The sequence below is a fragment of the Chthonomonas sp. genome, assembly GCF_035294165.1.
Taxonomy (GTDB): domain Bacteria; phylum Armatimonadota; class Chthonomonadetes; order Chthonomonadales; family Chthonomonadaceae; genus Chthonomonas.
In genome coordinates this window covers 1-82,080 of the sequence record NZ_DATGLN010000161.1, presented here as the reverse complement: position 1 = coordinate 82,080, position 82,080 = coordinate 1, and the positions used below count along the sequence as shown (strand labels likewise).

Sequence of the window (82,080 nt, the reverse complement as noted above, 5' to 3'; positions counted from 1 at the left end):
GATTCTGGCTACACGCACCATTGGAGATAGAAAGGCGCGCCTGATCACGATCCTGGTGGCGCCTCTAATGTCCTGTTCGGCGCGCTTGCCTGTCTACCTCTTGATGACAAGCGCTTTCATCCCCAATCGGCGGGTGTTCGGAATCGGGTCGGTCACGCTTTTAACCCTACCTGCAGCCACATTTATCTCGCTCTACTTTTTGGGGATGGCGGCAGCTTTCGGCATGGCCTGGCTGTTTCATAAAACCCTCTTAAAGGGAGTATCACCCACATTCCTCATGGAGTTGCCGCCCTATAGGCTGCCGAGTGTGAAAGCGGCTGCCATTCAAATGGTGGAACGCGCCGGACTGTTTGTGCGTAGGGCCGGCACGGTAATACTCTCGGTAGCCATCGTCGTTTGGTTCCTCTCAAGCTATCCTAAGTACCCGCGCCTCACACCGGATCAGGCGCTCCAGAAAAGCTATCTAGGGCAGCTTGGCCGCCTGATCGAGCCGACAATACGTCCTCTAGGTTTCAACTGGAAAATGGGGGCGGGCATCGTCTCTTCGTTTATTGCCCGTGAGGTGTTTGTTTCGACAATGGGCACCATCTACAATGTGGCCGATACGGATTCCAGTGCAGGGCAGGCCGACCTCGGTAGGCGGATGCAGGCCGACGTTGACCCTACGACGGGCAAACACGTGTTTACGCCCTTGGTGGCAGTGTGCTTGATGATCTACTACGTTCTCGCGATGCAATGCATGTCTACGGTAGCCGTTGTAAGGAAAGAGACTAACGGCTGGAAATGGCCTCTCTTCCAGATCGCCTACATGACAGCACTGGCATGGATAGTTACTTTTTCTGTGTACCATGTGGGACTGTTGTTCGGTTGGGGGGTACGTTAAATGAATTGGCAGCAGATTTTGACGTTTGGAATCGTTGGTGCGGCAGCGCTCTATCTGGCTAGCTATATTTGGCGTATGGTGCGGGCGTTTTGGAAAGAGGGAAGCGTTTGCAGAGTGTGCGAGGGATGTGCACTCGCCAAATTAAAGTTGGCCGCCGATAAAAAGCAGAAGCAGGCAGGGCTGAACCATCCTGATGGGGTTATACCCATCTCTACTATACGCACACACTCGCGTTCGGTGAAGAGAGAGGATGGATGAGGCTTGGACTAGTTACGGCGTCTCGGCGTTACGTTGACATAGACGGGTATATCCATCTGCTCGCGATCGGTGGCATATACGAAAACATAGAGGGTAAGCGCTCCGGCAGGCGCCTTAGAGGTCAGTTGAACCTGTAAAGTACGTGTTGATGGCAGAGGAGATGAGGCTGCCGATGTCGGAAGAGGCACGAGCCAGGCCTTAAGGTAGGGGGCGGAGGTGCGAATGGTAAGCCCTTGCCATAAGTCGGGACGAGTCGTTTTGAGGATGGTCTGATCGTAAGCTGTAAGTCCCTGAAAGACGGAGCCTAGCACGATAACACGGGGTTCGCATTGAAAAGAGCCTATGACGTTGGCTTTGAGAGTGACCGTGTTGCATGCGAGGGTATTGGACAGGGATGGTATCGCCCCGTAGAGAATGGCCTGAAGCGGTCCTAGTGGTGCGTAGGGTTCTAGAGTCACTTGGTAAGACGTCTCCATAGCGGTATGGTCATGCCACTTGATCGGATGGGGATTGGAAATTAGGGCGGTTTTGATAAAGGATAAGCTTGGTTGCCGATCTGAGGGTGTAGGTGATGAAGACAACTTCGTGCGAAGCAGCAGCGGTTGGCGCGATCTTTTCAACAACCTATCGTCTATGCGAATCTTAAGCACTTGGGTGTGGGAACACCCAAAAGCGACGGTGCCGAAATCCACAACCGGTGGATCGAATTCGGCGAGCGGCAGTACCTTGCCTTTCATCTCCAAGGTAACCGTCGGAGCTAGATCGTCTTCAATAAACACATAGATGTATTTGATAAAGTCTCCTGGATTGAGATGGTCTACTTGGATGTTGGCGCTGAGAATGACAGTTTGGTTTGGAGCGATAGTTGCCTTCCCTTTAGACTCTGAGGTTGGGGAGAGGAGGGTGGATGTGCAGCCACAAGAAGGTTGAATCTGTTCGATAGTAATGGGAACCGTCGCATTATTGTGCAGGCGGAAGGTGCATCTCAGCGTTTTGATCTGGAGTGGGTCTACAGCTCCAAAGTCATGGGTTGAGACATTAGAGGGGGGATGGTTTGGAGATAGCACCACGAGGCCAGATGGTAGTGGAAGTGCGGTGAGGGGCAATGCTATGAGCAGAGCAGCCAGCAGGAGAGAGGTTCGTAGGAGACGCATTTAGTGTGCCTCCTTGGTTAATTGCTGAACGGCTTGGAGCGCATTTAGTGCGATCGTTGTCCCCGTGGCTTTTCGAGGAGCATCCGTGTCGTGATCGTTTGTGTAGACGATCTGCTGTTCCTTGTTTAGGATAAAAACACGTGGGCATACCAGTGCCTTGTAACGTAGGGCGACCCGCATAGCTGGATCGGGCAGGATGAGGGTATGTTTGGTATCGAGTTGTGTTTCCTGCAAGAATGTCCTTGCGTCGTTTGACGAGCCGGCGAAGACGATGAGGGTAAGGCAAGATGGTGGAAAGTGATCGCTTTGCTGAACTGCTGCCCAAGCGCGGGCGCATTCGTGGCACCACTGACAGCCGCAAAAGAAGAAGAGCACTAGAGGGTTGTGACGATAGTCATACAGCGAATGCAAATGGCCTTGTATATCCGTAAGTTGGAAGTTTGGAGCTAAGGCCGCTTGCGAACTGTTAGCCACAGGGGTCAACAAAAAGACGTGGGTTTCCCCGCCAAAGCGCCCGATTCCCACGATCTGCCCCCGATCGTTGATACGAAAGGCGCGCTGAAGTATCCAGCCAGAGTTTGAGGGGATGAAGCTGTTTAGGTCTTCCATGTGCCCATTTTCCCAAAGAAAAGCGTGTTGATGTTGGTAGCGGTCGGCAGAAGAGCCTACGATCTGTCCTTGTGCATTAATGCCCCATGCTGTTGAGGGGGAGTCGCCTAGGGTACCGAGGTCAACGATTTTATGATTTTTCCAAAGGCAGGCGTGGATATCCCCATCTGCTGTAGAAGCCCAACCGACAACTACCCCCGCATTGTTGATGGCGTGGGCATGGCTAAAGGCGCCACCCGGAAGGAGGCCAAGATCACTCATTGTTCCTTGCGCATACAAGAAGGCTCTGCTAGAGGCTTTTGGAGCGTTGTTGGATATCCCTACAACGGCATTATGGTCGTTTATTCCCTCGGCGATGCTAAAATCCCCGTTGGGCAGGGTGCCTAGGTCTCGCATTTTGCCGTTATGGTAAAAAAAGGCGTGTGTGAAGCCGGAGGCAAGTTGGCTAAACCCCACAATGTCTCCATGTGCGTTGATGTCTAAGGCGGCACCGAAGGAGCCTCCCAGCCCACCTAAATCGTGTACGGATTCTCCGTCCCATAGAAAGGGACGCATAAAACGGATGTCCTGCGTTGAACGGGCGATGCCCACGACTTGCAGTCTGTCGTTGATGGCTGCTGCATAGGTATCGGGATAGTTTGGCAGCCCGCCCAATATTCTAAGCTGCCCTTTATGCCAAAGCCAAGCTGTGGGGTGCTCGTTAAGTTGGTTAGGATGCCAGCCTGTTACCGCACCCTCTTGATTGAGTGCTGGACCGATGTTGTCTGTTGCAGTTGAGATAAGTCCGAGATCGGTCACCCGGTAGCGTGGATGGCCTGAGGGGTTATGCGGAAGGGTTTCAGTTCCCTCCTGTGGCTCTTGAAAAGCCAACAGGAGAGGAAGAAAGAGAATAAGTAGCACTTTTGAACGCAACATAGGCTCCTCTCTAGACTAGGGGTAGACGCGATAACTCATTTTATCCTTCATTTCTTCCATCGGCGATAGCGGGGGAGTTGAGACTTGCAACTGCTGTTCAAGAAGCGGATGATGGGGAGAAAGTTCGCAGACGGGATCGGTTACCGAAGGATCGCCTGTTAGCAGGGCTGCTTGACAGCGACAACCACCGAAGTCTATTTCTTTGTAGGGGCAGCTACAGCACGGCTCTTGCATCCATTCAGTGCCTCGGAAGCAGTTGAATGCCTCGGAGTGTTCCCATATCCATTGGAGGGAATGCGCTCGCACATTATCAAAGGTTAGATTAGGTATTTCATAGGCGGTAGGGCATGGGAGGACATCGCCAATGGGATTTACGCAGATATAACGCCGTCCCCAGCCGTTCATACAGGGTTTTGGACGTGGGCTATAGTAGTCAGAAAGAACGTAGAGTATCTCGATGCGGTTTTGGTAGGTTTTTCGTGCTTCTGCCACCACTTGAGCGGCAACCTCGATCTGTTGAAAGGACGGCAACAGAGCTTTCCTATTTTTGAAAGCCCAGCCGTAGTATTGGGTATTCGCCAGCTCTAAGCGTTTGGCCTGGAGGCTAACCGCAAATTCGATGATTTGGGGGATGCGATGGATGTTAAAACGGTGAAGCACCACATTCAGGGTTAGGGGAAGGTCTATTTCTTGAACGGCTCGAACGGCCAGGAGTTTTAAACGGAAGGCATTGGTGCCGGCGATGCTGTTGGCGAGAACCGGATCGTCGGCCTGAAAGCTAATTTGAACGTTATCAAGCCCGGCCAATTTAAGTCGCTTTGCACTGGAAGGAGTCAGGCCTACTCCACTGGTGATGAGATTGGTGTAGAGACCGGCATCATGGGCTGCCGCAATCAGCGTGCCGATGTCTTTGCGCTGTAGAGGTTCCCCTCCAGAGAGGAGGGCGTGCAGAACACCCAGATCGGCTGCCTGTTGGAAGACACGTATCCACTCGTCTGTGTCTAGCTCCGGTTGTGCGGTAGGATAGCGTACCGGATTAGAGCAGTAAGGGCAGTGGAGCGGACACCGGTAGGTGAGTTCGGCTAGAAGGCCAAAGGGACGGGGGATCATGGTCGCTTTTGATCGCATGATGGTGGTTCGCCGTCGAAGCGAATAAGGTTTCGCTGATAAAGGCGATGAAGATAGGTCTGTACATCCGCGAGAAGGTTATCGGCCGATACGGAGTACTGTTCACCGAGTTGTGAGCAGATCGTGGCGAGGTCAGTATGGCCATCGCAGAGCCTGAGAATGGCCGCCCCGGTGTCGTTTAAAAGAAGCACGCCTTCCGGGTAGACGAGAGCCATCTTCCCCGTTACCCGATCTTGTTGGAGGCGGGCATAAGGGGCAAGTTTAGGAATGACATTCGGTGGTAATGAGTTACAGGGTATCACTTCGTTTTTCCTCTCCTTGCGATTTCATTGCACCACCGTACGCGAGTTGAATGGCGTCTAACATGGCCCACAAAAGGTCACATTTAAAGGCGAGGGCCTCAACGGCTTTTTTCTGCAGTTCATGAGTGTTGCAGTGGGTAAGCGTTAGCTCGAGGCCTTCACGTGAATCGCGCCGAGCTTGCGTGAGCCGCGCTCGGAAATACTCTAGTCCATCAGGGGCGATCCAGGTATAGTGTTTCTCAAAGGCTACGAGTCGCTCTTGCATGAGGTCGGGGGCGAAAAGCTCCGTGAGGGAGGAGGCCACCGCAATTGGCCAGGGCTGGGTGCGACAGAAGTTGACGTAGGCATCTACGGCAAATCGCACTCCTGGCAGGAGGTAGCGATGGCTCCAGAGATCATCCCGCGATAGACCGGCAGCTTCTCCCAATCGAAGCCATGCTTCAATGCCACCTTCCCCTTCGGTTTGACCATCATGGTCCAAAATACGATGAATCCAGATGCGACGGATTTCTGGCCTTGGACAATTGGAGAGAATGGCAGCATCTTTGATCGGGATATTCTGCTGATAGTAGAAGCGGTTGGCTATCCAGCCACGAATCTGACTTGGAGAGAGTTGGCCGGCGTTCATAGCCATATGGAAAGGATGGAGATGGTGGTAACGGCCCTTACCGATCTCGCGTAAGCGCTGTAGAAAAGTGTCTCTGTTCCAAATTTCTGTCATCATATTTTGTTCCTTCGTCTTCAGAGAATGAACTCCATGCCATCTTCTCCAACCAGACATCCGGCCGATTCCACAAGTTGGCGTTGCTTGGATCTGGGGATAAGAATGGGATTTGTGTTATTGATGTGCACGTAGACCTTATAACGCGTTTGAAGCTCCATGAGACGGGAAAGGCTACCCCTAGGGCCGGAAATGGGAAGATGGCCGATTTGGGTTGCAGTTCGGGTACTAAAGCCTAAGGCGATCATCTCTTGTTCGTCCCAGAAGGTTCCATCTACAAGGAGGAGGTCGCAATGGGCACATTCTGCCGTTAACGAGCCCGGCCAGTACGGGAGGTCGGGGAGATAGAGAAGGCGTCCACCGGTTTGAACATCGGTTAGAGAGAGGCCTACAGTGTGCCCTACTGAAACCTTGCTTACTTTATGCCAATAGCGAGGGGGATTTCCAGGTAGGTGGATGGCCTGGATCAGAAGACCGGATGGCGACTTGTTGACCAATGAAAGCGGTTGAGGGGTATGAGGAAGGAGACGCCATAAGAGCTGGGTGTAGGGACTAAGAATGCGTTCAAGGCCAAGGCCTTCGGTTAGTGTCTGGCGCGTGGTTGGGGTGGTATAGAGAACCATCGGAGAGTGTTCTCGCAGTAGGAAGAGACCAAGGGTGTGGTCGAGATCGGCGTTCGTGATCAAAACCCCTTGAATGGGGGTATGCCTCGCCGGATGGGGGTGAAGCTTAGGAAAGGCTTCGATCTGGCGTGTGATGTCTGGCGAAGCATTCAAGAGAAACCAGTTCTCTCCATCAGCGCTCACAGCCACCGAAGATTGTGTGCGTGGCTTGGCGGTGTTTGGCTCGGAACGTGTCTTAGAGCAGTAAGGGCAGGCACAATTCCATTGCGGGAAGCCGCCGCCAGCAGCGGTTCCTAACAGTCGTACATGCATAGTTTTGCTACAAGGTGAGAATGATTTAGGGGGAAGCGATAGTTGCCTATAAGTTCTATCGCTTCCTTATCTATGACAACACGCTAGTCCTCTTCACATAGTACGTAGGCAGAGCACTCCGCGTTGACGCTGATCTCCTCGAAATCCGGTGTCGTCCACTCTTGCATCTCTCATTCACCTCCTTAAGGAACTATGGATTCGGCATTTATGGCACGGTATATGTCCATGTAAGTATCTCTTGAGTGGCAGTAAGCCCACCCGTTCCTCCGGTAAAGCCCACATAGCCAATGGGGCTTCCGATGGTGTTAGGTATATCTATTTGATAGGACTGTGTGGCAGTGGCAGAGGTTTGGGTATCGCGTATGGTGACTTGGAGCGTGATGCCATCGTAAACCATATCTACGGCAAAGATATGGCCGCTATGGAGATCGATGCCGGTATTGGTGAGGTCAATAGCAGGTACGGTAGGAGGTGCTCCATTCGTATAAAGGCCTGTAGAGTCGGTACCTTCTCCGCTATTATTGTAGAGATCGAACTTTATAGCCACGCTGTTGTTAATGCCTTCATAGCCCAGAGATCCACCGGCAAGACCTATAGCCGTCGGCCCATCGCTTTGAATGGTGAAGGTGAAACCGTCGGCTTGGGCGTTCTGAATTTGGAAAGTGAAGTGATTATGAAACTTCCGTACGTCCACCAGATATTTAAAGAAAGCGCTGCTCGCTTCAAAGTAGGTTGCGCTGTTGGTGAGTTGCAGACGGGTGTCATCAAAGGTGGCGCCACCATTCAGAACGATGTTGCCTGCGCTGCTAAAGCCGGTGGGATAGTCCGGAAGTATTTTGGGAAGCGGGCTTGCGCTCGCCTCATTTGAGAGCGCGCTTTGACCAAAACTGTTGACGGCGGCAACTCGATAGTAGTAGGTTATATTTGCCTGTACATTTGTATCGGAGAAAGTGGTGGAGGTGAGGCCGGTTTGGTAGAGAGTTTCGGCACCTGAGGCGGTAGCGCGATAGATGCTGTAGCTAGAGGCTCCCCCGATGGAGTCCCATTGGAGGCTGACCTTCAGGATGTCGGCATTGGCTGCCAACTCGGTAGGTGCCGCGGGAGGGCCTCCTGGGCTACAGACGGTAAGGAACGGCGGGTTGACCCCAGCCTCGCGGGAGTAGAAATTCGCCATGACATCTGTTAGACCGCGATAGGGGGTGAGAGCTACGGAAAACTGTTTAATGTTGGCAGCCACCTGTTTTAAGAAGTAGGGGCTAACATCCCAGTGACAGTATTGGTCTTTCGGCCAGATTCGCGCATTGGCAAAAGGATAGAGAAGCGACGGCATATTATTCCAGGTTATTGTTCGCTCACCCCATGTGTTGCTCGAGAGGACTCGTGCGGTTACAAGAGTTGCCTTACCGTTTTGGCTGGAACCAAAGAGAGTAAGTAAGGCGCCGCTCAGAGGTGTGGATAGACCAGAGAGATCGAATTTGAGGAAAGTATAGCAGGTATCGTTTGGAGAGTCGTTGCTAACTTTCAAATTTTGAGCTGCGCCAAAATTCTGATTTGCGTAGATGCCTGCACACGTATAGGCATCGGCGATAGGAGAGAGTGTTTTGGTACCGCCATGGCCTAGCTGCGGGCTGGCAGCCACTTCGTTGGAAGGAGGGCTTTCGCCACCGTTATTCTGTGCAGTGACACGATAGTAGTAGACTATACCGTCTTGAAGCCCGATATCGGTGAAATAGTTTTGAGTGACATTTTGCTTGTAGAGTGTTTCCTGCCCTGGTGCCGTGCCTCGATAAATATTATAGCTATCTGCATTGGAGACGGGGGTCCAAGAGAGGGCGAGTTGTTGATCGCCCACAGAAGCAGTTAGGGAGGAGGGGGCGGTAGGACGAACGGAGTCGAGAAGGCCATAGACAACAAGTTGTCCTGCTCCAATGGGATCGTTCGGTGCACCGAAGCTGGCCATATAGACTTTGCCGTTAGCGATGGTAGGACAACAGAACTTAGCAAATTTGCCGATATCATCGCGATTGGCGTTCATTCTGCTGTTCCATAGCTCTTTAAGACGGGGGATACCTTGGTTATCCACCGAAATGCTGTTGGCATCGAAAGCTTGAAGGATGCCAGGCACCACGGCATTATTGGCGTTACCTTGATAAGGGTGAGATGCCCAAATGATCGCTGTACCCGGTTTTTGCCCGTTTGCCGAGATAGAGAGCATGGCTCCGGGCATACCATCTGGCACGCGGTTAGGGCTATAGGCGATAGGGGTTGCATTGAAGTATGTGCCTTTGAAGGCAAAGACTTTCAAGTAGTCCTCTTCTGACCAGACATAGATGCACGGGCCGTTCACCGGGCTATTGTAGTAGACGGGTGAGCCGTGTATGTGCCCATTGCCGGCCTGAAAACTCTGCACGATTTGGGTATCCCCGCTTGGGTTGAAGTGACCGAGGTTATGGATATTTAGGAGGTAGAAGACGCCCTGTTTTCCTCCGCCGAGAATGTAAGGGGTGCCGGGGATAACGAGTACACCGGAAGAGCCGAGATCGAGATCGGCGGCGTTAAGACTATCTACATTGTAGGGAGTAAACCAGTCGAGTACTTTGAGGCCACCCTGATTTGGGATGGCAGGACTAAGCTTAATGAAGCTGCAGCCTAGGTCGGGGCCACCCGTGTTGGCATCGAAGGTGCCGTTGCCCGTCATGATATAGATATTGCCATCCTGACCAACAGTAGGTCCCTGACCGGATTGCCATATACCTCCTTCTGTACCGTTTAGCGTATCGCAGTAGGTAGCGATTTGATGCAGATTCGATGCATCGTAAGCGACGATCCAGCCGTGGTAGGGGCCGCAATCGTTGTGAGACGCCCATGAAATGTAGACGGCACCACGATAGAGGAGGAGGGCCGGACGTTGGTTTTGAATCTTTGGATCGAAGGTTAGGTTGCCATAGGAAGCCTTGATTTCGACGGGCCCGTTCAGGCGTTCTTGACCGGTGGTAATGTCAAGAGCGTGCAGCCATTGGTGATAGGTGCCATCCGGGTTTTTGTTGCGGCTAACTAGGTACATGAGATTGGTATTCGGATTGATGACGGGTGTGCTGAGGATGCCAACGCGGACGGAGATATCGGTACAACAGCACTGTACATCGGAAGCGGGGACGGGTGGGCCAAAATTGTCTTGCCAAAGCGATGCCGATTGGTTGGGGTCGTCTGCATCGAAGGCATAGACGCTATTATTCATCGTTGCAACGAAAACGACGTTGTGGATGCCTTTTCCTGGGATGAGCAGATGGGGTACATAGAGGGGTTGGGCATATATTTCTGCATCCACATGACGCGTGAAGAGCTTACCAAATTTGTGGACGTTTACGTTTGAGGTATTGAGAATGGTCTCGTTTAGATTTGTGCCAGAACGATAGATATCGTTGTGTTGAGTAAGTACAGATACCTGGGCGGACGCGGGAAGGGCAAAGACTAGACTGATGACGAGGCCGATGACGGCGGTACAGCATGAGCAGACGCGATCACGAAGTTGGCGCATAGTATCTTCTCCTTTGAATACACATCGGCAGAGTGGGAGGACTAGTGAAAAGCGAACATAGCCACCCCTATGATAGCGGCATATTTATAACACAAGAACACAGGAACTCGCTTAAAAGTTCCTGTGTTCTGCAAGAGGGATAGAAGATAATCTACGCCCCAGACCTAGGGCGGCGCTTGGAGCCTCAGCCAGGTTTTATGGAGGGGGCATCATCTTCTGGAAGGACAATGGGCGTGTAGGGCTTATTTGTCGCTTCGGCGGCGCGTTTTGCAAGCTCATTAAAACCGGCCTGGTTGAAATGGCCGGGAATTGCATAAAGGATGGTTTCTTCGGGGCCTAAAAGATAGAGGTTTGGCACTCCGATAAGGTTATACCACTCGGCAACATCGAGGTTGCTGTCGAGGACGATTGGAAAAGTGAGATCGCCATGCTCCTTAGCAAAGGCTTCGGTGGCCGGCGCATCGTCTTGGGAAACACCGAGGACGGTGAATTTCCCATCGGAGCCTTCGGCGTACTGGCGATGCAGTCGCTGAATGAAAGGGGCCGAGTATTTGCAGGTGCCGCAACCAACTTTAAAGATAAAGAGGAGCAGAAGCCCTTGCTTTCTTAGCTCTGCGGTGGAGTAGAGTCGTCCGTGGGCATCTGGCAGCTCGAAATCTATGATCTTATCACCGGTCTGTAGTGGTTGGGGCATTGCTTCTGCACTCATCTTGTTTACCTCCTAGGCGTTTTTACCGTGGCATTTTTTGTATTTTAGGCCGCTTCCGCACCAGCAAGGATCGTTACGCCCACCTTTCCAGCCCGGTGGCGGAGTGTCTTTCGTGGCGAGGAGATTACCATTTCGGGCTGTCGCGTTTTCTGCGATGTTGGTGATGCCGCTATATTTAGGCTTCGGAAGCTCTTCCGGCAGCGGGATAATGGGGACGACGGGGGCGAAAGTAGGCTGTTGTGGCTCGACGACCACTTGGATACGGAGGATGTTGCGCACGATGTCGTCTTGAATAGCCTGCTGCATGCGCTCGAACTCCTCAAAGGCCTCTTTCTGATAGATGAGGAGGGGATCGATCTGTTCATAGCCGCGAAGGCCGATGCCTTCACGGAGATAGTCCATATTTGCAAGGTGCTCCATCCAACGATCGTTGATGGCTCGCAGCGCAAGGAAGCGTTCCAGTTGGCGCATGGCATTCGGGTCGCCCTGAAGTTCGGCCAACTCCTTTTCTCGTGCCTCGTACACACCCACGACGTGGTTGTAGATCATCTCGATCATCTCTTCCTGGCGTTTACCGCGAAGCTGTTCTTCGGTGATTTCGGGATAGAGCATGAAATATTCGTTCAGCTCGTTATAGAGGGTTTCGATATCCCACTCTTCCGCAGGGGCTTCTGGTGAGCAGTAGGCATATACGGCATCCTCAATATTTGTGCGGATGTAGTGGAGAATGGTCTCTTTGAGATCGACCCCTTCAAGGATGCGGCGTCGCTCTTTGTAGATTACGTCGCGCTGCCGGTTCATGACATCGTCATAGTTCAGCGTGTTCTTGCGAATCTCGAAATAGTGCTCCTCGACCTTCTTTTGCGTACGCTCGATGAGCTTCGAGAAGACTTTTGCATCCATTGGGAGATGCTCTTCCCACCCGCGGAGGAGCGGTGAATTAAAACGGTCACCGAAGAGACGCCAAAGTTCATCTTCGAGGGAGACATAGAAGCGGCTTTCGCCAGGGTCTCCTTGGCGTCCGGCACGGCCTCGCAACTGGTTATCTATTCGCCGGCTTTCATGGCGTTCGGTGCCAAGTATGAACAGGCCACCAAGCGCGCGTACTTCATCGGCGGCGCGTTTGTGTTCTTCGTCGGTAAGAGCACCCGTGGTTACCGCTTCAAGGACGGCCGGATTTCCGTATCGGCGATAGCTCTGCTCCTCTTCGGCGGTTTCGGAGGTCTCCTTTGACTGTTCTGTCTCGGCGATCTTTTCTGCCTGTGTCAGCGAGCGGAGGCTGCCATCTACTGTGGGGAGAGCTTGATGGATGTGCTTGCCGCCAAGCAAGATGTCAACCCCTCGCCCTGCCATATTGGTTGCGATGGTGACGGCGCCTTTGCGTCCTGCCTCTGCAATGATGAGAGCCTCTTTTTCGTGGTATTTGGCGTTGAGAATGTTGTGGCCGATGCCATGCGTTAGAGCCTCTTCTAGGCGTTCAAGACCTGAATCCTCGATTTGAAAGAGTCGAGCGATGGTGTTCATGTTCTCTGGGGAGAGAGGGTCTTCGTTAATACCCAACTCTTTCAGAAGAGGCTTGAGGCGCCCCATGGAAAGCTGCGGTAGGGGAGTGTTCAGCAAGACGACATAGTTACGTTTTTTCTCGGCGTCTATTGTCTTGTTCTTTTCAAGTGCTTCACGGGCTACCTCGATCATGCACAGAAGGGAGAGATTGGATGGGCTTATGCGCTGACTGACACGCTCGCTCATCTCGATGGAGCGTGTGCCGACGAGGATAGGTTGTTGTTTGCAGTAGACCCGCAGAATCTCCGCGGTGATGCCACGCAGCTTATGTTCCTCGGTTTTGTAGATAACGTCGGGGTGGTCTATGCGGATCATGGGACGGTTCGTGGGGACCACGACCACATCGAGACCGTAGACCTTGCGGAACTCCTCTTCCTCCGTTTTGGCTGTGCCCGTCATTCCGGCGAGTTTGGAGTAGAGGCGGAAGTAGTTTTGGAAGGTGATAGTGGCCAAGGTCTGGCTTTCGCTTTTTACTTTCACGCCCTCTTTGGCCTCGATGGCCTGATGTAGCCCGTCGGAATAGCGCCGTCCGAACATTAAGCGGCCCGTGTTTTCGTCCACGATAATGATTTCGGGGCCGTCTTCTTCGTTAATGGTTTTCACCACATAGTCAATATCTTTTCTAAAGACGCCATGGGCTTTCAGCGCCGCCTGGAGATAGTGCATAATCTCGGGATGTTCGGAGAGATTTTTAATTCCAAGCTCACGCTCCACAAAGGCGACTCCGGCGTCGGTAAGGGTTGCCGTTTTTTGCTTTTCGTCTACCACATAATGGATATTGGGGTTATGCTTATCGGCATTAGGGTTATCTTTATCCCGTTTTGGGTCATCAATGCCGCGGCGCATTTTGCGCACAATGCTATCTATCTTGTAATACATTTCGGTAGGTTGCTGAACCATGCCCGAAATGATAAGCGGGGTGCGTGCCTCATCAATCAGGATGGAGTCTACTTCATCCACGATAGCATAGTGGAGTTCGCGTTGACGCAGTTCTTCCTTACTAAAGGCCATATTATCGCGCAGATAGTCAAAACCGAACTCATTATTGGTTCCATAGGTGATGTCGCAAAGGTAGGCTTCTGCGCGGGTTATGGGCCGGCAGTACTTGTAGCGGGGGTCGGGGTCATCGTAATCGGGGTCGTAAAGAAAAGAGCCGCCTTCTTCGCCGGTTTCGGGGGATTGTCCTTGGATGATGCCGACGCTCAGGCCAAGGAGATGATAGATGGGGCCGTTCCAAACAGCATCTCGGCGAGAGAGATAGTCATTCACGGTAACAAGATGAACGCCCTTGCCGAGCAGAGCGTTCAGCGTAAGTGGAAGGGTAGCCACCAGGGTTTTTCCTTCCCCGGTTTTCATTTCCGCGATACGCCCATCGTGCAGAACCATTCCCCCGATCAGTTGGACATCAAAATGGCGCATGCCGAGGGTTCGCTTAGAGGCTTCCCGCACGATGGCGAACACATCGGGGAGTATTTTGTCGAGGATAGGATCGTAGATTTTACGATCGGCTTCGCGCATTTGCTGATCGGTAAGGTTTCGCCAGCTAGGTTCAGCGGCAGCGCGCTTTTCTCGATACTCCTCCTGAACCTGTTGACGGAACTCGTTAATTTTGGCGCGAAGCTCCTCATTTGTGTATTTCTCGTAAACAGGTTCGAGGGCATTGATCTGTTCGACGACTTTCCAATAGCGCGCAACCTCACGCTCATTATTATCTATTAATCTTTTCAGAAAACCAGGCAATGCCATTGTTTCGCTATTTCCTCATAAGGGTAGATTGGCGGGGCGGGGCACACCGCGTTGTTTCCGCGTTCGACCTTACGGTACGATGCCACGTAGTAGCAGGTTAAGAGAAATGGAGTTAACGGGCATAACACGGCACAATCAACTTTCTAGTATACCTTATACGTGATTCGGCGATCTAAGGTGCCGTCATCTCTGATGGAGGCCTATCGGGCAGGGGCAGGTTTTTTTCGATGCGGGGGATCACGTGCCAAAAATCTCGCAGCTGTTGGTAACTCTGTATGGCCTTTTTACGATTGATGTGAGGCGATCGAATCGCGCGTATGAGAAGATTTTTAGGGGTATGCTCCGTTTCAATAAACTCTAGAATCTGTACAGCATAGCCGGCAGCCTCGAGGCGGGCTGCGCGCAGTGTATCGGTTACCAGTCCGGTAAGGCGTTCCCGGATCACCCCATAACGCAGCATAGGTTGTAACTCCTCAGCGTTAAGCTGTCGGTAGAGTTCCTTTTGGCAACAGGGGGCAGCGAGGATGACCTTTGCGTTCCACCGCACCGCTTTGGCGATGGCATCATCTGTGGCGGTATCGCAGGCATGAAGGCTAACGGCGAGGTCAATGGGGGTATCTAACTCAAACGATTCTATGGAGCTGCAAACGAACGAGAGGCCTGGCCACTGCAGCTTTTCCGCAAGCTGTTGGCAAAAAGCAACCAGATCGGGTTTTTGTTCTATACCATACAGGTAGACTTCGCGCCCTAGAACCGAATGAAAATAGTGGTAGAGGGCAAAGGAAAGATAGGCCTTCCCTGCACCAAAATCCACGATATGCAGTGGCCCCTGTTTAGGAAGGTGTTCGATGATGTCATGAACGATTTCAAGAAAACGATTGATTTGGCGGAATTTGTCGTAGCGGGAGAGAACCACCTGCCCTGAGTGGGTCATGATCCCAAGTGCATGGAGAAACGGCAGATATTGACCCTCTTGCAAGATATAGTTTTTAGCTCGATTATGAGTTAGGGGGGACGGGCGACGGTTTGTCGGGCGCGTGGTGAGCCTCACATGGCCTTCCGGCAGGAGCACAACCTGCTCATCGCTTTGGGTAGTACGAATATTCAGCCGGCCGTTTGATTTGCGAAGTAGCTCGATAAGGTGCTCGACTGCCTCGAAAAGAGGCAGATTGCGGTGAGTTACCTTTTGAAAGTTATGATAGGCGAACTGAAAGTATTTTTGTTCTTTAATCCGTACCGGATGGACGAGGGCAGAGCCGTTTGGATCGGTGATGTTGATACCGTCTTGGCCTTTGAGCGTAGCCGCAACAAAGAGGGCATCCGCTTCAAGCAGATTTGTGAGGTAGGTTCGGAACTCTGAAAGGGTTAACGTTCGTGTGCTAGGAGGCATCTTGATCCTTTCGGTAAGCCTTAATTTGGGCAAGTTCCTCTTTGCCACGAGCTTCCAACTGTTTTACCCACTCTTGGCGCAGAGGGCGCAAGGTTTCCACCAACGTTTCGGCAATGGCCAAGTTGCGAAACCACTTATGGTTGGAAGGTACGACGTACCAGGGTGCGTGAGGTGCTGCGCATCGGTTAATTGCATCTTCAAAAGCATTTTGATAGTCGTCCCAAAGTTCCCGTTCCTTCCAATCGGCGACCGAGAGCTTCCAGGCTTTTGTGGGGTCTTTTTCGCGATCGCGCAGACGTTGTTCTTGCTCCTCTTTGCTGATGTGGAGAAGGAATTTGAGAATGAGCGTGTTATTTGAGGCCAGGAGCTGTTCAAAGGCGTTTATCTGCCCGTAGCGTGCACGCCATACCGTTTCCGGCACGAGCTTGTGAACACGAACGACGAGAACATCTTCGTAGTGGGAGCGATTAAAAATGACCATTGTCCCTTTTGCCGGTGTTTGTTTGTGAACTCGCCACAGGAAGTCGTGAGCTGCCTCTTCGGCAGTCGGTACTTTGAAGGAGGCGACGCGACAGCTTTGAGGGCTAACACTAGAAAAAACGTGACGGATGGTTCCGTCTTTACCGGCTGTATCTATACCTTGCAGCACGATGAGAACCGCGTGGGTACTTGCAGCATAGAGCAGTTCTTGGAGTTCGGAGAGTTCGGCCAGAAGTTGTGCCGAGCGCTTTTCTCCCTCGTCTTTATCCAGACCGGCATGATAGGAAGGGTCTATGTCGTGTAGTTGGATTTTTTTGGAGCCATCAATCGGTTTTAGGTAGCTCATGCTTTGTGTTCCTCGATTTGGAATATCTCTGTAAGGGCAACCGCCACACCGTCTTGGTCGCATGAAGGCGCGATGCGTTTTGCTACCGCTTTCACTTCCGGTTTGGCGTTGGCAACGGCGATGCCAAGCCCAGCCCATTGTAACATGGCGATATCGTTCCAGCTGTCTCCGATAGCGATCGTCTGTTCGGCGGGAATGCCAAGTCGCTCGGCCACGACGGAGAGGGCTTTTCCTTTATTTACGTTTAGTGGTAGAAACTCAAGATACTCTGCGTTGCTACGCATGACAGTAAGGCGCCCTTGGTAACGTTGTTGCATAATAGGTAACAACTCTTGAACGGTGGCAGGGTGGGTCACGATGATCAGTTTTGTAGGGGCGGTTCCTTTGAGGCGTTCGTAGAAGTCCGGAAGAATTTCAAATCGGGCCCCGGTTCGCTGTTGATACAGCTCCATCCAAGGGGTGCGTTCGGCGGAGTAGATATGATCGTCAAGATAGTAGTTCAATTGAAAGTGGTTTTCCCTTGCGAATGTTCGTATCTCGTCGGCCAGGTCAGGCGGGACGGTTTCGTTGAGCCAGGTCTCACCGGTAACAGGGTTACGGATCATGGCTCCGTTGTAGCTGATAACCGGTGTTTGAAGCCCTAGGGTGTGAACGGTTGGCAGGGTGGTTTCGTGCATTCGTCCAGAAGCGATTATTACGATGACCCCTTTTTGGGCGACGCGCTGTACCGCTCTTCGATTTGTATCGGACAGAACATGGTTTGAATTCAGAAGCGTATCGTCGAGGTCTATGGCACAGAGTCGGTAGGTTGTGTTCAATGGGCGCTCCTTTCGGATGGGTTGTGGGCGGGAAAGAGAGGTCGGAGGAGTTCGGACGGCTGCGTTTTGGAGGCGCGTAATAGGGAGGAGCGAGCGAAGCGTTCCTCATCTATGGGGCGAAGGAGCACGAAGGGATCGGATTTTTGTGGATTAAGATAACGGATGAGGTTTTGCGCATCTTCACGGACGGGGCTAGACGGATCATGGGCAATGGGATATAGCGCGTTGATAGCATGGGCTTGCTTTAGGAGCTTTAGGCCAAACATGGTGGTGAGCTGCACGGCGGGATTTGGGTGAAGTAGGCAGTTTGTAAAGATTTGCAGGGCGTGCTCTTGCGTGGTCGAGCTGATGAGAAGGGCGACAGAATCTCTTCGGACAAGGCTAATGTGTTCCAAATTCGGTTCACCGGCTTCGTCTAAAACTAGGCGGACAATGGAGAGATTTTCGCCTCCGATGGCACGCACCAGAAGCGCACGATGAAGTAGGGAGAGGGGTAACTCCGATCGCAAAAAAAGTAGGATTTGCGCATTATGATGAAAGTGGGCAAGCGGACGTGAAAGATCGGGACGCTGTTCGAGCTGTGCAAGGGCTGTGGCCAGTTTTTGAAGAAAGGGTGTTGAACCCACTGTTTTCAAAACGGCATGACGAAGCAAAGGAGCGCAGCTACTTTCACGGATAAAGGGACGGTCAATAAGTCGCATGAGATGTTGACCGCCTTCCGGATAGCCAAGTTGATGGAGAATGAGTGCTGCATAGATGGCACGGGGGCTTGGCGTTGTTGCAGATGCAGCCGCTAGAAGTAGTGGATAGGCTAGATGGTCGGCATGTTGCAAAGCTGCGGTGGCCCAAGTATGCGCATGCCAGTTCTCGCTTCCAAGCAGGCGAATAGCGGTTTTCAGTTTTCGTGGTGTTGTTGGAAACATAAGAACCATACAACCTTTGGTGTGGGTTATAACACTTTACCGCATAGTGGTCAAGAAAGCCAATAGCGAGTCGATCTATTTGCCAACGCAGAAGTCTTGAAAAATACGATGGATGATCTCGTCGTCTACCGTTTCGCCGGTGATTTGACCCAGGGCGTTTAGAGCCTCTCGCAGGTCTAGGGCAATGAAATCGCCAGGAAGTCGTTGATGTGTTGTGGTGAGAGCTTCTTGCAGGTGATGAACGGCCTCTTGAAGCGCTTGAGAATGACGGGTCGAGGTGATCATAACCCCTTCGGTGTCTCCATATAGGCTTGAGGTCGTTATCTGCTGCAGCTTATCTCGAAGCAGCTCGATGTTCTCTCCGGTGAGGGCCGAGATCGGGATGATGTCGGTGACATGAGGAAACTTTTGGCGCACCAAGTTGGCAGCTTGTTCGAGCACGTCGTTAGTGACGAGGTCTTTTTTGTTGAGTAAAAAGAGGGCTGGTCGGTCTTTACTCTCTACGGCAGGAAGTGGAGAGAGGGTATTCAGGGAGGATAAGTCGGATGCATCTACGATAAAGAGCAGAAGATCGGCCTGCTCGGCAGTTTTTAAGGCAAGGTCTATCCCAATGCGCTCGATGGGATCGGCAGTGGCTCTCAGTCCCGCTGTATCGGTAAGCACGATTGGAATACCGTTGATGGATAGCGATTCCTCTATGAGGTCTCGTGTTGTGCCGGGGATAGGGGTTACAATGGCACGTTCTGTTTGGAGCAGTTGGTTTAAGAGGGAAGATTTGCCTGCGTTCGGAGGACCGATAAGGGCCACGCGCATACCTTCCCGCAGAATCCGTCCGTAGTGGGCGGTGTTGGCAAGGCAGAGAGCTTGTTGGCAGATGTGGGCTAAACGACCCTCAAGTTCTGGGTAATCAAGCTCTCCTACTTCATCGCTGTAGTCAATGGTTACCTCAACGGCTGCTAAAGCCCCGATGATGTCGGAACGCAAACGATGAATAACTTCCGACAACTTGCCTTCGAGTTGATTGAGCGCCACACGACGTGCCCGTTCCGTTTTCGCCTTAACGAGATCGGCCACCGCTTCTGCCTGGGCTAAGTCCAGTTTGCCGTTGAAAAAGGCCCGTTGGGTAAATTCACCGGGTTCGGCCAAACGTGCACCATGCTGAAGCAGTGTTTCCAGGAGGCGACTGACAATGGCACGCCCTCCATGACACGACAGTTCCACCATATCTTCACCGGTATAGGAGTGGGGAGAGCGAAAGAGGGTAAGCAGTCCCTGATCTATGGTCTCGCCATGCAGATCAACAAAGTGACCGAAGCGAACTGTATAGCCTGGAAGGAGGGTAATATTCTCCTTACGCTTTCCGCGGAAAACTTGTTGAGCAATAGGTATAGCCGCTATGCCAGAGAGGCGGACGATGGCGATGGCCGATTCGCCCATAGCCGTAGCAACTGCAGCGATAGTATCTTCTTGTTCCATAGAGAGCTTTCAGCTTGTGGGTTGCAGGAATATCTGCGGTTCTCGCTGAAATATAAATACGTTTTCGAGAAGGGAAGTGCATCATGCTCATTGCGCGGGATAAGAGGGGAGTGGGTGGGATATGGCTGACGGTATGCCTTAGTATTTTTTGCTATACCTCAGCAAGCGCTGTGGACGTTCAAGAGACTGTTGTTCCTGCCGATCCGGACTTAGTGCTTGTAGCATCCGGTTTTAGGTTTCCCGAAGGACCCGCTTACGATGGACACGGAAATATCTACTGCTCGAACTGTGCTGCGGATTACGTTACCAGGATAAGCGCCGATGGGCAGGTAGAGATCGCCTATCGTGCAAACCACAATGGGGATAAGCCTTTTACGTTCCTCAAGACGAACGGTATGACGTTCTTCCGAGATGGCTCTCTTTTCGCGTGTGATTTTGAAAGAAATGCCATTATACGTATCTATCCGGATGGACACCAGGAGCTTGTAGTGGACCGGTGTGATGGGCAACCTTTTCGAGGGCCGAACGATCTCGCATTTGACCCCAAGGGATATCTTTACTTTACCGACCCCACCGGCTCCGATGCTTCGCATCGCATCGGAGCTATCTATCGGGTGGACATTGTGGCCCACAAGGCGATAAAGGTAGCCGATAGTCTCGCTTTTCCTAACGGCATAGCATTTAGTGGAGATGGAAAATGGCTTTATGTTTGTGAGGACAATTTAAACAGAATTATTCGTTTCCGTGTTCGCAAGGATGGACATCTCAGCTTACCGGAAGTGTTTGCGACGCTTGATGCAGATGGTCCCGGACATCCAGATGGGATGGCTATAGACAAGCAAGGTCATTTATGGATCGCCCATTACGGGCAGCATCGGGTATTAGAGTTAGATGGGAAGGGGCAGATCGTCCGCAAAGTTCAGCTACCGGTGAGCCATGGGGAGGGGGATGAAGGGCCGACGAATCTAGAGTTTGCGGGCAGAGATATGCGAACGCTTTATATAACCGATCCTGGCACCGATTCCCTCTACAAAATAAGGGTTAAGGTAGCAGGTTTAACGCTTTTTTGTGCGCCACCAAATAGAGCAAAGGGAGGTTAAGAGAGACATGTTCACCTGTTTATCTCCGGGGGCTATCGGAGTTCACGTTACCAATTTGAAAGAGGCCATCGAGGCCGCTCGGATCGGTGGGTTCGAGGGGGTGGAGTTTAACCCCTTTGAGGTGGCCGACCTTGTGGAAAAGCAGGGAGCGGATTATGTTAGAAGCCTGTTTGCGCATGCCGCCATCCGCCCCGGCGCGTTTGGGTTGCCGGTGGACTGGCGTGGTGAGGAGGCAAAATGGCGGGAGGGCTTGGCTCAGCTCCCACGCTTAGCGAAAGCTGCGGCCGCTATTGGTTGTCATCGTACGGCTACATGGGTGCCGCCTGCATCGGACGTACTGACATTTGAGGAGAACTGGCGGTTTCATATAGAGCGCTTCAAACCCATCGCTCAGATTTTGGCAGAGTCCGAGTGTCATTTAGGGTTAGAGTTCATCGGTCCGGCAACTTCACGCAGGAATCATCGTTATCCTTTCATTTACACGATGGAGAAGATGCTTGAATTGGCCGCAGCCATTGGGCCGAATGTGGGATTGCTACTGGATAGTTGGCATTGGTATACCTCTGGAGGAACTGTTGAGGGGATACGAAAGCTTCACAAAAAGGATGTGGTCTATGTACATATCAACGATGCACCGGACGGAATACCCCGTGAAGAGCAGATTGACAACCGGAGGGCGCTTCCTGGAGAGACCGGAGTTATTGATATTGCCAACTTTCTGCGTGCCCTGCGACATATCGGCTACGATGGGCCGGTAACCCCGGAGCCTTTCAAAGCCGAATTGGCCTATCTCGCTTCGGATGAAGAGCGATTGCGTACGGTTGGCGCTGCTACGCGAAGTGTTGTGCATCGGGCCTTCGGCGATGAATAGACGCTTGATCTAGCCGGTGTTTGGGGATGCCCAGTGATGAAAACGATCTTCCGGAACTGGATGGTCTTGAGGATAGATTAGGTAGACCGTTTTGTGAGAGTGGTTCCAAGCTCTTAGGAAGTTCGAGCGAGGAAAAACTCGCCGGCACATTTCGCCCTGGTCGGGACGATAGTAAGGATCGTTGAAGACGGGATCGCCTGTTTTCGTGAAGCCGATGCATACCATAAGATGCCCAGCATCGTGGGCTTCCGGTTTTCCTTTAAGCAGATCGTAGGAGACAGAAACGATTGGGGGAACACCGGCAAGAATCCACCGTTCAAGCTCGTAGATATCGCTAAAACGTGCTACGTAGGCACGGATTCCGGCGTGCGCCCCGGCAAAGGCGGTATTGAACGGCCAGTTGCCGGTTCCATGCCATATAGGGTCGTAGACGGCTGCGGCCACATTCGGAACATCATACATGAGGTCGGGGCGTTGCCGTTTGTGTGCCCAGTAGGCCAGCACCATGGCCGTGCTGGTTGGGCTACACCACCCTGCGCCCCCGTCCCAGCCGAGCTGTGTTTTTTCAGGTACAATCAGTTCGGTACCCCAAGCTTCTGAACAGGGCGGTAGCTCGTCGAAGGAAGCCTGAGTATCGGTGGCGCACAGCGCAAGAAGGGGCCATTGTGGCGTGGCTACTCCTCGATAGATGAGGCGAAGTTGGGCTTTTGAAGCCGGTCTGGTGAGACGAAGGACATCCGTATCCATAGTTCCATCGCGGTCGTGTTGGCCGGCAACGCTCTGCCGCGGAAAGTACTGAGGGCTTTGTGACCAGTGGGCGACCGTGTAGTAGGATGTCCAATGATCGTGGCAAAAGGCACGGATTCCTAAGGAGATGCCGGTTTGCGGCGGCATAATGACATTCCAAGAGAGGATAAGCTGATCGGCAAGCAGGGGAAGCTGTATTTGCGGTGAGACCCAACCGTTCGACTCTAGAGGAGTAAGTTGCTGCTCTTTTATTTCAACAAAAACGGTTCCACGATATTCCTGGCTCATGTTTACATTCTCCGGCATCTTAGGTATAGGCTACCAAACAAGCGTATTTGCGTCGAAGACAGGGCCGTCCCAACAGGCACGTACATAATGTGTCCCTTGAGTGGTTCTTTGTGCAACAACGCAGCCGTTACAAAACCCGATACCGCATGGCATTGACGTTTCGACAGATACCTGACAAGGCACATTAAATTCATATGCGATGGCCGCAACGGCTTTGAGCATAGGGGTAGGTCCGCAAGCATAGAGGCTGCGTGGTAATTGAGAGGGCTGCTCCAGGAGGGTACGTAAGCGATCGGTAACAAGCCCTTTTTCGCCATGGGTTCCATCGTCGGTAAGGGCATAGAGATGGACTTCGAGACGGCTAAATTCAACGAGACCTACCAAAAGGCTTCGGGTACGGGCGCCGTTGAGAACTATAATCTCGCCAACCTCGCGATAGGCGCGCTCGTTGTGGAGCGTTTGTGCCAGAAAGTAGAGGGGTGGGGCACCGATACCGCCGGCAACCAGGATATGTTGTCTAGGCTGTGAGACATCCCAAGAAAACGGACGCCCCAGCGGGCCAATAATGGAGATAAGACTCCCTTTCCGTTTTTCGGAAAGGCCGGAGGTGAAAGAGCCGCGGGCAAGAAAAAGGATGCTGAAGGTCTCCTCCGAACGGTCTACACGATAGATGCTGAAAGGTCTCCTAAGGAGAGGGGCGTAGTCTTGTCCATAGAGGATTTCGACAAATTGTCCGGCCTGTGCGGTCTGAGCGATCGACGGAGCGTGGAAAACCATTTCAAACGCATTCTGCGCAATGCGTTGGGTCGTCACTATCCTAGCCATGATCTCCTGTCGAACAAAACGGGGCGTCGCCGTCATAGATGAATTTTGAGTAGAGTGCATACGTTTAGTTTACCTTGATGGGCGCGTGAGAGTCAGGGTGATTAAAGAGGGTGGAGTCGAGAAGCGAATTACATGCCATCCCGCTTGCGGTACAAAGAGGAGATGGTTTTTGATGACCAGTTTAGGATCGGCAACCTGCCAAGCCATATTACCCAATATGTGCCAGTGGCCTGCAGGAAGGTACAGCAACAGACGATGGAACGGTTGAGGAATTGGGGGCATTGAGATGGTGATGGATGAGAGATTCTGCATGGCTTTATAGAATCCGTTCATAAAATCGGGTGCAGTGACCAGTGGATTAGTCGTCGAAGGTTCGGTAAAGGCCATCGCTTCGAGGAGCGTGTGGCTTCCATAGACGGCGTCAATATAGAGACAAAGAGCCGTGTAGTTATCCATTCCTGCAGCATCTGTGCGTGAGAGCCAAGATGAGGAAAAGCGTTGAGCGAAAGCGATGCGAGAGATGAGAGGGAAGATTTGGAGATTGAGATAGGCTTCGAGATCATCGCGGGTACAGAATGGGAGGCTCGACAAAGGGATTTCGCCGTTTTTCACGTCACGCCAGAGCCAGTAGAGGAAGAGTCGTTCGCCAAGCACGCCGTTTGCCCACGGTTCTGGGGCCGTGTAGCCGGTTACTCCTGGCAGAATGTAGTGACCGTATTCATGCGCAAGCTCGCGGCACCATTCAATAGAAGAGCGTTTGGCATAGATATTATAAATGTAAATTTGATCTCGGAACTGTTCTCCGCCAACATCGGCATTTGCATAGTTTATGGGGGAGAGCCAAACAGAAACCGGTTGTTGGGAAGGGTGATCGAAATGGAGATGTTGGTGTACCTCATGGTAGAGAAGCAGGTAAAAACGCCCCACTTTTTCCGCAAGCTCGGCATCGGAGGTTTCGGGAGCATAGACGCGAAAGCGTAGTGAGCTATTGTCAACGGGGGCGGTGTAGCCTAAAAGTTCGAAATGGTACATCTGCCGATCGTGAGGGTTGAAAATGGATGTAGGTTGATCGAGAGGGACTAATTTCCCAATTTCGTTTATGGTGTCTGTTTGGTTGATTGATAGGGAAGAGATATCTAACAACCGGCCGACGGTGCGGTGAGACGAAGAAATAGGCGGGACACAGAGGGCATGTTGAGGGGGGGCAAGTGGCAGAAAACCGCATAGGAGTTTGAGTAAATACGGCCTCATTCGGTGGTAAAAAGGTGCCGAAAATAGATTATAAAGTCGGAATAAGGGTTCAAACATGGAGCTTTCTCAACTCGAGATACGGATTGCACGAACGCCATCACTCCCTTTATTGTCGAGCGCTGCGAGCGAGATCATGGGGATGGCCGACTATAACACAAATATTCGCGAATACGAGCGCATTATCCTACGTGATCCCGCTTTAGCGGCAAATATTCTTCGGGCGGCGAACTCTGCCTATTATGGCGGTAATGGAAGCCTGACCAATCTGTCGCAGGCTATCGCGCGACTTGGGATCAATACGGTGCGCTCGATCTGTATTACGGCCGCTTATCATAGCTCTCTCAACGGAAAGCGCCTACATAGACTTTTCGATTCCCAATCGTTTTGGCAGCATTCGTTGGCGGTCGCATGTAGTTGTAAAGTTCTTGCGGCCATGGTTCATTACGCAGACCCCGAACTAGCCTTCATCGCAGGACTGCTACACGACATCGGAAAACCGGCGCTTTATATGTTTTTGCCACTCCAGATGAATCTGGTTCATGAGACGGTGCAGTCGGAGAACCTAACCCAATTTCAGGCGGAGTATTCCATCATGCAGTTTACGCATCAAGAGTGTGGGCGATTAGTTGCAGGCCGTTGGCAGTTGCCGGTGGTGTATCATGAGGCCATAGGGAATCATCATGACCCGATGTCATGCAGGCATGAACCCGATATGCTGGCCTTGCTAGTTCATATGGGCAACGCTTTAGCACATCGTGCCGGGATAACCTGCATTCTTGGTGAGGCTGACGCGGGATTCGATGAAGCTGTGGTTGCTGAACTAGATTTGGATATTGAACCGTTCGACGCTCTGGCGAGAATCATCGCTGCAGAGGTTGCGAAGCTGAGCTTTCAAGAGTAAGGCGAGCGGCTACTGCATGCGAGAGCGTAGGAAACCTTGAGGTGTGTTCGGGTATAAGACGCCGATGAGAGATAAAGGCTTTACGGAATGTGAGGCGGATGAAAAGTTTTTAGTTGTGCGAGTGAGGTGGGCGGGACGATTTTTCCTTGGATGATCATCTGTTGAATGACCGCTAATTTTTTTAGAATGACAGGCGGAATAAGCTGTTTCGTGTACCGCATCTCACTGAGTCCGACGCCGCCCTCTTTCAGGCCGTAGACATGCTCGCCGGGGGTGAAGCGGCTTTCTACGACGCGCTGGATGGTATCGCAAACCGCCCTATCTACATGTTTGACCATGCTGGTAAGAACGCGGCCTGGAGCGAGGTAGTCCTGATCCTGGTCAACGCCAATGGCAAAATAGCCCGGCCCCCGCGCCTTGGCAGCTTCGATAACACCTAGCCCCGCTTTTCCGGCGGCATGATAGATAATATCCTCCCCGGCAGCAAACTGCTGTTCGGCCTGACTACGTCCTTTGAGCACATCGTTCCAATCGCCGGTGTAGGTTGCAGTGACTTTTACCGAGGGGTCTGCAGTTTCCGCACCGGCCCGATAGCCTGCCTCGAACTTCTCGATGAGAGGGATTTGTTGCCCGCCCACAAAGCCGATTTTCTTTGTTTTACTCATAGAAGCGGCCAGGAAACCGGCAAGGAAGGAGCCTTCTTGTTCTTTAAAAACGAGGCCGGCGCAGTTGGGGAGGTTAGGGCCGGGGTCATCTATGATGGCAAATTTCGTGTTAGGAAACTGCGGAGCCACCTGTTTTAGGGCATCTTCCATAGCGTAGCCCACGGCAAAAACCACTTTATAGCCTTGACGCGCCATGTTGGTAAGGTTGGTTTGGTAGTCGGAGGGGCTATGAGATTCGACCCATTTCAGAGAATCTGGTGAGAGATGTAATTTTTGTTGGGCGCATTTGAGACCGTTGATAGCGCTTTGGTTGAAGGAGCGATCATCAGGCCCACCGACATCGAGCACCAGGGCGGCGATTTTAGGAGCGGTTGGTGCGTTCGCACACCCTGTGGCAAGGGCGGCACCGAGCAGGAGCAGGGCACAGGCGAGTAGATGACGACGTTGCATCGGGTTAGGGTCTCAGTTTATGAATGGCAATACCTTGGGTATCCAGGGCAGCTTCGCCCATGGCTTCGGAAAGCGTTGGGTGTGCATGGATGGTAGACATTAGCTCCTCGACGGTAGACTCAAGCTTAATGGCGACTACGGCCTCGTGAATCAGCTCCGTGGCATAAGGGCCAACGATATGCACACCGAGTACCTCACCATATTTTCTTTCGGAGACTACCTTGATAAGGCCTTCTTGTTCGTTAATAGCCATGGCACGGCCGAGGGGACGAAATGGGAAACGACCGGTAACCACATCGTATCCTTTGTCGCGTGCCTCCTCTTCGGTAAGGCCTACGGAGGCCACTTCGGGTGAAGTGAAAATGGGGGCAGGCACGGCACGGTAGTCCATTTTCACCTTATGCCCCATCGCATTTTCGGCAGCCACAATGCCCATATGTGAGGCGAGGTGGGCGAGAAGTTGCTTTCCGGTTACGTCTCCGATGGCGTAGACATGGGGCACACTGGTCTGCAAGTATTCATCCACCACAATGCCACGACGTGAGAGAGGGCCGTCGGTGACCGTTTGAACTCCGATGGCTTCCAGGCCGAGGTCTGCTATGCGGGGGCGCCTTCCGGTGCCCACGAGAACGACATCGGTTTCTATTTCCGTCTGCTTGCCATTTCCGTCCTCAATAGTAACCAAGCGGGAGGAGCGTTTATGTTGAACGGCGGTTACTTTTGAATTGATAAAGAAAGTGATACCCTGCCGGGTCAATGCCTTTCGAAGCTCCGTAGCGATCTCCTTATCACCGGTAGGAAGGATTTCGGGGGCTATTTCTACAACAGTTACCTCAGCACCAAGCCCACGGAAAGTGTAGGCAAACTCAAGCCCTACAGCTCCGGCTCCGAGAATGACCATCCGTTTTGGGCATTCTTTGGCGGAAACCGCCTCATCGCTTGTCCAGATGCCGTTACTGCTTTCCCCTCGCTTATCTTTGGGATTCCGTTCGAGGCCGGGAATAGGAGGGAAGATCGGTTCTGAACCGGTGGCAATGATCGTGTTTTGGGTTGTAACAAGCTCTGTGGAGCCGTCGGGTTTGGTGACCTCGATAGTATGGGCATCTTTGAAGCGGCCGGTTCCGATGATGCTTCGCACGTGATTGCTTTTGAGGAGGGATTGCACGCCTTTGCGGAGTGTGGTAACGACCTTTTGTTTGCGTTGCATCATCACATCAAAATTGAAGGCGATGGTACCTTGAATCTGCACACCCATAACGTCGGCCTGTTTAACGTGATGCAGGCGCTCGACGCTAGCGATCATGGTTTTGGTAGGGATGCAGCCCCAGTTAAGGCAGGTTCCACCCCACTCGGTGTCCTCTTTTTCAATACAGACGGTTCGGGCGCCAAGTTGGGCAGCACGAATGGCGCAAACATAGCCCCCTGGGCCGGAGCCAATCACGACTACATCGGCATCAAAGGAGGATTGCGACGTCATAAGCGGTTCGTTCTCCGAATGTTGTTTTCTGAAAGCGGTGTGCGAAGGAAGCAGGACTGTGCGTTATAAGTGCGAAGAGGGTATTTATTGGAATAGGTTGACCTCATGGTAGAAGTATAGCACACATTCTCTGAGGAGGTCAATGTGGAGAAACGGCATGGCTGCTTTATAACTCACGCTCTGTGAGTGCGGCAACCTTAGGCTGAGTTAGAGCTGCCCATGTTGTTAGGTTAATGGCGGCATTCCAAGCCGCATTCAACCCATAACCACATCGAAGGCAAACAAACTGGCTCTGAGACTTTGCACGTCCTCGAATACCCACAAGGTTCTCCAGAACGAGTGCCTTGGGCGAGAGGAGGGTATTGTGAACTATCCGCTGACTGATGGAATGGTTAAGCCATTGAGAGAAAGGGGAAACCCTTTTAGCCTATTTGTAGGCATCTGCCGTCTTGGCGAGGCAGCGCACGGCCATTAGGGCACAGGGAGAACCGTTCTCGCGCGGTGTGATAGGTGGCCTTGTGGAGGACGTCGGCCTTGATGGGAAGGGCATCGTCCTGCTTTCCAAAGAAAAAAGAGGAAAGCATCTGTCCTTTGCCTAAATCGCGGGGGTATCCTGCCGCAAGCTTTATGAGATTAGCTGGCGGCCTGTAGCGGCGCTTCTAGTTCACGAATGTGGGTAATACGGTTACGGCCGTTTTGCTTAGAGTGATAGAGCGCTCGATCCGCTTTTTCTATGAGTTCGGCGCGATACTGGATTTCCGGTGTAAGCGAGGCAACACCGATGCTTATAGTGATGGGCCGAAAAGCCCAATTCTCCGAAGCGATCGCGGTGCGATACCTTTCAGCAAGCGCCAAAGCTCCATCGGCAGGGGTGTTAGGTAAGATGACGGCAAACTCTTCGCCACCATAGCGGCAAACGAAATCGGTCTGTCGCGCTACTAAAGTCAGCAAGCGGGCAACATGCTGAAGGACTTCATCCCCTGCAAGGTGGCCATAGGTGTCGTTATAAAGTTTAAAGTGGTCTACATCGAGCATGAGCAATGAGAGCGGCAGTTGATAGCGCCTTGCTCTACGAAACTCGATTTCGAGTTGTTCCTGAAAGACGCGATGGTTTTTTAAACCTGTAAGGCCGTCTATAGTAGCTAGGGTGGAAAGCCGAGCATTCACGCGTTCCAGTTCGCGCTTTTGACGAGTCAACTCTTTTCGGCTGGCGTTGAGTTTGGCTAAGAGATTTTCGCGCTCGGTTACGTCGCGGGAGGCGCAAAGGATGGCCTCGGGGCGTCCCTCGTTGTCTACAAGAAGTGTGGTCTTTGTTTCTAAATAAAGGAATTGACCGTCCTTATGACGGCATCTCCAAACAATCGTGCGCGTTTTGTTACGGTTTTGCTGCATCAACGCAAGGGGGCGCAAGCGTTTGAGATCGGCGGGGTGCGCTAAGTCGGTGATGGCACTATGTATAAGTTCAGAAGGAGTGTAGCCAAGGACTTTTTGGACTGAAGGGCTGACAAACAGGAAGGCTCCATTAAGCGTATGGAGGCTAACGACGTCGTCTATCGTAGTGGCAACCAGCTCGTAGATATCGGCGATATTGGTGAACTGTGAGGTTGGCCGGCTCGATTTCTCAGAGGCTGTAATCGTTTGCAACGCCGGTTCTCCAGCATCTTTTAGGCGTGTCTTCATGATAGTCTTTTCGTCCCCAGAGGGGGTCTGTTTGTAGACGGCGGTCACCGATTCGTCCTTTTGGGCTGAATTCTACTGATATTGACCGATTCAAAGCCCAATAAGTTCAGTCGGCCCATCCTCAGTTTTATACGTTAGAGGAGGCTCTATTTTCGCAAAAAGCTTTGCAGGGCAAACCAGAGATTGGCAGGGCGTTCGGCTAGTCGGCGCATCGTGTAGGGGTACCAATGATCGCCAAAGGGAGTATAGATACGAATGTTGTAGCCTTCCTTTGCGATCTGCAGTTGGAGAGGACGTCGAACGCCGTAGAGCATCTGAAATTCAAATCGGTCTTTCGAGATGTTATGCTCTTTGACAAAGAGCTTTGCTGCGTTGATTAGTTGCAGGTCATGTGTGGCCAGGGCTGGGTAGTTTCCTTCGAGCAGAAGGCGTTGCATAAGTTTGAGGTAGTTAGCGCGGATATCGTCCGGTTTCTGAAAGGCGATGGAGGGTGGCTCTTTATAGGCCCCTTTGCACAATCTGACACGCGCTTTAAGACGAATTAGCTCTTCGATATCGGCCTCGCTGCGGTAGAGATAGGCTTGGATTACAACACCGAGGTGGTTCTGATATTCCGGTCGTTTTTTGAAGGTCGTGTAGAAAATGTCGAGGGTTTTTTGCGTGTAGGCGGAGCCTTCCATGTCTATACGAATGAACAGATCGGGCAGTGCTGCCTCCACCAGGGTTTCGAGGTTTCGTTGGGCCAGATCGGGGTCAATATCGAGGCCAAGCGAAGTAAGTTTGAGCGAGATGCTTGCCTTCAGCCGTTCTCGGCGGATAAGGCTCATGAGGTTGAAGTAGGTGGTAACAACCTGTTCAACCTCTTTCGTTGAGGTGATGCTTTCACCAAGATAATCAAGGGTGGCGGTCATACCGGCCTGATTAAGTGCACGGACGGGTTCTACGATCTCTTCGAGGGTCTCGCCGGCGATGAAGCGCCGTGCAATGCGAGCCGCAAGGGAGTTTTTGCGGGCAAAAGTTTCGAGGCCGCGATTTTGGGCCATCTGCAGTAGAAGGGTGCGGGTTAGCATAGGAAACTCTCCTCATTGAGAAGTTTCGGCAGAGCGCTTGTTAAACTTAAGCATAAGGATACCATTTGAACCCTCTCCATTTCGGTGTACGTGTGGAAGCACATATGAGGTTGCAAAGAAGGAGATGCGGGTAGAGTGGAGAAATTAAATAATTAAATAAAGAAGTCGCTAGAGGAGTGGCAGTTGAAATATCACGCGCTTGATACGCCCGCGCTGCTTGTTGAACGGGAGCGGTTGGAGGCCAACATCCGTAACATGGCAGAGCTAACCCGTTGCCATGGCAAGATGTTGCGACCTCATGCGAAGACCCATAAAACACCGGAGATCGCCCGGATGCAGCTTGCTGCCGGCGCGGTAGGTTTGACCGTTGCGAAGCTAGGTGAGGCAGAGGTTTTCGCCGAAGCAGGGTGTAAGGACCTATTTATTGCCAACCAAATTGTAGGAGAGCAGAAGTTAGAGCGCTTAGTAGGGCTTGCACGCAACTGTACGGTTCGGGTTGGGGTGGATAGTCTGGAAGTAGCCATGCCTTTGAGTGAGGCGGCTAAGCGTGCGGGCGTAAGCATCGGGGTGCGGTTAGAGGTGGACACGGGCTTGCATCGGGCCGGCGTTCGCACAAAAGACGAGGCGATGGAGGTGGCAGATGCCCTTGCGCGACTGCCGAACCTGGAATTGGACGGCATTTTTACTTATGAGGGACATCTCTATCAGGCGAACAGCGATCGAGAACGAGCTTCTGCAGTCGCCAGGATGGCAGAGGAGTTGGCCGATCTCAGAGACAGCCTCATAAGGCAAGGTATTCCGATTTCTATTATCAGTGTTGGTTCCACACCAGGTGCACGGTTTACCGCTCCGGTTCCGGGGCTTGATGAGTTGCGATGCGGAGTCTACGTTTTTAATGACCGCATGCAGGTGGCGCGAGGTGCACCGCCGGAGAGTTGCGCCCTAACGGTGCTTGCAACGGTGATAAGTGTGCGACCGGATGGCCGGGTTATCGTGGATGCTGGCACCAAAGCCTTGGCCGGTGACAAGCCGTTTGCCGATCAGACGATGGGGGAGATTTTGGAAGACCCTTCTCTGCGTTTTGTGGCGGCAAGTGAGGAGCACGGGCATCTGCAGGCAGAAGGAAGCGCCCGATTGCGGGTGGGAGATAAGGTAAGAATTGTGCCGAACCATGCCTGCACCTGTGTGAACCTGCATGAGCGCATGTATGTGGTGAAGGGAGAGGAGGTGGAGGATGTTTGGGAGATCAGGGCTAGAGGGAAGTTTCTGTAGGAAGGGAAGAGGCCGCACCTCGTTTTCTGCTGTGTACGTGGTGATGGGACGGATGAGATTTGCGTATGAGAAGTCAACAGTTTAGGACGATGGGGGTAAGATAGGTGAGAAAATTTTTAGTTCGTTTCGCAAGCCTCTATTTAACCGCGGTCTATTGGAGCACCGCAGCAAGCGCCAGCCCGCCTAAGCATCCACATACGAGAGTGGCGAACAAGGCGATAGTTGTGAAGGCCGGGACGCCAAAAGCTCTACAAGCAGAGTTGCACACGCTACGCGGGCATGTGGTGTTAATCAACTTTTGGGCTACATGGTGCGGGCCGTGCGTCGCCGAATTCCCGGAGCTTGTAGCACTGTCGAAGAAGTATGCGCCCCGCGGACTGCGCTTAATAACGGTATCGGTTGATCAGCCTAGCGACAAAAAGCAGGTTATCGCCTTCTTAGAAAAGCACAATGCACCGATGCCTGCTTATATCGCCTCTACCAACGACGCATTGCAGTTTTTAAAACCCTATGATCCGAAGATGGACGGTGCTATACCTCGGACTTACGTTTTCGACAAGACTGGCAGGTTGAGGGCACGTATTGTAGGGCAAATTGACCCCGCCAAGCTTGAGTCAGAGATACGCGATTTATTGGCAGCAAAGAGCCGACTGTCAAAGAAGTAGATAAGAGGATATAGTGATGCCGACCGAAGCTCAACTGCTAGATCCTGCTTTTCTAAGAAAGCTCGAGCGACTATCCTTGGTATGTAGGAAACCGTTTCCTGGCCAGATGAAAGGCGAGAAACGTTCCACACGGCGTGGGAGCAGCGTGGAATTCACCGATTATCGCGAGTATATCCCCGGTGATGATCTGCGTTATGTAGATTGGAATATGGCGGCTAGGAGCGAGCGTTTCTATCTTAAGCTATTTGTTGAAGAGGAAGACCTCTTCCTAGCGTTGTTGGTAGATAGTAGTCGTTCCATGGGATTTGGGGAGCCACGAAAAATAGATTATGCCAGACGGCTGGCGGCAGCGGTGGGGTACATCGGACTTGTGAATTACGATAGAGTGATCGTTCAGCCCTATTCATCCTCACTGGAGAGGCCTTTGCCTGTTCAGCGGGGGAGGGTTGGTATCGCACCCCTTTTTGCTTATCTGCATCAGTTGGAGCCTGCGGAGCGAACCGACTTTGCGGTAGCCCTTCATCGTTTTGCTGCTGGGGCGCGCAGTAGAGGGCTAGCTATGGTCATTTCCGACTTTTTTGATCCAGGTTGGCGTGAGGGCCTGAAATCGTTGTTTGCCAGAGGTTTTCAGGTAACCGTGCTACACCTGCTGGCACCAGACGAAATAGAGCCTGCGTTAAGGGGCGACTTGAGAATTATTGATAGCGAAACGAGCGAAAACCGCGAACTTAGCATAACCCCGCAGCTTTTACAGCGTTACCGGCAAACGTTAGATGGTTTTTGCAGTGAGATTGCCGCCTATTGTCGCCGATATGGAGCAGACTATCTGCGCATCTCTTCCGAGCAGTCGTTGGAGGAGGTGACTTTACGCTCCTTACGAAAGATGGGGTTATTACATTAATCTCATGTACGTGAGAAGGATATAATGCGGCATAGGTATAAATTTTTGGGAACGACTTGCAAAATAAAATGCGATCTGGTATACTAGAAAAGAACTCAAACGAACAGACGGGTGGTAGGTTCGTTCGAGGAATAAAAACTGTGGATGCTGCTATCCATGCAAAGCAAGTTCAAACTCGTTTATAGGTAGGTACCTGGATCATGTCTCGAATTAAACATTTCATGGGCGACATTGAGGAGTGGGAGCGATCTCCGGTAACGTCGCAGGAGTTGTCGGCATTGGCTCCTCAAAGTGACGATCTGTCGTTGCGGGAGCAGGCGGAGCGGTTGGAAGAGCTTCTGCCCTACCTCGTGCGCTGGCTTTACTCGCTATCTCTTGATCATCCCACCAGTGAGATGCCGTTGGCCCAGTTGCGGATGTGCACACTGTTGCAGTACGGCCCTCGAAACCTTTCGTCGTTGAGCGAGGAGATGGGCATTACGGTAAGTGCTGTTACACAGCTTGCAGATCGTTTGGAGCAAACCGGACTCGTGGTGCGGATGGTAGGGAACCAAGACAAGCGCACGCGCATGCTGCAGCTTTCGGAAAAGGGGCGACAGTTGATGGAGGAGCGCAGAGCCTTGCGCGTACAACGTGCAGAAGCCGCTCTTGCCCAACTGCCTCAGGCGAGGCGACGTGCCCTTTTGCAATCGCTGCAGATGCTTTTGCGGACGGCGCCGACGGTGGCAGACTGGTATGCGCCCTCTCCTCGATATGGGATGAGACGCAAGGGGGGGCAGCATCTGGGTTAGTTCCCTTATAAACACCTGTTTATACCCTTGGCTACCCGTTCCTCCTAGAAAATGTTGTGATATAGGTGCGACGTAGTGCTGGTCGGCTTACGTCTAGGCAGATGCTGCACCGCTTCTTTAGGTTGGTCGTCCCCCCAAAACGGGGGACGACCTTCTGTTTTTGGTATAATTTGTCAGGGCTGACAGGGTATTCTGTCTCAGCGCCTCGTGAGCCAGAGAGGAGTTCGAAAAGGAGAGGATGGTGCCTGCTGTAGATCGTGTTGTGGGGGTACATTCGCGCTCACTGGTTACCCAAGCCGGAGCGAGATGGCGTTTTCGTGAGGTTCCTCGACCGAACGTTTCTCCGTCCACCCAGCTTGACTGGATGCCGACGACGGTACCTGGGTTTGTGCACCTAGACCTATTGCGGCAGAAGGCAATACCGCACCCCTATGTCGATCTCCAGGAGCGCAGTGTGCAGTGGGTAGATGAGCGCGATTGGGAGTATGAAGGCATATTCTTCTTAGAGTCCCTGCCGGATGGAAGTGTCTATCTTTGTTTTGAAGGACTCGATACGGTTGCCGAAATCGAGCTAAATGGTCGGCCCTTAGGGCAGGTGGATAATATGTTTGTGCCCCACGAGTTCGGGGTGAGGGAGCTTTTGAACCATGGGGCCGGTGAGGCAGGGAGGAACGTATTGCGTGTTCGATTCCACGCGGCCTTACGTGTCGGTCGTGAACGTTTACGCGCGTGGAATGAGGCCGGCAACGTTACGCTTCCTGAACAGTGGTTTAGTTGGGGGCCGCGGGCCTTTGTGCGCAAAGCGCAATATATGTATGGTTGGGATTGGGGCCCGGAATTGGTCTCTTGTGGAATTTGGAAAGATGTGAAATTACTCTTTGTGCCTGTCGCGCGCTTCCTGCATCTCCGATACCAGATACTTTCGTTGTCGGAGGAGCGGGCCACGGTGCGGCTATATGCGGCGGTCGAGCGCGATCCCCAGCAGAGGCAGCATTCTCTGACTCTAACGGTGAGGATGCACGGAAAGAGTGAAACGATCTCGGGGCAAACTGAAATTGCACCGGCTTCGCTGTATGCAGAGGCCAGTCTAGACTTGACAATTGAGAAGCCCCATTTATGGTGGCCTAATGGGTGTGTTGATGTACGTGAGCGGGGAGCTACTTATAGGACAGAATGGATTTTGGAGTGCGATGGGCGAACAGTAGACGTTGCTCGCTGCAATATAGGTTTGCGAAAAATTGAGCTTGTAAGGCAGCCGGACGAATACGGTGAAAGTTTTGGATTTCGGGTAAACGGTCGAGAGCTGTTTATGAAGGGAGCAAACTGGATTCCGGCAAGCTCTTTTCCTGAACACTCAGCCTCTACTAAGACCAATGTAGAAGTCGTTTATAACCTCTTACGTCAAGCGGCCGATGCCGGTATAAATATGCTGCGGGTATGGGGTGGTGGGCTTTATGAGTCCGAGCAGTTTTACTCGTTATGCGACCAGTTTGGCATCCTCGTGTGGCAAGATTTTCCTTATGCTTGTTCCTATTACCCAGATACAGGAGAGTATGCCGAGAAGGCGGCCGCCGAAGCCCGGGCGGCCATTCGTCGCTTGCGACTGCATCCTTCGCTGGCCTTGTGGTGTGGGAACAATGAGAACCAACAGATGCATTATGATGGCTGGGTTGGGAAGTCGAATCTACCGGCACGATTATTGGGCGAGAAGCTCTATGAGGAGATACTTCCTAGGGTTGTGGCGGAGGAGGACTCCGGTAGGCCTTACTGGCCCGGCTCGCCCTATGGAGGGGAGAACCCAAACAGTGAAGAGATGGGAGATCGGCATAACTGGAACGTATGGCATGGTGCCGGCGACTGGGTGCACTATCGCGAGGATAAGGGCCGCTTCATTTCCGAGTTTGGGTTCGCTTCTTCTTGCAGCTTAACCTGTTGGGAACGGTGGCTTTCACCCGAGATGCGCTGGGCGCATTCGCCTGCCGTAAGATGGCATGATAAGACCCGAAAAGGGTACGAGACCTATTTAGGGTTGATCGCCCTCCATTTTCCATACCCCAGGCAGCTAGAAGACCTTGTCTACTATTCGCAGTTGAATCAGGCAGAGGCGTTGCGATGTGGTATTGAGCACTGGCGGCGAAACAAGGGGCGATGTCGTGGCACACTCTTTTGGCAGTGGAACGACTGCTGGCCGGTGCAGTCTTGGTCTGTTATAGACTATGAGGGCTTGCCAAAAGCGGCCTATTATGCCGTCAAGCGCGCCTACGCGCCGCTTTTGGTATCTCTATTCTTAGAAGAGGATGCTCTTGTGGTTTGGCTGGTGCAAGATTCGGAAAAACCGCTGCAGGGCGTTCTGCATGCGCAGGTTTGCGATTTTTGTGGGCAGGTTCTCATGGAGAAGTCCTATGAGATAGAGGTCGCTGCTGATGGCGCTGTGGAGGTTGACCGCTTTTCTTTAGGCTTATCCGAAGCGATGCGTCGAGAAAGTTTTGCGTGGGGGCGTTTTGAAGGGGCAAACGGTGAGCATTCCGAGGCCTTAATTCTACTGTGTGAGCCAAAGGATATGGTTCGATCCGACCCCGGTTTAGAGTGGGAGCTTATTAGGGATAGCGACGGATGGATTGTACGATGTCGCTCGCAACGTTTTGCCCCCTATGTCTGGCTGCGTTTGGAGGACGGCGTGCTGGGACAGTTCAGTGATAACTTTTTCTTTTTACGCCCTGGTGAGGAAAAGCAGGTTTCACTCGAGCTACAGGAAACAGCGATTTCAGAGGAGACCCTGCGTCAAGCTCTACGTATTAGAGTATTTTAATGATGAGAAAGGGTAGAAGTGTTCTATGACGGAGTATGAGGCTTGTATCGGCATGGAATGCCATGCCGAACTTCTGACAGAGAGCAAAATGTTCTGCGGCTGTAGAAACGAGTTCGGCGGGGAGCCGAATACGCGTTGCTGCCCGGTGTGCACGGGAATGCCGGGGAGTTTGCCGGTGGCAAACCGGCAAGCAGTGGAACATGTAATCCGTGCCGCACTAGCTCTTAACTGTGAAATCAATCCGAAGGCAAAGTTCGACCGTAAAAACTACTTCTATCCCGACTTACCGAAAGGTTACCAAATCAGCGAGTATGATGAGCCGATCGGTCGTAACGGGTATCTGGATATCGAGGTCAACGGGGAGATCAAGAGGGTACGCATCCGTAGGGTTCATCTGGAGGAGGATACGGGCAAGCTGTTTCATATGCCTGGGAACGAAAGCTATATTGACCTCAACCGCAGCGGTGTTCCGCTGATGGAGATCGTAACCGATTTTCCGCCCGATATCCATACACCCGAAGAGGCGAGGGCCTATTTGGTGAAACTCCGAGCTATTTTGACTTATATCGGCGTATGTGATGGCAAGATGGAGCAAGGTTCTCTGCGGTGTGAGCCAAATGTCTCAGTGCGGGTAAAGGGAGCGAAAGAGTATGGCACGAAGACCGAGATAAAGAACTTGAACTCTTTCCGCTCCGTCCAGAAGGGAATAGAGTATGAGATCGCTCGACAGATCGCCTTACTTGAACGGGGAGAAAGGGTAGTACAAGAGACTCGCGGGTGGAACGAAGCGCGACAGGCCACGTTTCCGCAGCGTTCTAAAGAGGTCGAGCAAGAGTACCGTTATTTTCCCGAGCCGGACCTGGTGCCGTTGCAGATCACCCCAGAGTGGATCGAGGCGATAAAGGCCACCATGCCGGAACTGCCCGATGCCAAGAAGGCACGGTTTATGCGCGAGTATGGGCTATCGGATTACGATGCCTCCTATCTGACGGAAACAAGGGCGCTTGCCGACTATTTTGAGGAAACCGCACAACATGCCCGGGATGCCAAGGCCGCTGCCAACTGGATTATGGGTGACCTGAGTCGGCTTTTGAATGCCGAAGGGAAAGAGATAGATGCCTGCCCCATAACGCCGCGGCAGCTCGGCAGTATGATTCGGATGATAGCCGATGGCACTATTAGTGGTAAAATCGCAAAGATGCTCATCGAGCATATGTATCAAAGTGGAGAAGACCCCGACAAAATTGCTGCGCGCGAGGGGCTTATCACGCTGCGTGACGAAACGACAATACGGCAGATGGTTCAGCAGGTGTTTACAGAGAATCCGAAGATCGTGGCCGATATCTTGGAAAAAGGACTCGTACAGAAAAAAGGCTTCCTCGTAGGCCAAGTGATGAAGCTCTCGCAGGGCAAGGCCGATCCAAAAGAGGTAAATCGTTTGATAGATGAGATGTTGGCAGAAGAGCAAAAAGTTCGTTAAGCCTATCTTGAGATGCCGCCTTAAGGACGACGGTACCGCACTAGATGTCTCCACTCTCAAAGCCGAACCTAGGACCTCTTGGAAAGCCTGTGCGTTTCTAGGACAGGGCGTTCTTCCTTTTACTTGCAGAAAACCCGGCAAGACGCTGGTGATGCTGTGGGCAGTTTGTCTCTTGTGGGTTGTTCTGACGGCAATGGCGGCCAGGGCCGATCGGACAGAAGAGTTAATCCATGCCCTCTCTTCGCCGCAGGTCTCGTTACGTGTAGATGCTGCCCAGGCGCTGGCGACGATGAAAAGTCCACGTGCTATACCGGCTCTGCTGAAGGCCCTAGGCGATCCGGTTGTGTCTGTGCGTGCTAATGCGTTGCGGGCGCTAGCCAATACGTTGAAACCCGAAGAAGCACCGTTGCTCGTGCCCTACCTTAAAAACCAAAGCGTTTATCGTCGTGCGGGAGCAGCAGAACTCTTGGGGATTCTAGGGGATCGAAGGGTACTACCCGCTCTCGAAACGGCTGTTAATGACCGGTCGGTTATCGTTCGAGCCGAGGCAATCACAGCCTTGGGGGAGATAGGCGATCCACGTGCGGCAAGGGTTTTATGGGGGAGGCTAACGGACGTTAGTCCGCGGGTGAGGCTGGAGGCGGCTGTGGCCTTGGGACGCCTGCGTGACCCTGCATCTGCAGATAGACTGTTGCCTCTTTTACAAGATTCCAATGAGAGCGTGCGGATCGCTGCAGCCGTTTCGATTGCACAGATCGGCAACCGGAGTGTGGTACCTGCATTGTTACAACGGATGCAGATGATGAGCACCGACCCCGATTTGAAGTATTATGCAGCCTATGCTCTTGGTCGCTTGGGAGATAAACGTGCTGAAGTCACCCTCATCAACGCTCTTGAATATGGAAAAAATCGCTATCTCCGCGCACAGGCTGCTGCCGCTCTGGGAGGGTTGGGCCAGAAAAGCGCGGTGCCGGCATTGATCTTGGGACTGCAAGATCGCTTTGTGTTGGTGCGGTTTGCTTCTGCTCAGGCGTTAGGATGGCTGCGTGATAGGCGTGCGGTTTCTGCGCTCATACGTTCCCTGCATGACCCCAACGAGGACGTGCGGGAGCAGTGCGCCAAGGCGTTAGGACTTATCGGTGACAAGACGGCTGTGCCTGCCTTAATCTATGCTGCATTTCACGATACGGACGATGCGATTCTCAAAGCGGCAGCGCTTGCCCTTGGACGTATAAAAGATAGGCGTGCGGTACCTGCTCTTGAGCAACTTTCACGAAGCCCCAACCCCACCGTGAATGAGGCGGCCAAGTGGGCATTAACGCAGTTCAAAAGGTAGTGGGTCTCAACAGGCAGGATGTAGTAGACAAAAATAGAGTTATTGGAACCTGTTCGTTTTACCGTATACTTAGTTTGGATGGATTTCGTGGGCGAGCAGGATTTTTAACAAGGATGTGGAGGTTATGCATCAAGACCAAATTGACCGCTTAAGAGACGTTGCCGGACGTTGTCTCGGCTTAATAATCGGGGGGCTCATGCTATCCACGTTGGTGATAGGTAGCGCTTTAGGAGAGGGGCCTGCAGGGAATAAGAAGCCGCATCCGGTCTCTTTCTCAAACGCCAAAACGCCGGAGCAAGTAGATGCGATTGGTAGTCGGATTTTAAGAGATGTGGCTGCCGAGCCGGCTACGGCAGACGCCATAACAGCAGAGGTGTTACACGAGCTATATGAACAAGCCGATTCGCATTTCGATGCGGGCGAGTATAATCACTGTATCAATCTTAACCAGATCGTGGCCCAAGGCGACCCTCACAATGTTGAGACCTATGCTAACAACGCTTGGCTCTTATGGTCTACCGATCGGGCACAGGAGGGGATCGCCACCTTAAAGCGAGGTATTGAGGCAAATCCTGATACTTATTATATGTACGATGAGATGGGGGATTTCTACTGGCTCTATTTGAAGAACCCAAAGGCGGCCGTTCCGTATTATGAAAAAGCTGTTCAGTTCAAGTGCCCTTGGTTTACGTGGCACAATCTTGCCCACTGTTATGAGCAATTGGGAGAGTGGAAGCAAGCGGAAGCGGCTTGGGAGCATGCGGCGCAGTATCCTGACGACCCCATTGCGAGTATTCATCTGAAACGTGTGAAAGAAAAGCTGCTGCAGCAGCATTCTGGAGGATAGGAAAATGTATTTCGGGGAACCGATGGGGATAGGAGGCGTTATTCTGTGGGTCTTGAACCTACTAAACCTACTTTTGTTGGTCTATGTGATCGTCTCATGGCTGCAAGTTTTCCGCGTGGATTTGGGGCCGTTTCGGCCGGTAGCACGTTTTCTGGATTCGATCTTCGAGCCGATGTTGGCTCCCATACGTAGGCTTGTTCCACCGGAGAAATTAGGTGGTTTAGACTTATCTCCACTCATTCTGATTATTGCGTTACAATTTGTGGCTCAGTTGGTGGTACGTTTGATCGGCCCCTAGTAACAATACAGGCAGGTGTTGGCGTCCTCATCAAATCTCAAAAAAAACCGCCCCGGAGCTGCTAACGGGGCGGTTGCTCAAGAGTGAGCGATTTTAAGGATGAGCTGGAGCTGCCTGCTGTCGCGTTTGGCTCATCATCTTCTGTTGAGCCTCTTCGTTGATCTTTTGGATCATTTTGAGTGCCTCTGGAGGTGGGCCTCCTGGAGGCGGCTTGCTTTCCATGCGCTTTATGTCCGCAGGCGACATGGTGTTATCCACGTTGCAGCCCATGAGACTTAGGGTGGCGCTCAATATAGCTAATAGGGAAAGCACCAGACGTTTATATTGGACTTTGGGCATTTTGATCCTAGACCTTTCTGGGAATATCGGTAATAAACTTACTGCCGCGTTGCGTCCCACATATTGTTTTGAGGTTGGTTAACCGGGTCGGGATCGGTAGCCGTTGGCGTCAAAGCTTTTACATGACCGTCAGCAAAGGCAAAATTAGCTTTTTGTGCGTGCACGGCCGTGACGGCTCCGTTAGGCCCGTTGGGATCGTACGGATTGGTAACAGAGTTGGCCGGGATGGTTCCGTTAGGAATCTCGCCAGGAGAAAAGCCATCCCACCAGTTCACGCCGGTGAACATACAGCCGGGGCCGAAGTCGAGCAGGTTGCCGGGAATCGTGTTGATATTAGGCTGCAGGGCGTCCTTCTCAGTAAAGAGAATGGTTTCTGCTGGGCGCCCAATACGAGCTTGTGATGTAGTGGTATTACCCATCCAGCTCTGCGACATCCCCATGATACCGAAGACGCTCCAGTGGGAACCGTCCCATTTCATGTAGCCATTGGAGGCGTAGGAAAGACGAATTCCGCCCCACGGTTGAGTCCAGGAGGGAGGAGTTCCAATAGGATCGTCTGGGCAGCGAAAGACCTGCAGATTTTGCACATAGGGCTGTACAAGAACATACCAGGTATTTGCGTACCAGCTTTGTTGCAGTCCGGTGGGGAAAACCTCGTCATAGTCTTGGGTATACATGAGGATCGAGGTAGCGAGTTGCTTCTCATTTGAGACGCATGAGATCGCCCGCGCTTTTTCCCGTGCCTGAGCGAACACGGGGAAGAGAATAGCTGCCAGAATCGCTATAATCGCGATCACGACAAGCAGTTCGATGAGCGTAAAAGCTTTTCGTTGCATTTACTTGTCTCCCAATAGGTTGTATTTATAAACATCCGTTGAATTTAGTTCAGAGCCAGGAGAACAAATGCGGGAAATCGAAACCATTCGATTATCATGGCACTTCTCAGCTTTATTGAAGTACGGTGCACTCGTCTCCGTTGTCGAACTGTTTCGATTATACACGATGACAGATCGACTTGTCAATAGCAGTCCTGCGAGTTTTTATTCTGTGATTGTGGAATTATGAGAAGCTAGGGGTTTAAATTGTGGTTCAGAGCTTGGTAGGGTCATGTACTGTATGGGCATAACAGGAGATTTTGCACTGCGCGTCGAAATTGAACTTCAAACTTTTGTGAGAAAGGGGTTTCGATGGAAAAGTCCATACGAATTGGCATCATCGGTTGCGGGCAGATCGCACAGATTCACCTTCAGAACTACGCTCGTATTTCTGGGGTAGAGGTTGTAGCCTGTGCTGACATTGACCGATCGGCAGCGGACAGCACGGCGGCAACATTTTCTATCCCGAATGTTTATTATCGGACACAGGATATGCTCGAACGAGACGATCTTGATGCCGTAGATGTGTGTTTGCACAATAATCTCCACATGCCTGCTACCGTCGCTGCTTTGGAACGGGGGCTGCACGTCTACTGCGAAAAGCCAATGGCCGGCTCCTATCGTGATGCGGTAACGATGTTAGAGTGCGCCCGCGAGAAAGGGAAGATGCTGCACATCCAACTGGGTTTTCTCTATTCCGACGAGACCCGGGCTGCAAAAGAACTAATTGACAACGGTTTCTTAGGCGAGATATACCACGCGCGCTCAACCGGTTTCAGGAGGCGAGGGCGGCCCTATGTAGATGGCTATGGGAAAGCTCCCTTTGTGCAAAAGGCTGTATCCGGCGGAGGTGCCCTCTATGACATGGGGGTCTACCATATCTCCCAACTCCTCTACTTGCTTGGCAACCCAAAGGTTGAGCGTGTTACCGGTAAGACATATCAGAAGCTGCCGATGGATGAGGAGAGGCGACGCAGCTCTGGCTACAGCGTCGAAGAGCTAGGGATGGGGTTTGTGCGATTTGAAGGGGATTTGACGATGGATATCATCGAGGCGTGGGCGATTGAGTTAGATGGCTTTGAAGGCTCGTCGCTTGTAGGAACAAAGGGCGGTGTGCGTCTGCAACCCTTTGGATATTACCAAAGTGTAGGCGATCTCGACTTAAACGCAACCGCGAGTTTAAGCGCCGCACGATTCCGTTGGAACAGCCTTCGTGGAGAAGGAGACCTATTCGGCAGCTCTCAACAGCATTGGGTAGCCGCTTTGCAGGGGCGTGTTTCATTGTTGCCTACTGCTGAAATCGCTTTGAATACCATGCTTATTTCCGAGGGTATCTATCTTTCAGCAGAGCGCGGTGAAGAGGTATCGGCCGAGGAGGTAAAGGCGTTATCTAGATCAACAGCATTACCGCTATAGGCTCGATGTTTGCATTTTTGCCGTTTGCTTAACGCCAAGAAGGTAAAAGCTAGCACTAACCAGTAGGCCAGGTATGAGGGGCGGAATGCCCCAGAGGTCTTGATAGTTACCGTGGTAATGCCACCAGCCCAGCCCGAGGTCTAGAAAGGCGACAAGGGAACCATAGAGCATCGTCTGAAAAGCATAACGGGCTGGGATTTTCCATTTTGGGGGACATAGGTAGGCTCCGACTAATGGCAACAGGAGGCCCGATACGATGAGATTTCCAAAAAGATACCACTGTTCTACCACGGAACGTACCACCAAAGCGATGCCGATAGAAATAAACGAAGTAAGTACAAGGCCGATACGAGTATAACGCGGAACGTTCTGTGGCCCGGCTTCGTTTCGAAGGCGCCATATAAAGTCTCTTCCGATGGTCATGGCCGAGATGAATGTATAGGAGACGGTTGCGGCCATGATGGGTGCCAGCATCCCAACATAGAAAAAGCCTCGAAGGCCGTGCGGCAGAATCTGTGCGGCAATGATTGGAAAGGCTAGGGTGGGATCGCTTAGATTCGGGAAAAGAACGCGAGCAAACAGTCCTGTAAGAAAAGTAAGGGAATCGAAAGTAAACCAGCAGATAACGGCGACGAGAATGCCAAGTGTAGCGATGCGCGGGGTTTTGGCGGCATAGCAGCGCTGATGGAACCCCGGATCGGTAAACGTTTGCAGTGCAATGACGCTCCATGCCAAAAGCCATAACATATTGTGGTTGCCAAGTGCAGTAAAGTAATGGGGCGGGAGGGGGTGCGTACGAAGCAGTGGCCGAACACCTCCGAATTTTTTCAGACAGAAGGCCACCGTTAAAATGAAGCCAGAGAACATGAGCAGGAATTGCAGTGTGTTAACACGTACATCGGCCAAAAAACCACCTATGAGCGCATAAATGATCGAGAAGAGCGTTCCTACCAGCATCGCTAACCAGAGAGGCCATCCGAACAGGAGTTGAAGCAGAATTCCAAGCATTAGCACATACTGAGATGGAGTGGCGTAGAGAAAGGCAAGTAAGGCCCCAAGTAGGGCTGTTCCTCGGTCGTACTCCATTTCCAACCGATCGGGAATAGTATAGAGGCTAGAGCCTGCTTGACGGACACGCTTTGCTAGGAACAAAGCGAAAAGGATGGCGAACAGGTAGTAGGGTAGACCGTTCGCTGCCCAAGCCGCAAGTCCATCGGTATAGACGAACTCTCCGGCGCCCAAAATTCCACCGTACCATGTGGCCACTAGAGTTGCGACAAATACAGGCAAGCTAAGGTTGCGATTTGCAATTAGGTAGTCTTCGGTGGTAATGCGGTTTCTTCGTAGCCCGATCCATAGAAGAAAGGCCAGGTAGATGATAAAAAACGACCAGTCGTAAAGGGAAAAATGCGGGTTTGTCATGGGGTTGATGTTTCCATGATGGAGGAGCTTAGCAAGCAGAGAAAAACCGTTCCTTGCACTATCTCAACCTCAACAGTATGCCCGAGCGCCTTATTGCTTACCGCCCGCGTTCCCGGCAGTAACAAAAGGTGATTGGCCTCCCATAAGACGCCGTGAATAGAGATAATGGCCGGCTGAGTCGCGATAAGGGAGATCGTATCGTTTGGTTGAGTGGGAATGATATGCTTATTCGGGGTGCTACCCGCTGCAGAGAGACACCATACGGTGGTGTCTGCTTCCTGAATGCAGAGCGCCATTGTTTGATGCCAAGACAGCAGCAGCGCGAGATTGGCAAGTGTATGATCGAGCCTACCGCCGGTGGCTCCGAGCACGGTGACCTGAGTTGCCCCACGCTCTCTGGCCAGTTGAAGCGACTTTTCTAGGTCAGCATAGTCTTGATTAGCTGCCACGATGATTTCAGCTGAAGGAAACAGTTGGCTCGCCTGCGTTTTATCTATGGAGTCAAAATCGCCACATATGAGATGAGGCTGAAGCCCAAGGTCAAACGCTTTTGCTGCAGCGCCGTCGGTAGCAATGATGAGGTCTGCAGCACTTGCAAGACGTTGGGCTAGATCGCGTGGCGGTGGTGAGCCGTTTGCGAGGATAAGAACGTGCATAGGCTTAATCGCAAAGCCAATAGTATGTAGGTGGGTTCCCAGGATTGCCATCGCTGGCAGCATTCGGATCGAGTTGCCCGCTGCGTTCACCGCCTGGGCACACAACTTCATCGTCGAAGGCAGCGCTTGAGACGATAAACTTGCCATGTCCATCGGCAAACACGATTCCTCCGCCGCGCGGATGCCACTGTTGGAAATAGCCTGGAATGTATCCATAGCTTGGATTTGTACCAAACCAAGGCATCATCTCATCACGCATGAGGCGTGTTTCTGCCGGAAGTGCCAGTGAAGCTAAGGTAACCACTTGTGTAGTAGTGTAGAGAATATTGTCCTGACTCGATTCGTTGGCGATAGTGGTAAAGACGCCGTGATCGAAGCGATAGCTTGAACCATAGCAGTCAAAATAGGTATTGGTGTTTGGACAACCATCATTTTGATAGGTGGTATAGAGCGAGGGGCCGCCCTGATCGTCCGGGCATTTGAAGATGAGATGGTTTTTGACGTAAGGCATCAACTCCACCTCTACCCCTTTATGCATGGGCGTACCTGAAGGTGCGGGGACATTTTGGATGGGGTCCCAAGTGTTGTAGGCATAGAAGATAGGAAACGTTTCATCGTAATCCTGGAGGTACATCTGCACGGCCATACTGAGTTGGCGTACGTTTGAAGTACAAACAGTTTGACGTGCCTGCTCACGGGCTTGGGCAAAGACAGGGAACAGAATAGCTGCGAGAATCGCTATTATGGCGATAACCACTAGAAGTTCAATCAGTGTGAATGCCTTTTTAGAAGCAGATAGATTCATCGTTTTCTCCTTGGCGCCAGGTGCGCTTTCAGACGACGGGCCAATTGGGTAGTGACAAGCAAAAAGCCATCACTCCGAACCTTGGGAGCGATGGCTGTGTAGATAAGTCATGGCTTCCCTCCGTCGGCATTACCCGAATCAGGTTCATAGGGTTGGGCTAGGATAGCCCTCTCAGCTTTGCAGCACCCCTAGCATGGATATGAGACTAAGTAAGACTCTACCTATATTGGGAAGCTTTTGTCAACTTGTGCCAGGATTTAAGAAGGTGATTCACTCTGCCATGACATAGGCCGATTCGCCATGTTGAGTAAGATCCAAACCTACATTTTCTTCTTCTACTCGGACACGCAGTCCCATGGTAGCACCGAGAATTTTGGTAAGTATCCAGGTTCCTATAGCTGCGTAGGCGACTGCGCTGACGACTGCGATGGTCTGTTTAAGCAACAGGGTTAGGCCCCCACCATAGAAAAGGCCGTTACTGCCCGAACTGTTCACGAGCACAGAGGCAAAGAGGCCGGTGGCAAGTGCTCCCCAAACTCCTCCCATCCCATGAACCCCAAATACATCGAGAGCGTCGTCGTAGTGAAACTTATGCTTGAGTTTAATGGCATAAAAGGAGATGAAGGCCACTCCAGCGCCTATAAGCAGCGCAGGAACAGGCCCCACATAGCCGGAGGCCGGTGTAATAGCCACAAGACCTGCGACCGCACCGGTGGCAAAGCCCAGCGCGGTAGGTTTTTTGTAGATACTCCATTCAATAAGTATCCATGTAAGTCCAGCGATGGCTGCTGCAATATGGGTGGCGACAAAGGCGGAGGCGGCAAGCCCACCGGAGGCCAAGGCGCTGCCTGCATTAAAACCGAACCACCCAAACCACAACAGTGCGGTACCCACCAAAGTCATAGTAAGGTTGTGGGGGCGCATCTCTTCTCCGGAATGGAGCGCGTCTGTATGGCGTCTGCCAAGGGCTATGGCGAGGACAAGAGCCGAAACACCGCTGCTGATGTGCACTACGGTACCTCCGGCGAAATCGAGTGCCCCAAGGTTGTTGAGCCAGCCGTTGTGTCCCCAAACCCAATGAGCGAGTGGACAGTAGATGAAAGTGCTCCAAAGGGTAATGAAGACCACATATGTCGAAAATTTCATGCGTTCGGCGATCGCCCCACTGATGAGCGCCGGGGTGATGATGGCGAACATCAGTTGGTAGATCATATAAACTTGGTGTGGGATGGTGGGAGCATAGTACGAAGAAGGATTTTCACCGACATGGTTAAGCCCAAACCAGCGTAAGCTGCCGATGAAAGGGTTCCCTGGTGCGAAAGCAAGCGAGTAGCCCCACAGAAGCCATACAAGGGTCACGATACCGAGGGCCACGAAGCTCTGCATAAGCATGTTAAGCACATTTTTAGAGCGCACCATGCCCCCATAGAAGAAAGCGAGGCCGGGGGTCATCAGCATGACGAAGGCAGCGGCAACAAGCATCCAGGCGGTATCGCCTGTGTTGATGGTAGAAGCGGGAGAAGCGGGCGTTTGGGCGCAGGCACTTGCATTGCCGGCTATAATAATGAGAAGCGTTGTAGCGATGGTTAGAGCCGTTTGAATGCTCAATTTGGTAAATTTGCGAAACATACTTTGTTAGGTTCCTCCTGTGGTAGATAGGCTGCATTGCGAAAAGATTCGGACATTGAGTGAACGTAAGAGGGACGCCACCGTCTGAAGGAGGAACCCAGTTCCTCAGACAGACGGCGAGCCGAGACACATTCTTGGTGCGTGTAGAACAAGGAATGGAATGCACCGTGTGGCATGAGGTTGATGCCACGCAGGGCTAAGGTGGCTCGGCCACTAGGCGGCTCTAAATGCCGACTACGCCGTCGGTCTGAAAAGAGGGTTTCGAAGCACTCACAGCTGCGTGAGTTTGATAGCTCTATTTTGGCACCCCATGAGGATGTATGTCAATACCTAAATTCAATGCCGACGGAATGCAAGCAGAATCATGAGATAGGGGGTAAGATAGGCAGAGAAAAAATTGAAGCGAGGAAGGAACGCCTATGCCGCGATTTGACGGACGTGGAAGTGCCCAATTGCGACCGACGAAGATCACACGAGGGTTTATGCCCAACGCGGAAGGTTCGTGTTTGATCGAGATGGGGAATACGAAGGTAATCTGTACGGCATCGGTAGAGGAGAAGTTGCCGCCATTCAGAAAGCTCGAAGGAGAAATGGGGTGGGTTACTGCGGAGTATGGGATGTTGCCACGCTCGACGAACATTCGTACGCCTCGGGAGGGGCGAAATGGACCATCTGGCAGGACGGTAGAGATTCAACGGTTGATAGGAAGAAGCTTGAGAGCAGTTGTTGAGATGCCGGTCTTGGAAGAGCGGACGATTTGGATAGACTGCGACGTGCTTCAAGCGGATGGCGGAACGCGTTGTGCAGCCATCACTGGCTCTTTTGTGGCACTTGCCGAGGCCTGTAGAAAATTAGTAGATGAAGGCATTATTGCGAGAATGCCGCTGACAGGAATGGTGGCTGCGGTAAGTGTAGGGGTGGTTGGTAGTGATGAGTTGCTTGATCTCTGCTATGAAGAGGATCATCGTTGTGCGGTGGATATGAATGTGGTTATGACCGACAAAGGCCGTTACGTTGAGATACAGGGGACTGCCGAAATGACACCGTTTGATCGGAATCGCCTTTTGCGTCTTCTCGATCTTGCGCAGGTGGGGCTGGAACAACTTTTCAAACTGCAGCGTGCGGCTTTGGAGGGGATTCTGTAGGCTATGAAGAAGGAGTTGCTTATTGCGACCACGAATCCGAAGAAGGGGCGGGAGATGCTTCAGATTATTGGAACGTATTGCCCGGAATTGACACTACTGACCCTAAACGACATCGCGCCGATGGCTATGGTTGAAGAGACTGGAGAGACATTTTATGAGAACGCTCGTTTGAAGGCGGTAGCCGCCGCAAAACATGCGGGAAGGGTTGCCATGGCAGACGATGGAGGGTTGGTGATTGATGCATTGAATGGGGCGCCCGGCGTTCACTCTCATCGTTTTCTAGGGGCCGATACCTCCTTTGAGGAAAAGATGGACAAAATTCTCGAGATCATGCGACATGTTCCGGATGAGAGCCGTACCTGCCGATTTCAATGTGTCGTAGTGATTGCAACCCCGGATGGACAGGAGTTCGTTAGTGAGGGTATTTGTGAGGGGATAGTTGCCCATGAAAAACGTGGGACCTACGGTTTTGGATATGATCCGATTTTTTATCTGCCCCAGCTTGGCAGGCATATGGCAGAACTGACACCCGATGAGAAGCATCGGATAAGTCATCGTGGGATGGCTTTACGGGGTGTGATCCCGATTCTAAGAAGCCTATTTCAACTCGATTCGAGAGAACGCTGATGGATAAGTTAGAACAGTATCGTAAGGCTGTAGGGACTGTTCCTACGAAGATGTTGCGGTGGAATTTGTATGGGGCAGGCCTCGAGAACTTTGGACGTAACGGAGCGCCTGAAGTGGAGGAGACGCCGAAATGTGGCCCGCATGAACTGTTGGTACGCCATGATGCTTGTGGCCTATGCTATTCCGACACGAAGGTGGTGGCGCTTGGCGAGCAGCATCCGCGGCTGATCGGACGTGACCTTACCAAAGAGCCGGTGACGCTAGGGCATGAGGTTTGCTGCACGGTGATAGATGTGGGAGACGAGCTAGTTGGACGATTCAAACGTGGAGAGCGCTACGTTATTCAAGCCGACGTGTTTTATAAGGGCAAGTCCATGGCCTATGGTTATGTGTTTCGTGGAGGATTGTCTGAGTATGGCATCATTCCACGAGAGATGATTGAGGGTGATGAGGGTTGCTATCTATTGCCAATTCAGGCCACGACAGGCTATGTTGAGGCCGCGTTGGTAGAGCCTTGGGCCTGTGTGGTTGCGTCCTATGAGATCGCTCATCGCTCACATCCCAAGCCGGGAGGTCGCTTTCTGCTGGTTGTAGGCGAAGGCGGTGAGGACATTGAGCTGGTGGAGATGTTATGCAGGGCAAACCTGAGAGAAATAGTTCTTATCGCTTGTGACGAACTTAATATTACCTCTATAGCGCGACAGGTTGAGGCAGCGAATGTGAAGGTGACACAGCTTTCTGTGAGCGATATGATAGATGACAGCATCGGGAACTTTGATGATATTGTTATCGCCGGCCGTTGGGATGCCAAGGTCGTAGAGAAAGTTTGTGACATGCCGGCCGATGATGGTGTGGTGATACTTGCCTTAACCGAGCCTTTCCCGTCAAAAGTTGCCCTTGACATTGGCCGGGTTCATTATAATCGTCGTTTTTATGTGGGTGCGAAGGGAAATAGGCTGGCAGACGCTTACCAAGAACCGCGTACAGCCGAATTGCGCGCCGAAGGATGCGCTTGGTTTATCGGTGCTGCGGGGCCTATGGGGCAGATGCACGTTCAACGAGCATTGCAGTTGCGCGAACCTCCAGGACTTATCGTTGTAACCGATAGGCATGATGATAGGTTGGCAAGCTTGAATGAGCGCTTTGGGAACCTGGCTAGACAGCGCAAAATAGAGCTGATTACCCGCAATGTGCGGGGGATGAGTTTCGACCAGCAGGCCGAAATGCTGTTAAAGCTAACTCACGGTCGGGCATTCGATGACATCGTTAGCATGGTGGCCGATCCTGCCGCGATAGAAGCGGTATGGCCGCTTCTCGCAAAAGGAGGTTGGTTTAATATCTTTGCCGGCGTCGCCAGAGGGACGAAAGTAGAGGTGCCTTGTGAGCGCATTGTGCAGGATGGTTGCCGGTTTATCGGCAGCAGTGGCTCCTCTTTGGCTGCCATGCGGGATACTTTGGCACGTGTAGAGCAAGGTGAGCTTAACACAAATGCATCCCTGGCGGCAATTGGTGGGATGGAAGCCGCACGTGATGGTCTTCAGGCAGTGAAGGAAGGAAGATTCCCTGGGAAGACCCTTATTTTTCCCCATATACACCAACTGCCGCTCACTGCCTTGCCCGATCTGCAAGGTGTGCTGCCTTCTGTGTATGATAGGTTAGAAGATGGCAAATTCTGGACAAAAGCGGCCGAGGAAGAGCTTTTGCGTTTGCTGCTTTGAAATAGGTTTTAACGATCGGTTTTAAATTGATATATAGTTGTTTGGCGATAAGTGGTGTTTGGGGTTAGCAGAATCGAGGGAAAGTGCGGCTGATGCAACGAGTCGGGAAAATGCTGAGCTTCTAGGCAGAACCCCGCATGAGGCGAATAGGGCTTCCCATCTCGGCTAGACAGGTTGTCGGGAACGCGATTCATCGTATAGAGTTGTACTCCTGGCTCTGTTGTATAGACTTCCATAATGCGACCTGTTTTAGGAGCGTACACCCGTGCCATGAAGGTAAGAGCTACGGCTGCTTCGTTCGGTTTATGGAGGATGAAGTTGTGGTCGTATCCGCCAATGGCCTCTGGAAGTTCATGAATACGCGCACCGATTGCAGTCGGCTGAGTAAAGTCGAGAGGAGTATTCTTAACACTCCAAATTTCTCCTGTTGGGATCAGTGCGTCGTTGGTGGGTGTGTAGAGATAGGCATTGAGCACAAGCTCGTGATCAAGGATATCGCCTTCGCCCGATAGGTTAAAATAGGTGTGGTTCGTGAGATTGACTGGGGTATCTAAGTCAGTTGTGGCCAAATAGTCAAGGCGAAGAGCATTGCCTTCGGTAAGGGTAAAAGTAACCGTTACTAGCAGGTTACCCGGAAAGCCCTCTTCACCATCGGGGCTGAGGCGGGCGAAGGTAACGGCGTTTTTCGCCGGCTGCGGAGTTGCCTGCCAAAGCTGCTTATCAAACCCCTGCTTGCCGCCATGAAGTGTGTGTGCGCCGTGGTTGGCCACTAAGGCATACTGTCTGCCATGGAGAGTGAACTCCGCATTGGAGATGCGGTTAGCCACCCGACCAATGGTTGCACCAAAGTGGGGGTGTGGAGCGAGATAGCCCTCTAGCCGATTAAAGCCAAGGGTTACCTCTCCGATATTCCCCTCGCGATCGGGAACGGCCAGGGAGGTTAGGATGGCTCCGTAGTTTGTGACGCGAGCGATGGAGCCAAGCGAGTTGGTTAGCGTAAAAATAAAGACAGGTTCTTCAAGGCCGACGCCCTTCCCCTCAAGGCTGACCCCCTCAGTAGGAAGCATTCCAAATATCTCCTGTTGAATCAACTGGCTCTCCCATGCATTTTGCGAGATTATTTCAAGGACGATGGAAACGTTTTGAGCGTGATGCTTGCCGGTTTGAGACCATCCGACATAGCTCGGATGCGAATGTGGCCGGGATGTTTGCCGGCACGTATAATAAGCAGGCATTTGCCATTAAAGGCGTTGCGATAGTCGGCAATATTAGGTTGATGACAGCTTGGATCACCATTTCCAACACCTGCGATCTCGCCTGCTCCTGTCACTTGGAAACGCACGAGATTATCGGCGGTGGGGACTACTCTGCCTTGCGCGTCCACCACATCTACCTCGACGAGAGCCACCTCCTCACCATCGGCAGGAAGAGTGGTGAGATTTGTAGAAAGATGTAAAGCCTCCGGAGGGCCTGTTGTCTCTACGACATCCGTAGCAACTACCTTGCCGGTTTTACTGTAAGCCTTGGCTTCAAGTTTGCCCGGTTGGTAGGGTACATTCCACTCCACATGTCCCCACATAGGCATGGCTTTTTTGCCTAGGCTCTGACCATTCAGGAACAGTTCTACTTCACTCGCATTGCTATAGCACCATACCTCGATAGGTTTTCCTTCGAGTTCATCGCCCTCCCTCTCGTGAACCGGCCAGTTCCAGTGAGGGAGGATATGGACAAGCGGTTTATCTCCCCACCATGCTTTATAGTAGTAGTAGTTATCTTTTGGAAATCCGCACATGTCCATGATGCCAAAGTGAGCGTTGATGCAGGGCCACCAGTAGGGAATAGGTTTGCCCCGATAGTCGAAACCAGTCCAGACAAAGCAGCCAGCAACGAAGGGACGCGTTACAACTGCTTTCCACGCCACTTCGGCCGTTTGCGCCCATGGAGGGGCGTAGAGGTCGTAGGCGGCGACGTAGCCCTTTTGAGGGTCATTTGCGTAGATGCCTCGATCTCCCACGGTGCTCGCCGACTCGCTGGCAAAGAAAGGTTTATTCGGGAACTGCTTGTGAAACCAATCGTAATCTTGAGGGTGGTAATTTCCTCCCTGAAGGTCTTCTACTAAGGTAATTCCGCGACCCCATCCACCATTCATGGCACAGGTAACGGGGCGTGTAGGGTCTAGGGACTGGACCACCTGCTTCATAGCCTCAAAGAGACGCGCTCCCTCTGGGGTTCCTTGTAGCGGCTCTTCATTGCACATGGACCACATGATAATGCTTGGGTGGTTGCGATCTCGACGAATCATATCGGCCAGATCGGATAGGTTCGTATAGGGGGCATCAGGAAGAGTTTTAGGTGTGTAGACAGCACCGAGATGGCGGTTTTCATCCATAACGAGCATTCCTAGATGATCGCAAGCATCGAGCAACGATTCGTTCTGCGGATCATGAGCGGTACGGTAAGCATTGGAACCCATTTTCTTCAGTTGCTCGATCCTCCACCACTGCAGATTATCCGGCAACGCATTCCCCAGACCGGCGAAATCTTGATGGTTGCATGTTCCCATGATTTTAAGCGGCTTTCCATTGAGGTAAAAACCGCTATTAGAGCGAAACTCTATCGTCCGAATCCCAATGTTTGTGCTGACTTCATCGAGCCTATGAGAGTTCTGTTCAATGATACTGACGACCTGGTAGAGGTAAGGTGAAGCAATAGACCAAAGGTGAGGGTGGATAACTGTTGCTTGCTGCTGAATATGTGTTATGTGCGCGGCCGGCAGAATAGTTGAAAAAGTCTTGCTAGCCACTATTTTACCCATAGCGTCAATGATGAGGTTTACGAGGCGAACGGGAACGGGCTGTAGCCGATTGTTTGTAATATCTGTCTGTAGCGTGAGAGTTGCTCGGTCTGTCGAGGGAAGTTTAGAGATAACAAAAACACCCCAAGGGGTTACGTGAACAGGATTTGCAATCGTGAGCCAAACATGGCGATAAATACCTCCACCTTCATACCACCACCCTTCTTCCCCTCGCGCGTCCACTCGAATGGTTAATGTATTCCATGCCCCATAGTGTAGATATGGCGACAGATTGTAGCGTACTCCAATATAGCCACTGCGATGGCGACCAAGAAAGTGACCATTAAGCCAAAAGCGGCTATCACGATAGATTCCTTCGAAGTAGACCCATATACTCTTGCCTTTTGCTGCGACAGGTAAATAGAAATGTTTGCGGTACCAGGCCACATTCGTCGGTAGATATCCATGAGAGCCATCTGTATTTTTGTCATACTGACCCTCAATGACAAAGTCATGCGGCAGATGGACAATACGCCAGCCGCGATCATCATAGTTTGGAAGGGCTGGGCCTTCAGGTGTGTCTAGGTTTGGTAAGAGTGTCACATTACCAATTCCAGCGATACCGTCGGTACGGTGAAGGAGGACAAGAACGCTGTTTATGTTTTTGGTGAGACATTTTAAGGATAATGGAACCTTAAAAGGAATATTCCAATGTGAGTGATGGTAGAGAAACTGACCGTTAAGAAAAACACGTACATCATGACCCATACTATCGAAGTGTAAGATAGGATGGTGATAAGGGATAGATGGTAGGAGTGTCCAATAAACATTGTAACCCGATTGACCATGAAAGGTATCCTGACCGGGAGACGTGGTAGGCCACGATGTTACATCCAGGTGTTTTGAGAGATAGGGCATAATATCCGGAGGGCCACTCCCTATCTTAGCCCAGCGCCAGGAGGTGATAGGGACGCCCTCATGAGATAGGGGTATATCGCCAAGATGAAATCGCCAGTTGTCGTCTATGCGAAGTCTGACTCTAGCGCTCACCCCCGCGGGAATGAGCAGACAGATAAGGAAGATAGGTAGAAGAAAGGTGCTTCGATATTTCTGGGTGAAATAGGGCATTCACAAGTTCTCCGAAGTGAGGATAATGCATATGTGATATGATAATAGAACCCGCCCAAAGTTCGACGTTATATAGGCTATTTCCTTCTAAATTGTACAAATCCATTAAGGAGCGATGCAAAAATGGAACGGTTGAAAGATCAGGTGGCCATTGTTACCGGTGGCGCACAGGGTTTAGGCGAGGCAATTGCTCATCGTCTAGCGCGAGAGGGGTGTCGTGCCATCACCATCGCCGATGTAAAAATCGAGAAAGCTCATAAGACGGCGGAGGAGATAACTCGGGCTACGGGGGCCGAGACGTTAGCACTGCAGGTGGACGTGACGAACGAGGAGCAGGTAGAGGGGATGACGCAGGAGACCGTTCGGCGGTTTGGAGCGCTGGATCTCCTTGTGGCCAACGCAGGTATTTTAATTGCCTACGACATCACCGAATTCCCTGCCGAGGCTTGGCGAAGGGTGATAGATGTGAATCTCTTTGGCTACTTTTTATGTGCTCGTGCGGCAGCAAGGGTCATGGTAAAGCAACGAAAAGGAAATATTATTCAAATCAACTCAAAATCTGGCAAGAAGGGGAGTTTTCGCAACAGTGCATATTCTGCAAGTAAGTTCGGAGGGATAGGGCTAACCCAGTCGATCGCGCTTGATCTTGCGCCTTATGGAGTGCGCGTGAACGCGGTGTGCCCCGGCAATCTTTTAGATGGCACCTTGTGGCAGGAAAGCCTTTATGAGCAATATGCCCGCACGCAAGGCCTTACCAAAGAGGAGGTGCGGCTCAAGTATGAAGCGCAGGTGCCTTTGGGGCGAGGGTGCACATATGACGATGTGTGTAATGTGGTTGTGTTTTTAGCTTCGGATGAGGCCAGTTATATGACGGGACAGGCGATTAACGTTACCGGCGGTCAGGAGATGCGCTAACGTTGGGCAAGATAAGGAAGGTGAAGGGGAAGCCCGCTCCTACAAATGAACTCATTGAGGAGGAGTGGCCTCCTCTTGTGTTGGTGGCCACTCCCATTGGGAATTTAGAAGATATAAGCTTACGTGCCCTCAGAGCGTTGAAAAGCGCCGATATTATTGCCAGCGAAGATACGCGAAAGACAGGCCTGTTGCTGAAGCGCTACTCCATCGAAAAGCGTCAAATTTCCCTCCATGAGCACAATGAGGAACGGGTTATCCAGCAGATATTGGCGCTAATTCGCGAGGGGAAGCGTATCGCGGTGGTGACGGATGCGGGAACGCCAGGGATTGCAGACCCCGGCTACCTTGTCGTTAGAGAGGCCATCACCGAGAGCATACCATTCACTATGGTGCCAGGCCCAACTGCTTTTGTCATGGCGCTGGTTTTGTCGGGGTTGCCGTGTCATAGCTTTACCTTTCGTGGTTTTCCTCCACGCAAAGCAGGGCCTCGGCGACGTTTTTTTGAGGCGGATAGAAACTCCCCCTATACGCTTATCTACTATGAAAGCCCCTATCGTCTGGTCGAGAGTCTGGAGATGGCTTTGGAAGTCTTTGGGGATAGGCCAGCGGCTCTTGCGAATGACTTGACTAAGAGATTTGAAAGAGTAGACCGTGGTCTGCTTTCGGAAATTTTGGCCGTTGCCCAAGGGATGACCCTACGGGGTGAATTTGTGTTGCTGATAGCCGGTTGTGAACGATCATCTGTGAAGGTGGGAGATAGGCTTTGATCGCGTGCACAGAGCGATCAAAGCCTTTTGATACTCTATCGGTTTAGAGGTCGTGTTGGCGCAGGAGACGCTCAATTTCGGCGATTTCTTGTTCGGAAAGTCGAAAAGTAAGTGCGCCTAGCATTTCGTGAACCTGATCGGGGCGTCGAAAACCAACAATAGCACCTGTTACTGCGGGATGGTGAAGTGTCCATGCAATAGCTACGACCCCCGGAGGCTGATTATGACGTGCGCCGATCTGGCGTAAGCCCTCAACTAATCCAAGGATACGTGAGAGGCGTGGCTCTTGAAAATCTGGGCTTCGCTTTCGCCAGTCGTCATCGGGGAGCGCAGCAATGCGCTCAGGTGTCATCTTCCCGCTAAGAAGCCCTGACTGAAGAGGAGAGTAGACAATAACCCCAATGTTATGTTTTTGACAGTAAGGGAGGATTTCCGTTTCGATTTCACGTCGCACAAGTGAGTAAGGGGGTTGCAAGGAAGTTATCGGGGCGATAGACCGTACCCGTTCCATTTGTTGGACGTTAAAGTTGGACACACCGATATAACGCACTTTTCCTTCCTCTTTAAGTTTCGCTAAAGTGATCCACCCCTCTTCGATGTCTTCTTCAGGTATAGGCCAATGAATTTGATAAAGATCAATAACATCAGTTTGAAGGCGGCGCAGGCTATCTTCAACTTCCTTACGAATTGATTGAGATTTGAGACTATGTAGAACCTTCCCTTTGTCGTCCCAGAGAAGCGAGCACTTAGTGAAGATATAGGGGCGATGGGAGCTTGTTTGGATGGCTTTTGCAACAACCTCTTCCGAGTGTCCCATGCCGTAGACGGCTGCCGTATCGATCCAGTTGATGCCGGCATCGAGAGCTGCATGAATGGCGGCAATGGAATCGCGGTCGTCTTGGTATCCCCAGCCAAATTCCCATCCTGGTCCGCCAATGGCCCACGCGCCGAAACCGATGGGGGTGATTTCGAGATCGCTGTTGCCGAGCCTGCGTTTCTCCAGCGTTGTCATATCCGTTATCTCCTTTCTTATGACGAGTTTAAGGTTGTGTCGAATGTCCTTCATTTCTACGAATCAATGTTGAGGGGGGTCTGCGCAATAAGTGTGTTTTTTGACTAGAGAGAGAGGCGGTATAATAATACTTCGGTCTAGGGGGGTATTCATTGGAACCAACGAGGGTTTGAAGAGATAAGTTGACTAAAGAATGGACGACTCCAGCACTTGTTATCACCTCGTCTTCACGGGAGGATGGTGTACTGGGGAGATGCGGACTACTGTATTTACCTCATGCTACGGTGGAAACTCCCGTGTTTATGCCCGTGGGCACGCAGGCCACGGTGAAGGCGATGACACCCGACGAGTTGGAGGAGATCGGCTTTGGTTTAATTTTAGGAAATACATACCATCTTCATCTCCGGCCTGGCGAGCAACTCATAGCTAGTGCAGGAGGGCTACACCGTTTTGAGGGTTGGAGCGGCGCCCTTCTAACGGATAGCGGTGGCTATCAGGTTTTTAGTCTGTCGGGTTTGCGTCGCATTGGAGAGGAGGGGGTGGAGTTTCAGTCTCACATAGATGGGAGCCGTCATGTTTTTACCCCGCAGAGCGTTATAGAGATCGAGCGTAAGTTGGGTGCTGACATCATCATGGCATTCGATGAGTGTCCGGCTTCCACAGTCTCCGAAGAGTATATTCGGCAAGCGATGGAGCGAACGCATCGTTGGGCGGGGATTTGCTTGGAGGAGCATGTACGTCACGGGCGCAAAGCCATCGGTGGTTGGCCTCAGGCGCTTTTTGGGATTGTTCAGGGTGGAGTAAGCTACGACTTACGAGCCGAAAGCGCCAGATTCTTGACGGAGTTGGATTTTGATGGCTTCGCTATAGGTGGCCTTGCTGTGGGGGAAGAGGCTGCCGTTAGAAACGAGATCGTGGCGTGGACGGTTCAGTTTCTGCCAGAGGATAAGCCGCGCTACTTAATGGGGGTGGGAACGCCGATAGATATTTTGGAAGCCGTTCGGCGGGGAGTAGATATGTTCGACTGCGTTTTGCCCACTCGCAATGCGCGTAACGCGCAGGCGTTCACCTCAGATGGCGTTATCAATCTGAGGAATGCTCGTTATGAGCAGGATTTTACACCACTTGACTCGAAATGTGACTGTCGAGTTTGTCGGCGTCATACGAGGGCATATATACGGCACCTTTTCAAAGCCAAGGAGATTTTAGGGCCTCGGCTTGTGACGTACCATAACTTAGCGTTCTATTACCGATTGATGAGAAATATAAGGCATCATCTGCGCGAGGGAACCTTTAAGGTTTTTTACGAGGAGGTTCGAAACGCCTATCAGGCTGAGGAAGAGACGATAGATGAGTGACTCCAGAGAAGTCATTGCCCAGAATCGGGTAGCATCGCCGCCCCCAAGTAAGACAGCCTCTCCTGCTGAAAAGTCTCCGGCAATAAAAGAGGTGGAAGAGCCTATTTTGGCAGCTCAGGAGAAGGCGGCCGAGGTCATTACTTTGCGGGATATACGGAATAACGAGCGGATTCGTGCCTATATTGATGCTGCCAATCGGCAAATGGCAGCCATAGGCTATTCGGAACATGGCTTGCGCCATGCCGGCTTAGTGGCCTCAATAGCACGAAATATACTGCTGGGACTAGGAGCAGAGGCTCGTACCGCAGAGCTTGCTGCCATCGCCGGGTTCCTGCACGACATCGGGAACTGCATTCACCGAGTCTATCACCCGCAGATCGGGGCCACGATGGCGTTCCAAATCCTAGAGAAGATGAATATGCCGGCAGCCGAGATCGCGCTGGTTGTGGGAGCTATCGGGAATCATGAGGAGCCAGAAGGCGTGCCGATCAACGCGGTAACGGCAGCAGTGATCATTGCGGACAAGTCCGACGTGCACTACACGCGAGTTCAAAATCCCGATCCGTCCACGTACGATATCCATGACCGTGTAAACAATGCCGTGCAAAAATCGCATATACTGATAGATGCAGTCCAGAAAATCATCTCACTTGAGCTGGTAGTAGACACAGAAAAAGCGACCGTTATGGAGTATTTCGAGATTTTTGCCGAACGCATGGTTATGTGTCGGAAAGCTGCCGGGGTATTAGGTTGTCGCTTTCGACTCGTGATCAACGATGTTCAGATGTAAGTTTACTATTCGAAAACGCACATCTAGGGGGAAGCGATGTCTCATATGAAGACAAGGATCAGATGGTTCGCCTTATTGGCGGTGATGCTCATCGGGATTGGGGTAGCCGCGTACCCATCCGCCTGCCATGCCGAAGCGCGGTTTGTGCCGTTATTCGATGGAAAGGATTTAAATGGGTGGGTTTATGTTGGGCAGGCACCCGGCTATGAGGTTAGGGATGGGATTATTATCTGCCCGGCGGGGTGCTCTGGAAACCTCTTTACCGAGAAAGAGTACTCCGATTTTGTATTGGATGTTGATTTTCGGTTATCAGCAAACGCCAACAATGGGATCGGCATACGCGCTCCTCTACAGGGAGATGCGGCCTATATGGGCATGGAAATCCAGATTCTCGATGATAGTGGTTCCATGTATCAGCACCTGCAGCCTTGGCAGTATTGTGGTTCCATTTACAACGTTGTGCCGGCGAAGAAAGGGTCGTTGAAGCCAGTTGGGGAATGGAATCATGAAGAGATTACGGCTATTGGTCGGCATATCAAGGTTGTGATCAACGGAAAAACAGTGGTTAATGCCGATCTGAACAAGATCGTCGATCCTACAACGCTGATGCATCATCCGGGGATGTTGCGGGATACAGGGCATATCGGGTTGTTAGGGCATGAGCCAACTGAGGTGGATTTCAAAAATATCTATATCAAGGACTTAAGCCATCCGCGACCTGACAACGTTCCTCCGCCAGGGTTTAAGGCGCTATTCGACGGTAAAGATTTGAAAGGTTGGCGTGGGTGGGCCGGTGACCCACCTACCCGAGCGAAAATGACGGAGGCTGAATGGGATGCCGCTGTAAAGCGCGCCACCGCTGAGGCTTTCAAACACTGGAAAGTTGTAGATGGGGTGATAACCTATGACGGTAAGAACAATAATCTATGTACTGTGAGGGACTATGGGAATTTCGAGTTACTTGTAGACTGGAAAATCCCGCCACATGGAGATAGCGGCATCTATTTGCGCGGCAGTCCTCAGGTACAGATATGGGATAATCCGATCGGTTCAGGCGGGCTGTACAACAATCAAAAGAACCCGAGCAACCCCATGGTATTTGCAGATAATCCCATAGAAGAGTGGAATCGGTTTCGGATTCTGATGATCGGTGATAAAGTAACCGTCTACCTGAATAACAAGCTCGTTGTGTGGAATGTAACCTTAGAGAACTATTGGGAGCGAGACAAGCCCATCTATCCGATTGGTCCTATTGAGTTGCAGCACCACTGGACGCCCTTATGGTTTAAAAATATCTACATTCGCGAACTACCGCTCCTTCCAGAACAGCGAGCGGCTATAGAGCGGCTACACTGGCCAGGGCTACCGCGTGATTTGGTGAAACGATAAGGTTTAGAGTAGAATATAGGCGCACAATTTTCTAGTAGGTAAGAAAGGCGCCATTTTGTACTCAGGAGTAATCGCACGCTATAGAGAGTGGTTGCCGGTAACTGCAGCCACTCCTATTGTGACGTTGCTGGAGGGGAACACGCCTCTGGTTCCTCTGCCACGGCTCGCTGCGGCCATAAGTCCTCATATCACTCTCTACGCCAAATGTGAAGGTCTCAATCCAACAGGCTCTTTCAAAGATCGTGGCATGACGATGGCAGTGAGCAAGGCCCTGGAGGCAGGGCAGAGTATTGTGATGTGTGCTTCGACCGGCAATACTTCCGCCTCCGCAGCAGCCTATGCAGCTCATGCTGGGCTTGGTTGTGCCGTACTGATTCCTGGTGGCAAGATCGCACTGGGCAAGCTCTCTCAAGCTCTGATGCATGGAGCCAAAGTGTTGGCGGTAGACGGCAATTTCGACGAGGCTCTTGCGCTTGTCCGTTCGATTTGTGCAGAATATCCCATTGCGCTCGTCAACTCGGTTAATCCACATCGTTTGCAAGGGCAGAAGACCGTTGCTTTTGAGATTGTAGACGCCTTAGGGGATGCCCCGGACTATCATGCTATGCCGGTAGGCAATGCCGGCAATATTACCGCAGCGTGGATGGGATATTGCGAGTATCATCGTGCGGGGCGATGTAAGAGACTGCCCAAAATGCTTGGTTTTCAGGCAGCTGGGGCTGCCCCATTGGTTGTGGGTAAACCGATTGCAAATCCGGAGACGGTGGCAACAGCCATTCGAATTGGGAACCCTGCAAGCTGGAAGGGTGCTATTGCTGCCAAGGAGGAGTCGGGTGGTGTAATCGAGGCCGTGACAGACGATGAGATTTTGGAGGCTTATCGCCTATTACCCACTCTAGAAGGCATTTTCGCCGAACCTGCAAGTGTCGCCCCCATAGCGGGGCTTAAGAAACTGGCTGCGCGCGGATTTTTCGGTGAGCCGGCTACCGTTGTAGTGACCCTAACCGGTCATGGCTTAAAGGACCCTGATACGGCCATGCATCTTTCCTCCGAGCAGATTGTTTGCATCCCGCCCAAACGGGAGGCGGTATTACAGGCTTTAGGTGTCTAGACATGAGCGATAAAGTTCGCGAAACCGTTCCCAATTTCAACTATTTGAAGATGGCCCTGCTGCTCCATCATGTGCCTTATATTGGCGCGAAGCAGCTTGATAGCGTTCTCAACCGCCTTATCGTGAAGCCGGTAACACCGGGAGAATTTCTGAATTTTTCTGCTGTTGAACTGAGGGAACGCTTCGGTCTGACTTCTCGCGCCATCGCGTATCTCCTTTCCCATAAGGGGTCACTGATTGAGAAGGCCGAGATCCTCGCACGTGTTGTTCGATTTTACAATCTGCACTGTGTGACACGCGCACAACTAACCTATCCTGCTCGATTGGAGACCTACGACCCCTCTCCACCGCCTATTCTCTACGGGTTAGGAAACTATAAGCTTTTAGACAACTCTTCAAAGAGCTTTACGTTTACTGTCTTGGTTTCGAACGGTGCGTGTGAAGAGACCTGTGCGCTGCTTGAAAGGATCGCCTCGGAACTCATTGGCTGTAAAGGCGTTCCGGTGACAGGTCATGATAGGCTTCCTTATCAAAGGCTCGCTTTGACAGCACAGCGCAGCGGTCACCCCGTGATCTATCTTCTTGATCGTGGGCTTCGTGAGGCTATGGGGGAGCATTTTGATCAGGCCCTCTTTTCTGCTGCCCGCATTCACTCTGTAGAATTCTGTGGTGATCGTGACCTTGTACTCTCCCCATTTCGGTTGGATGACCACTGTTTAGGGCAGCACAACCGTCGCCGTGATCGGCTGATTATCGCTCTCTCCGACGTTGTTATCGCGCTCGATGTACGCGAAAATGGGGTTTTGTATCAGGAATGTTTGCCGGCGATTCGGCGTGGGCAGTGCGTTTGCGTTGCGGAGACAGGCAGAGAGGGTAACCGCCTGCTTCTTAATGCGGGCGCTAAGCTAATACCGCCTGATTTTCGCTCGTGGCTGCAAGCTAGGTTTGAACAGGTAGGCGAACTATGACGGACACAGAGTTTGATAACCATGCCAACACTTATAGGTATGAGGGGATATCCGCTGTTGCGGGTGTGCCGCTCGAGCCCGATGAGCTGCGTAAAGTCGTACGTAAAACGGTGGAGGATGCCGCAAAAGCCCTTGAATGCAGCCATATGGTGGCTCTGTCGCATGTGCCGGGAGAGCAGCGCGTTTGTGGAGTGTTGGCGGTAGGTTATACCGACGAGAATTTTCGGCTATGGGGGGTTCCATTAGACGAGGCCGGAGCTATTGCCACGGTTATCAGAACGGGGGAACATCAGCTTATAGAGGACTCGAAGTTGTTGCCGGCACCGTTGTCGGAACGCTTCTGCGATAGAATTCTGATCGTGCCCTTGCTGTTTGAGAAGCATATCTTGGCAGTTCTAGTAGGTCAGGTAGAACCAAGTGCAGAGGTTGAAACACCGGAATGGCGCAAGCGGGTACGTGCGGTCTCGCAACGAGTAGGGCTGTTTGTAGAACTACAGCGCCTCGCAAACGCCTACCAGGAAGAGATACAGCGACGCCAGTATTTGCGTGACGTGATTGCGGCCATTCTTGAGGAGCGATCTCTACCGGATATTGGCCAGATGCTTTTGGAGATGGTAGCAAGTCGGTTTCGTGTGGAGATGGTGGGGTTGTTCTTGAAGGAGGGAGACGAGATCAAACCGGTAGCCTTGCGAAACATCTCTGCAGAGTTTGGAAGAGATATAGCCCGTATTGCGAGTAAAAGCGTTAGGCCACGAGCTTTCGCCTCTACGATGCCGATCTATCGAACGGTGAACGATCGTTCCTTTGTAACCCCTGAGATGCAACAACGCCTGGTGCAGGAAGGGATTCGTGCAGTTTGGATGGCAATGTTACAGCTGCACGATCAGATCAGTGGCGCACTGGTGATCTATTTGAGGGATGAGCGCGTGTTTGCCCCGGCGGATACTGCGGCTTTTCAGGCGTTGGCCGATATCGCTACTTTGGGAATTGCGATGTCGAGGCTACTTGAAGAGCAGCGAAGATATGCTACCTTTCAAGAGCGGGCAAGGTTAGGTAGAGAGATGCATGATACGGTGGCCCGATCGCTGGGTGCTTTGGTTTTGACGTTGGAAACGGCACAGAGTTTTTTGCAGCAAGAGAATGTCGCTGAGACCGAGAAGCTTTTGAGCGCTGCTCTCGAACTAACACGCGGAGCGCTATCAGACACACGGCGTGCTATTGAAGCTCTTTCACCTCCCGAACTTGAGACAATGACACCTGCACAAGTGATCGCCCAAGAACTGCAAGGGCTAGAACGCGCCGGCATACTAACACAGTTTGTGATCTCTGGCAACGAAAGATCGTTATCAAGAGATCAAAGCCTTGCACTCTTGAGAATCGCACAAGAGGCTCTCAACAATGCCTTGCGTCATTCTCAGGCGAGCCGTGTGCGTGTCGGATTGCTCTATGAGCCGGAAGCTGTGACCTTGAGAATTGAAGACGATGGTGTTGGCTTTGACACTGCACAGCCGATGGCACCAAACCGACAGGGCGGCTATGGGCTTTTCGGTATGAAGGAAAGGGCACGCGCGCTAGGGGGGGAGTTGGAGATTGAGAGCACTCCGGGGTGGGGTACGCGGATAGCCGTTCGACTGCCCTATGAAACGCCGTCGGATTTGCCGACGAGTCAGGTACAACCAGAGAGAACAGCTAGCGCCAGTGTACCGGCACTGCCTAAGAAACAAGAGGTTGTGGTTGAGAGTTTGCCTTCGGAGAAACCATCTCAGAGCATCCGTCTACTTATTGTAGATGATCATCCCTTAACAAGGCAGGGAATGCGTGCGGTGCTTGAGCAGACAGGGCCTTTTCTTGTAGTGGGTGAGGCAGGAGATGTAGATGAGGCCGTTGAACGGGCAAGGCAACTTCATCCTGATGTCATTTTGCTTGATCTACAGATGCCTGGAGGAGGAGGCATAGCTGCGCTTGAGCGGATCGTAAGTTTGGAACCACCTCCTACGGCACTTTTAATCGCGAGCGTTCCCACCGAAGACTCGGTAGCAACGGCACTACGTTTAGGTGCTCGAGGATTTCTCCTAAAGGATGCCACCCCATCGGAACTTGTATCCTCCATTGAGGCTGCACATCGGGGTGAAGTGGTGTTATCGCCTGGAGTAAGCGCCTGGCTTACCGAGTTAAAAGCCCATCGGCGTGAGAGTGGAGGGGATTTTGAACTCAATGAAAGAGAACTGGAAGTTCTACGTTTGGTTGCCAAAGGAGCGAGAAACAAGGAGATAGCCCAAGAGCTTTTCATTGCACCAAAAACTGTGGAACATCATCTATCAAATATCTATTCGAAACTTGGCGCTTCTAACCGAACGGAGGCCGTTAGATTGGCTATTGAGAAGGGGCTTATTTAGGGCTTAAGGCAATGGCTCTATCCAAAAGGGTCGCTCCTCACCGATGCCTTGGTGAAGCGCTTTTTTATAGACATGTGTGGCCACTGCAACATCCTCTAGCGCAACGCCAAGCGATTTGAAGAGGGTGATTTGTTCTGGCTTTGTGCGGCCGGGATGCTGCCGATTAACAATTTGTGCCAGCTCAACAGCCTGTTCCCATCGGAAATAACCTCTCTCAAATGCCGGTAAGAGATCGCCGGCTTCGAGGCGTGCCTGCTCGATGGAGTCTACGACGATAAGGTCGGATCGGCGTATGGTCTCTATATCCAACTCTTGACGGATGAGCATGTTGCTGCCGACTGCATTGATATGGGTACCTGGCCGCAGCCATGCGCCTTGAAGCACAGGGCTTATGGAGTTGGTTGCCGTGATGATTACGTTACTATTGCGCACAACCTCTTCTGGAGATTCCGCTGGGCGTATATCTTGACGCAGGAGTGTACTCATCTTATTGCAAAAAGCCTCACGACGTTCGGGGGTACGACTATAAACGAGCACTTGTTGTACCGTGCAGGCTGTGCAAACAGCTTCGATCTGGGTTTCCGCCTGCCAACCGGCGCCAAATAGGCCAACACGTAGTGGATCGGCATGGTTGGCGAGGAGTTTTGTTGCGATGCCCGAGGCGGCCCCGGTGCGCACCTGGCCAAGTTTATCGGCCTCTATAACGGCTAGCAGGTCGCCATTTTGCGATGAGTAGAGCAGGAACAGAAATCGGGTGCGAGGGGAGAAGGAAGTGTAAAGTTTGACCCCAAACGTTTCCGTTTGCAGATCAGCCGCCGGCATTATGTGATAGATGCCCTTGGGCATGATGAGGCGGCGGCGTGGCTGTTGAAGCGCCTCCCCGGTAGCGATATGCCGAAAGGCCTCTTCAACTACCTGGAGAGCCTCCGGCATGGTAAGCAGGTTAGACACCTGTTTTTCAGAAAGAAAAAGAGTCATTTCATTCTCTCCACAGTAGCCCCTAGATCATCATTGTATCCTAAATTCGGAGGTGGCGTATGAAAAGGCCAGACGTTGACAGAATCGGCCTAGTTATGAGAAAATGAGAATCGAATCTGCCGTCGTAGCTCAGTGGATAGAGCGCCTCCGTCCTAAGGAGGGCGTCGGGGGTTCGATTCCCTCCGACGGCGTATCCGCTCTCTTACGAGACGGCTAGATATGCTTTGGAGAGATGTCCGAGTGGTTTAAGGTGCGGCTCTCGAAAAGCCGTGGGCCTAAACAGCCCCGTGGGTTCGAATCCCACTCTCTCCGTTGGTTAACCGCTAAATTAGCCGTGTGGGAACGGCGCCTGCTCAAGGTTTGGGCAGGCGCCGTCTGATTAAATTCAATAGGTAACCTCCACGTTTTGCAATAGTGAGACTGATTCGGGAAGGAAGCTGATGTGGAGCATGGAGCACCCAAACCGTTTCCCACACGTTTCCTCCCCAAAGCAGAGAAGGCGCTCTTGCAAGCCGAAGAGAGGCACCTTGGGGAACAAGATGTAACGTCTGGAGGATGTTGGCGCTTGCGAAAGCCGCCTGGGCTTGGGTTTTTACGGTAACAGGCAGGGTTGTGTCCTGTACCGCCTGATAGTTTTCACGGTTGAAGTAGGTTAGATTGTTAGAGTGGGCGTCGAATATCATTTGAACGGGGCCGGAGGGAGTGATACCCGTGGTTTCCCATATGTCGTAGGGTTGGCTTCGAGGGCCGGCCCAGTAGTATTTGGAGTGGTAGGTGGGTTGCGTTAGCGCGGTGCAGTGTAGGAAACTTTCCGAGCAGATTTCATCGGCCTGTTGTATGATCGTGGCGGCTCCATTGGAAGCATGAATTTGTTTGGGCGAGTGGCCAGGAACGAGCAGGAGAAGAAGCCACACTCCCAAAACGGTTCCGAGAGCGACGTAGGTGGTCGCATATTTTTCGATACTTTTGCCCATGAGGTGTCTTTATCCTTTCCTTATAGGTTATGGTCATAATTGCCGTCCACCTCATTGTGACTGGGCGAAGCACGAACTCGACTCAATTTTTGAATGCGTTGACCCAGTACGCGAACTCGTGCATCTATATACTATAACAGGTAAATTTTGAAATAAGTTTCATGTTAAGTCATCTCCTGTCATTATCTTAGACGCCAAGAACGGGCGAATGTTGCAGGATGGCTTCTTTCTGGGGTATGTTTCGCTCAGTGGGGGTCGGGAGGAAGACTTTGGAAACGCGAGTGTTTACTATTACGAAAGAGGCGGAGGGTGAACGGCTTGATAGGTTCATTGTGCGGGTAATGCCGCAGACTTCCCGTTCCTTGGCCGCTCGCTGGATTGAACAGACTTCGGAAGGGTGGGGAGGTGTTTGGGTTAACGACAAGACTTCGCGCCCTAGTTATCGTTTGAGAATAGGGGATGAAGTAGTGGTTCAGATACCGCCTTCGGAGCCTACCACGATCCTACCGGAGGCGATCCCGTTAACGATTCTTTATGAGGATGAAGAGCTACTCGTGATCAATAAAGCCCAAGGAATGGTGGTGCATCCAGCTCCCGGCACTCCTCACGGCACCCTCGTTAATGCGGTATTGGCTCACACCGATGAGCTTTCTGATGCCGGTGGAGACGAGCGCCCCGGAATCGTACATCGTCTTGACAAAGATACCAGTGGTCTGCTTGTGGTTGCAAAAACCGATCAGGCCCTTCGCCACCTGCAAGCACAGTTACAAACTAGACAGATGGAGAGGCGCTACCTTGCAGTGGTTTGGGGAACTCCAAAATTTGACGAAGCCATTGTTGATGCGCCCATAGGAAGGCATCCTGTGGATCGTAAGAAGATGGCTGTCATTGAGGATGCACGGCACAAGGCGCGTGAGGCGAAGACCGAGCTAAAGGTGTTGCGGCGTTTTGGCTCGCTATTTACCCTCCTCGAAGCGAAGTTACAGACGGGAAGAACCCACCAAATTCGGGTTCACTGCGCCTATATTCACCATCCTGTTGTGGGTGATCCGGTATATGGGGGAGAGCGGAACTTACCTCAGAAGGAGGTTGCTTTTGATATACGCAAGAGACTAGAGGGTCTGTTAGAGAGGCTGCCAGGTCAAGCTCTGCACGCCTATTCATTGGCGTTTGTGCACCCTGTCACAGGAGAACCATTGTGTTTTCATGCCGATCCGCCGGAGCCTATGCAAGCGTTAATCTCGGCCCTAGAAGAGATATTTGTGAATATCGGCGAGGCCAAATGATGATGACATTGGAGCAGCATGAGCGACTGCTAGAGGGAGCTAGACAATTGGGGATATCTCTAGATGAGAGACAATGTGAGCAGTTTGCTACTTTTGGGTCTCTTCTTTATGAAGCTAATAGATTCATAAATCTGACACGTATACCTGAAGATCGGATGATCGAACTCCATTTTTTGGATTCTCTTGCTGTTGCTAAGGTTGTGCATTTCGCTCTAGGCACGAGGGTGCTTGATGTAGGAACGGGGGCCGGATTTCCTGGCATTCCTCTGGCCATTGCCTTTCCGCGTGTCCATTTCGCGCTGATAGATGGAACGCGCAAGAAGGTCGAGTTCGTGTGCAGGGTCATCAAAACCCTTGATCTCCAAAATGTGGTCGCGTTTCACGTCAGGGCTGAAGATTTTGCTAAGATAGGTACCAACCTCAATGCATACGACTTTGCCGTTGCCAGAGCGGTTGCCCCTCTTGAGCGACTACTTCCGTGGCTTCTCCCATTTGTAAAGTCGGGCGGCTACGCAGTCGCCTATAAAGGCGTGGAGGTGGATGCAGAGTTGGATAGGGCGGGAGGGATGGTCAAGGCATTCAGCGGCTCTTTAGACAGAGTGGTCACCGTTACATTGCCGTTTATTGGTATCGAAAGGAAGTTCGTGCTGGTGCGAAAGCAGAGCAGCTCGTAGGCAGGAATGCAGCTACGCTGTGCGGAAACAAATAAAAGTAGGTACTTTCCACAGAGTTCTGAACTCGGAGGTAAAAATGCATAAAAGGCGACTGACACTGTTTATTTCAATGGCCATTGGCCTTGGCTGGCTTTTCACTCTAGCAGGGCATCGAGCGGCTCTCGCTCGAGCAGAACACTTCGGGATGCTACTAACGGTATCTTCGGGTGGGCAGAGCGTCCAAGCTTTTGCCGACGAAACGCCACCGGAAGGAGGCCTCAACAAGCGGCCGGTACTCACCGTAATGGCGGGTAGTGAGCTACAAGTTCACTGGCGTATGGAGTGTGAGTATCCGCACGGTGTGCTTAAAGATGTAGGTGTTCACTTTTTTGTGGTACGTGAGCAGAAGGTTGGCCAGAAGCCGGTGCCCGATCCGAGCGGATCGGCTGGGGTCGTTGATAACAGTTTCACTATGGATTTTAAGCCCCATACCGTGGCCACCGGCATGATTCGTTTCCGGATCACAGACCCCGGCACCTATCTAGTTCGCATTCAGAGCGAAAATACCTATCAGATAGCCGGCCATGAGCACTTTTCTGCTGTTGACCTTGTGGTGCAGTAGCCTATATCTAGGTGTCGTTATACTGCGGGGTCTGTATACTCACCACGTTGCTGCGCACGCATCTCCTTCAAGATGCTATTCCCTGCCAAGATAAACAGAATCGCAGAGGGAATCAGCTTGATAGGGAGGAGTAATGGCTCAAGGAAGCCTGGGAAAAAGGGAATAAGCCGCCCGAGAGGCAGCGCCCATAGCAGAAGTAGCCAGAAGCCCCATCCGAGGTAGCGGAACGCTTTCTGAGCGTTTCTGCCACGGCATCTGCTGGATACCCACTGCGCTCCGATGCCAAGCAAAATGGGCAGTACCCACAGAAGAAAGAAGCTAAGCATAGAGAGTCTCCTTCAGCAAGACGAACTTATGAGTGGCCGTCAAACATGATGTGCCGCCAATCATTTATATACTACTACGCAAGGAACAAGTTTAGGTTGCAGCATTTTAAGGGGGTATCCTCTCATGAGGGAGGTATGGCTTCTTTGGGTTGGAGCGTTTGGCCGGATTAGCGGGTAATCTGAAACAGAGCTGTTTTGGAGAGGAAAAACAGATGGATCATTGGCAACTGAGGATATCGAAAATAATCTGCACCGTTATGGTTATTGTTGCCCTATGTTCTCTGGAGGGGTGTTTTGCACCTGAAGTTCCACCCGGCAAGATCAAATTAGTAGTCTGGGGCATGCAGCTCGGCGAGGAGACGGCAGGACTAGAGGCGCGCATCGCCGCATTTGAAAAAATGCACCCAAACATTGTTGTAAGCGTGCTGGGTATGGGGGCCGGAAACATGGATCCTCAGAAACTAATGACCTCTATTGTTGGCAATGTGCCTCCGGATGTTATCCACCAAGACCGGTTTACCATAGGGGATTGGGCTTCGAGAGATACCTTTCTTCCTTTGGATAATCTCATTGCTCGGGATAGAAATAAACCTTTTGGGGTTCGGCCACAAGATTACTACCCGGCCTGTTGGCGAGAAGCGACCTATACAAACCCCAAGACCGGGGAGAAACATGTGTTCGCCATACCGGACTCTACAGATGATAGGGCTTTATTTTACAACAAAGCGCTGTTTCGTGAGGCTGGAATTGTAGACTCGAAAGGGAATCCCAAGCCACCACGCACTTGGGATGAACTTCTACAAGATGCTATTAAGCTCACAAAGTATAATCCCGACGGTACGATCAATCGTATCGGATTTATTCCAAACTACGGGAACTCTTGGCTCTACCTGTACGCCTGGCAGAACGATGGCGAGTTTATGTCGCCTGATGGTAAACGTTGTACGATGAACGCCAAACCCAATGTTGAGGCGTTGGCTTACATGGTGAAAGTCTACGATGCATTAGGCGGTATTGATAAAATCAGCGCATTCCAATCGGGATTTCAGCCCAACGAACTTGATCCTTTTCTGACTGGCAAGGTGGCTATGAAGATAGACGGTTCGTGGGTGCCGGCCTCTATTGCCCGATACAAACCTGATCTTGATTTCGGCGTTGCCCCCGCCCCGGTACCGGCAGACCGGTACTATCATCGGGGTCGTTTTGCGCATGACAAGGACACCTTTGTGACTTGGGCCGGGGGATTCTCTTATGCCATCCCTCGAGGGGCACGCCACATTGAGGCCGCGTGGGAGTTCATTAAATGGATGACAAGCCCGCAGGCAGCTTTAATTGATGCAGAAGCTACCAAAGAGTACGATGCCTCCAAAGGGCGTCCCTTTGTACCGAGTTTGTCGGCGAATCGGGTGACGAATCAGGTGGTATTTGCTAAATATGGGCCTAAAGACCCAAAATTTAAAAAGGCCATGGAGCTGTTTATCTCTATGATGGACCATGCGCGGTTTCGCCCGGTAACCTTTGTGGGGCAAAGGCTGTGGGACGAACAGGTGAGAGCGATGGATGTTGCCACGCATCACCAAAAGTCCCCACAAGCGGCTCTAGATGAAGCAACGCGCGTTGTGCAACATGAGCTTGACAAAGTTTTTGAAGAGGATACCTATCCCCGAATTCCGGCCTCGGTGCCTATCGCCTTAAGCGTTATAACCGGATGCATTGTATTTGGCCTCGCCTTGTGGCGGGTGTTCCAGATTCGACGTATGCGGCAACTAGGAAGAGTGGAGGCAATTGCGGGATATGTTTTCATCGCACCTTGGCTACTGGGTTTTTTGATATTTACAGCCGGACCCATGATCGCGTCACTCTACTTTAGCTTTTGCGATTACGATGTGCTTCATCCGGCGCGATGGGTCGGTTTGCATAACTATGCCGAGATGTTTGGGCGTGACGATGGGTACTACCTGCGTGTTTCCCTTTTTAATGCGATGTATGTGGCTTTTATCGGCATCCCTTTGGGAATCGTCACGAGTCTCGCGGTTGCCATGCTTCTCAACGCTAAGGTAAAGGGTATGAGCTTTTATCGAACGGCCTTTTACTTGCCATCCATTGTACCGGTAGTCGCTAGTGCTGTTTTGTGGATATGGCTTCTCAATGGTGACCCGAATCGAGGGCTCATTGATGCGGCCTGGAAGGCGACGCTCGATAGGTGGTTTGGTTTGGCACCTCCCGGATGGTTAGCCGATGCCGCATGGTCGAAACCGGCGCTTATTCTGCAAGGATTATGGGGAGCAGGGTCGGGTATGATCCTTTGGCTGGCCGGTCTGCAAGGGATTCCACAGCATCTCTATGAGGCTGCTGAGATTGATGGTGCGGGCTGGTGGGCGAAGTTCCGTAATGTTACTGTTCCCATGCTTTCACCTTACATTTTCTTCAACGTGATCATGGGCATCATAGGCACGCTACAACAGTTTGATAGCGTCTATGTGCTTTCTGGCGGCGACTTAAGTCAACCTGCCGGCCCTTTGGACAGTCTCCTCATGCCCGTGCTTTACCTGTTCAAGAACGCATTTCAGTACTTCAAGATGGGTTTTGCCTCTGCGTTAGCATGGTTTCTGTTCGTCATCATCCTTTTGCTCACACTCATCCAGTTAAAGCTAGCACCTAAATGGGTGTATTACGAGGCAGAGAAGCGATGAACCCACGAGCGGAACCTGCCCTGAACGAAACAGACAATACCGATTCCGTGCAGCAGGGGCTGCCTGCACAATATGACCTCGTTGGGTTGCTTCTGGCCGACCGCAGAAGCGAAAACACTCGTCGTGCCTATGCTGCCGATCTTAAAGACTTCTTTCGATTTAGCTTTCAATCCCTGCCATCGCCGGAGTGTGTACGGCAGTTTTTGAGCCTACCGGCTTCTGAGATGACTTTGTTGTTGTTCCGTTACAAGGCCTATCTAATGGAACAGGGGCTGGCAGAAGCTACCATAAATCGGAGATTGGCGGCAGTAAAAAGTTTGGTGCGCTTTGCAAGACGTTTAGGCTTGACAGATGTGGTTTTAGAGGGGCGCGTTGTTGGCGAGCGTGTAAGACCCTATCGTGACACCACCGGTGTAGATGGTGCTTTGGCACGTGAACTGGTGAATTCTATTGATACCACGACCCTCGTAGGGAAGCGTGACCTCGTTTTGCTGTTACTCCTCTTAGAGAACGCCTTGCGCCGAGCTGAAATTGTAGCCTTGCGCGTTGGCGACTTTGAGGCAGAGACCGGAACGCTCTCCATAACGGGTAAGGGACGTGGGACTCAAAAGGAGACCATTCGCCTTTCTCCGCGCTTGCAGGAGGCTCTGCGGGATTATCTCAGTGCTAGTGGGCACGCAGATAGTATCTCTTCGCCCTTAATTGTCAGTTTAAGCAACTGTCATCGGGGGCAAGCTCTTACAGCCGATGGCGTTTACAAGATCGTACGCGCACGGGCGAAAGCCTGCGGGATAGCAAAGCCTATTAGCCCTCATCGTTTACGGCACACGGCCATCACTTTAGCTCTTGATCTTTCACAGGGGGACATACGCCGAGTTCAACGTCTTTCGCGACATGCGCGTTTAGAGACGCTGCGCATTTACGACGATAATCGGCAAGATTTACAGGGAGAGATAAGCGAGACACTTTCGAGGTATTTATCTGAGCGCCCATCATCGAATTCTGTATAATACTCATTATCAAGCCTAAAACGAGACCGCTTCAAGGACACTCAAATGCCTTCCGCCGATCAAAATACGAGTCATGTCTCTCATGGAGTGACGATTGCTGAGGCCGCTCGACGGCTTGGTGTATCCGAACGTACAATCTATCGGTACGTCAAAAATGGCAAATTAAAGACAGACAATATGTCAGAAAAAATACGAGTACTTCTACCTGAAACAGCAAAGGTTGATGACGATGTGTCTGATAATATCAGTCAAATATCTGAAAAAATTAGACAATACGACGAACAGTTCGATCGTGTGGTTACCCTGCTGAATCGCCTTCTGCATGAGCAAGAACGGCTTCAACTTGAGATGGATAGAATCTACATTCTGCTTAGAGATACCCTTCAGTCCAACGAAAGGCTTCAACAAGCCCTCATAGATTTGCTGAAGGCCAAGGAGCGAGAGGACATGCCTGGACAATCGGATGAACCTAGTAACGAGGGGCGCGGGTTGCCGTGGTTATTGGGGCGAATTCTCAAACATGACAGAAAGAGTTGAGGGGAGTGGAGATGCACAGTTCTGCATTGGCACCGATTTGGGTTGTATTAGCCGTTTTGGGCGCAGCTGTGTTTGTGGGAGCATGGATTCCTCTTCTGTTGGGCGCTCTTCATGCGCGCGCAAGGTCTGTTGCGCTTATATTAGGCTGTCTGCTGCCACTCTGGGTGTTGATAATAGCCGCACTACCGTTTACGCCTGTATGGAAGACGCTCATGAGTTCGGTTCCTTGCCTTGCTGTCGAGTGGGGGATATACCGATTTTTTGTGCGACGTACTTTCCCCTGGCAGAGCTTAAAGTATATGAGGGAATCGGCTCGTCAGACGATCCTCCATATGATTCTCATTGCCGGTTCGATACTTTTTTTGATTCCGTTTGCATGGCTCGTTTCCACCTCGTTGAAAGACGATTCTCAGATGAGTCGATTTCCGCCGGTTTGGATACCCACGCAGCAGGATAGGGTGCGTCTGCATGGGGTGGAGTATCCGGTGTATTGGGTGGAATATCATGGCAACAGGCTTCGTGTGGCGGCACTAGGCGATGTTACCCATGGGGTGCGGCTTGTCGAAGTCATTTCTAAAGGAGTTGATCAGGGGCAGCGGTTATGGGTTCCAAGCACAGCGATGCATGAAGTGCAGCATTTTGCGCCGAAATGGCAGAACTACTCGGATGCGCTACGCTTTCTTCCGCCTGAAACGCATTATGGATTGGTTTTCCTGATCAATACGGTTGAGATCACGGTGCTGTCTATTTTGGGGGCCTTATTTTCTGCCTCGACGGTTGCTTATGGCTTTGCCCGTTTGAGGTTCCCTGGCCGTGACTCTCTCTTCATGCTGGTGCTTGCAACGATGATGTTGCCATCGGCGGTCACCATGATGCCGGTCTTCCTCATTTTCCGCTGGCTCGGCTGGATAGATACTCTTAAGCCGTTATGGGTGCCGGCCTTTTTTGGTTCGGCATTCTATATTTTCATGCTGCGCCAGTTCTTTCTTGGCATTCCAAGTGAATTGGAAGATGCAGCGAAGATAGATGGCTGTTCGTTCTACATGATCTATTGGCGCATTATGCTGCCCCAGATTAAACCTGCCCTAGCCGCCGTCACTATTATGACTTTCATGGGGGCTTGGAACGATTTCCGCGGGCCGCTGATCTACATCAGCTCTCCTGCCCACGAAACGCTAGCCTACGCTCTGCAGCTTTTTCAGAATGCGCATGGGGGTGAGCCGGGGATGATGATGGCGGCCTCTACGATGGTTATGCTTCCGGTCTTAGTGCTCTTCTTCTTCACACAACGTTACTTTATTGAGGGGGTCACGCTTACGGGCATCAAGGGGTGAAGATCGGCTATAATGGCAGTGAAAGTTTTAGGGAGAAGGGGTGAGATGCCTTTTCAGCTATTCCAAAAAATACGAAACACCATCGAGCAAGTTGTAGCGGGGGGGAGAAAGGTTGATGAGGAGCTATATGAGGAGCTTGAGGCTACCCTCATTCAGGCTGACATCAATGTGCAGACAACGCAGCGTCTGATAAGTGCCCTTCGGCGTGCGGTTGAAGAAGAGGGTATCCGCTCGATTCAGCAGGCAGTAGAGACTTTGAAACGGGAGATGATCGCCGTATTGGAGGGTGGTGATCCATCCAACATTCGCCTTAAGGAGTCTCCTTCTCTACCCACTCTCTATCTTATAGTTGGGGTGAATGGGGTAGGGAAGACGACCACAATTGCAAAGATGGCGCATATGTTACAGAGCCGTGGGAAAAGCGTGATACTAGCAGCAGGAGATACCTTTCGAGCGGCTGCAATTGACCAGCTGGCGGTGTGGGCGCAGCGAACGGGAACCGATATGGTACGACACCGTGAGGGAGCCGATCCTTCTGCTGTTATTTACGACGCGATTCGCGCGGCTCGTGCAAGAGGAACGGACTATGTTATCGCGGATACAGCGGGGCGTTTGCACACGAGGGTGAACTTGATGGAGGAGTTACGTAAAATCTATCGTATTGCTGAAAGGGAGTTGGAGCGGGCGCCGGATGAGGTGCTCCTAGTCCTTGATGCGACGACGGGTCAGAATGCGATAAGCCAAGCGAAGTTGTTTCTAAAGTTTATCCCGATTACAGGGATCGTATTGACGAAGCTAGATGGGACGGCGCGGGGAGGCATTGTACTAAGCATTGCCGACGATTTAAAGTTGCCGATAAAGCTGGTAGGGACGGGGGAACGTGTTGAGGCGTTAGAGGAGTTTAACGCTCGTAGTTTTGTAGACAGGTTGTTGGGGGAATAGGGCAGTAGCGGCGCCGAAGGCGCCGCGCGCGATTTTTTGAAGCCCTATAGGGCTTCAAAAAATCATATTTAACATTATCGGACATTTTGGCGCCTCACCGCATCGCAACCTCCGTTTGCTAATCTCCTTCAAGCGGGAATCACCGCGATAGCTTCGATCTCAACATCCACATCTAGCGGTAGACGAGCTGCCTGGATGCAGGTTCGAGCAGGCTTTACCAGTCCGAAATACTCGGCATATACTTTGTTGAGTCTGTCGAAATTATCCATGTCTTTCAGGAAGACGGTTACTTTCACACAGTGTTCTAAACCCGTGCCCGCTTCAGCCAAAACTTGTTGCACATTTTCGATGCATTGACGCACGGCTCGCTCGAAGTCATCGCGCACCACTTGATGTGTGGTGGGATCGAGGGGTACTTGCCCTGACACAAAAACTAGGTTTCCTACACGTATACCTGGAGTATAGGGTGCCGTCGGCAGTCTCGACCCTGTATACACCGGAATCTTCTCCATGACCACCTCCATAGAGCATCACTGTCATCAGGATACCCGCTAAATTATCCTTCGTTGAAGTTATTCCTGAACACATAGGAAATGCGCCGCTTGAAATAGCACTTCCCGAATCGTCGGGAGATGCTCCTGCATTATTTTAGAAACAGCCTCATGTTCAATAGATTCTAGACTAAGGCCTGCTGCATAGTTCGTCACAAAGCATAAGGAGCCATATTCAAGGCCAGCCTCGCGCGCGAATATCGCCTCCTGCACGCCTGTCATCCCGACAACGTCGCCTCCCACAAGCGCAAACATGCGCACCTCTGCGGGTGTTTCGAAACGTGGGCCATCTACACCAACATAGACCCCTCGCGATACAATAGGGACATCTAGCTCCTCTGCGGCACGCATGATAGCATTCCGAATGACCTGACTGTACGGCTGGGAAAAATCGGTATGTCGCCATTCTGAACCGACAAAGTAGGTTAACGTTCTCCTACGGGTAAAGTCTATGAAATCATGCGGAATGAGGAGGGTTCCAGGGGGGAGATCGCTTCGCAAGCTGCCAACCGCATTGGTTGCCAAAATTTTTTTTACGCCCAATTTAACCAAGGCCTCCATATTCGCACGGTAATCTATTTGATGCGGTGCCAGATGATGCATGTGTCCGTGACGAGGAAGAAAGTAGAGGGCCTGCGGCTCAACGTAATTGTCAGCAATGCTTATTACTTTCACTTCGGCATTGGGTAAGTGCACCGACACAGTCTCGCCAAAAAATTCTGGCGGTAGATTCTCGAATCCCGTGCCTCCTATGATGGCCAGATTGTTCATGTACGATCTCTCCTTACCCAATGGGCGATGTTGACGTATTGTTCAGATGCGTGCTAAACTCCCTGCATCACGTCAGTGCTATACTGGATAATGTCCTTCAACGTTCCTTCAGAAAGCAGCAATCGGTGGTTCTCTCGGTACAGTAGAATACCTCAGTACTTCCGCGAATCGGCAATTTTCCTTATCTTACTCGCTTACACTTTGCTGCTTTATCGCGAATTTCTTGAAGGTAAAGCTCTCTATTGGGGGGATATTCTCTACTATTTCCAACCCATGGCCCATTTTGCTGCTAGGGAGATACGGCAGGGGCGTGTGCCTCTTTGGAACCCCTTCTTGTTGTGTGGACAACCCTATTCCGGCAACCCGCAGATAGGCTTACTCTATCCTTTTTCCTTCCTGTTGCTCTGGCTCTCACCGTGGAAATACATTACGGTGGCCGTTCTGATTCACACATATCTTGCTGCTCTATTTTTCTATGGCTTCCTGAAGTTGCGAACGCAATGCAGCTCTGCTGCCCTCATCGGTGCGACCGTCTTTATCGGAAGTGGGGCTTTCTTAGGAAAAGCACAATTTCCGCCGATGCTCTTTAGTCTGTCCTACCTTCCGGGAGTGTTCTACAGCGTTGAGAGACTACTCCAGATGCGTACGCCCGCGAGCGTACTCCAACTCACCGCCGTCGTTGGACTATTAGTCCTCGCCGCCCATCCCCAAGTAACCTATCTCACATTTCTCTTGCTTGGAGCTTACCTCCCCTTTCGCCTTCATGAACTTAAACGCACTTCCGGGAAGGGGATAATAGCGGCATGCGGAAATCGAATGGCTTTCTGCGGCTGTATTGCAGGAATCGTTGGAGGAATACTCCTAAGTAGTTGCCAACTGCTGCCTGTTCTGCAACTGGCTCTCGATAGCTCACGCGAGCACCTTACACCTTGGCAAGCAAATCGTTTTGTGCTTCATCCCCTTGGGCTTCTCGCCTTGCTGTTCCCTCATTTCTTCGGAAGCCCGGCCGATGCCGACTACTGGGGGGCGGGGAACGCCTGGGAAGTTGCTGTTTTTATCGGGTGGATTCCATTGCTCTTCATCGGGTATGCCCTAGTGTTCTGGAAACGATCTCCAGATGTCCGCTTCTGGCTAGGAGCACTGCTTCTCACGCTATGGATGAGCTTCGGGATTATGGGCGGTCTTTTTTGGGTCGCCTTCTATACATTACCGGGTATCTCCCTCTTTCACGATCCTGCCCGTTTCTTGATTATTTTCCACTTCGCAGCTTGTTTCTTAACCGCATACGGCTACAACGCCTATATAAACCGGCAATCCAAGTCGGCGAAGACGTACATAACTTGCTTTTTTGTGATACTTACCGCCCTTCCTCTCGTATACTACTCAACAGATTGGTTACCTATGGTCTCTCCAGATCGTCTGGCACGCATACATACAATGGTTCCGCTATCGGTCACTTCTCGCATTTATACGCCAGAACACGCTACCTACTGGAACCGTTTCGTAACCGAAGGCTATGCGGACTATGGTGAGAGGGCTAGGCCATTTCTACAGCTACAACTAGGTACCCTTCTTCCTAACCTAAATATGAATGCAAATCTGCCATCGGCTTCCGCCTATGAACCTGTTCCCGTTGCCACAGCAGCGCGCGTTGACGGAATGGTACGTGTTGCACTTTCCTTGGGTGAGCCTAACGCCATCCGTTTGACATCGTTAATGGACGTCTCTACTCTACTGCTGCCACGTATATATCATCTTTCGGATCCATGGCTTAGCGAGACTTATGATACGTACGGGCCACTAAGAGTCTATCGAAATGAATACCCACACGCACCGGTTTGGACTGTCAAACAGCTCCTCATTGCCGGCAACCTTATGCGACAGGAGGCGATCATGGCTTCACCGCATTTCAATCCGATCGAGCAGGCCGTATTAAAAAAGTTTCCTTCACAATGGGCTTGTAACTGCCAGATAAGCGCAAAGCCGGTTATGGCCAAAGCTGTATGGACCTCGCCCGATGTTCTGTTGATCTCAGTACAAACGACGCACCCCGCCTTCGTTGTCTGCTCTGTAACCGCCCAACCCGGGTGGCACGCCATAGAAAATGGGCATTACGTACCCCTCTATTCTGCTGATATGGCGTTTATGGGATTCCTGCTCGGGCCAGGGACACATCACGTACGTCTTATCTACTATCCATCCGCTTTCGCCATTGGAATCTATTTGTCTCTGCTGACTCTATCGGCATTGATCGGCATAGCCATCTCTCAATGCAGTCGGAAATGGAGGTGCACTCTTCGTGCGGTTCGGAGCTGATCGTTCCAATAAGCCTCTATTCTGCATCTTTGCACTGATGACTCTTGGGCTTATGGTTTTCTTTCGTGTCTACGCCTTATCCAGCGATGCCTATCCTCGCCTTTCCTGGAGCAGCGCCCTCCTCACCGACGAAGGCTTCTACCTCCATAATGCCAGAAACCTCCTCCTCTTCCACCATACCACCACCGATGACTTCAATAACGACCTCA

At 51.8% G+C, this 82,080-nt stretch carries 70 protein-coding genes, 2 tRNA genes and 1 riboswitch; of the genes, 37 read left to right on the top strand and 35 right to left on the bottom strand.

Going from position 1 to position 82,080, the window contains the following annotated elements:
• Window positions 1-883 (top strand): nucleoside recognition domain-containing protein (locus VKV29_RS08495; RefSeq protein ID WP_324200877.1); only part of this gene is annotated, 883 nt, incomplete at its 5' end.
• A complete protein-coding gene (locus VKV29_RS08490) occupies window positions 884-1,141 on the top strand; it encodes a hypothetical protein (protein ID WP_324200876.1) in 258 nt (85 codons plus the stop codon).
• Between the two features lie 8 nt (window positions 1,142-1,149).
• Here VKV29_RS08490 and VKV29_RS08485 read toward each other — a convergent pair whose 3' ends face one another.
• From VKV29_RS08485 to mnmE, 14 genes are all read right to left on the bottom strand, one after another.
• The gene (locus tag VKV29_RS08485; protein ID WP_324200875.1) at window positions 1,150-2,295 is read right to left on the bottom strand and encodes a DUF1573 domain-containing protein; all 1,146 of its coding nucleotides are present in this window, start codon (window positions 2,293-2,295) and stop codon (window positions 1,150-1,152) included.
• Entirely contained in the window at window positions 2,296-3,819 is a 1,524-nt protein-coding gene (locus VKV29_RS08480; protein ID WP_324200874.1) for a redoxin domain-containing protein, read from the bottom strand.
• Window positions 3,820-3,834: 15 nt separating this feature from the next.
• On the bottom strand, window positions 3,835-4,947 hold the full coding sequence (gene pqqE / locus VKV29_RS08475) for a pyrroloquinoline quinone biosynthesis protein PqqE (RefSeq protein WP_324200873.1): 1,113 nt from the start codon (window positions 4,945-4,947) through the stop codon (window positions 3,835-3,837).
• Window positions 4,926-5,249, bottom strand: a complete 324-nt coding sequence (gene pqqD / locus VKV29_RS08470) for a pyrroloquinoline quinone biosynthesis peptide chaperone PqqD (RefSeq protein WP_324200872.1) — start codon at window positions 5,247-5,249, stop codon at window positions 4,926-4,928. The genes pqqE and pqqD overlap by 22 nt, the downstream gene beginning before the upstream one ends.
• On the bottom strand, window positions 5,236-5,970 hold the full coding sequence (pqqC, locus tag VKV29_RS08465; RefSeq protein ID WP_343217355.1) for a pyrroloquinoline-quinone synthase PqqC: 735 nt from the start codon (window positions 5,968-5,970) through the stop codon (window positions 5,236-5,238). The genes pqqD and pqqC overlap by 14 nt, the downstream gene beginning before the upstream one ends.
• A 20-nt stretch (window positions 5,971-5,990) precedes the next feature.
• Window positions 5,991-6,905 (bottom strand): pyrroloquinoline quinone biosynthesis protein PqqB, encoded by a 915-nt coding sequence (pqqB, locus tag VKV29_RS08460; protein WP_324200870.1) that lies wholly within the window; start codon window positions 6,903-6,905, stop codon window positions 5,991-5,993.
• 205 nt (window positions 6,906-7,110) lie between these two features.
• Complete coding sequence (locus tag VKV29_RS08455; RefSeq protein ID WP_324200869.1) at window positions 7,111-10,443, bottom strand: DUF7594 domain-containing protein; 3,333 nt, start codon at window positions 10,441-10,443, stop codon at window positions 7,111-7,113.
• A 184-nt stretch (window positions 10,444-10,627) separates the two neighbouring features.
• On the bottom strand, window positions 10,628-11,152 hold the full coding sequence (locus VKV29_RS08450) for a TlpA disulfide reductase family protein (protein ID WP_324200868.1): 525 nt from the start codon (window positions 11,150-11,152) through the stop codon (window positions 10,628-10,630).
• A gap of 12 nt (window positions 11,153-11,164) precedes the next feature.
• A complete protein-coding gene (gene secA / locus VKV29_RS08445; RefSeq protein WP_343217354.1) occupies window positions 11,165-14,455 on the bottom strand; it encodes a preprotein translocase subunit SecA in 3,291 nt (1,096 codons plus the stop codon).
• A gap of 178 nt (window positions 14,456-14,633) precedes the next feature.
• On the bottom strand, window positions 14,634-15,851 hold the full coding sequence (locus VKV29_RS08440; RefSeq protein ID WP_324200866.1) for an SAM-dependent methyltransferase: 1,218 nt from the start codon (window positions 15,849-15,851) through the stop codon (window positions 14,634-14,636).
• Window positions 15,841-16,677, bottom strand: coding sequence for a PPK2 family polyphosphate kinase (locus tag VKV29_RS08435; RefSeq protein WP_324200865.1), 837 nt, complete (start codon window positions 16,675-16,677; stop codon window positions 15,841-15,843). Before VKV29_RS08435 ends, VKV29_RS08440 begins: the two co-directional genes overlap by 11 nt.
• Window positions 16,674-17,495, bottom strand: coding sequence for a Cof-type HAD-IIB family hydrolase (locus tag VKV29_RS08430; RefSeq protein WP_324200864.1), 822 nt, complete (start codon window positions 17,493-17,495; stop codon window positions 16,674-16,676). The genes VKV29_RS08435 and VKV29_RS08430 overlap by 4 nt, the downstream gene beginning before the upstream one ends.
• The gene (locus tag VKV29_RS08425) at window positions 17,492-18,418 is read right to left on the bottom strand and encodes a hypothetical protein (RefSeq protein WP_324200863.1); all 927 of its coding nucleotides are present in this window, start codon (window positions 18,416-18,418) and stop codon (window positions 17,492-17,494) included. Before VKV29_RS08425 ends, VKV29_RS08430 begins: the two co-directional genes overlap by 4 nt.
• A 75-nt stretch (window positions 18,419-18,493) precedes the next feature.
• Window positions 18,494-19,894, bottom strand: a complete 1,401-nt coding sequence (mnmE, locus tag VKV29_RS08420) for a tRNA uridine-5-carboxymethylaminomethyl(34) synthesis GTPase MnmE (RefSeq protein WP_324200862.1) — start codon at window positions 19,892-19,894, stop codon at window positions 18,494-18,496.
• 83 nt (window positions 19,895-19,977) lie between these two features.
• Between mnmE and VKV29_RS08415 the strand changes: the two genes are divergently transcribed.
• Window positions 19,978-20,994, top strand: a complete 1,017-nt coding sequence (locus VKV29_RS08415; protein WP_324200861.1) for an SMP-30/gluconolactonase/LRE family protein — start codon at window positions 19,978-19,980, stop codon at window positions 20,992-20,994.
• A 7-nt stretch (window positions 20,995-21,001) separates the two neighbouring features.
• Entirely contained in the window at window positions 21,002-21,865 is an 864-nt protein-coding gene (locus VKV29_RS08410) for a sugar phosphate isomerase/epimerase family protein (RefSeq protein WP_324200860.1), read from the top strand.
• A 9-nt stretch (window positions 21,866-21,874) separates the two neighbouring features.
• On the opposite strand, the gene VKV29_RS08405 is transcribed toward VKV29_RS08410, so the two are convergent.
• The 3 genes from VKV29_RS08405 to VKV29_RS08395 all read right to left on the bottom strand — a co-directional run bounded on the left by VKV29_RS08405 (window position 21,875) and on the right by VKV29_RS08395 (window position 24,757).
• Window positions 21,875-22,900 carry a C39 family peptidase gene (locus VKV29_RS08405; protein WP_324200859.1) on the bottom strand — a complete coding sequence of 342 codons (1,026 nt, stop codon included), beginning with the start codon at window positions 22,898-22,900 and terminating at the stop codon, window positions 21,875-21,877.
• 30 nt (window positions 22,901-22,930) lie between these two features.
• Entirely contained in the window at window positions 22,931-23,725 is a 795-nt protein-coding gene (locus VKV29_RS08400) for a dihydroorotate dehydrogenase electron transfer subunit (protein WP_324200858.1), read from the bottom strand.
• Between the two features lie 69 nt (window positions 23,726-23,794).
• A complete protein-coding gene (locus VKV29_RS08395; RefSeq protein WP_324200857.1) occupies window positions 23,795-24,757 on the bottom strand; it encodes a hypothetical protein in 963 nt (320 codons plus the stop codon).
• A gap of 274 nt (window positions 24,758-25,031) precedes the next feature.
• On the opposite strand from VKV29_RS08395, the gene VKV29_RS08390 reads away from it, so the two are divergent.
• Window positions 25,032-25,877, top strand: a complete 846-nt coding sequence (locus VKV29_RS08390; RefSeq protein WP_324200856.1) for an HDOD domain-containing protein — start codon at window positions 25,032-25,034, stop codon at window positions 25,875-25,877.
• A gap of 80 nt (window positions 25,878-25,957) precedes the next feature.
• On the opposite strand, the gene VKV29_RS08385 is transcribed toward VKV29_RS08390, so the two are convergent.
• From VKV29_RS08385 to VKV29_RS08370, 4 genes are all read right to left on the bottom strand, one after another.
• On the bottom strand, window positions 25,958-26,992 hold the full coding sequence (locus tag VKV29_RS08385) for a BMP family ABC transporter substrate-binding protein (RefSeq protein ID WP_324200855.1): 1,035 nt from the start codon (window positions 26,990-26,992) through the stop codon (window positions 25,958-25,960).
• A 4-nt stretch (window positions 26,993-26,996) separates the two neighbouring features.
• Window positions 26,997-28,469 carry a dihydrolipoyl dehydrogenase gene (lpdA, locus tag VKV29_RS08380; RefSeq protein ID WP_324200854.1) on the bottom strand — a complete coding sequence of 491 codons (1,473 nt, stop codon included), beginning with the start codon at window positions 28,467-28,469 and terminating at the stop codon, window positions 26,997-26,999.
• A gap of 633 nt (window positions 28,470-29,102) precedes the next feature.
• Window positions 29,103-30,149 (bottom strand): GGDEF domain-containing protein, encoded by a 1,047-nt coding sequence (locus VKV29_RS08375; protein ID WP_324200853.1) that lies wholly within the window; start codon window positions 30,147-30,149, stop codon window positions 29,103-29,105.
• 146 nt (window positions 30,150-30,295) lie between these two features.
• Complete coding sequence (locus VKV29_RS08370) at window positions 30,296-31,219, bottom strand: proline dehydrogenase family protein (RefSeq protein WP_324200852.1); 924 nt, start codon at window positions 31,217-31,219, stop codon at window positions 30,296-30,298.
• A 183-nt stretch (window positions 31,220-31,402) separates the two neighbouring features.
• On the opposite strand from VKV29_RS08370, the gene VKV29_RS08365 reads away from it, so the two are divergent.
• The 9 genes from VKV29_RS08365 (at window position 31,403) to VKV29_RS08325 (ending at window position 41,618) form a co-directional block, all read left to right on the top strand.
• Window positions 31,403-32,491, top strand: coding sequence for an alanine racemase (locus VKV29_RS08365; RefSeq protein WP_324200851.1), 1,089 nt, complete (start codon window positions 31,403-31,405; stop codon window positions 32,489-32,491).
• A 104-nt stretch (window positions 32,492-32,595) separates the two neighbouring features.
• On the top strand, window positions 32,596-33,156 hold the full coding sequence (locus VKV29_RS08360) for a TlpA disulfide reductase family protein (RefSeq protein ID WP_324200850.1): 561 nt from the start codon (window positions 32,596-32,598) through the stop codon (window positions 33,154-33,156).
• Window positions 33,157-33,301: 145 nt separating this feature from the next.
• The gene (locus tag VKV29_RS08355) at window positions 33,302-34,057 is read left to right on the top strand and encodes a DUF58 domain-containing protein (protein WP_324200849.1); all 756 of its coding nucleotides are present in this window, start codon (window positions 33,302-33,304) and stop codon (window positions 34,055-34,057) included.
• A 200-nt stretch (window positions 34,058-34,257) separates the two neighbouring features.
• Window positions 34,258-34,848 carry a MarR family winged helix-turn-helix transcriptional regulator gene (locus VKV29_RS08350; protein WP_324200848.1) on the top strand — a complete coding sequence of 197 codons (591 nt, stop codon included), beginning with the start codon at window positions 34,258-34,260 and terminating at the stop codon, window positions 34,846-34,848.
• A 238-nt stretch (window positions 34,849-35,086) separates the two neighbouring features.
• Window positions 35,087-37,657: a beta-mannosidase gene (locus VKV29_RS08345; RefSeq protein WP_324200847.1), complete on the top strand. Its 2,571-nt coding sequence runs from the start codon at window positions 35,087-35,089 to the stop codon at window positions 37,655-37,657.
• Window positions 37,658-37,682: 25 nt separating this feature from the next.
• Complete coding sequence (gene gatB / locus VKV29_RS08340) at window positions 37,683-39,137, top strand: Asp-tRNA(Asn)/Glu-tRNA(Gln) amidotransferase subunit GatB (protein ID WP_324200846.1); 1,455 nt, start codon at window positions 37,683-37,685, stop codon at window positions 39,135-39,137.
• Between the two features lie 151 nt (window positions 39,138-39,288).
• Window positions 39,289-40,473 (top strand): HEAT repeat domain-containing protein, encoded by a 1,185-nt coding sequence (locus tag VKV29_RS08335; protein WP_324200845.1) that lies wholly within the window; start codon window positions 39,289-39,291, stop codon window positions 40,471-40,473.
• 124 nt (window positions 40,474-40,597) lie between these two features.
• Window positions 40,598-41,320 carry a tetratricopeptide repeat protein gene (locus VKV29_RS08330; protein WP_324200844.1) on the top strand — a complete coding sequence of 241 codons (723 nt, stop codon included), beginning with the start codon at window positions 40,598-40,600 and terminating at the stop codon, window positions 41,318-41,320.
• 4 nt (window positions 41,321-41,324) lie between these two features.
• Window positions 41,325-41,618: a YggT family protein gene (locus VKV29_RS08325; RefSeq protein WP_324200843.1), complete on the top strand. Its 294-nt coding sequence runs from the start codon at window positions 41,325-41,327 to the stop codon at window positions 41,616-41,618.
• A 93-nt stretch (window positions 41,619-41,711) separates the two neighbouring features.
• Here VKV29_RS08325 and VKV29_RS08320 read toward each other — a convergent pair whose 3' ends face one another.
• Window positions 41,712-41,957 (bottom strand): hypothetical protein, encoded by a 246-nt coding sequence (locus VKV29_RS08320; RefSeq protein WP_324200842.1) that lies wholly within the window; start codon window positions 41,955-41,957, stop codon window positions 41,712-41,714.
• A gap of 38 nt (window positions 41,958-41,995) precedes the next feature.
• Window positions 41,996-42,793 (bottom strand): DUF1559 domain-containing protein, encoded by a 798-nt coding sequence (locus VKV29_RS08315; protein ID WP_324200841.1) that lies wholly within the window; start codon window positions 42,791-42,793, stop codon window positions 41,996-41,998.
• Between the two features lie 351 nt (window positions 42,794-43,144).
• Here VKV29_RS08315 and VKV29_RS08310 point away from each other — a divergent pair, with 351 nt between their 5' ends.
• Window positions 43,145-44,248, top strand: coding sequence for a Gfo/Idh/MocA family oxidoreductase (locus tag VKV29_RS08310; RefSeq protein ID WP_324200840.1), 1,104 nt, complete (start codon window positions 43,145-43,147; stop codon window positions 44,246-44,248).
• Here VKV29_RS08310 and VKV29_RS08305 read toward each other — a convergent pair.
• From VKV29_RS08305 to VKV29_RS08290, 4 genes are all read right to left on the bottom strand, one after another.
• Window positions 44,243-45,670 carry a sodium:solute symporter family protein gene (locus tag VKV29_RS08305; RefSeq protein WP_324200839.1) on the bottom strand — a complete coding sequence of 476 codons (1,428 nt, stop codon included), beginning with the start codon at window positions 45,668-45,670 and terminating at the stop codon, window positions 44,243-44,245. The genes VKV29_RS08310 and VKV29_RS08305 overlap by 6 nt on opposite strands.
• Window positions 45,667-46,326 (bottom strand): thiamine diphosphokinase, encoded by a 660-nt coding sequence (locus tag VKV29_RS08300; protein WP_324200838.1) that lies wholly within the window; start codon window positions 46,324-46,326, stop codon window positions 45,667-45,669. The genes VKV29_RS08305 and VKV29_RS08300 overlap by 4 nt, the downstream gene beginning before the upstream one ends.
• A 4-nt stretch (window positions 46,327-46,330) precedes the next feature.
• The gene (locus VKV29_RS08295; RefSeq protein WP_324200837.1) at window positions 46,331-47,131 is read right to left on the bottom strand and encodes a type II secretion system protein; all 801 of its coding nucleotides are present in this window, start codon (window positions 47,129-47,131) and stop codon (window positions 46,331-46,333) included.
• Window positions 47,132-47,229: 98 nt separating this feature from the next.
• Window positions 47,230-47,331, bottom strand: a riboswitch (TPP riboswitch).
• Window positions 47,332-47,401: 70 nt separating this feature from the next.
• Window positions 47,402-48,760, bottom strand: coding sequence for an ammonium transporter (locus VKV29_RS08290; RefSeq protein WP_324200836.1), 1,359 nt, complete (start codon window positions 48,758-48,760; stop codon window positions 47,402-47,404).
• Window positions 48,761-49,179: 419 nt separating this feature from the next.
• Here VKV29_RS08290 and rph point away from each other — a divergent pair, with 419 nt between their 5' ends.
• From rph to VKV29_RS08275, 3 genes are read left to right on the top strand one after another with little or no spacing between them, the layout of a single operon-like run.
• On the top strand, window positions 49,180-49,905 hold the full coding sequence (gene rph / locus VKV29_RS08285; protein WP_324200835.1) for a ribonuclease PH: 726 nt from the start codon (window positions 49,180-49,182) through the stop codon (window positions 49,903-49,905).
• 3 nt (window positions 49,906-49,908) lie between these two features.
• Entirely contained in the window at window positions 49,909-50,532 is a 624-nt protein-coding gene (rdgB, locus tag VKV29_RS08280; protein ID WP_324200834.1) for an RdgB/HAM1 family non-canonical purine NTP pyrophosphatase, read from the top strand.
• A complete protein-coding gene (locus tag VKV29_RS08275) occupies window positions 50,532-52,250 on the top strand; it encodes an alcohol dehydrogenase catalytic domain-containing protein (protein ID WP_324200833.1) in 1,719 nt (572 codons plus the stop codon). Before rdgB ends, VKV29_RS08275 begins: the two co-directional genes overlap by 1 nt.
• A gap of 8 nt (window positions 52,251-52,258) precedes the next feature.
• On the opposite strand, the gene VKV29_RS08270 is transcribed toward VKV29_RS08275, so the two are convergent.
• The gene (locus VKV29_RS08270) at window positions 52,259-53,317 is read right to left on the bottom strand and encodes an aldose epimerase family protein (protein ID WP_324200832.1); all 1,059 of its coding nucleotides are present in this window, start codon (window positions 53,315-53,317) and stop codon (window positions 52,259-52,261) included.
• Between the two features lie 50 nt (window positions 53,318-53,367).
• Window positions 53,368-56,172, bottom strand: coding sequence for a beta-galactosidase GalA (gene galA / locus VKV29_RS08265; protein WP_324200831.1), 2,805 nt, complete (start codon window positions 56,170-56,172; stop codon window positions 53,368-53,370).
• 123 nt (window positions 56,173-56,295) lie between these two features.
• On the opposite strand from galA, the gene srlD reads away from it, so the two are divergent.
• Both srlD and rsmI read left to right on the top strand, forming a co-directional pair.
• Window positions 56,296-57,087: a sorbitol-6-phosphate dehydrogenase gene (srlD, locus tag VKV29_RS08260; protein WP_324200830.1), complete on the top strand. Its 792-nt coding sequence runs from the start codon at window positions 56,296-56,298 to the stop codon at window positions 57,085-57,087.
• 2 nt (window positions 57,088-57,089) lie between these two features.
• Window positions 57,090-57,854 (top strand): 16S rRNA (cytidine(1402)-2'-O)-methyltransferase, encoded by a 765-nt coding sequence (rsmI, locus tag VKV29_RS08255; RefSeq protein ID WP_324200829.1) that lies wholly within the window; start codon window positions 57,090-57,092, stop codon window positions 57,852-57,854.
• A 43-nt stretch (window positions 57,855-57,897) separates the two neighbouring features.
• Here rsmI and VKV29_RS08250 read toward each other — a convergent pair whose 3' ends face one another.
• Complete coding sequence (locus VKV29_RS08250; RefSeq protein WP_343217353.1) at window positions 57,898-58,857, bottom strand: aldo/keto reductase; 960 nt, start codon at window positions 58,855-58,857, stop codon at window positions 57,898-57,900.
• A 224-nt stretch (window positions 58,858-59,081) separates the two neighbouring features.
• On the opposite strand from VKV29_RS08250, the gene tgt reads away from it, so the two are divergent.
• From tgt to VKV29_RS08220, 6 genes are read left to right on the top strand one after another with little or no spacing between them, the layout of a single operon-like run.
• A complete protein-coding gene (gene tgt / locus VKV29_RS08245; RefSeq protein WP_343217352.1) occupies window positions 59,082-60,224 on the top strand; it encodes a tRNA guanosine(34) transglycosylase Tgt in 1,143 nt (380 codons plus the stop codon).
• On the top strand, window positions 60,217-61,014 hold the full coding sequence (locus tag VKV29_RS08240; RefSeq protein ID WP_016481791.1) for an HD domain-containing protein: 798 nt from the start codon (window positions 60,217-60,219) through the stop codon (window positions 61,012-61,014). Before tgt ends, VKV29_RS08240 begins: the two co-directional genes overlap by 8 nt.
• A 45-nt stretch (window positions 61,015-61,059) precedes the next feature.
• Window positions 61,060-62,403, top strand: a complete 1,344-nt coding sequence (locus tag VKV29_RS08235; RefSeq protein WP_324200826.1) for a DUF1080 domain-containing protein — start codon at window positions 61,060-61,062, stop codon at window positions 62,401-62,403.
• A gap of 55 nt (window positions 62,404-62,458) precedes the next feature.
• The gene (gene thrC, locus VKV29_RS08230) at window positions 62,459-63,514 is read left to right on the top strand and encodes a threonine synthase (protein ID WP_324200825.1); all 1,056 of its coding nucleotides are present in this window, start codon (window positions 62,459-62,461) and stop codon (window positions 63,512-63,514) included.
• A gap of 2 nt (window positions 63,515-63,516) precedes the next feature.
• Window positions 63,517-64,482 (top strand): hypothetical protein, encoded by a 966-nt coding sequence (locus tag VKV29_RS08225; RefSeq protein ID WP_324200824.1) that lies wholly within the window; start codon window positions 63,517-63,519, stop codon window positions 64,480-64,482.
• Window positions 64,479-66,878, top strand: coding sequence for a response regulator (locus VKV29_RS08220; protein ID WP_324200823.1), 2,400 nt, complete (start codon window positions 64,479-64,481; stop codon window positions 66,876-66,878). The genes VKV29_RS08225 and VKV29_RS08220 overlap by 4 nt, the downstream gene beginning before the upstream one ends.
• A 3-nt stretch (window positions 66,879-66,881) precedes the next feature.
• Here VKV29_RS08220 and VKV29_RS08215 read toward each other — a convergent pair whose 3' ends face one another.
• A complete protein-coding gene (locus VKV29_RS08215; RefSeq protein WP_324200822.1) occupies window positions 66,882-67,856 on the bottom strand; it encodes an ornithine cyclodeaminase family protein in 975 nt (324 codons plus the stop codon).
• 118 nt (window positions 67,857-67,974) lie between these two features.
• Here VKV29_RS08215 and VKV29_RS08210 point away from each other — a divergent pair.
• A tRNA-Arg gene (locus tag VKV29_RS08210) sits at window positions 67,975-68,047 on the top strand.
• Window positions 68,048-68,082: 35 nt separating this feature from the next.
• Window positions 68,083-68,168: transfer RNA gene (locus VKV29_RS08205), tRNA-Ser, on the top strand.
• 41 nt (window positions 68,169-68,209) lie between these two features.
• Here the strand turns inward: VKV29_RS08205 and VKV29_RS08200 are convergent.
• The gene (locus tag VKV29_RS08200; protein ID WP_324200821.1) at window positions 68,210-68,830 is read right to left on the bottom strand and encodes a hypothetical protein; all 621 of its coding nucleotides are present in this window, start codon (window positions 68,828-68,830) and stop codon (window positions 68,210-68,212) included.
• 269 nt (window positions 68,831-69,099) lie between these two features.
• Here VKV29_RS08200 and VKV29_RS08195 point away from each other — a divergent pair, with 269 nt between their 5' ends.
• The 3 genes from VKV29_RS08195 (at window position 69,100) to VKV29_RS08185 (ending at window position 71,391) form a co-directional block, all read left to right on the top strand.
• The gene (locus VKV29_RS08195; protein ID WP_324200820.1) at window positions 69,100-70,116 is read left to right on the top strand and encodes an RluA family pseudouridine synthase; all 1,017 of its coding nucleotides are present in this window, start codon (window positions 69,100-69,102) and stop codon (window positions 70,114-70,116) included.
• A complete protein-coding gene (rsmG, locus tag VKV29_RS08190; protein ID WP_324200819.1) occupies window positions 70,113-70,790 on the top strand; it encodes a 16S rRNA (guanine(527)-N(7))-methyltransferase RsmG in 678 nt (225 codons plus the stop codon). The genes VKV29_RS08195 and rsmG overlap by 4 nt, the downstream gene beginning before the upstream one ends.
• Window positions 70,791-70,866: 76 nt before the next feature.
• The gene (locus VKV29_RS08185; protein WP_324200818.1) at window positions 70,867-71,391 is read left to right on the top strand and encodes a hypothetical protein; all 525 of its coding nucleotides are present in this window, start codon (window positions 70,867-70,869) and stop codon (window positions 71,389-71,391) included.
• 17 nt (window positions 71,392-71,408) lie between these two features.
• Here the strand turns inward: VKV29_RS08185 and VKV29_RS08180 are convergent, their stop codons facing one another.
• A complete protein-coding gene (locus VKV29_RS08180) occupies window positions 71,409-71,717 on the bottom strand; it encodes a hypothetical protein (RefSeq protein WP_324200817.1) in 309 nt (102 codons plus the stop codon).
• A 212-nt stretch (window positions 71,718-71,929) separates the two neighbouring features.
• Between VKV29_RS08180 and VKV29_RS08175 the strand changes: the two genes are divergently transcribed.
• The 5 genes from VKV29_RS08175 to ftsY all read left to right on the top strand — a co-directional run bounded on the left by VKV29_RS08175 (window position 71,930) and on the right by ftsY (window position 78,233).
• A complete protein-coding gene (locus VKV29_RS08175) occupies window positions 71,930-74,410 on the top strand; it encodes an extracellular solute-binding protein (RefSeq protein WP_324200816.1) in 2,481 nt (826 codons plus the stop codon).
• Complete coding sequence (locus VKV29_RS08170; RefSeq protein WP_324200815.1) at window positions 74,407-75,420, top strand: tyrosine-type recombinase/integrase; 1,014 nt, start codon at window positions 74,407-74,409, stop codon at window positions 75,418-75,420. The genes VKV29_RS08175 and VKV29_RS08170 overlap by 4 nt, the downstream gene beginning before the upstream one ends.
• 45 nt (window positions 75,421-75,465) lie before the next feature.
• Window positions 75,466-75,957 (top strand): helix-turn-helix domain-containing protein, encoded by a 492-nt coding sequence (locus VKV29_RS08165; protein WP_324200814.1) that lies wholly within the window; start codon window positions 75,466-75,468, stop codon window positions 75,955-75,957.
• A gap of 413 nt (window positions 75,958-76,370) precedes the next feature.
• Window positions 76,371-77,291: a carbohydrate ABC transporter permease gene (locus VKV29_RS08160; RefSeq protein WP_324200813.1), complete on the top strand. Its 921-nt coding sequence runs from the start codon at window positions 76,371-76,373 to the stop codon at window positions 77,289-77,291.
• A gap of 45 nt (window positions 77,292-77,336) precedes the next feature.
• Complete coding sequence (gene ftsY / locus VKV29_RS08155) at window positions 77,337-78,233, top strand: signal recognition particle-docking protein FtsY (protein ID WP_324200812.1); 897 nt, start codon at window positions 77,337-77,339, stop codon at window positions 78,231-78,233.
• A gap of 128 nt (window positions 78,234-78,361) precedes the next feature.
• Here ftsY and VKV29_RS08150 read toward each other — a convergent pair whose 3' ends face one another.
• Window positions 78,362-78,745: a Rid family detoxifying hydrolase gene (locus VKV29_RS08150; RefSeq protein ID WP_324200811.1), complete on the bottom strand. Its 384-nt coding sequence runs from the start codon at window positions 78,743-78,745 to the stop codon at window positions 78,362-78,364.
• Window positions 78,746-78,805: 60 nt separating this feature from the next.
• Window positions 78,806-79,555: an MTAP family purine nucleoside phosphorylase gene (locus VKV29_RS08145; protein WP_324200810.1), complete on the bottom strand. Its 750-nt coding sequence runs from the start codon at window positions 79,553-79,555 to the stop codon at window positions 78,806-78,808.
• A 90-nt stretch (window positions 79,556-79,645) separates the two neighbouring features.
• Here VKV29_RS08145 and VKV29_RS08140 point away from each other — a divergent pair, with 90 nt between their 5' ends.
• Window positions 79,646-81,871, top strand: a complete 2,226-nt coding sequence (locus VKV29_RS08140; RefSeq protein WP_324200809.1) for a YfhO family protein — start codon at window positions 79,646-79,648, stop codon at window positions 81,869-81,871.
• The last annotated feature ends 209 nt before the right edge of the window (window positions 81,872-82,080 follow it).

Excerpts from the sequence above, each read along its gene's own strand:
- pqqC (WP_343217355.1), bottom strand. The coding sequence starts at position 5,970 with ATGACAGAAATTTGGAACAGAGACACTTTTCTACAGCGCTTACGCGAG.
- VKV29_RS08300 (WP_324200838.1), bottom strand. The coding sequence starts at position 46,326 with ATGCACGTTCTTATCCTCGCAAACGGCTCACCACCGCCACGCGATCTA.
- VKV29_RS08270 (WP_324200832.1), bottom strand. The coding sequence starts at position 53,317 with ATGCTTCCTACTGAGGGGGTCAGCCTTGAGGGGAAGGGCGTCGGCCTT.
- VKV29_RS08295 (WP_324200837.1), bottom strand. The coding sequence starts at position 47,131 with ATGAATCTATCTGCTTCTAAAAAGGCATTCACACTGATTGAACTTCTA.
- gatB (WP_324200846.1), top strand. The coding sequence starts at position 37,683 with ATGACGGAGTATGAGGCTTGTATCGGCATGGAATGCCATGCCGAACTT.
- VKV29_RS08185 (WP_324200818.1), top strand. The coding sequence starts at position 70,867 with ATGCATAAAAGGCGACTGACACTGTTTATTTCAATGGCCATTGGCCTT.
- VKV29_RS08415 (WP_324200861.1), top strand. The coding sequence starts at position 19,978 with ATGCTCATTGCGCGGGATAAGAGGGGAGTGGGTGGGATATGGCTGACG.
- VKV29_RS08335 (WP_324200845.1), top strand. The coding sequence starts at position 39,289 with ATGCTGTGGGCAGTTTGTCTCTTGTGGGTTGTTCTGACGGCAATGGCG.
- VKV29_RS08290 (WP_324200836.1), bottom strand. The coding sequence starts at position 48,760 with ATGTTTCGCAAATTTACCAAATTGAGCATTCAAACGGCTCTAACCATC.
- VKV29_RS08235 (WP_324200826.1), top strand. The coding sequence starts at position 61,060 with ATGAAGACAAGGATCAGATGGTTCGCCTTATTGGCGGTGATGCTCATC.
- VKV29_RS08330 (WP_324200844.1), top strand. The coding sequence starts at position 40,598 with ATGCATCAAGACCAAATTGACCGCTTAAGAGACGTTGCCGGACGTTGT.
- VKV29_RS08240 (WP_016481791.1), top strand. The coding sequence starts at position 60,217 with ATGAGTGACTCCAGAGAAGTCATTGCCCAGAATCGGGTAGCATCGCCG.
- VKV29_RS08305 (WP_324200839.1), bottom strand. The coding sequence starts at position 45,670 with ATGACAAACCCGCATTTTTCCCTTTACGACTGGTCGTTTTTTATCATC.
- VKV29_RS08435 (WP_324200865.1), bottom strand. The coding sequence starts at position 16,677 with ATGAGCTACCTAAAACCGATTGATGGCTCCAAAAAAATCCAACTACAC.
- VKV29_RS08150 (WP_324200811.1), bottom strand. The coding sequence starts at position 78,745 with ATGGAGAAGATTCCGGTGTATACAGGGTCGAGACTGCCGACGGCACCC.
- VKV29_RS08175 (WP_324200816.1), top strand. The coding sequence starts at position 71,930 with ATGGATCATTGGCAACTGAGGATATCGAAAATAATCTGCACCGTTATG.
- VKV29_RS08215 (WP_324200822.1), bottom strand. The coding sequence starts at position 67,856 with ATGACTCTTTTTCTTTCTGAAAAACAGGTGTCTAACCTGCTTACCATG.
- VKV29_RS08320 (WP_324200842.1), bottom strand. The coding sequence starts at position 41,957 with ATGCCCAAAGTCCAATATAAACGTCTGGTGCTTTCCCTATTAGCTATA.
- VKV29_RS08170 (WP_324200815.1), top strand. The coding sequence starts at position 74,407 with ATGAACCCACGAGCGGAACCTGCCCTGAACGAAACAGACAATACCGAT.
- VKV29_RS08220 (WP_324200823.1), top strand. The coding sequence starts at position 64,479 with ATGACGGACACAGAGTTTGATAACCATGCCAACACTTATAGGTATGAG.
- VKV29_RS08145 (WP_324200810.1), bottom strand. The coding sequence starts at position 79,555 with ATGAACAATCTGGCCATCATAGGAGGCACGGGATTCGAGAATCTACCG.
- VKV29_RS08385 (WP_324200855.1), bottom strand. The coding sequence starts at position 26,992 with ATGCAACGTCGTCATCTACTCGCCTGTGCCCTGCTCCTGCTCGGTGCC.
- VKV29_RS08310 (WP_324200840.1), top strand. The coding sequence starts at position 43,145 with ATGGAAAAGTCCATACGAATTGGCATCATCGGTTGCGGGCAGATCGCA.
- VKV29_RS08165 (WP_324200814.1), top strand. The coding sequence starts at position 75,466 with ATGCCTTCCGCCGATCAAAATACGAGTCATGTCTCTCATGGAGTGACG.
- VKV29_RS08480 (WP_324200874.1), bottom strand. The coding sequence starts at position 3,819 with ATGTTGCGTTCAAAAGTGCTACTTATTCTCTTTCTTCCTCTCCTGTTG.
- srlD (WP_324200830.1), top strand. The coding sequence starts at position 56,296 with ATGGAACGGTTGAAAGATCAGGTGGCCATTGTTACCGGTGGCGCACAG.
- mnmE (WP_324200862.1), bottom strand. The coding sequence starts at position 19,894 with ATGGAACAAGAAGATACTATCGCTGCAGTTGCTACGGCTATGGGCGAA.
- ftsY (WP_324200812.1), top strand. The coding sequence starts at position 77,337 with ATGCCTTTTCAGCTATTCCAAAAAATACGAAACACCATCGAGCAAGTT.
- VKV29_RS08370 (WP_324200852.1), bottom strand. The coding sequence starts at position 31,219 with ATGCTAACCCGCACCCTTCTACTGCAGATGGCCCAAAATCGCGGCCTC.
- pqqE (WP_324200873.1), bottom strand. The coding sequence starts at position 4,947 with ATGCGATCAAAAGCGACCATGATCCCCCGTCCCTTTGGCCTTCTAGCC.
- VKV29_RS08490 (WP_324200876.1), top strand. The coding sequence starts at position 884 with ATGAATTGGCAGCAGATTTTGACGTTTGGAATCGTTGGTGCGGCAGCG.
- rdgB (WP_324200834.1), top strand. The coding sequence starts at position 49,909 with ATGAAGAAGGAGTTGCTTATTGCGACCACGAATCCGAAGAAGGGGCGG.
- VKV29_RS08375 (WP_324200853.1), bottom strand. The coding sequence starts at position 30,149 with ATGAAGACACGCCTAAAAGATGCTGGAGAACCGGCGTTGCAAACGATT.
- VKV29_RS08315 (WP_324200841.1), bottom strand. The coding sequence starts at position 42,793 with ATGCAACGAAAAGCTTTTACGCTCATCGAACTGCTTGTCGTGATCGCG.
- VKV29_RS08275 (WP_324200833.1), top strand. The coding sequence starts at position 50,532 with ATGGATAAGTTAGAACAGTATCGTAAGGCTGTAGGGACTGTTCCTACG.
- VKV29_RS08350 (WP_324200848.1), top strand. The coding sequence starts at position 34,258 with ATGTCTCGAATTAAACATTTCATGGGCGACATTGAGGAGTGGGAGCGA.
- VKV29_RS08450 (WP_324200868.1), bottom strand. The coding sequence starts at position 11,152 with ATGAGTGCAGAAGCAATGCCCCAACCACTACAGACCGGTGATAAGATC.
- VKV29_RS08440 (WP_324200866.1), bottom strand. The coding sequence starts at position 15,851 with ATGCCTCCTAGCACACGAACGTTAACCCTTTCAGAGTTCCGAACCTAC.
- VKV29_RS08140 (WP_324200809.1), top strand. The coding sequence starts at position 79,646 with ATGTCCTTCAACGTTCCTTCAGAAAGCAGCAATCGGTGGTTCTCTCGG.
- VKV29_RS08455 (WP_324200869.1), bottom strand. The coding sequence starts at position 10,443 with ATGCGCCAACTTCGTGATCGCGTCTGCTCATGCTGTACCGCCGTCATC.
- VKV29_RS08160 (WP_324200813.1), top strand. The coding sequence starts at position 76,371 with ATGAGTCGATTTCCGCCGGTTTGGATACCCACGCAGCAGGATAGGGTG.
- VKV29_RS08180 (WP_324200817.1), bottom strand. The coding sequence starts at position 71,717 with ATGCTTAGCTTCTTTCTTCTGTGGGTACTGCCCATTTTGCTTGGCATC.
- rph (WP_324200835.1), top strand. The coding sequence starts at position 49,180 with ATGCCGCGATTTGACGGACGTGGAAGTGCCCAATTGCGACCGACGAAG.
- VKV29_RS08200 (WP_324200821.1), bottom strand. The coding sequence starts at position 68,830 with ATGGGCAAAAGTATCGAAAAATATGCGACCACCTACGTCGCTCTCGGA.
- pqqB (WP_324200870.1), bottom strand. The coding sequence starts at position 6,905 with ATGCATGTACGACTGTTAGGAACCGCTGCTGGCGGCGGCTTCCCGCAA.
- VKV29_RS08405 (WP_324200859.1), bottom strand. The coding sequence starts at position 22,900 with ATGAGCCAGGAATATCGTGGAACCGTTTTTGTTGAAATAAAAGAGCAG.
- galA (WP_324200831.1), bottom strand. The coding sequence starts at position 56,172 with ATGCCCTATTTCACCCAGAAATATCGAAGCACCTTTCTTCTACCTATC.
- VKV29_RS08485 (WP_324200875.1), bottom strand. The coding sequence starts at position 2,295 with ATGCGTCTCCTACGAACCTCTCTCCTGCTGGCTGCTCTGCTCATAGCA.
- VKV29_RS08390 (WP_324200856.1), top strand. The coding sequence starts at position 25,032 with ATGGAGCTTTCTCAACTCGAGATACGGATTGCACGAACGCCATCACTC.
- lpdA (WP_324200854.1), bottom strand. The coding sequence starts at position 28,469 with ATGACGTCGCAATCCTCCTTTGATGCCGATGTAGTCGTGATTGGCTCC.
- VKV29_RS08400 (WP_324200858.1), bottom strand. The coding sequence starts at position 23,725 with ATGGCTAGGATAGTGACGACCCAACGCATTGCGCAGAATGCGTTTGAA.
- VKV29_RS08395 (WP_324200857.1), bottom strand. The coding sequence starts at position 24,757 with ATGTACCATTTCGAACTTTTAGGCTACACCGCCCCCGTTGACAATAGC.
- VKV29_RS08325 (WP_324200843.1), top strand. The coding sequence starts at position 41,325 with ATGTATTTCGGGGAACCGATGGGGATAGGAGGCGTTATTCTGTGGGTC.
- VKV29_RS08345 (WP_324200847.1), top strand. The coding sequence starts at position 35,087 with ATGGTGCCTGCTGTAGATCGTGTTGTGGGGGTACATTCGCGCTCACTG.
- VKV29_RS08225 (WP_324200824.1), top strand. The coding sequence starts at position 63,517 with ATGAGCGATAAAGTTCGCGAAACCGTTCCCAATTTCAACTATTTGAAG.
- rsmG (WP_324200819.1), top strand. The coding sequence starts at position 70,113 with ATGATGATGACATTGGAGCAGCATGAGCGACTGCTAGAGGGAGCTAGA.
- VKV29_RS08410 (WP_324200860.1), top strand. The coding sequence starts at position 21,002 with ATGTTCACCTGTTTATCTCCGGGGGCTATCGGAGTTCACGTTACCAAT.
- VKV29_RS08425 (WP_324200863.1), bottom strand. The coding sequence starts at position 18,418 with ATGTTTCCAACAACACCACGAAAACTGAAAACCGCTATTCGCCTGCTT.